Source organism: Flavobacterium sp. ABG (genome assembly GCF_001027725.1).
Lineage (GTDB): Bacteria > Bacteroidota > Bacteroidia > Flavobacteriales > Flavobacteriaceae > Flavobacterium > Flavobacterium cupriresistens.
Genome location: NZ_LEKS01000020.1, coordinates 57,672 through 173,014 on the forward strand (window position 1 = coordinate 57,672; position 115,343 = coordinate 173,014).

89 protein-coding genes (2 of these 89 cut by a window edge) are annotated in these 115,343 nt (G+C 36.3%); 38 read left to right on the top strand and 51 right to left on the bottom strand.

Annotation, left to right across the window (positions count from 1 at the left end; translation table 11 throughout):
• The 4 genes from AB674_RS17890 to AB674_RS17905 all read right to left on the bottom strand — a co-directional run.
• Positions 1-111: the beginning of a MarR family winged helix-turn-helix transcriptional regulator gene (locus AB674_RS17890; RefSeq protein WP_047778645.1), read on the bottom strand. It extends 351 nt beyond the left edge of the window; 111 of the gene's 462 nt are visible here — the first part of the coding sequence; it begins with the start codon at positions 109-111; its stop codon lies off the left edge, out of view.
• A gap of 326 nt (positions 112-437) precedes the next feature.
• Entirely contained in the window at positions 438-923 is a 486-nt protein-coding gene (locus tag AB674_RS17895; RefSeq protein WP_047778646.1) for a DUF6691 family protein, read from the bottom strand.
• Positions 924-933: 10 nt separating this feature from the next.
• Positions 934-1,497, bottom strand: a complete 564-nt coding sequence (locus tag AB674_RS17900) for a YeeE/YedE family protein (protein ID WP_047778647.1) — start codon at positions 1,495-1,497, stop codon at positions 934-936.
• A 108-nt stretch (positions 1,498-1,605) separates the two neighbouring features.
• Positions 1,606-3,018, bottom strand: coding sequence for an MBL fold metallo-hydrolase (locus AB674_RS17905; RefSeq protein WP_047778648.1), 1,413 nt, complete (start codon positions 3,016-3,018; stop codon positions 1,606-1,608).
• A gap of 195 nt (positions 3,019-3,213) precedes the next feature.
• Between AB674_RS17905 and AB674_RS17910 the strand changes: the two genes are divergently transcribed.
• The 3 genes from AB674_RS17910 to cydB all read left to right on the top strand — a co-directional run bounded on the left by AB674_RS17910 (position 3,214) and on the right by cydB (position 6,889).
• Positions 3,214-3,807, top strand: coding sequence for an HD domain-containing protein (locus AB674_RS17910; RefSeq protein ID WP_047778732.1), 594 nt, complete (start codon positions 3,214-3,216; stop codon positions 3,805-3,807).
• A 659-nt stretch (positions 3,808-4,466) separates the two neighbouring features.
• The gene (locus tag AB674_RS17915; protein WP_047778649.1) at positions 4,467-5,810 is read left to right on the top strand and encodes a cytochrome ubiquinol oxidase subunit I; all 1,344 of its coding nucleotides are present in this window, start codon (positions 4,467-4,469) and stop codon (positions 5,808-5,810) included.
• A 2-nt stretch (positions 5,811-5,812) separates the two neighbouring features.
• Positions 5,813-6,889, top strand: a complete 1,077-nt coding sequence (cydB, locus tag AB674_RS17920) for a cytochrome d ubiquinol oxidase subunit II (RefSeq protein WP_047778650.1) — start codon at positions 5,813-5,815, stop codon at positions 6,887-6,889.
• A 281-nt stretch (positions 6,890-7,170) separates the two neighbouring features.
• Here cydB and AB674_RS17925 read toward each other — a convergent pair whose 3' ends face one another.
• Entirely contained in the window at positions 7,171-7,956 is a 786-nt protein-coding gene (locus tag AB674_RS17925; RefSeq protein ID WP_047778651.1) for a sulfite exporter TauE/SafE family protein, read from the bottom strand.
• A 603-nt stretch (positions 7,957-8,559) separates the two neighbouring features.
• Positions 8,560-9,186 carry a Crp/Fnr family transcriptional regulator gene (locus AB674_RS17930; protein ID WP_047778652.1) on the bottom strand — a complete coding sequence of 209 codons (627 nt, stop codon included), beginning with the start codon at positions 9,184-9,186 and terminating at the stop codon, positions 8,560-8,562.
• A 443-nt stretch (positions 9,187-9,629) separates the two neighbouring features.
• Between AB674_RS17930 and AB674_RS17935 the strand changes: the two genes are divergently transcribed.
• The 6 genes from AB674_RS17935 (at position 9,630) to AB674_RS17960 (ending at position 16,493) form a co-directional block, all read left to right on the top strand.
• Positions 9,630-9,938 (top strand): rhodanese-like domain-containing protein, encoded by a 309-nt coding sequence (locus AB674_RS17935; RefSeq protein ID WP_047778653.1) that lies wholly within the window; start codon positions 9,630-9,632, stop codon positions 9,936-9,938.
• A 77-nt stretch (positions 9,939-10,015) separates the two neighbouring features.
• Entirely contained in the window at positions 10,016-11,596 is a 1,581-nt protein-coding gene (locus AB674_RS17940) for an NADP-dependent glyceraldehyde-3-phosphate dehydrogenase (protein WP_047778733.1), read from the top strand.
• Positions 11,597-11,804: 208 nt separating this feature from the next.
• A complete protein-coding gene (locus AB674_RS17945; RefSeq protein ID WP_047778654.1) occupies positions 11,805-13,673 on the top strand; it encodes a M1 family metallopeptidase in 1,869 nt (622 codons plus the stop codon).
• A gap of 440 nt (positions 13,674-14,113) precedes the next feature.
• Positions 14,114-14,728, top strand: a complete 615-nt coding sequence (locus AB674_RS17950; protein ID WP_047778734.1) for a hypothetical protein — start codon at positions 14,114-14,116, stop codon at positions 14,726-14,728.
• A 59-nt stretch (positions 14,729-14,787) separates the two neighbouring features.
• Positions 14,788-16,062 carry an alpha/beta hydrolase-fold protein gene (locus AB674_RS17955; RefSeq protein ID WP_240478110.1) on the top strand — a complete coding sequence of 425 codons (1,275 nt, stop codon included), beginning with the start codon at positions 14,788-14,790 and terminating at the stop codon, positions 16,060-16,062.
• Between the two features lie 32 nt (positions 16,063-16,094).
• A complete protein-coding gene (locus tag AB674_RS17960) occupies positions 16,095-16,493 on the top strand; it encodes an ACT domain-containing protein (protein WP_047778655.1) in 399 nt (132 codons plus the stop codon).
• Here AB674_RS17960 and AB674_RS17965 read toward each other — a convergent pair.
• Positions 16,488-17,051, bottom strand: a complete 564-nt coding sequence (locus tag AB674_RS17965; RefSeq protein ID WP_047778656.1) for an outer membrane beta-barrel protein — start codon at positions 17,049-17,051, stop codon at positions 16,488-16,490. The two genes, AB674_RS17960 and AB674_RS17965, sit on opposite strands and share 6 nt — an antisense overlap.
• A gap of 181 nt (positions 17,052-17,232) precedes the next feature.
• Between AB674_RS17965 and AB674_RS17970 the strand changes: the two genes are divergently transcribed.
• The 6 genes from AB674_RS17970 to AB674_RS17995 all read left to right on the top strand — a co-directional run bounded on the left by AB674_RS17970 (position 17,233) and on the right by AB674_RS17995 (position 26,240).
• A complete protein-coding gene (locus AB674_RS17970; RefSeq protein ID WP_047778657.1) occupies positions 17,233-17,637 on the top strand; it encodes a GNAT family N-acetyltransferase in 405 nt (134 codons plus the stop codon).
• Between the two features lie 363 nt (positions 17,638-18,000).
• The gene (locus AB674_RS17975; protein ID WP_047778658.1) at positions 18,001-18,381 is read left to right on the top strand and encodes a hypothetical protein; all 381 of its coding nucleotides are present in this window, start codon (positions 18,001-18,003) and stop codon (positions 18,379-18,381) included.
• Positions 18,382-18,554: 173 nt separating this feature from the next.
• The gene (locus AB674_RS17980) at positions 18,555-19,637 is read left to right on the top strand and encodes an efflux RND transporter periplasmic adaptor subunit (RefSeq protein ID WP_047778659.1); all 1,083 of its coding nucleotides are present in this window, start codon (positions 18,555-18,557) and stop codon (positions 19,635-19,637) included.
• Positions 19,638-19,671: 34 nt separating this feature from the next.
• A complete protein-coding gene (locus AB674_RS17985) occupies positions 19,672-22,839 on the top strand; it encodes an efflux RND transporter permease subunit (RefSeq protein WP_047778660.1) in 3,168 nt (1,055 codons plus the stop codon).
• Entirely contained in the window at positions 22,832-24,265 is a 1,434-nt protein-coding gene (locus AB674_RS17990) for a TolC family protein (protein ID WP_047778661.1), read from the top strand. Before AB674_RS17985 ends, AB674_RS17990 begins: the two co-directional genes overlap by 8 nt.
• 421 nt (positions 24,266-24,686) lie before the next feature.
• Positions 24,687-26,240, top strand: a complete 1,554-nt coding sequence (locus tag AB674_RS17995) for an arylsulfatase (RefSeq protein ID WP_082210671.1) — start codon at positions 24,687-24,689, stop codon at positions 26,238-26,240.
• A 74-nt stretch (positions 26,241-26,314) separates the two neighbouring features.
• Here the strand turns inward: AB674_RS17995 and AB674_RS18000 are convergent, their stop codons facing one another.
• The gene (locus AB674_RS18000; RefSeq protein ID WP_047778737.1) at positions 26,315-27,064 is read right to left on the bottom strand and encodes a DeoR/GlpR family DNA-binding transcription regulator; all 750 of its coding nucleotides are present in this window, start codon (positions 27,062-27,064) and stop codon (positions 26,315-26,317) included.
• 92 nt (positions 27,065-27,156) lie between these two features.
• Between AB674_RS18000 and AB674_RS18005 the strand changes: the two genes are divergently transcribed.
• Complete coding sequence (locus tag AB674_RS18005; RefSeq protein ID WP_047778662.1) at positions 27,157-27,690, top strand: 5' nucleotidase, NT5C type; 534 nt, start codon at positions 27,157-27,159, stop codon at positions 27,688-27,690.
• A gap of 397 nt (positions 27,691-28,087) precedes the next feature.
• On the opposite strand, the gene AB674_RS18015 is transcribed toward AB674_RS18005, so the two are convergent.
• The gene (locus tag AB674_RS18015; RefSeq protein WP_047778664.1) at positions 28,088-28,939 is read right to left on the bottom strand and encodes an AraC family transcriptional regulator; all 852 of its coding nucleotides are present in this window, start codon (positions 28,937-28,939) and stop codon (positions 28,088-28,090) included.
• Between the two features lie 592 nt (positions 28,940-29,531).
• Entirely contained in the window at positions 29,532-30,893 is a 1,362-nt protein-coding gene (locus AB674_RS18020) for a GH1 family beta-glucosidase (protein WP_047778665.1), read from the bottom strand.
• Between the two features lie 435 nt (positions 30,894-31,328).
• On the opposite strand from AB674_RS18020, the gene AB674_RS18025 reads away from it, so the two are divergent.
• Both AB674_RS18025 and AB674_RS18030 read left to right on the top strand, forming a co-directional pair.
• Positions 31,329-31,691 carry a hypothetical protein gene (locus AB674_RS18025; RefSeq protein ID WP_047778666.1) on the top strand — a complete coding sequence of 121 codons (363 nt, stop codon included), beginning with the start codon at positions 31,329-31,331 and terminating at the stop codon, positions 31,689-31,691.
• 310 nt (positions 31,692-32,001) lie between these two features.
• Positions 32,002-33,009 (top strand): isoaspartyl peptidase/L-asparaginase family protein, encoded by a 1,008-nt coding sequence (locus AB674_RS18030; protein ID WP_047778667.1) that lies wholly within the window; start codon positions 32,002-32,004, stop codon positions 33,007-33,009.
• 758 nt (positions 33,010-33,767) lie between these two features.
• On the opposite strand, the gene AB674_RS18035 is transcribed toward AB674_RS18030, so the two are convergent.
• Complete coding sequence (locus tag AB674_RS18035; protein ID WP_053004319.1) at positions 33,768-34,607, bottom strand: alpha/beta fold hydrolase; 840 nt, start codon at positions 34,605-34,607, stop codon at positions 33,768-33,770.
• Positions 34,608-35,179: 572 nt separating this feature from the next.
• Between AB674_RS18035 and AB674_RS18040 the strand changes: the two genes are divergently transcribed.
• Both AB674_RS18040 and AB674_RS18045 read left to right on the top strand, forming a co-directional pair.
• Positions 35,180-36,016 carry a helix-turn-helix domain-containing protein gene (locus AB674_RS18040; protein WP_047778669.1) on the top strand — a complete coding sequence of 279 codons (837 nt, stop codon included), beginning with the start codon at positions 35,180-35,182 and terminating at the stop codon, positions 36,014-36,016.
• A gap of 88 nt (positions 36,017-36,104) precedes the next feature.
• Positions 36,105-36,653, top strand: a complete 549-nt coding sequence (locus tag AB674_RS18045) for a YbhB/YbcL family Raf kinase inhibitor-like protein (RefSeq protein ID WP_047778670.1) — start codon at positions 36,105-36,107, stop codon at positions 36,651-36,653.
• Positions 36,654-36,791: 138 nt separating this feature from the next.
• Here the strand turns inward: AB674_RS18045 and AB674_RS18050 are convergent, their stop codons facing one another.
• Complete coding sequence (locus AB674_RS18050) at positions 36,792-36,989, bottom strand: hypothetical protein (protein WP_047778671.1); 198 nt, start codon at positions 36,987-36,989, stop codon at positions 36,792-36,794.
• A 784-nt stretch (positions 36,990-37,773) separates the two neighbouring features.
• Between AB674_RS18050 and AB674_RS18055 the strand changes: the two genes are divergently transcribed.
• From AB674_RS18055 to AB674_RS18085, 7 genes are all read left to right on the top strand, one after another.
• A complete protein-coding gene (locus AB674_RS18055; protein ID WP_053004320.1) occupies positions 37,774-40,152 on the top strand; it encodes an arylsulfatase in 2,379 nt (792 codons plus the stop codon).
• A 10-nt stretch (positions 40,153-40,162) separates the two neighbouring features.
• Positions 40,163-41,746: an arylsulfatase gene (locus tag AB674_RS18060; protein WP_053004321.1), complete on the top strand. Its 1,584-nt coding sequence runs from the start codon at positions 40,163-40,165 to the stop codon at positions 41,744-41,746.
• A 36-nt stretch (positions 41,747-41,782) separates the two neighbouring features.
• Complete coding sequence (locus AB674_RS18065; RefSeq protein ID WP_047778672.1) at positions 41,783-42,751, top strand: transporter; 969 nt, start codon at positions 41,783-41,785, stop codon at positions 42,749-42,751.
• A gap of 60 nt (positions 42,752-42,811) precedes the next feature.
• Positions 42,812-43,237, top strand: a complete 426-nt coding sequence (locus AB674_RS18070; protein ID WP_053004322.1) for a hypothetical protein — start codon at positions 42,812-42,814, stop codon at positions 43,235-43,237.
• A gap of 197 nt (positions 43,238-43,434) precedes the next feature.
• A complete protein-coding gene (locus AB674_RS22635) occupies positions 43,435-56,304 on the top strand; it encodes a PKD domain-containing protein (protein WP_053004323.1) in 12,870 nt (4,289 codons plus the stop codon).
• Positions 56,305-56,347: 43 nt separating this feature from the next.
• Positions 56,348-57,265, top strand: a complete 918-nt coding sequence (locus AB674_RS18080; RefSeq protein ID WP_047778673.1) for a type IX secretion system membrane protein PorP/SprF — start codon at positions 56,348-56,350, stop codon at positions 57,263-57,265.
• 11 nt (positions 57,266-57,276) lie between these two features.
• Positions 57,277-59,208, top strand: a complete 1,932-nt coding sequence (locus AB674_RS18085; RefSeq protein ID WP_047778674.1) for an OmpA family protein — start codon at positions 57,277-57,279, stop codon at positions 59,206-59,208.
• Between the two features lie 597 nt (positions 59,209-59,805).
• Here AB674_RS18085 and AB674_RS18090 read toward each other — a convergent pair.
• Entirely contained in the window at positions 59,806-60,438 is a 633-nt protein-coding gene (locus tag AB674_RS18090; protein ID WP_047778675.1) for an NAD(P)H-dependent oxidoreductase, read from the bottom strand.
• 109 nt (positions 60,439-60,547) lie between these two features.
• Between AB674_RS18090 and AB674_RS18095 the strand changes: the two genes are divergently transcribed.
• Positions 60,548-60,910 carry a winged helix-turn-helix transcriptional regulator gene (locus tag AB674_RS18095; RefSeq protein ID WP_047778676.1) on the top strand — a complete coding sequence of 121 codons (363 nt, stop codon included), beginning with the start codon at positions 60,548-60,550 and terminating at the stop codon, positions 60,908-60,910.
• Here the strand turns inward: AB674_RS18095 and AB674_RS18100 are convergent.
• The 3 genes from AB674_RS18100 to AB674_RS18110 form a co-directional block, all read right to left on the bottom strand.
• A complete protein-coding gene (locus tag AB674_RS18100; RefSeq protein ID WP_047778677.1) occupies positions 60,907-61,380 on the bottom strand; it encodes a MarR family winged helix-turn-helix transcriptional regulator in 474 nt (157 codons plus the stop codon). The genes AB674_RS18095 and AB674_RS18100 overlap by 4 nt on opposite strands.
• Entirely contained in the window at positions 61,377-61,868 is a 492-nt protein-coding gene (locus tag AB674_RS18105) for a GNAT family N-acetyltransferase (RefSeq protein ID WP_205625367.1), read from the bottom strand. The genes AB674_RS18100 and AB674_RS18105 overlap by 4 nt, the downstream gene beginning before the upstream one ends.
• Positions 61,869-62,024: 156 nt before the next feature.
• Positions 62,025-63,290, bottom strand: a complete 1,266-nt coding sequence (locus AB674_RS18110) for a PQQ-dependent sugar dehydrogenase (protein WP_053004324.1) — start codon at positions 63,288-63,290, stop codon at positions 62,025-62,027.
• A 378-nt stretch (positions 63,291-63,668) separates the two neighbouring features.
• Between AB674_RS18110 and xylA the strand changes: the two genes are divergently transcribed.
• On the top strand, positions 63,669-64,994 hold the full coding sequence (gene xylA, locus AB674_RS18115) for a xylose isomerase (RefSeq protein WP_047778744.1): 1,326 nt from the start codon (positions 63,669-63,671) through the stop codon (positions 64,992-64,994).
• Between the two features lie 326 nt (positions 64,995-65,320).
• On the opposite strand, the gene AB674_RS18120 is transcribed toward xylA, so the two are convergent.
• The 7 genes from AB674_RS18120 to AB674_RS18155 all read right to left on the bottom strand — a co-directional run bounded on the left by AB674_RS18120 (position 65,321) and on the right by AB674_RS18155 (position 75,814).
• Positions 65,321-65,908 carry a hypothetical protein gene (locus tag AB674_RS18120; protein ID WP_047778678.1) on the bottom strand — a complete coding sequence of 196 codons (588 nt, stop codon included), beginning with the start codon at positions 65,906-65,908 and terminating at the stop codon, positions 65,321-65,323.
• A gap of 533 nt (positions 65,909-66,441) precedes the next feature.
• Complete coding sequence (locus AB674_RS18125) at positions 66,442-67,983, bottom strand: hypothetical protein (protein WP_053004325.1); 1,542 nt, start codon at positions 67,981-67,983, stop codon at positions 66,442-66,444.
• Positions 67,984-68,079: 96 nt separating this feature from the next.
• Positions 68,080-70,188, bottom strand: coding sequence for a hypothetical protein (locus tag AB674_RS18130; protein ID WP_205625368.1), 2,109 nt, complete (start codon positions 70,186-70,188; stop codon positions 68,080-68,082).
• 391 nt (positions 70,189-70,579) lie between these two features.
• Positions 70,580-71,437, bottom strand: coding sequence for a thiopeptide-type bacteriocin biosynthesis protein (locus AB674_RS18135; RefSeq protein ID WP_047778679.1), 858 nt, complete (start codon positions 71,435-71,437; stop codon positions 70,580-70,582).
• 3 nt (positions 71,438-71,440) lie between these two features.
• The gene (locus tag AB674_RS18140) at positions 71,441-73,645 is read right to left on the bottom strand and encodes a lantibiotic dehydratase family protein (RefSeq protein WP_047778680.1); all 2,205 of its coding nucleotides are present in this window, start codon (positions 73,643-73,645) and stop codon (positions 71,441-71,443) included.
• A 284-nt stretch (positions 73,646-73,929) separates the two neighbouring features.
• Complete coding sequence (locus tag AB674_RS18150) at positions 73,930-74,172, bottom strand: hypothetical protein (RefSeq protein WP_047778682.1); 243 nt, start codon at positions 74,170-74,172, stop codon at positions 73,930-73,932.
• A 37-nt stretch (positions 74,173-74,209) separates the two neighbouring features.
• Complete coding sequence (locus tag AB674_RS18155; RefSeq protein WP_165579393.1) at positions 74,210-75,814, bottom strand: helix-turn-helix domain-containing protein; 1,605 nt, start codon at positions 75,812-75,814, stop codon at positions 74,210-74,212.
• 545 nt (positions 75,815-76,359) lie between these two features.
• Between AB674_RS18155 and AB674_RS22885 the strand changes: the two genes are divergently transcribed.
• The 5 genes from AB674_RS22885 to AB674_RS18175 all read left to right on the top strand — a co-directional run bounded on the left by AB674_RS22885 (position 76,360) and on the right by AB674_RS18175 (position 82,506).
• The gene (locus tag AB674_RS22885) at positions 76,360-76,539 is read left to right on the top strand and encodes a hypothetical protein (RefSeq protein ID WP_165579394.1); all 180 of its coding nucleotides are present in this window, start codon (positions 76,360-76,362) and stop codon (positions 76,537-76,539) included.
• 143 nt (positions 76,540-76,682) lie between these two features.
• The gene (locus AB674_RS18160; RefSeq protein ID WP_047778684.1) at positions 76,683-77,810 is read left to right on the top strand and encodes a hypothetical protein; all 1,128 of its coding nucleotides are present in this window, start codon (positions 76,683-76,685) and stop codon (positions 77,808-77,810) included.
• Between the two features lie 26 nt (positions 77,811-77,836).
• Complete coding sequence (locus AB674_RS18165; protein ID WP_047778685.1) at positions 77,837-79,024, top strand: hypothetical protein; 1,188 nt, start codon at positions 77,837-77,839, stop codon at positions 79,022-79,024.
• Between the two features lies 1 nt (position 79,025).
• On the top strand, positions 79,026-81,218 hold the full coding sequence (locus tag AB674_RS18170) for a peptidase domain-containing ABC transporter (protein WP_047778686.1): 2,193 nt from the start codon (positions 79,026-79,028) through the stop codon (positions 81,216-81,218).
• A gap of 1 nt (position 81,219) precedes the next feature.
• Positions 81,220-82,506 (top strand): HlyD family secretion protein, encoded by a 1,287-nt coding sequence (locus AB674_RS18175; RefSeq protein WP_047778687.1) that lies wholly within the window; start codon positions 81,220-81,222, stop codon positions 82,504-82,506.
• A gap of 333 nt (positions 82,507-82,839) precedes the next feature.
• Here the strand turns inward: AB674_RS18175 and AB674_RS18180 are convergent, their stop codons facing one another.
• The 17 genes from AB674_RS18180 to AB674_RS18255 form a co-directional block, all read right to left on the bottom strand.
• Positions 82,840-83,241, bottom strand: coding sequence for a hypothetical protein (locus tag AB674_RS18180; protein WP_047778688.1), 402 nt, complete (start codon positions 83,239-83,241; stop codon positions 82,840-82,842).
• Between the two features lie 255 nt (positions 83,242-83,496).
• On the bottom strand, positions 83,497-83,967 hold the full coding sequence (locus AB674_RS18185) for a phage holin family protein (RefSeq protein WP_047778689.1): 471 nt from the start codon (positions 83,965-83,967) through the stop codon (positions 83,497-83,499).
• A gap of 16 nt (positions 83,968-83,983) precedes the next feature.
• Positions 83,984-84,448: a hypothetical protein gene (locus AB674_RS18190; RefSeq protein WP_047778690.1), complete on the bottom strand. Its 465-nt coding sequence runs from the start codon at positions 84,446-84,448 to the stop codon at positions 83,984-83,986.
• Positions 84,449-84,527: 79 nt separating this feature from the next.
• On the bottom strand, positions 84,528-87,278 hold the full coding sequence (locus AB674_RS18195) for a hypothetical protein (RefSeq protein WP_047778691.1): 2,751 nt from the start codon (positions 87,276-87,278) through the stop codon (positions 84,528-84,530).
• A 76-nt stretch (positions 87,279-87,354) separates the two neighbouring features.
• Positions 87,355-88,014 carry a hypothetical protein gene (locus AB674_RS18200; protein WP_047778692.1) on the bottom strand — a complete coding sequence of 220 codons (660 nt, stop codon included), beginning with the start codon at positions 88,012-88,014 and terminating at the stop codon, positions 87,355-87,357.
• Between the two features lie 13 nt (positions 88,015-88,027).
• Entirely contained in the window at positions 88,028-89,098 is a 1,071-nt protein-coding gene (locus AB674_RS18205) for a hypothetical protein (protein ID WP_047778693.1), read from the bottom strand.
• Between the two features lie 203 nt (positions 89,099-89,301).
• Positions 89,302-89,604 (bottom strand): hypothetical protein, encoded by a 303-nt coding sequence (locus tag AB674_RS18210; RefSeq protein WP_047778694.1) that lies wholly within the window; start codon positions 89,602-89,604, stop codon positions 89,302-89,304.
• Positions 89,591-89,878, bottom strand: a complete 288-nt coding sequence (locus tag AB674_RS18215) for a hypothetical protein (protein ID WP_047778695.1) — start codon at positions 89,876-89,878, stop codon at positions 89,591-89,593. Before AB674_RS18215 ends, AB674_RS18210 begins: the two co-directional genes overlap by 14 nt.
• Positions 89,879-90,133: 255 nt before the next feature.
• A complete protein-coding gene (locus AB674_RS18220; RefSeq protein WP_047778696.1) occupies positions 90,134-90,466 on the bottom strand; it encodes a hypothetical protein in 333 nt (110 codons plus the stop codon).
• A gap of 5 nt (positions 90,467-90,471) precedes the next feature.
• Positions 90,472-90,936 carry a hypothetical protein gene (locus AB674_RS18225; RefSeq protein WP_047778697.1) on the bottom strand — a complete coding sequence of 155 codons (465 nt, stop codon included), beginning with the start codon at positions 90,934-90,936 and terminating at the stop codon, positions 90,472-90,474.
• A 4-nt stretch (positions 90,937-90,940) separates the two neighbouring features.
• Complete coding sequence (locus AB674_RS18230; protein WP_047778698.1) at positions 90,941-91,423, bottom strand: M15 family metallopeptidase; 483 nt, start codon at positions 91,421-91,423, stop codon at positions 90,941-90,943.
• Between the two features lie 423 nt (positions 91,424-91,846).
• Positions 91,847-92,791 (bottom strand): hypothetical protein, encoded by a 945-nt coding sequence (locus AB674_RS18235; protein WP_047778699.1) that lies wholly within the window; start codon positions 92,789-92,791, stop codon positions 91,847-91,849.
• Between the two features lie 41 nt (positions 92,792-92,832).
• The gene (locus tag AB674_RS18240; RefSeq protein ID WP_047778700.1) at positions 92,833-93,177 is read right to left on the bottom strand and encodes a hypothetical protein; all 345 of its coding nucleotides are present in this window, start codon (positions 93,175-93,177) and stop codon (positions 92,833-92,835) included.
• 529 nt (positions 93,178-93,706) lie between these two features.
• Positions 93,707-94,132 carry a hypothetical protein gene (locus tag AB674_RS18245; protein WP_035684757.1) on the bottom strand — a complete coding sequence of 142 codons (426 nt, stop codon included), beginning with the start codon at positions 94,130-94,132 and terminating at the stop codon, positions 93,707-93,709.
• A gap of 141 nt (positions 94,133-94,273) precedes the next feature.
• Complete coding sequence (locus AB674_RS18250; RefSeq protein WP_047778701.1) at positions 94,274-95,593, bottom strand: DUF2586 domain-containing protein; 1,320 nt, start codon at positions 95,591-95,593, stop codon at positions 94,274-94,276.
• 292 nt (positions 95,594-95,885) lie between these two features.
• Entirely contained in the window at positions 95,886-96,065 is a 180-nt protein-coding gene (locus tag AB674_RS22695; RefSeq protein WP_131701558.1) for a hypothetical protein, read from the bottom strand.
• Between the two features lie 238 nt (positions 96,066-96,303).
• The gene (locus AB674_RS18255) at positions 96,304-96,879 is read right to left on the bottom strand and encodes a hypothetical protein (RefSeq protein WP_047778702.1); all 576 of its coding nucleotides are present in this window, start codon (positions 96,877-96,879) and stop codon (positions 96,304-96,306) included.
• A 465-nt stretch (positions 96,880-97,344) separates the two neighbouring features.
• On the opposite strand from AB674_RS18255, the gene AB674_RS18260 reads away from it, so the two are divergent.
• Entirely contained in the window at positions 97,345-98,148 is an 804-nt protein-coding gene (locus AB674_RS18260; RefSeq protein WP_047778703.1) for a S24/S26 family peptidase, read from the top strand.
• Between the two features lie 163 nt (positions 98,149-98,311).
• On the opposite strand, the gene AB674_RS18265 is transcribed toward AB674_RS18260, so the two are convergent.
• The 11 genes from AB674_RS18265 to AB674_RS18315 form a co-directional block, all read right to left on the bottom strand.
• Positions 98,312-99,292, bottom strand: coding sequence for a hypothetical protein (locus tag AB674_RS18265; protein ID WP_047778704.1), 981 nt, complete (start codon positions 99,290-99,292; stop codon positions 98,312-98,314).
• Positions 99,293-99,303: 11 nt separating this feature from the next.
• Entirely contained in the window at positions 99,304-99,936 is a 633-nt protein-coding gene (locus tag AB674_RS22020) for a DUF4280 domain-containing protein (protein ID WP_053004326.1), read from the bottom strand.
• A 2-nt stretch (positions 99,937-99,938) separates the two neighbouring features.
• Positions 99,939-100,937, bottom strand: a complete 999-nt coding sequence (locus tag AB674_RS23110; RefSeq protein ID WP_053004327.1) for a hypothetical protein — start codon at positions 100,935-100,937, stop codon at positions 99,939-99,941.
• A gap of 10 nt (positions 100,938-100,947) precedes the next feature.
• Positions 100,948-102,249, bottom strand: a complete 1,302-nt coding sequence (locus AB674_RS18280; RefSeq protein ID WP_047778705.1) for a hypothetical protein — start codon at positions 102,247-102,249, stop codon at positions 100,948-100,950.
• On the bottom strand, positions 102,242-102,799 hold the full coding sequence (locus AB674_RS18285) for a DUF6046 domain-containing protein (protein ID WP_047778706.1): 558 nt from the start codon (positions 102,797-102,799) through the stop codon (positions 102,242-102,244). The genes AB674_RS18280 and AB674_RS18285 overlap by 8 nt, the downstream gene beginning before the upstream one ends.
• A gap of 20 nt (positions 102,800-102,819) precedes the next feature.
• Positions 102,820-103,290, bottom strand: coding sequence for a hypothetical protein (locus AB674_RS18290; protein ID WP_047778707.1), 471 nt, complete (start codon positions 103,288-103,290; stop codon positions 102,820-102,822).
• A 76-nt stretch (positions 103,291-103,366) separates the two neighbouring features.
• Positions 103,367-103,561 (bottom strand): hypothetical protein, encoded by a 195-nt coding sequence (locus AB674_RS18295; protein WP_047778708.1) that lies wholly within the window; start codon positions 103,559-103,561, stop codon positions 103,367-103,369.
• 395 nt (positions 103,562-103,956) lie between these two features.
• Positions 103,957-106,284: a hypothetical protein gene (locus AB674_RS22030; RefSeq protein WP_053004328.1), complete on the bottom strand. Its 2,328-nt coding sequence runs from the start codon at positions 106,282-106,284 to the stop codon at positions 103,957-103,959.
• Positions 106,285-106,614: 330 nt separating this feature from the next.
• Positions 106,615-107,757 carry a hypothetical protein gene (locus tag AB674_RS22035; protein ID WP_053004329.1) on the bottom strand — a complete coding sequence of 381 codons (1,143 nt, stop codon included), beginning with the start codon at positions 107,755-107,757 and terminating at the stop codon, positions 106,615-106,617.
• Positions 107,758-107,788: 31 nt separating this feature from the next.
• Positions 107,789-108,481 (bottom strand): hypothetical protein, encoded by a 693-nt coding sequence (locus tag AB674_RS18310; protein WP_047778709.1) that lies wholly within the window; start codon positions 108,479-108,481, stop codon positions 107,789-107,791.
• Positions 108,482-108,672: 191 nt separating this feature from the next.
• On the bottom strand, positions 108,673-108,852 hold the full coding sequence (locus tag AB674_RS18315; RefSeq protein WP_047778710.1) for a hypothetical protein: 180 nt from the start codon (positions 108,850-108,852) through the stop codon (positions 108,673-108,675).
• Positions 108,853-109,286: 434 nt separating this feature from the next.
• On the opposite strand from AB674_RS18315, the gene AB674_RS22040 reads away from it, so the two are divergent.
• The 3 genes from AB674_RS22040 to AB674_RS18330 form a co-directional block, all read left to right on the top strand.
• Positions 109,287-113,534, top strand: a complete 4,248-nt coding sequence (locus tag AB674_RS22040) for a hypothetical protein (protein ID WP_053004330.1) — start codon at positions 109,287-109,289, stop codon at positions 113,532-113,534.
• 321 nt (positions 113,535-113,855) lie between these two features.
• The gene (locus AB674_RS18325) at positions 113,856-114,218 is read left to right on the top strand and encodes a BlaI/MecI/CopY family transcriptional regulator (protein ID WP_047778711.1); all 363 of its coding nucleotides are present in this window, start codon (positions 113,856-113,858) and stop codon (positions 114,216-114,218) included.
• Positions 114,215-115,343, top strand: partial view of a M56 family metallopeptidase gene (locus tag AB674_RS18330; protein ID WP_047778712.1) — the 5' portion only. It continues 962 nt past the right edge of the window; only the first 1,129 of its 2,091 coding nucleotides appear in the window; it begins with the start codon at positions 114,215-114,217; the stop codon falls past the right edge of the window. Before AB674_RS18325 ends, AB674_RS18330 begins: the two co-directional genes overlap by 4 nt.

Consider the following 115,343-nt stretch of genomic DNA (forward strand, 5'->3'; position numbering starts at 1 on the left):
TATTTCATTAAAATGATCCTGAATCACATTTTGCGTGTACATAATATTCAGAATAACCTTTCTCGCATTATCCATCTTAACTGTACTTTTAATAACCTCTTCAATCGTCATAGTCGTAAGTGTATAATTTGTATATACAAATGTATATCTTTTAATAGTTGTATATACAAGTGTTGTGTTAATTTTTAGTTAATTTTATTAAAGGGTTGGTTTAGAAGTAAGTTTTAAATTTTGAATACCGGAATAAATGTAAGTTGTTTTTATGGTTTAAAGTGTTGTATTGGTGTTATTTAATTGTTTTTTTTTATATAAAGTAAAACAAATACCCCGAGCGCTTTTTAAACGATCGGGGTATTTGTTTCGTAACTATTAAACAAACCTGACAGGTTTTTAAAACCTGTCAGGTTTAAATATAAATTTAAATATAAATAAAAAATTTAATGAGGAAGTTTGTCCTTTAACAACCCATAAACCCAGGTTCCTGCAATGGCGCTAACCAAAGTAACCACAATTACAGTAACTCCTGTACCAATTTGCGCAAAAAGAGGGCCTGGACAAGCACCGGTAATAGCCCATCCGAAACCAAACAAGAGGCCACCATAAATTTGTCCTTTGTTGAATGTTTTGGGTTGAATTTCTATTTTTTCGCCTTGAATGGTTTTGATATCGAATTTTTTAATCAACCATACAGATATAATACCAACCATAACGGCACTTCCGATTACGCCGTACATAAAGAAAGATTGTAACTGAAACATTTCCTGAATACGGTACCAGCTGATGATTTCAGCCTTTACGAATACAATTCCAAAAAAGATTCCAACGATCAGGTATTTTAGATTGGAGAATGCAGAATCTTTCAATTGACTTCCGTTGATTCCTTCTGTATCGGTATTTTTATTTTCTAGATTTGAATGTGTCATTTTAAAAATATTAAAGTGAAAGAATATAAGGAAGAATCAAATTGGCCATAGCAAAACCACCAACCATAAAACAGATTGTGGCAACTAAAGAAGGCCATTGTAAATTTGAAATTCCCATAATGGCATGACCACTCGTGCATCCGCCCGCATAACGCGTTCCGAAACCAACTAAAAATCCACCCACTACAATCATGATAAATCCACGAAGTGTGAACAAACTTTCCCACGAAAAAAGCTGTGCAGGCAATAAACCCGAATGATCTGTAATACCATAAGTGGCTAACTGCTCTGAAAGTTCAGGAGTAATTTGAACCGCATTTGGATTTGATAAAAATGCTGTTGCAAGGATACCGCCTAAAAATATTCCGAAAACGAACAATAAATTCCAGCTTTCTTTTTTCCAATCGTACTTAAAAAAAGAAATATTGGCAGGAATACAAGCCGCGCAAATATGTCGCAACGATGAACTGATTCCGAAAGATTTATTTCCGATGATTAATAATATAGGAACCGTTAATCCTATTAAAGGGCCTGCAACGTACCAAGGCCAAGGTTGTTGTATAATTTCGAGCATGATTTTTTTGAGTTTCTGAGTTACTAAGTGGCTGAGGTTCTAAGTTAAAAATTTCTAAGTACAAAATCTTAGAAACTAAGTAACTCAGAGTCTTAGCTCCTTCAATTATTATAGTACTTTACTTTGACAAATAAAATCCGATTTTGGGATTTCAGTTTTAGAAATTGCTCCAAAACCACCTTCAACTTCGGAAAAGTTTCTAAAACCACGTGCCTGCAAAATCGAAGCCGCAATCATACTGCGATAACCTCCGGCACAATGCAGGTAAAAATGCTCATTCGGATTAATGTCTTTTACCCAGTCATTAATATAAGCAAGTGGTTTGCTGTAGGCATCTTCAATATGTTCAGCAGCGTATTCTGTTTCTTTACGGATGTCGATTACTTTGTCTTCCGCAATATTAAACTCGCTTGCAAATTGAGCTGCAGTAATTCGGTTCACAGTATCTACTTCGAAACCGGCATTTTGCCAGGCTTCAAAACTGCCTTCCAGATGACCTATAATAGTATCAAAACCAACACGGCTTAAACGGGTTACGGTTTCTTCTTCTAATCCTTTTTCGGTAACCAATATAATAGGTTGTTTTACATTGGCAATTAAAGTTCCAACCCAAGGAGCAAAATCACCATTGATTCCGATATTAATAGACTGTGGAATAAATCCTTTGCTGAAATCAGCAGCACTTCTGGTGTCCAGAATTAAAGCCCCGGTTTCTTCGGCAACAGCCTCAAATTCTTTTGGGTTTATTGCTTTCATTCCGTTATTCAAAACTGACTCAAAGCTTTCGTAGCCATTTTTATTCATAGCAACATTCATACTAAAATAGGCGGGTGGAGGCAATAATCCATCCGTTACCTCAGTAATGAATTCTGTTTCCGTCATATTGGCGCGCAAAGCATAATTGGTTGCTTTTTGATTTCCAATCGTAGAAACAGTTTCTTTACTCATGTTTTTACCACAAGCACTTCCGGCACCATGTGCGGGATATACAATAACATCATCTGCCAGCGTCATGATTTTATCTCTTAGCGAATGAAACAAAATTCCGGCCAATTGATCCTGTGTCATTCCGGCCGCTTTTTGTGCTAAATCCGGTCGCCCGACATCTCCGATAAATAAAGTATCTCCAGAGAAAATTGCATGATCTTTTCCGTTTTCATCAATTAACAAATACGTGGTGCTTTCCATCGTATGACCCGGAGTATGTAACACTTTTATAGTAGTAGTTCCGATTTTAAATTCTTGTCCGTCTTTTGCAGAAATGCAATCAAATTCACATACCGCATTTGGTCCATAAACAATAGGAGCTTGCGTTTCTTTGCTTAAGTCAACGTGACCTGAAACAAAATCAGCATGAAAATGAGTTTCAAAAATATATTTCAGTTTTACTCCATCGCGTTCCAAACGATCTAAATAAGGCTGAATTTCTCTAAGCGGATCAATAATGGCCGCTTCGCCATTTGAAGTGATATAGTAGGCACCTTGTGCTAAACATCCGGTGTAAATTTGTTCTATTTTCATGATATGCAATCTAAAATAATGTGGCACAAAGGTAACTTTGTTTTTTTGGAAAATAAGTGACTAATGTTACAGAAATTTGTTTTTTGTGCAAATACGAAAAAAAATAAATCTGCTAAAGCTTTAAAATCAAAAGAATGTAATTTGATTAACGATCCCGCATTTTGTAAATTTACAGCACGACGAAAAATAGATATTATGAACACAGAAGACTTGTTAAATCAGATTGCTTTTATAAAAGAGATTGATAAAGTAAAATACATTCAGCGAAAAACGAAGCTGTTTAATAGTGATCGAAATGAAAACGATGCGGAGCATAGCTGGCATCTGGCTTTAATGGCGCTAGTTCTGGCAGAACATTCTAATGAGCCGATTGATGTTTTGAAAGTGGTAAAAATGGTTCTGATACATGACATTGTAGAAATCGATGCCGGAGATATTTTTCTTTATGACACACAACTCAATCATGATAATACGGTGGCTGAACGTTTGGCAGCGAATCGCATTTTTGGTTTACTCCCCCAAAAACAGGCCGATGAATTAATTACCATCTGGGAAGAATTTGAAGCCGGAGAAACCAATGAAGCCAAGTTTGCAAAATCAATGGACCGACTAGAACCCTTATTGCAAAATACGTCCAACAACGGAGGAACCTGGAAAGAATACGGCGTAAAATACAAAACGGTTTATGAAAAAAAGAGCGTCATAAAAGAAGGTTCCGCCACTTTATGGAACTTCGCAGAAGGATTAATAAACGAAAGTGTTGCAAAAGGAATTTTAAAGGAGGAGTAACGAAAATATTTTCACCATATAAGTGATATAAGTAAATATTAAGTGAAAGCATAACGCTAAATGAACTTACATCACTTATATGGTTAAAAAACAAGTGATGCAAGTAAATATTTAAGTGAAAGCATAACGCTAAATGAACTTACATCACTTATATGGTTAAAAAACAAGTGATGCAAGTAAATATTTAAGTTAAAGCATAACGCTAAAATGAACTTACATTACTTATATGGTTAAAAAAACAAATGATGTAAATAAATATTAAGTGAAAACATAACGTTAAAATGAACTTACATCACTTATATGGTTAAAAAAACAAATGATGTAAGTAAATATTAAGTGAAAGCATAACGTTAAAATGAACTTACATCACTTATATGGTTTAAAAAAACAAATGATGTAAGTAAATATTAAGTGAAAGCATAACGTTAAAATGAACTTATATCACTTATATGGTTAAAAAAAAACAAATGATGTAAATAAATATTAAGTTAAAGCATAACGTTAAAATGAACTTACATCACTCATATGGTTTAAAAAAAGTAAGCCCTCTAAAAGTACCGAAAAGTTTACTAAATATCAAACGATAAACTTTTTTTTAAGCCCCTGATTTCGGGTTTTAATAGGTAAATTTGTGGGACTTCATAATTAAATTACCACTCATGGAAGAAATGCTTTTTTATGACCGAATGCAATTCGCTTTCACTATTACCTTTCACTATCTTTTTCCGCAACTTACAATGGGTCTTTCGCTGATCATTGTTTATTTCAAATGGAAATATTTAAAAACCCAAAACGAACAATACAATCACGCCACCCATTTTTGGATGAGAATCTTCGCCCTAAATTTTGCAATGGGTGTGGTTACCGGAATCCCGATGGAGTTTCAATTTGGAACCAACTGGGCTAAATTCTCCGAATTAACAGGAGGAATTATCGGTCAGACTCTGGCCATGGAAGGAATGTTTTCCTTTTTCTTAGAATCTTCTTTTTTAGGTTTGTTTTTATTCGGAGAAAAACTCCTTGGACATAAATGGCATTTTGTCACCGGATTACTGATTTGCATTGGTTCGTGGGCAAGCGGATTTTTAATTATAGCCACCCATTCGTGGATGCAGAACCCGGTTGGATATGAAATTCTCGAAAACGGAAAATTTGTATTGAATAACTTTCAGGCCTTGTTCTTAAACCCTTGGTTATGGCCTTCTTATTTGCACAATCAGGCCGCTTCATTGGTTACCAGTTCGTTTGTCGTTGCCGGAATAGGCGCATTTTATATCTTGAGTAAAAAGAATGTTGTTTTTGGAAAATTGTTTCTTAAAACAGGCGTTATTTTCGGATTGATTTCAAGTATGATTGTTGCCGTTCCTACGGGAGATTTACTGGCGAAAAATGTAGTAAAGTACCAACCGGTAACCTTCGCTGCTATGGAAGGAATTTTTCATACCGAAAAAGAAGGTTCTGAAATCGTTTTAATTGGTCAGCCCGATGTTAAAGACAAAAAACTGGACAATAAAATCGCAGTTCCCAATATTCTGAGTTTCCTGACTTATGGAAGCTGGCATGAAGAAATAAAAGGCTTAGATCAGTTTGAAGAAGATGTACATCCAACCAATATTTCAGGGTTGTATTATGCCTATCATATTATGGTTGGACTCGGAACCTTGTTTATTGGTTTAATGCTTTGTGCGCTTTTTCAACTTATCCGAGGGAAATTATTTGAGACCAAATGGATTTTATGGTCCTTGCTTTTTATGATGCCGTTTCCGTATATAGCCAACACAACAGGCTGGTATACCGCCGAGTTAGGAAGACAGCCGTGGTTGGTTTATAATTTATTGCGAACTGCCGAAGGTGCCTCACCAACGGTTTCTTCCGGAAATACTTTGTTTACGTTATTAGGTTTTATCGGACTATACCTTTTACTCGGAATGTTGTTTTTATTATTGATTGGGAAAATTATCAACAAAGGGCCTCACAATGAAGCTTTAACTGAAAATAAATAAGTATGGAATTTTTTTGGTACGTCGTTTTAATGGGAATTCTGGCCGTTTATATTGTTTTGGACGGTTATGATTTTGGAGCAGGAATCATTCATTTGTTTTTTGCTAAAACAGAAAAAGATAAAAAAGCAATTACAAGCGCCATCGGTCCGTTTTGGGATGCGAATGAAGTTTGGATTATTGCAGCCGGAGGAGTTTTGTTTTTTGCGTTTCCGACCTTATACGCTTCTTCTTTTAGCGGATTTTACCTGCCTTTAATCATGATTTTGTGGTTGTTGATTTTTCGCGCGATTGGTTTAGAAATGCGTGGACAAGTACACCATCCGATGTGGGAGACCATTTGGGATAAAGCGTTTGGCATTGCCAGTTTGCTTTTGGCTTTGTTTTTCGGAATCGCTTTAGGGAATATCGTTCGCGGTGTTAATTTAGGAATGGTAACCAATGGCGTTTCTACTCAGGAAGCCCATTATTTCTTTTTGCCTTTGTGGAATCCTACTTTTAGTCCACAAGCCAATGAGTTGGGAATTATAGATTGGTTTACCTTGTTTCTCGGTATTGTAAGTGTAGTGGCTTTAACAATTCATGGTGCCAATTGGATTATTTACAAAACGAATTCATCCTTAAATACACAGCTCAAAAATGTAGTTTTTAAACTGAATATCGTCTTGTTGATTTTGGTTTTTATTTCATTGCAAATCTGGCATTTTATTGAGCCAAAACCGTTTCATAATTTTATAGAAAATCCGATTCTCTGGTTTTTTCCTCTAATGACTTTTGTTGGAATTATAGGTTTGTTTAAAGTCCGTTCATATAAAAAAGACGGACACGGTTTTATATTTTCAACCTTGTTTTTGGTAGGCGGGTTTGCTTCGACAGCCGTTTCGATTTTTCCAAATGTTTTGCCTTCAACCAATAAAGTCAATCCATCATTGACGATTTATAATACCGCTGCCGGAGAATATGGTTTGTCTGTAGGGATGAGCTGGTTTTTTGTTGCTTTATTTTTGGTGATTATTTATTTTATTATTCAATACCGTGTTTTTAGCGGGAAGATGGATGATATTGGGTATGGGGAGCATTAGAATTTATAAAATTAGAATTTCATTTTACCCGAGATTGCGTTAGGGATAGGAGCGGTATCCTTTTGCTTTTTTCTTTAAAAAGCAAAAGATACAAGTGGATAGCCCGGCCGGAGGAAACGCCCAAAATATACAAATCCGTTTATTTTGAGAAATAAACGGATTTTTTAGTTTCATCTTTGTCAAGTTTAAAACTGCGACAAAGACTACTCTATATGCGAAACTAGATTAAAAATGTTTAAATAAATCAGCTTTATCTGCCAAATCTGCGTGAAACAATAAAGTTAAAACAAAACCTCCTTAGTAATAATATATACCCCCATTACCAAAACAAACCATCCAAAAATTGGTTTGAGTTTGGCTCCATCAATTTTTTTAGAAAGCTGACTGCCGATTACCATTCCGATAAGCGCCATTGCAGATACGCTTAATAGAAATGTGTAGTTGATTGGAGTCCCAATGTATAAATCACCTCCAAAACCAATACAAGAATTAATTGTGATGATTAATAAAGAAGTCCCAACGGCTTGTTTCATGGGTAAATTGGCGAAGAAAAGCAAAGCAGGAATAATTAAAAATCCGCCGCCGGCTCCAAGGAATCCGGTTACAATTCCGACTAGAAAACCAATTAGACTTAGTTGTGGATAGTTGGTTTCGACTCCTTTTATTTCGGGTTTGTTTTTTTTGATCATCGAGATGGCCGCTGTAATCATCAATGCCGAAAAGATAATCATAATGAGAAAATCCTTTGAAACAGTATACGAAGCCACCGAAAATAAGGTTTGAGCAATTTGAGGAAAAATAACTTCCCGAATTATCAAGATCGAAATCACCGACGGAATCGCAAAATACAAAGCGGACTTCAGTTTTAGATTCCCCATTTTATAATGGCTATAGCTTCCAAATAAAGCGGTTAACCCAACGATGAATAAGGAATACGAAGTAGCCTGTTCTGGATTTACCCGAAACAAATACACTAAAATCGGAATAGTAAGGATAGATCCGCCGCCGCCAATTAAGCCAAGTGAGATTCCTATGATAATCGAAGCAAAATAACCGAAATATTCCATTGATTGTATTTTTATGCAAAGGTGCTTTGTTTGGGGGGAATCTACAGTAACATTTATCACATAAGCGTTTTTTTTGCCACAGATTAAAATGATTAGAATGATTTTTTGTTAACACGAATTACACGAATTGACACAAATTTTTTAACCGCAAAAGGGAAGAAAGAAAACAATCCGTGAAAATCAATTTAATCTGTGGCAAGTATTTTTTTATTAACACGAATTACACGAATTGACACAAATTTTTTAGCCGCAAAAGGGAAGAAAAAAAATAATCCGTGAAAATCAATTTAATCTGTGGCAGATATTTTTTTGTTAACACGAATTACACGAATTGGCACAAATTTTTTTAGCCGCAAAAGCAAGAAAAAAACAATCTGTGAAAATTAGTGTAATCCGTGTTAAGCATTTTTTACCGCCACGAATTACACGAATTGGCACAAATTTTTTAGCCGCAAAAGCAAGAAAAAACAATCCGTGAAAATTAGTGTAATCCGTGTTAAGCATTTTTTACCGCCACAAATTACACGAATTGGCACAAATTTTTTAGCCGCAAAAGCAAGAAAAACAATTCGTAAAAATTAGTGTAATCCGTGTTAAACAATTCTATTTCAAAAGCTCAATCTGATTCCGGTTTAATTTAACCAAACCACGCTGCTCCATTTTTTTGAGTAATCTTGAAACCACTTCTCTGGAGGTATTTAACTCTGTCGCAATTTCCTGATGTGATAATTTAACTTCAGTGCAGCCACAGGCATCAGAATGTCTTTTTAGATAAAATTCCAAACGCTCATCCATAGAACGGAAGGCGATATTATCTACTACTTCAAGGACCTCTTCAAAACGACTTCTGTAAGTGTCTATGACAAATTCGTACCAGGACCGGTGTTCCATCATCCATTTGTCCATCATTTGAAGGGGGATCATCATGACGGAAACATCTTCTACTACTTTGGCCATAATCTGGCTTTTTTCGCTTTTGGCGGTACAAATCATCGAGATGGCACAGGCTTGTCCGGGTTGTAGATAGTACATTAAAAATTCCCCACCATCTTCACCCTCACGATAAATTTTGATTTTTCCTTTGGTAATCAAAACCGTGTTTTTAATGTATTGTCCCGTTCGCATTAAGATTGTCCCGGCTTCGAAATCCTGCGCACTTGCATTCTCTTCAATAGTAGCGATAAGTTCATCGGAGAAATTGGGGAAGATATTTTTTAATGGATTTTGCATGTCTTATTTTTTAAACACCGGGGATATCGTTTTTATGATCGTGATGAAAGTCATTTCATTTTGTATAAAAAGATAGCGTCAAGTGTAGTGCTATAGGAACTGTTTTTGGCTCTTTTTTTACTATTTCAAACAGATGTTTTAATGTGTTTGGATTTTATTTTTATTGTCAAAAAGAACTTAAAAACGATATTTTTTTACAAAGATAGCAGATTGAAATGGGATTAGTTGTCAGAAAATTGTTTTTAAGACCTCTTTTATGCAAATGAAAAAATCCTATTTTCTATCGATTTTATAGACTGAATTTTTAAAAATAGTGAGTATTTTTGTAAAATACTGATTATAATCCTTTCTCTAAAACGTTTTCTGAGAATAATAATCGAAATCGCATTTGGCACGTTTTTAATTAATAGAAACGTCGTAATTTTACAAAAAACACATTTATTATGAATTTATCACAAGAAGATTGGGTTGCTCAACTAGCTGCTGACGAGAATGCAGTTATACTTGACGTAAGAACTGAAGACGAATTTAATGACGGCTATATCGAGAATGCTGTAAATATTGACATTAATAAAGGACAAGGTTTTATTTACGAAATCGAAGAATTAGATAAAAATAAAAGCTACTATGTGTATTGCCGTTCCGGAGCCAGAAGTGCCAAAGCATGCCAGATCATGAATGAATTAGGGATAGAAAAAGCCTATAATTTACTTGGTGGTATCCTGGATTGGGAAGGTGATACTGTACAATAATAAAGAAAAAGAGGCCGAAAAGCCTCTTTTTTTCTTTTAGAATGCTATTAATAACCAAATTACAAATAACCAAGATTATGAGTTTAATACCCGAAGAATTTCAGATTAAAAACCTTATCAATCAAGATACGTATCTTGTAAATGGTGAATTAAAACATTGGACTGGGCAAACCACACCTGTTTTTTCCACAATTTCATCTACAGAAAAATACACACCGACTTTATTAGGATCTATTCCTTTTATGGGAGAAAAAGAGGCGCACGAAGTAGTGGATGCCGCAACTGCCGCTTATGATATGGGGCAGGGCTTGTGGCCTACGATGAAAGTAGCCGATCGTATTAAATGTATGGAAAATTTCGTGACCCAAATGAAGGCGACACGAGAAGAAGTAGTGAAATTTTTAATGTGGGAAATTGGAAAATCCTTAGGAGACTCCCAAAAAGAATTTGACCGAACCGTAGAATATATTTACGATACCATTGATAGTTATAAAGAACTAAACGGAAGAAGCTCCCATTTTTCTAAAGTACAAGGCGTGAATGCCATGATTCGTCGTGGTCCGTTGGGAGTTGTTCTGTGTCTTGGACCTTATAATTATCCGTTAAACGAAACTTTCTCTTTGTTAATTCCCGCTTTGATTATGGGGAATGCCGTAATTTTCAAACCGGCTAAACATGGTGTTTTGTGTATTTCGCCATTGTTAGAAGCCTTTAGAAGTAGTTTTCCAAAAGGCGTGATCAATATTGTTTACGGAAGAGGGCGTGAAGTAGCTTCACCGATAATGAAATCAGGTAAAGTAGATGTCTTAGCACTAATCGGAAACAGTAAATCGGCTATTGCATTACAAGATCAACATCCAAATAAAAACAGATTGCGTTTGATTTTAGGTTTGGAAGCCAAAAACCCTGCGATTATCTTGCCGGATGCCGATTTAGATTTGGCTATCCAGGAATGTATAGTAGGAAGTTTGTCTTTTAACGGTCAGCGTTGTACGGCCTTGAAGGTATTGTATGTACATGAATCGATCAGTGAAGAATTTAACAGACGTTTTTCTGAAAAAGTGGATGCTTTACTATTTGGAAATCCGTGGGAAAAAGGAGTTTCATTAACTCCGCTTCCCGAAACAGATAAACCATCTTATATTCAGGGATTAATTGATGATGCAAAAAGTAAAGGGGCAGCGATATTGAATGAAAAGGGAGGGAAACATGCCGACAATTATATTTTTCCGGCCGTTTTATTTCCGGTAAACAAACAAATGCGTGTGTATCATGAAGAACAATTTGGACCTGTGGTTCCGATAATTTCTTTTAAAGATATCAGAGAACCATTAAAAGATATGGCCGAATCCAACTACGGACAGCAGGTGAGTTTATTCGGAAAAGATATTAAAACTTTGGCACCGCTTATCGATGCTTTGGTCAATTTAGTTTGCAGAGTAAACTTAAACAGTTCTTGTCAAAGAGGACCGGATGCCTTTCCTTTTACAGGGCGCAAAGATTCTGCCGTAGGTACTTTAAGTATTCCGGATGCCTTGCGTTCTTTCTCCATTCGTACATTTGTAGCTTCAAAAGATATTGATTATAACAATAAAATTTTGCAGGAATTGCTGAACAGCAAAGAATCGAATTTTATCAATACCGATTATATTTTGTAGCTCAAAGGTTATATATTAATTTTAGATTGCCGTCTTTTTCGCTTTTGAAAAAGGCGGTTTTTTTTATAATTCAATAATTAAAATATTATAAGAATTAACTTAATTAAAATACAAAAAGTATAACTTTACGCTTCAATGTAACATTTACATAAAATCTTCCACTAATGTGATAGGACAATTAATCAATCAATAAAAATCAAAACCACTTATGAGAAAAAATTCGCTTCAATTATTGCTTTTAGGATTTCTGTTTCTGTCGCAATATGGCTTTTCGCAAAAGCTTTATATGCCCAGAAATATTAAAGAAGCTTATGAAAACGGTACTCGTTCTATGGATGGGAAACCGGGAAAAAAATACTGGCAAAATCATGGAAAGTACACGATAGAACTGACTGTTAACGCTGATACTAAGGTAGTCAGCGGTACCGAAACCATCATTTACGAAAACAATAGTAACGATACATTAAGAAATTTACCAATCCGATTTGTGAATAATCTTCATAAACCATCTTCACCACGAGGCGGAGACGTAAGTGAAGATTTTTTAAGTGCCGGATTAACCATTACTTCTCTTAAAATCGAAGGAGAAGTGTATAATGAGAATGCAAGAAACTGGGGAACGGTTGGAAATGTAAAAATGAAAAAAGCGATGCTTCCTCATAGCAAAATAACAATCAATATCGATTGGAATTACCCTTTGTCTAAAGAAAGCGGAAGAGAAGGACAAATAGACAATACGACATTCTTTGTTGCTTACAGCTACCCGAGAGTCACGGTTTTTGATGATTATAATAAATGGGACAGATTGCCTCATACCGATCGTCAGGAATTTTACAATGATTTTAATGATTATACCTATTCTGTAAAAGCACCGAAGAATTATGTAGTGTATGGAACAGGAGATTTACTAAATCCGGATGAGGTTTTACAACCTGAATTTTCGTCTCGTCTGAAAAAATCATATGTAGCAGATGAAGTTCTTCATATTGCTAACGAACAGGAGATGAAAAGTGGTATCGTAACCAAACAAAATGACTGGAATACCTGGAAATTTGAAGCCAAAAATATCTCTGATGTTTGTTTCGGTTTGAGTGACCATTATTTATGGGATGCGAGTAGTGTAGTTGTAGACAAAAAAACAAACCGTCGTGCCAGTGTTCAGGCGGCCTATGATATTAAAGGTACCGATTTTGTGGTATCTGTAAAAAACAATCAATACGCGTTAGATTGGTTTTCGAACAACTGGCCGGGAATTCCGTATCCTTTTTCTAAAATGACCGCTTTTCAGGGATTTGCAGACATGGAATATCCAATGATGTGTAATGATTCACAAATGAATGATCCTGTGTTTGCTCAATTGGTTCAGGACCATGAAGTCGCTCATACGTATTTCCCTTTTTACATGGGAATCAATGAAACCCGTTATGCTTTTATGGACGAGGGTTGGGCTACTACTTTTGAATATTTAATCGGAATTGCAGAACATGGTAAAGAAGCGGCTGATAAATTTTATAAAGATTTTAGAGTAAAACAGTACATAAGCGATCCGTCAACAGAAGAAGATCAGCCGATTATCTCTATGTCATCGCAACTTTCAGGTGCCGGATATGGTAATAATTCATATGGGAAGGCTTCGCTTTCTTATATTGCGCTAAAAGATTTGCTTGGAGATGCGTTATTCAAAAAATCATTACATGCTTATATGGACAATTGGAACGGAAAGCATCCAATTCCATGGGATTATTTTAACTCGATGAATAGTGCCTCAGGGAAGAATCTGAACTGGTTTTTTAACAATTGGTTTTTTACCAATAACCATATTGATCTTGCGGTGAAAAGTGTTAATGCAGAAACTATTTTGGTAGAAAATATAGGAGGTTTTGCGATTCCATTTGATGTGAATATTGTTTATACAGACGATACAAAAGAAACCGTACATCAAACACCGGCAATTTGGGAGAAGAACCAAAAATCGGCTACAATTGCTTTAAAAAACAAAAAACAAATCAAGCAGGTAATGATTGACGGAGGTATTTTTATGGATGCCACACCGAAGAATAATGCTTGGAAAAGCTAATAAAACAGAATCTTAATTTTGGGTTTGCCCCCGGGAAGTTAAAAACTTTCCGGGGGCATTTTTTTATGCAGAAGAATGATGAAATACTATTTGTTGTTTGTACTGTTTTGATATGTAGTGACTTATGTCTGTGTTTTAATATTTAATTCACATAAAGTTGTATTTAATCTTGATGAAAAATTAATTCCTTACGAAAATATTCATAATAAATCATCAAAAAGAAGTAGATTTTTATCAAAACATAATACTTAACTTACGATATGTGTTGTATTCGGAATCGTAAAGTATTAAAAATCTTATATTGTTATTTAAAAGTCTTTTTTGGATTAGCTAAAGTCGAAACAGTAAATACTTTTGACCGTGTAATAGAAGCAAAGTACTTCCTGTTAATTTGTGTTTCTGTGCGATTTACAAACGAAATTAATTTTACCAAAATGAATATGAAAACTTACCTTGTCCTTATCGTTTTATTGGTATCATCTAGTATTTTTTCTCAGAACGCTTCAAAAGCATCCTTTCAAAAAAACAAATACGACTTGGCTATTTCATATTATAAAAAAGCCGAATTAAGTAAAGCATTAGATGAGTTTTCTATAGCCTGCAAAATATACCCGGAAAATGAGGTTGGTAAAGAAGCGATGAAAAAGATAACAGTCTTAAAAAGTATGTTAAGGAAAGATTTATTGGCTAGAATAATTGGTACTTGGCGTTTTGATGGAAATAAACCAACTTGGGCAGTTAAAACAGTAGAAGATGAAAACAGAACGGTCACGGAGTTACTTGAAATAAATGAAAAAAGTATTTTGTTTAATGAACTTGATAAAAAGACAAAACTTAAAAAATATGTGAAATCCGAAGATTTAGTTTTTTATGAAAATGAAGCGGACGATTCTTTATTTTCGGCAATTATCCTGTCAGATGGTACTATTTGGATATGTTCTATAAATGAAGAGGAGACTACGTTGAAGCTTATTAATATTGCCCGGAAAGATAATAACGCAGTAGAAAAAATTAGCCTCAATAATTTAGAGCGGTATTATACTAAAGTTATATAGTTATAAAAACTATACTTTATCGTACATACTTTTGTGATTTTTTTCTAAATTTAGAGCAAATGTATAAAAGTATGATAACCACGGATTTTGCAACAGTTAAAATTAAAAAAATACTATTTTTTGGTGTTTTGATACTGATAACAAGTTTTGGATTTGCTCAGAAAAACAATAAAATTGAGATTGGAATTGTCGACAGTGTTTTTTCGAAGGTTTTAAACGAAAACAGAAAAGTACTCATTCATCTTCCAAAAAGTACCCGGTTGACTGGTTTTTCCAAGCAAAAATATCCCGTATTGTATTTGTTAGACGGTGATGTTCATTTTAGTTCTGTTGTCGGAATGATGGAACAATTAAGCGAAATGAATGGCAATACGCTCTGCCCCGAAATGATTATAGTGGGAATTCCAAACACGAACAGAGGAAGAGATCTCACACCAACACATTCGGATATTGATCCGCCATTTGTCACCAAAGATTTAAGTGAACAATCAGGCGGAGGAGAAAAATTTGCAGCCTTTCTGGAAAAAGAATTAATTCCGTTTATCGACTCAAAATACCCTACCGCACCTTACAGAACTTTAATAGGCCATTCTTTTGGAGGATTGACCGTAATGAATATTTTGACCAATCATACCGCTTTATTCAATTCCTATATTGCAATAGATCCTAGTATGTGGTGGGATCGTCAGAATTTTTTAAAAGAAACCGAAGCAAAATTAAGAACCAAGGATTTGGTAAATACCTCTTTATTCTTAGGAGTTGCCAATACTATGGACGAGAATATGAATCTTGTAAAAGTTAGAAATGACACTAACGTAATGACAAAACATATCAGGTCTATCCTGGACTTAAACGATTTTTTAGGCGATAAGAAAACCCATTTAAATTACCAATATAAATATTATAAAGACGACAGTCACGGTTCCGTTCCGCTAATTGCAACTTATGATGGGCTTCGGTTTATTTTTGCCTTCAACCAATTGAAACTTACGATTGGCGAGCAGATGAATTTCAATAAAGCTGTTTTCTCTAAAATTGAAAAACATTACGAACTCGTTTCGAAACATTTGGGTTATAAAGTAACGTTGCCCGAAGCTATGGTCAATAGCTATGGATACCAATCACTTGTAAGTAAAAACAATGAACTGGCTGGCTATTTATTTAAAATGAATGTGACGAACTATCCCGAAAGTCCGAATACCTATGACTCTCTTGCCGATTTTTATGAAGCGAACGGAGATAAAAAAAATGCAGTGGCCAACTATCAGAAAGTACTAACTCTGGATAAAGATTTTCCGGAGACAAAAGATAAATTAGAACGACTTCTAAAGTAATTTAGATTTTAAAAGTGTAATAAAAATTCAATATGTCCGGAGAAAAAGATTTACAGAAGCTATTAAAAAGCATGAAACCCGAACTTAATGAAGGTGAATTTGTTTTTTGTAAAATTGAAACATTAGACACCCTAAATTTGAATGATATTGAAATGTTATTCAGGGAAAAGGAGGCCATTACATTAATTCTGAAAAAAGAAAAAGCAGATGAACTAAAGTTGGAGTATTCCGTTATTATGTCCTGGATCACACTTTCTGTCCATTCGTCATTGGAAGCGATAGGGTTAACGGCCGCATTTTCTAATGCCCTTTCTCAAAAAGGCATTAGTTGTAATGTCGTTGCGGCATTTTATCACGACCATATCTTTGTCAACAAAAAAGAAGCAGAAAAAGCGATGGAGGTTCTTAGTATGTTTTCAAACGGATTATAGAAATTTATACCCTAATGAAATATTTGAAATTCCTGTTTTTAATTCTCTGTTAGAAGCATCCAGATCTGTAAGACCGGCCAGATACCTGTAGTCCAGTGTAAATTTCCATAAATCAACTCCAACGCCACCAAGAACACTACCGTTATTGCGTTCAAAAGGAATGTAGTTTAAATTGTTGCTGGCATCTATACTGGAGTAATTTTTCCAATTGTAACCGACAAATAGTCTAATATTTCCCAGTTTTCCTAAAGGGACAACTTTAAATCCGGCAATCAAGGTAGCATCGGTTCCGGCTACTTCATATTCCGTTTCACCAATTCCGCTTTGAGAAACACTAAATTTTGATTGGGTATATCCAAATTCGGCCTGACCATAAAAAAGTAATAAATTTACTCTCGCAAATCCTGCCACACCAATCCCGCTTCCGGAACTTTTTGAACTAAAATCGTCTGTAACGGCAGAAGTTATATTAGTAGAAAATTGAGGCCCAAATTGTATTAATTGTGCAAAACCATTTACACTTATACATAATAACAATGCTAAAATGAAGTTTTTCATAATTGAAGTTATTCGATTTATATCTGATAAAATTAAATATTATTAACCAGAATTGAATGATAAATTTGAATTATTTTGAGGCTATACCTGAGTGGGATAGTGCTACAAAGTGGTTTGTCATTTTGGAATGGATATTATAAAATGCGCTACATTTGAAAGCATGGAATAAAACAAGTATACTATGGAAATTAGAGAAATAAAAGCATCACAAACCTGGGAGATTCGCCATGAAGTAATGTGGCCAAACGAGCCTTTTGAATTTGTACAACTGGCAGAGGATGATTTAGGTTTGCATTTTGGAGTTTTTACAGAAGAAAAGTTAGTTTCGATTGTTTCCTGTTTTATTTCCCATGATGAAATGCAGTTTCGAAAATTAGCCACACTCGAAGAATATCAAGGAAAAGGAATCGCTTCTGAGTTGTTAAATTATATCCTGAAACTGGCCAAAGAAAGAGGACTTACAAAGGTGTGGTGCAACGCCCGAAGTCATAAAAAAGCATTCTACGAAAAATTTGGAATGAGAGATACTCTTAAAAGTTTTAGTAAGGCAGGTCAGGAGTTTGTAATAATGGAAGTTGTTTTTTAGGTTCAAAGGTACAAAGGCTCAAAGGGACAAAACTAGAAAAAAAACTTTGCGACTTCGCGTCTTTGCGAGCAATAATTTCAAAATATAAAACTTCATTATACTTTTTTTACATTAGCTTACAGGATTCTTTTTTTAAGAGAAATAACCCTTTTTGGACTAAGTAAATGATGAATCTATAGGTCAGAAATAAATACGCAACAAGTTGATTATTAGTTTTGTTTAGATTCTTTTCTACGGGTCATAGCGATTTTTATTTGTAAAAAAAATAAATAATGAAATGAAAACGTTTTCGTTTGTCAACACTTGTTAAGACTTTCTTATTTTATTTTTTTTATTCCAATCTTTTATTACATTCGCACTCAAATGAGAAAGTTAGTAGTATTTTTAGTATTCATGAATTTCCTTCTGCTGGGCGGAGGGCAATATCTTAATGCTGAAACACATCTAAATTCTCACCACAATCTTGAGAAAAGACACCGCGTAAAATTCACCAATCAGGATCAGGGCAGCTCAATAATTGAAGATGCAGATGTTGATCTTGACGAAGAATGTCTCGGGAATGATACGCTTAAGAATGGACTTACAAATAAATTTTTTACAACCAATCATAGCTTAATAGCAGATTTGTATTTGACATTTCCTCGTCAAATTGTTGTAAATTCTTATAGTCGTTTTGAAATTTTAGGCCCATCTTGCGGCCAGCCAAATCCTATTTATATTACTCAGAGAGTTTTAAGAATTTGATTCGACTTATACATCGGTTGCCATAGTGTGATCCTGCATAAGTGCGAATTGTATTTTTAAGATACTTTTTCATTCTACTGTTTCACGTTATATTCTGGCGACTGATTTTATTTTCAGACCTGGGGAATTCCTGTTCCCAGCATTCAATCGCTTAATTTCCATTTATTATACTCATGAAAAGAATTGTCGTGTTAACAGGCTTAGTTGCCTTGTTGTGCCTTACAAGTTGTACATCAAAAAAAGAAGAAAAAGAAGAAGTTGAAAAGTTTACAGTTACAAATCCTGTAAAAATTGATACTTCATTTACTAAACAGTATGTTTCGCAGATTAAATCGGTTCGAAACATCGAAATACGTGCTCAAGAAAAAGGTTTCCTCCAAAACATCTACGTAGACGAAGGTCAGTTTGTAAAAGCAGGCCAAATTTTATTCAGAATCATGCCTAAAATGTATGAAGCTGAATTACTTAAAGCGCAGGCTGAACAAAAAGCTGCCGAAATAGAATTACAGAATACCAAAACATTAGCAGATAAAAACATCGTTTCCAGAAACGAACAAGCTGTTGCCATGTCTAAACTTCAGGCAGCAAAAGCAGAAGTGGCCCTTGCAAAACTTCATTTGTCTTTTACCGAAATCAGAGCTCCGTTTGACGGAACCATTGACAGGATTCCATTAAAATTAGGAAGCCTTATTGACGAAGGTGAATTATTAACAAGCCTTTCAGACAACAGTCAGATGTTTGCTTATTTTAATGTTTCTGAACCCGAATATCTTCAATATCAAACGAATATTAAAGATCGTGGCGACGCTAAAGTTGGTTTGGTTTTGGCTAATGGGGAAACGTTTAAATACAAAGGGAACGTTGAACTGATCGAAAGTGAATTTAATAACGAAACAGGAAATATTGCCTTTAGAGCGAGATTCCCTAATACCGGAAAATTACTTAGAAACGGGGAGACAGGACAAGTTCAAATGCTTGTACCTCTTAAAAATGCGATTGTGATTCCACAAAAAGCAACCTATGAAATTCAGGATAAAAAATATGTTTTTGTGGTAGATAAAAGCAATAAAGTAAGTTCAAAAGAAATCACCATTACAGGTGAAATTCCTGATTTGTATGTGGTAAGCAGCGGACTTGCTGAAAATGATAAAATTTTACTGGAAGGCGTTCAGAAAGTAAAAGAGAATGATAAAATTCAATATGAATTCCAAGCTCCCGCGAAAGTCATGAATCATTTACGCGTTAAAGCAGAATAGGTCTGATTGGTTTAATCATTAAAAAAATACAAAAATGTTTAATAAATTTATTCAAAGACCTGTACTGTCGATCGTAATATCGCTGATCATTGTCTTTTTAGGGGTATTGTCGGTACTAAATTTACCGATTACCCAATTCCCTTCGATTTCTCCTCCAATGGTAAACGTTACAGCAGATTACCCTGGATCTAACGGAGAGTTGATGATCAAATCGGTTGTTATTCCTTTAGAAAGAGCCCTAAATGGTGTACCGGGAATGAAATATATGACTTCTGATGCCGGTAACGATGGTGAGGCGAGTATACAAGTGGTTTTTAATTTAGGTACAGACCCAAATCAAGCTGCCATTAACGTTCAAAACCGTGTCGCTTCAGTAACAAATAAACTACCTCCGTTAGTAGTAAGAGAGGGAGTAAAGATTACCCGTGAAGTTCCGAGTATGTTGATGTATGTGAATCTTTACAGCACGGATAAAAATACCGACATGAAGTTTCTATACAATTATGCCGATATCAATGTATTGTCAGAATTGAAAAGGGTTAACGGTGTTGGATCAGGAGATATTTTAGGAACTCGTGAATATGCCATGCGTATCTGGCTAAAACCCGATAGAATGTTGGCGTATAAAATTTCTGCCGATGAGGTAATGGAAGCATTATCAAGTCAGAGTTTGGAAGCTTCGCCCGGTAAAACAGGAGAAAGTTCAGGTAAACGTTCTCAGGCATTTGAATATGTATTGAAATATTCCGGACGTTTTACAAACAAAGAGCAATACGAGAATATTGTAGTACGATCGAATAGCAATGGGGAACTTTTGCGTTTGAAAGATATTGCAAAAGTAGAATTTGGAAGTTCAATGTATGATATTTATTCGAATTTGAATGGAAGACCTTCTGCCGCAATTGTACTAAAACAATCTTTCGGAAGTAATGCCAATCAGGTTATTGAAGATGTAAAAGCCAAGCTGGAAAAAATTAAGCAAAAGTTTCCAAAAGGAATGGAGTATGAAATCTCGTATGACGTTTCTAAATTCCTTGATGCTTCTATCGAAAAAGTAATTCACACTTTGATCGAAGCTTTTATTCTGGTAGGATTAGTGGTATTCCTTTTCTTAGGAGACTGGCGTTCTACTGTTATTCCGGCAATTGCCGTACCGGTTTCGTTGGTTGGAACTTTTGTGTTCATGCAATTTTTTGATATTTCATTGAATTTGATTACGTTATTCGCTTTGGTTTTGGCAATTGGGGTCGTCGTCGATGATGCGATTGTGGTTATTGAAGCCGTTCACGCCAAGATGGAAGAAGAACATCTTTCAGCCTTTAAAGCGACTAAAAAAGCGATGCATGAGATCGCTGGCGCTATTATCGCGATTACGTTCCTGATGGCTGCCGTATTTATTCCTGTTGCCTTTATGTCTGGTCCGGTTGGGGTATTTTACAGACAGTTTTCGATTACAATGGCTACCGCTATTATTCTTTCGGGTATTGTGGCTTTGACTTTGACACCGGCACTTTGTGCAATGATGTTAAAAAACAATCATGGTAAGCCTAAAAAGAAAACGCCGGTAAACAGGTTTATAGATGGTTTCAATAATAAGTTTAATCTGGCGCAGGGTAAATACCAAAATGTATTAGCCAAAATTGTAGACAGAAAAGTAGTTACTATAGTGGTACTTCTTGGTTTTTGTGCCGGAACATGGTTGGTGAGCAGTACTGTTCCTTCTGGATTTATTCCAAATGAGGATCAGGGAATGTTTTATGCAATTATTCAGACACCACCGGGATCTTCATTAGAAAGAACCAATCATATTGCAGAGGAATTACAGAAAGAAGCCGAAAAAATAGACGGTGTAAAATCAGTTTCTTCATTGGCTGGTTATGAAATTTTGACAGAGGGTACAGGATCGAATGCAGGAACTTGTTTGATCAACCTGAAAGACTGGAACGATCGTAAAGAATCGGTTCAGGAAATTATGATGGAGCTTGAAGAAAGATCAAAAGATATCCCGGGTGCTAATATTGAATTTTTCCAACCGCCAGCCGTACCGGGATATGGAGCAGCAGGAGGATTTGAACTTCGTTTATTGGATAAAACTGGTACCAGTGATTTCAAAAAACTGGAAGCGGTTAATAAAGAGTTTGTAGAAGAATTAAACAAACGTCCCGAGTTAACTAACGTATTTAGTTTCTTTAGTGCCAGTTTTCCTCAGTATATGATGAAAGTGGACAATGATTTGGCACAACAAAAAGGAGTTTCTATCGAAAATGCGATGAATACCTTGTCTACTCTTGTGGGAAGTAATTATGAAATCAGTTTTATTAAATACGGAATTAATTATAAAGTAATCGTTCAGGCAGCGCCGGAATACCGTGCACAACCGGACGACATTTTAAAACTGTATGTGAAGAATAACCGCGACGAAATGGTGCCGTTTTCTGCCTTCATGAAATTAGAAAAAGTATACGGTCTTTCGGAAATTACGAGACACAATATGTATACTTCTACAGAAATTAGTGGTGGAGCAGCTCCGGGATATAGTTCCGGTACTGCCATTAAAGTAATTCAGGAAGTTGCCGCCAAAAAACTACCAAGAGGATATGACATTGACTGGGCAGGTATTTCTGCCGATGAGGTGGCACAAGGGAATCAGGCCATTTGGGTATTCTTGATTTGTTTAGGGTTTGTATACCTGGTTTTGGCAGCGCAATACGAAAGTTTCATTCTTCCGTTATCCGTAATTTTCTCTTTACCGGCAGGTATTTTCGGAGCTTTCCTTTTATTAAAATTAACAGGATTAGAGAACAATATTTATGCGCAGGTTGCGATGGTAATGCTTATTGGTTTACTGGGTAAAAATGCCGTATTGATTGTAGAGTTTGCAATCCAAAGACATGCTGCAGGAAAATCAGTTTTTGAGTCGGCTATGGAAGGATCAAAAGCAAGGTTCCGTCCTATTTTAATGACTTCATTTGCTTTTATCGCAGGATTATTACCGCTTGCTTTTGCTACTGGTCCGGGTAAAATTGGTAACAGAACTATTGGTACTGCGGCTGCAGGAGGTATGCTTATAGGAACTATTTGTGGGGTATTTATTATTCCGGGATTGTATTACATTTTTGCCAAAATCTCAGAGAAACACAAATTGGTAAAACATGAAGAAGAGAATCCATTAACAGAAGAAATTGACAATAATCATGTATAAATTTAAGTTGCAATATAGTATTGTGTTAGGTCTTTGTCTTGCAGCAGTTAGCTGCAAGGCACCACAGGCCACAGCCGAAACTTCAAATAAAAAGATTGTTCCTGAGGCGTACACTAACAGTAAGGATACAATTAATACCGCTACTATTCCGTGGCGTGATTTCTTTAAAGATCAAAATCTGGTACAGTTGATTGATACGGCACTGAAAAACAATCAGGAATTAATGATCACTTTGCAGGAAATAGAGATTGCGAAAAATGATGTTCGTATTAAAAAAGGAGCGTATCTACCAACTGTTGGTTTGAGAGCAGGTGCAGGAGTAGAGAAAGTAGGAAGGTATACAAGTCAGGGAGCCGGTGATGCCACTACAGAAATCAAACCGGGTAAAGAAACTCCGGATCCGTTAGGTGATTTTGTAGTTGCAGCTTATGCGAATTGGGAAGTAGATATCTGGAAAAAATTGCGAAATTCTAAGAAAGCAGCAGTGAGCCGATATTTGTCAACCATTGAAGGAAAAAACTTCGTAGTTACCAATCTGATTGCAGAGATCGCCAGTTCGTATTATGAATTATTAGCGCTTGACAGTCAGTTGGATATTGTAAAACAAAATATAGAATTGCAATCGAACGCGTTAGAAATTGTAAAAATCCAAAAACAAGCAGCCAGAGCAACTGAATTAGGCGTTCAGAAATTTCAGGCAGAGGTGATGGATTCTAAAAGCAAAGAGTTTGTTATTCTTCAGCAAATAAAAGAGACGGAAAACAGGATTAACTTTTTGGTGGGTCAATATCCACAGGAAATTAAGCGAGATAGAAACAACTTTTTAAGTTTGTTGCCATCAACAGTTAGTTCCGGAATTCCGTCTCAATTATTGCAGAATCGTCCTGACATTAAACAAGCAGAAATGGAGCTTACAGCTGCAAAACTGGATGTAAAAGTAGCTCGTGCCGAATTTTATCCGTCTCTTGATATTTCGGCGGCGATAGGTGTAAATGCTTTCAATCCATCCTATTTGCTAACGTTTCCGGAATCGCTATTGTATTCCTTAGCAGGAGATCTTGCCGCACCATTGATCAATAGAAATGCTATAAAAGCAGAGTTCAGCAACGCCAATGCAAGACAACTTCAGGCGTTGTACAATTACGATCGTACGGTTTTGAATGCTTATATTGAAGTTTCGAATGAACTTTCAAAAATTAATAATTTAGAAAAAAGCTACGACTTAAAATCAAAACAAGTAGCGGCTTTAAATACTTCTATCGATGTTTCAAATGACTTATTTAAATCTGCCAGAGTAGATTATTTTGAAGTTCTGATGACACAAAGAGATGCTTTAGAATCTAAATTAGAATTGATAGAAACTAAAAAGGACCAATTAAATGCCGCAGTCCATGTTTACAAGGATTTAGGTGGAGGTTGGAAATAAAGAGTGTTTTTGAATTGTAGACAAAAACCTTCCAAGAGTTCGCTCGAGGAAGGTTTTTTATTTTAAAGAAATTTGTTTTTAGTAAGTTGTTCCTGTTTTTTAGGACTGTTTTGATTCGTATTTTTTTGCTGGCTTTTAGTCCTAAAGTTGCATTCCTGATTTTTTCAAATTCAAGGTACGATTTGATTATTGTTTATTGTGTTGAAAATTAGTACATTAGCTTGTTTTTTTTTCTTAAGCCAATTCCCTTTTGAGCATGCCCCTTTTCTCTATAGGCCTCATAAACCAGCTTTGCAGGTTTTTTAAATTTTCTTTTAAGCACTTGAGTTTTATTTGTAAAAACACTATTCCCTGTACCCATTGGGGTTTAGCTTGTATATTTTTTGAGTATGAACAAATTAAAAACCAAAATGATTTAATTATGAAAAAATTTATCAAATTTAAAAGCATGGTTTTTATTGCTTTTATGTGTTTTTTTCTAACAGGATTGCAAGCACAAAAGAATAAAAAAATGAACGTTTTAGTGATTATGGGTGACGACATCGGTTGGTTTAACCCAAGTTGCTATAATCGAGGCCTTATGGGGTTTAAAACACCTAATATCGATCGCATTGCGAGTGAAGGAGCCTTATTTATGACCTGGTATGCACAGCAAAGTTGTACTGCCGGTCGTGCGGCCTTTATAACAGGGCAATCACCCATCCGGACCGGACTTACAAAAGTTGGAATTCCCGGTGCAGATGTGGGGCTGAAACCCGAGGACCCTACCATCGCAGAATTGTTAAAAGGACAGGGATATGCAACCGGGCAATTTGGTAAAAACCATCTTGGAGACAAAGACGAATTCTTACCAACAATGCATGGATTTGATGAGTTTTTCGGTAATCTCTATCATCTTAATGCTGAAGAAGAGCCAGAAAGTCCCGATTATCCAAAGAATCCCGAATTCAAAAAAGCCTTCGAGCCACGTGGTGTAATGCATACTTGGGCGAATGCAGACGGAACGCAGAAAATAGAAGATACAGGAGCTCTTACCATTGAAAGAATGAGAACTGTAGACACTGAATTTACCAATGCAGCAATGGATTTTATGGACAAACAAGTTAAGGCCGACAAACCATTCTTTTGTTATTTCAATTCGACCAGGATGCATATTTTTACCCATCTTAGTAAGGAATATGAGGGTAAAACAGGTCTTGGTTTACAAGCAGATGGTATGACAGAGCATGATGATGATATCGGTAAATTGCTAAAAAAACTGGATGATCTTGGCATTTCAGAAAATACTATTGTCATTTACACAACCGATAATGGTACCGAATTAATGACATGGCCAGATGGAGGAAGCACTCCATTTCGAGGAGAAAAAGCAACCAACTGGGAAGGTGGGTATCGCGTACCGACTGTAATTCGCTGGCCTGGTGTAATCAAACCCGGCACAATTTATACTACAGACATGTTTGCACATGAAGATATATTGCCAACAGTGGTTGCTGCTGCCGGCGAACCGGATGTAGTGCAGAAGTGTCTTAAAGGATACAAAGTAGGTAAAAAGAGCTTTAAAGTACATCTTGACGGATATAATCTGATTCCGTTTTTTAAAGGAGAAGTAAAAGAATCACCGCGTAAAGAATTTATCTATTGGAGTGATGATGGTGATGTTTTTGCCATTCGTTACGGAAGATGGAAAACGGTTTTTATAGAACAAAATAATGAAGGATTGGATATCTGGAGAAAAGAGTTCGAGAAATTAAGACTGCCTAACATATTTGACATGTATATCGATCCATTTGAACGTGGAGACAAATCGTTGCTGTATGATAACTGGCTTGTACACCATGTTTATTTAAATTACGGATCTACTGCTTTAGTGGCAAATTGGCTGCAATCTTTTAAAGAATTTCCGCCAAGACAAAAACCGGCAAGTTTTAATTTAGATGAAGTCATGGCAAAAATGACTCAGGCTAAAAATTAATAAAGAAGAGATTTTTTTAATTGCAAAAACAAACCTTCCGGAGTTCACTTTCGGAAGGTTTTTTATTTTAAAGATTAAAGAATCGTGATACCGGCATTTTTGTACACTTTAAAAATCTCATCCTCTGGAGAAATATTGGTAACCAGTACATCAATGTCTTTAATCGGACAGACGAAATAAGATTCGGCGGTTTCTACTTTTTCAACGGAACTTATGCCTATTACAAAATTAGAGTTTTGAATCATATTCTGTTTAATTAGAGAATCTTCATAAAAAACTCCTGTAATACCGCGTTCATGATGGATACTGCAGATTCCCAAAATGCAAATATCTGCCCTGAAATTTCTAAAGAAATCTATCGTTTCAATACTGGCCGTTGCAAAAGAGATTTTACACATTTTTCCTCCGGCAAAGATTAATTCAATATTAGGTAAATCCTCAACCAACACTGCTACGGGAAAACTGTTAGTAACGACCGTTAATTTCAAATCATAAGGAAAACTCGCCACTAAAGCCAACGAGGTAGTTCCACCATCAATAAACACAACTTGCCCGTCTTTAAGATAGGAGATCGCTTTTTCGGCAATAATTTTTTTGTTTTCAAGATCGTGTTTTTCTCTTTTTCGATAATGCAGCGGAATTGGAGAAGGAGCAACAGCACCTCCACGAACCGCTTTTAGAAGCCCTTGATCCGAGAGTTCTTTTAAGTCGCGTCTGATAGTGTCTTCTGAAACACTCAGAAACTCACTCAACTCTATTGAAGTTACACGATGTTCTTTAGACAAATAGTCTAAAATTATTTTCTGACGCTCCTCTTTTTTCATTTGTTTTGCAAATTTATATTGCAAAAATAAGTTAATTATTGCAATATGTTGCAACTTTTGCATAGTTTTGTTGCAATAAAAACTTAAAAAATATGAATAAGAAAACAATTGCAATTGATATGGATGGCGTGATTGCCGATATCGAAACCCATTTAATTACCTTTTATAAGGAAAAACACGGGATAGAAATCTCAAGAGAAGGCATTCAGGGTTTAAGTGAGGAAAAAGCATTTCCGATTAAAGAAAATTTGCACAGTATTGTGAACTCTAAGGGTTTCTTTCGAACAATTCCGGTAATGCCTGATGCAGTCGAAAGTTTGCGTTTATTACAGGAAAATTTTGAAATCTTTATCGTTTCCGCAGCGATGGAATTTCCGGTGTCACTCGGAGAAAAATTCGAATGGCTCAAAGAACATTTTCCTTTTATTGGCTGGGAAAACATCATTTTATGCGGAAGCAAAAGAATCATCAATACAGACTATATGATTGATGACCATCCAAAGAATTTAGATTCATTTACAGGCAAACCAATTATGTTTACTTCATTCCACAATACAGAGAAAGAAAACTATTTGCGGGTAAATACATGGAAAGAAGCTGTAGCTTTTTTACACCAAACATTGTAAACGCGAGAGGCCTTTAGGAATCAGGAGTTTGTTCGGGATTAGATATGAAATTCCAATTTTTGAAATTCCAAATTCCAAAATCTATGGTTATTGAAGACTATTTCGATAAATTTAGGGGTATAATTGCGTTTTTTGAAGAGAAAAGCCTTTCGGAAGTGCACTCCCGAAAGGCTTTTTTTATTTTATGTAAACAAGAGTTAGGTGTAAAATTCCAATTTTTTGAAATTCCAAATTCCAAATTCGAAAGTTATTAAAGACTATACCGATTACTTTATTATTCTAAAGGCTATTCTTTAAAAACAGCTGTCACCCTGAGCGAAGCCGAAGGGCATTACAGCTCTGCAAAAAAACCTTTGCGCCCCTTTGCGTAATCTCTTTGCGCCCCTTGCGGTTAAACCTAAAGCCCCCCTAATCCATAAAACATTTTACGATATTCAGACGGACTAAATCCCCTGTGTTTTTTAAACATATTGTTCAAGTGACTTTTATCGGTAAACCCAAATTCATCTGCAATTTCATTGATGCGCATGTGGGTGTGTAACAAACGATTTTCAATTAAATTGAGTTTATAAGTAGTTTGATATTGCTGCAAGGTTTCATTGGTATGCTTGCGAAAAAAACGTCCCAGATAACTCTCAGAAATTCCAAATTTGGTACCGATATGCTCCCCTCTGAGTTTTTCCGGATTGTAAATATTGGCTTGAACGTATTGCAAAATCTGAATCACTTTCTGATCACTTTGATCGTTTATTTTCTCCGGAAGACTTAGCATAACATTTCGGGCCACGATAACCAACAAAGTATTGATGTATTGTGTAAGCAACTCCTTTTGATACAATCCTTTGGTTTGATGTTCTCTTATAATGGCCTCTATCAACGGATGAACAATCTTTTTATCATCGTCGCTTTTTAATACACAACCGGGCTCATGTGAAGCATTTTTGAGAATCACTTCTATTTGTCTGAGGATTTCCTGTTGCGAAGTTCTGTTCAAATAAACCGTATTAAATCGGATAGAAAACAATTGTGTCGGTTCTTCAAACTCCAGTCTATGCGAATCCTTAGGAGTCAAAAGAAACAAATGACCTTGTTGATAGGCAAACGTATGGTCAGCAAAATGTTGTAATCCATTTCCCTTCACAATATATACAAGTTCAAAAAAACTATCGGTTTGTTCGCTTTTTTGCGATTGATCTACTAATTCTGTAAGAACCAATTCATAAGGTTCGTGTCGCACATTATTTTTCATAATAAAGAATACCTTTTAGAATACTGAAATATAATAATTTGCAATCAAATATTGCTGAATTTTGTAAGATATATTTTTGAATTAGGAGGAAATGATACGTCCTATAAAGTTAAAACAGCTAAAATTTAGAATGGTTTGGCTCTGAATCAAAAGGAAGGGAACTGTTTTTAGTATCGATTTTTGAGAAACGATTCGCTACAATCTCGTCCTTTCTTTTTTAAATTATTTGTGTGATTTGAGGTATGAGAAAACACACTCGTAATTCGACAAAGACTGGTCGCTCACTACGCGGAATTCCTGGTGTGATTTACTTCGTCTATTCGCTTTCGCTCGAGTCTCCTTCATCGAAATGACACGGAATCAAGTAAAAGTGTAAGTTTAAAAAAATAACGCGCTACATTTGTCATTTCGAAGAATGAGAAATCACAACCAATATTCGACAACCGTTCGTCCTTAGCTTGAGTGATTTCTCCTTCGTTGAAAGGACAAAAAAGGAGAACGTTTTCTTTAAAGTAAAGTTTGTTACTATTTAAAATTCATTCTCGACTTTTGAGATACAAACCAAAAATGTTCTCAAGAATCTAGAAGCTTTTTAGTTGTTTTTCGATAAAAAATCACGGAACCACATTCCCGATTGTTTGATGGTTCTTTTTTGAGTATCAAAATCAATATGGATCAATCCGAATCGGGCGTTGTATCCTTCTGCCCATTCAAAATTATCCGTAAGGCTCCATACAAAGTAACCATCGACATTGTAGCCGTCTTTTTTGGCTTTAAGTAATTGCTCTAAATGATCCTGAATATAATGTGTCCGTTTGATGTCATATACTTTTCCGTTTTTAACAATATCCGGGAAAGCGGCACCATTTTCGGTAATAATGATTTTCTTGATGTTTTTGTAGGCGTTAAACCTTTTTATAATATGATATAGGGCAGGAGGGTAGACTTCCCAGCCCATTTCGGTCGCGATTACATTTCTTTTTTCGGCACTTACCAGTTCAGCACCAATATAAGGAATCAATAAAGAGGCCCTTACTACTTCTCTGGTGTAACATTGTAAACCTATAAAATCAAAATCAAAAGACATATTGTTTACATCATCTTCGAGTATATAACTTTTGAGTTTTTTAAGAACGGCTAAATCTTCTTTCGGATAGCCAAGTCCTAAAATAGGTTCTATAAAAGTTCTGTTTAGTAAAGTATCTACTCGTTTTGCGGCTTCAATATCTTTTGGTTTGTCCGTTTCGGGTTCGATATGGGTACACGAAAAGGTAGTCCCTATATTAGCCTCAGGCAGTCTGTTTCGTATTATTTTAGCACCAGCAGCGGTAGATAACGTTACATGATGCATGGCTTTCAAATAATTGGTCAACCCTTTTCTTCCCGGAGCATGAATCCCAAGAAAATACCCGGCACCAGTAAAAACAGAGGGTTCGTTAATGACCATCCAGTTTTTTACTCGGTCTCCGAAATAGTGTACGCAGACTTCTGTATATTCCGAAAACCAGGTAACCGATTCGCGATTGGTCCATCCGCCTTTTTCTTCTAAGGCATGAGGAAGATCCCAATGGTAAAGAGTAACCCAAGGTTCGATATTACATTCCAGTAAAAAATCAATGATTTTATTATAGTAATCAATTCCGGATTGGTTCACAGGATGACTTCCGTTGGGCATAATGCGAGGCCAACTGATCGAAAATCTAAAATTCGGAATATTCAGTTCCCGAATTAAAGCAATGTCGTTTTTATAATGGGTATAGAAATCACAAGCCGATAAGGCGTGATGGCCATTTTTTATTTTACCTTTTTGCGACGTAAAAACATCCCAAATCGAAGCCCCTTTGCCATCGGCATCATGAGCACCTTCAATTTGAAAAGCGGCAGTAGATACACCCCACAGGAAATCCTCTCCAAATTGTTCTTTATTTAAAAGTGCGTTTTCTGTTTTACTCATTTAAATGCTGCTTTCCTTTATAGGGGAGGGTTTATTAATGTAGGAAAGAAGATTGCATTGCTTTTAAGAAAAGCCATTCTTTAAAGGAGACGAAAAATTTTAGATTAAAGAGTTTCATAACGATTAGTTTTATTCAAATTAATAAAACTAATATAAACTGATGGTAATGTGAGTGTTATGAAATAGTTAACGATGCTGTTTTGCGCTTATTATGGGAGTAGTTTCACAGCTTTTTATAGGGTATTATAATTTATTGTAAGATAAAAGAATTTAAATGGTATTAAAGTTTAGCAAAATCTATGGCATTCATTAAACAGTGTTTAGAGTTTAAATATTTACAGTAATTAATTTTAGACCATCGAAAAGAGAGAATATTCCTTCTTTTTAAACGATTGTTTTTAACTTTATTTTTATTAATTTAAAAATAGATACATTATGTCAGAAGTTAAAAATGATTGCATTGTTCCAATAACATCTTTCACGCCAATTCAAGGACCAATTGGTACAGTTATTACTGCAATAGTTCCAAGTCAAGAAGTAATAGTAGACCCCGATGGTTATTCAATAGTCGGTACTTTTATCGGAGAAGGAGGCACGTCTTTCACAGCAGATGCGGACGTATTAGATTGGAAAAAATGTACGAAGTTCTCTATTACGGTACCTGAAAACCTTAAAAAAGGACATCTGTACTCTTTTAAAATTAAATTTACTGTTTTATTTGAAGATTCAAAAGGGGGAACTTATTCTGAAACTTTTGTCTTTGAAAGTGCCAGTCCTTTCCTTGTTACTCTGGTGTAAGGTTGGAGAGTATTTATAATTAAAGAATATTAGACTAATTTTTATGGGACAGCATTTTATTTAATGAGGGATTTTATATTCCTCATTTTTTACTGTTTTAGTTACCGTAAACCATCTTATAGGTATTCTTTTTTTGTACTCCATATGTTTTTCATCTGATTCTTTGCAAAATTATTTTCACAGGAAAGAAGCAGCTAATTTTGTTTTGGAAAATATTGGTTTTTGTTTGTCCGTCAGTAAAATAAATTTACTTAACTTTTGCTTTTATTTTTAATACTGAAATTAACCACTTGAATTAAGAAGGAAACAGATGTCAAACAGAAGAGATTTTATAAAAAAAACAACTTTAGGAACGCTTGCCATAAGTTCGGTTTTGGGCTATAACGGATTTGCAAAAAACAAAGAAGAAGAAATTGATACTCCAATAAAAAAGCAGAAGAAACCAGTAATTATCTCGACATGGAATCACGGTTTACCTGCTAATGAAGAAACCTGGAAACAATTGAAAGCAGGAAAACCTCCTTTGGATGCCATTGAAGCAGGTATGAAAATTCCTGAAGCAGATCCGAAAGTTCGAAGTGTTGGTTATGGCGGATACCCCGATCGGGAAGGAAAAGTAACTTTAGATGCCTGTATTATGGATCACCATAGTAATTGTGGCTCTGTTTGTTTCCTGCAAGGAATTATGCATCCTATTTCAGTGGCAAAACGAGTATTGCAGAATACGCCCCATGTAATGTTGGCAGGGCAGGGAGCACTTCAGTTTGCTTTGTCTGAAGGTTTTAAAGAAGAAAATCTATTAACTCCCGAAGCGGAGAAAGACTGGAAAAAATGGCTGGAAGATTCTAAATACAAACCGGTTATAAACATAGAAAATCACGATACCATTAGTATGTTAATGTTAGATCAGGATGGAAACCTCTCAGGTGGATGTACCACAAGCGGAGCAGCCTGGAAAATGCACGGTCGCGTGGGCGACTCCCCTATAATCGGTGCAGGTCTTTTTCTGGATAACGAGGTAGGAGCAGCGGCAGCAACTGGTCTTGGAGAAGCCGTAATCCGAACTGCCGGAAGCGCGATGGTAGTCGAACTAATGCGTCAGGGGAAATCTCCTTTGGAAGCGTGTAAAGAAATCACAGAACGTATTTACAACAAACATAAAAACCATAAAGACATGGAATACCTGCAAGTCGGATTTATTGCATTGAATAAAAACGGGGAGCATGCAGGTTACAGCTTGAGATCCGGATTTAACTACGCCATTTCTGATGAGGAAAAAGGGCATAGAATGGAAGATGCTAAGTTTAGGATGTCTTAGGTTTTAGTCTTGGGTTTCAGGTTTTAAGTTTCAGGTTTCAAGTTTCAAGTTTCAAGTTGCGACTGAAAACAGCGACTATTTCCTCTCACAGTTTTCATTCTCGGGCGCATTGATGTCACCCTGAGCGGAGTCGAAGGCTTGCTAGTTGTAAAGGGCTTCGATTTCGCTCAGCCTGACAGTTGGGGGTTTTAGTCTGAGGTTTCAGGTTTCAAGTTTCAGGTTGCGACTGAAAACTGAGACTGAGACTATTTTCTCTGTCAGTGTTCAGTTTTCATTCTCGGTCGCATTAATGTCACCCTGAGCGGAGTCGAAGGCTTGTTAGTTGTAAAGGGCTTCGACTTCGCTCAGCCTGACAGTTTTGGGCTTTTAGTCTGAGGTTTCAAGTTTCAAGTTGCGACTGAAAACTGCGACTATTTCCTCTCACAGTCTTCATTCTCGGGCGCATTGATGTCACCCTGAGCGAAGTCGAAGGCTTGCTAGTTATAAAGGGCTTCGACTTCGCTCAGCCTGACAGTTTGGAGTTTTAGTCTGAGGTTTCAAGTTTCAGGTTTCGACTGAAAACTGCGACTGAGACTATTTTTTCTGTTAGCGTTCAGTCTTCATTCTCGAGCGCATTTATGTCACCCTGAGCGGAGTCGAAGGCTTGTTAGTTGTAAAGGGCTTCGACTTCGCTCAGCCTGACAGTTGGGGGTTTTAGTCTGAGGTTTCAAGTTTCAGGTTTCAAGTTTCAGGTTGCGACTGAAAACTGCGACTGAAAACTAATAAGTATATTTAACGAAATTGATAATATATTTAGACGTCAGTTCGGGATATTGATGCTGGGGGGCGTGACCGGTTTCAGAGTAGACGATTAATTGCGAGTTGATCATTTGATTGATAAAGGGATACCAGTTTTCTACCGCAAAGCTAATATCATGATCTCCGGAAATAACTAAAATCGGGGTTTTGGTTTTTTTAAGCTGTTCTCTGAGGTTTAAAATATCTTCCCGAAAACTGTCGCCTCCTGAAAAATAGAGCTGAAAGACGTCCATGGTAGAAGGGATTTTTTCGATGTCGATTTTTTTATGGATTCTGTCATGTGATACTTTTGCAGCAGCACGACTGGTTTCTGATTTTGGTTCGAAGAATAAAATGATTTCATCCTCAAAATCATTTAGCGGTTTTAGCGCCACATCTAAAAAAGCTGGTTCAAGAGGAACTTTGTTTTTACCGGGAGGATTTGTTCCAAGTAAAATAGAATGGGTAACCAAATTTGGATATAATAAAGTCGCAGCCTGCGCTACCAAACCACCGTAAGACCATCCTAGAACGATAATAGTGCCCAATTTTAACGCATCGGCCAGATCTTTTACATCTTTGGCGACAAGTGCTATATCAGGAGCCATAGTTCCTGTTGAAGAGCCGATGCCGGAATAATCAAAAGTGATTACATTAAATTTTTTAGCCATTGCAGCTATAAATAAAGGATCCCAGGTGTCGAGTGTTCCTCTAAAACGGTTTATGAAAAGTATTGTTTTTCCTTTGCCGTAGGAGCGATACGCAATTTTTCGATCTCCTGTTTCGGCAAAACGAGTCTCTGTTTCATAAATTTTTTTCATACTTATAATTTAAAAATTGGAAAAAAAAGAAGCGTATTTATAATCGGATTTTAAAGAATGTCCTGGCGTAAAAAAGAGAAATCTTCAATTAAAAACGGTTCTGCTTTGTTTAATGATGATTTAAGCAGACCAATGTTAAACCAAATTTGACGTTGTTTGAAATGCGATAATTTCCGCTTTCTGCGAACTTTTTAATTTGCAACAATTGAATTTCAAGATAAAAAGAAGCATCACTTTTGATGTTCTGTTTTTGCTGTTTCCTGAAATTCAGGATTTAATAGGCTAAAAGTATAAAACTTTTTGGTGCTTTAAAGTTAACTTATTGTAAAACAGTATTTTCAAATTGTAAATAAATCAGAGAAACGAACAACTACTTTTTTTAGCTACCCGAATTTGCGATTACCCGAAAGCGAAAGTTTAGTGCTTGTAGCTGTCGAATGTGTTTTTAGAAGGTCTTTTTTTTGTAATTTGGCTATTGAAAAAATAAGCAAACAGACGCCGTAAATCATATTTATTCGAATTACGACCAACAGCTTAAGTAACTACCTTTTATAAAACTTCATAAAAATAGAATGGACATAATTAGAATTCCTGATGAGCTTCTGGCTGAATCTTCACAATCGGTACAAGTTTTCGATTACAACAGTACGCAGGAAATTTCGAAGCAGCAGATCATTTTGAATCAGAACATATTTAGCTTTTTAGTAGAAGGCACAAAAGAGATTGTTTTGGAGAATTCGTCTTTATCCATCACTAATTCAAAGTTTCTTATAATGAAGTCTGGTCATTGTTTAATGACAGAGAAACTTTCTGAGACCAAGAATTATAAAAGTGTACTTCTTTTCTTTTCAAATGATGTTTTGCTGAAATTTATACGAAAATTTAAACTAAACAGCATTGAACCGACTGATTATAAACCAGTTTTTTCCTTTGAATATGATGCGTTTATAAAAGGATTTGTCAATAGTTTATTGGATATTTCAAAGCTTTCAAAAAATACGCAGCGGGTATTATTAGAAGTTAAGTTTGAAGAAATTATGTTGTACCTGATAGAAACACGCGGAATAGATTTTCTGCTGTCACTAACTTTAAACAATAGTGTTCCGGCACAAAAATTTATTCGTATTGTAGAGAGCAACCAGTTGAGTAAATTAACTTTAAACGAGTTGGCTTTTTTATGTGATATGAGTATTTCTACTTTTAAAAGGGAATTTGAAAAACAGTATTCCGAATCACCCAGTAAATGGTTTCAAAACAAAAGATTAGAATATGCACATTCTTTGCTCAATCAGGAGCAAAGAAGTTCTTCTGAAATATATTTTGAAGTCGGTTATGAGAATCTATCAAGCTTTATTCAGGCCTACAAATCAAAATACGGGGTCACACCAAAACACCATCAGAAAATTTGAGCTTTTAGCAACAGTTTTTGAACCGGATGCTATAATTTCTAAACGGCTATGCGATCTAAATTTGCTTAAAATTATAAATCGCAACAAAATGAAAAAAGCAAATTTGATTCTGGTACTGTCATTAGTTTTCTCCGTTACCCTTTTTGGTCAAAAAACATTTACGCTAACCAGTAATGACCTTGGAGGAGAAATTACAAAAAAGCAAGAATTTAGTGGATTTGGCTGTTCCGGTGGTAACCAATCGCCACAATTACTTTGGAAAAATGCTCCTGAAGGAACAAAAAGTTTTGCCATAACGATGTACGACCCTGATGCACCTACAGGAAGTGGGTTCTGGCATTGGATCGTATTTGATATTCCTGCAAACGTAAATGAATTGGTAGCCAATGCCGGGAATATAAAACTTAATCTGGCACCAAAAGAGGCCATTCAAAGTATAACCGATTATGGAATAAAAGGGTTTGGAGGAGCATGTCCACCCGAAGGACATGGATTTCATCAATATATACTAACCGTTTATGCTTTAAAAACAGATAAATTGGGCGTTACTGAAAATACAAATCCTGCTATAGTTGGTTTTAATCTTTGGAATCAAACACTGGCAAAGGCAAGTATTGTGGCTTATTATAAGAGATAAAAAATTATTCTTTTTTAAGAGGAAAAATGCAAGGCTGAGGTTGTATTATAAGTGAATAGTACACTGGGGACCCTGTAGAAATTATTTTTACAGGGTTTACTTCAAAAAAAACACTTTATAATTTTAATACAGAGTGGTTTAGTTCTGCTTGTTTTTAATTTTTCCAATATAAAAGGTACTTCCTATAATTAGAACAATCAAAGCAAAGTAAACATAACTAATCATATAACTGGTGTTGTGAATATAAATATGCAAAAAGTATTCAGTTGGATAGATAAAACCATAAGTTAGTAATCCAAATCCGGAAATTAAAAGAGTGTAAATAAACCATTTCATAATTTTTTGCACTATTTGTTAATATTTAAGGGGTTAAAAGAAATTTTCAAATGAGACAATGAATTTCATTTCTGTATGTTTTTTGAAACCACAGTTCCATTACATAATAACAAGAATATCACATCTACAATAAACTCTAATTCTGATAGTAAAGGAATATGATAGTTATGTTATGTTTATGAGATAATAGATATACGTATAAAATTGTTTTATGGATGTAATCATCTTATGTTTTAATGTTCTTGCGATTTTTGAATTGAAGGACATCTTCTTTCAAAAAATAAAGAATTGAAAAAGAGCAATCCGGTTTATTTTTTCAGGGCAGATAAGAGTTATCAAGTGAGAGGAAAGTAGACACAAAAAAGATTAAACCCTGGAAATAGATTCTAAAAAATAATAACTGAAACGCATTTTGTAAAATTATTTTTTGGCTTAACGAATAGCCATTTTAAAAAAAATATAAAAAAAGAGAAGCCCAAAAGCTCAATTCAATCCGAATTGGGCTTTTGGGCTTTATCTGCTAAGAAGAAGAAAGAAGACGAAAATGTAGAACCATTATTTAGAAATGTGGAAAAATACGGGCCCTTTGTATTGTTTTCTTGTTTCATATTATAAAATGAAACCTGTTTAAAAAGAAATGAAAACTAAAAAAAAGTTAAATAACTTAATTTTAACGATAATAGTGGCGTAAAAAAAACACAGTCATTTTTTGAAAGGAGACAACCCTTTTTTTAAAAGTCAGTGATTTAAATTTTTTATCGGTCTAAAATCCAAATTATAGAATATGAAAATTAAATTACTATTTTCCATTGCATTTGTTTTTGTTGGTTTGAATGTTCATTGTCAGGAAAATCAAACTCCTAAAGTAAGACCTTCTGACGGCAGTGTTCTTCCATTTCCTGAACCGCCTACAGCAAGTATAGCCGGAGAATCATTGGCAGAAAGCAAACACGTAAGGAGAAAATACCCAAGCCATTTACCAAAAGATGCACCCAATATTGTAATTGTTTTAATGGATGATGTTGGTTTTGGATTGCCGTCTACTTTTGGAGGAGAAGTAAACACACCGACCTTATCAAAAGTATACAATAATGGTATTGCCTACAATGAATTTCATACTACCTCTATATGCTCGCCAACAAGAGCTTCTCTTTTAACAGGTCGTAATCACACCCGCGTTGGAAACGGTACAATCGCCGAACGTGCAGTAGATTGGGACGGTTATACCGGAATTATTCCAAAAGAAGCAGCAACAATAGCCGAGGTATTAAAAAATTACGGGTACAGAACCTCAGCCTTTGGAAAATGGCACAATACTCCGGCGAATCAAACCTCTAAAATGGGACCTTTTGATTACTGGCCGGTTAATTATGGTTTTCAGCATTTTTATGGGTTTTTGGGTGGCGAAACCTCTCAATATGAACCCCGATTGATTAATGATTTTACGCCAATCGAACCTCCACACAAAGAAAATTATCACTTGTCAGTTGATTTGGCTGATAATGCGATCGAATGGTTAGAAGACCGTAAAGCTTTTGCACAGGACGAACCTTTCTTTTTATACTTTGCTCCCGGTGCTGGTCATGGACCTCATCATATTTTTAAAGAATGGGCCGATAAATACAAAGGTAAATTCGATGATGGCTGGGATGCCTACAGAGAACGGGTTTTTAAACGTCAGAAAGCGATGGGTTGGATTCCAAAAGACGCACAACTCACAGAAAGAAATGAAAAAATGGCTTCCTGGGCGAGTATTCCGGAAAGCGAAAGACCTTTTCAGGCTCGTTTGATGGAAATTTTCGCCGGTTTTGTAGAGCACTGTGACAGCCAGGTAGGCCGTATTTATGACAAGATTGATGAAATGGGTTTAAAAGAAAATACCATTTTTATTTATATCTGGGGAGATAATGGTAGTAGTGCCGAAGGTCAAAATGGCTCTATCAGCGAATTATTGGCTCAGAATAATATCCCGAATACCATCGCACAGCAAATTTCTACTTTAAAAGAGTTGGGCGGGCTGGATGTATTAGGAACCGCACATACTGATAATATGTACAATGCCGGATGGGCTTGGGCAGGAAATACACCTTTTAAAAATACCAAATTGGTAGCGTCCCATTTCGGAGGAACACGAAACCCGCTGATCATCAGTTGGCCAAAAGGAATTAAACCTGATAAAACACCTCGTTCGCAATTTCACCATGTCAATGATTTAGTGCCAACATTGTATGATGTACTTGGTATTACACCTCCAAAAGTGGTAAATGGTTTTGACCAAATTCCTCTGGATGGAATCAGTATGAAATATACTTTTAATGATCCTAAAGCCAAACCAGCTCCAAAAACACAGTTTTTTGATAACAACGGTAGTCGCGGTATTTATAAAGACGGTTGGTACGCCTGTACTTTTGGACCACTTTATCCATGGATTCCGGCACAAAAAGGATTAGCAGAATGGGATTCTAAAAAAGATGTTTGGGAATTGTATGATTTGACGAAAGATTATACACAGCACAACGATTTAGCAGCTAAAAATCCGAAGAAAGTGCAAGAGATGGAAAAAGTATTTTTAGATCAGGCGGGTAGTAATAAAGACTTCCCGATTGGTGCCGGAATCTGGTTGCGTTTGCATCCGGAAGATGTAATTACATCTCCCAATACGAGTTGGACTTTTAGCCAAACCAGTACCAGAATGCCTGAGTTTGCCGCACCGGGTTTAGGTAAAAAAAGTAATAAAGTACTTGTTGATATTGATATTCAGGAAAATGCAAACGGAGTATTGTACGCTTTAGCTGGAGCCGGAGGAGGACTGACCTGCTTTATGGAAAATGGTAAAGTGGTTTATGAGTACAACATGATGCTTATACAAAGAACAACTTTGGAATCTAAAGAAAAATTAAAAGCAGGAAAACATACTATCGAAATTACAACCGTCCTTGCAAAACCATTAGCGCCGGCAACAGTTACCATGAAAATTGACGGTATAGAAACAGCCAGTGGGACAGTACCTATGACGGTTCCGGCAGCATTTAGTGCCAACGAAACTTTTGATGTGGGTACTGATTTGGGTTCTCCGGTTTCGTTACGCTATTTTGATAAAGCTCCTTTTGCGTTTAACGGAAAAATAAATTCGGTAAAAGTCGATTTGATTAAAAATAATTAAGCCAAAACAAATGAGAAAGATTCTTTTAGTTGCATTTTTACTGCTGCTTTTTTTGAAGGCTGTAGCTCAGGTTACTCCTTTGAGCAAAGCAAAAATTATAGAAGGAAAAGAAAGTTGGCAACCTGCCATTCCTAATCCTGCGCAAGATAAAATTGCCGCAGATATGCTGGCAGCGCTAAAAAAGAAAACAGGAAAAACACCCAATATTGTTTGGTTTGTGATCGACGATATGGGATTTGGTGATCCGGGATGTTATGGCGGAGGCGCTTCAATAGGTGCTGCCACTCCCAATATAGACCGACTGGCAAATCAGGGTTTAAAGCTAACCTCAACCTATTCACAACCAACCTGTACACCAACACGTTCAGCTATTTTAACAGGACGAATTCCATACAGAACAGGACTTACCCGTCCAATATTAGCAGGCGATAAATTGACCAAAAACCCTTGGGCAGATGAAATCAGTTTGCCAACGCTTCTGAGTGGGGCCGGTTATAAAACAGTTTTAAGCGGAAAATGGCATATTGGAGAATTAGAAGGCATGCGTCCGACCGAAGTTGGATTTGACGAATGGTATGGCTGGTACGCTGCTGAAAAGGAAATTACACAAAGTTTTGATAAACGACGGTATCCGGATTTGGTTTTGGATACGTTTAAGTTAGCGGCTTACAATAAACTGGACGCCGGAAAAGATTTAATGTTTGGAACTAAAGGAGGTAAAATCATCACCAAAAAAGTGACAACAGGTACAGACGATATTGCAGAAGGCGATCAGACGTTGAAAAAATACAGTCTCGAAAAAATAAAAGAGTTCGCAAAATCCGGTAAACCTTTCTTTTTAGAACATGCTTTTATGAAAGTACATGCCGACAATTTTGCCTCCAAAGAATTTGAAGGCAAAAGCGCCAGTAAATACCCTTATAAAGACGGGGTTGTTGAAGTAGATGCCATAATTGGCGAATTGGTAGCTGAATTGGAAAAAGAAGGACTTTTAGAAAATACTTTTATTTTTATTACATCAGATAACGGTCCACAGGAAGATAGCTGGCCGGATGGCGGTTATACCCCTTTTCACGGAGGAAAAGGAACTGCCTGGGAAGGTGGAACACGGGTACCCGGAATTGCCTATTGGAAAGGCATGATCAAACCGGGAAGAGAAAGTGCCGAATTGTTTGATCTGATGGATTTATTTAATACCACTTTGAATATTGCCGGAATTGCAAACAAAATCCCTACAGACCGATATATTGACGGCATAGATCAGACTTCATTTTTATTGGCAGACAAAGGGGAGTCCAAAAGAGATCGGGTTTATACTTGGGTTGAAGGCAAATTTTCTTCTATACGAATGTATGAATACAAAGAATATTTTCAATTTACCAATGCAGAAAGGGACATGATGAATATCGATTTCTCCTACACAGGTCAGCCGGGTTTAGCGCCGTGGTTGTTTAATTTATACATAGATCCAAAAGAAAGAATGCCTGTCGGACATCGTTTAAATGCCTGGACTGCGGTAATGGCTGCCGAGGCAAAAGGACATGCGGCAACCTTTAGAAAATATCCGCCGAAAGATGTAGGATTAGGGCAATAAGATTTTTGTTTTCAATGATAAAATAAAAAAGAGGTTATGAAAAAAAACAAAATAAAATATATACTACTAATTGGTATTTTGATCTTTTCTTTTAAAAATACATTTGCGCAGGGAGATGGTGCGAGAATGCTTTTATGGGGACCAACAGGAGCAACGGGTTTAATACCCAAATGGATGCATCTGAATCAGAATATAACCCCTGCTAATATTTTGGTTAATGGAGCAGACCTTACCATTAACGCTTTTCCTGTTACCCTGATTCATAATTTTAATTTGGGTGGGAATTTTGCTCAGATTATGTTAAATGCAGTACCGGGTAATGTTTCAGGAACTTTAAATGCTGCCGCATTAAGTAATCTCAATTTGCCGTCAACAATTGACGTAAGTTCCGGAGGTTTTGCGGATGGTTTTATCGGATTTAAATACGGATTAATAAATCAACCCGCACTGAATGTTAAAGAATATGTGGCGTATCAGCATAAAACTTTTTCGATGATGGGGTATTTCAGAACTTGGTATTCCGGTTCCTATGATAGAAATAAAGCGATGAATCTGGGGAGTAACCGATTTACGTTTGAATTGGGATTTCCAATGAATATTCATCTGAGTAAGGATCCCAAAAGAGTGACGTGGTTAGAGGTTTACCCATCGGTGCAAATGTATACGACCAATAGTGATCCTACTTTTATAACCCGGGCGAGAGAAACCAAACAAAAACCGCTGTTTGCTATCGAAAATCACTTGACTCATAATTTTACAGAAAAATTCTGGGCCGGCGCAGATTTGAGATACCAGTACGGAGGAGCATTAGAATACGACGGAGTTAAACAAGACAATAAAATAAATGCATTGGGTGGTGGCGCGACGGTTGGTTATCAAATTATACCCCCTTTGGGAATTAATATGTCATATGCCGGCGTTTTTTCGAATCCGTCGAATGTAGATGCCAATATGTTTAAAATAACAGCCGTTTTCACCTACGTTAATTTGAAGAAATTGAAGTAGAAAAATCGAAACCACATGTTGACCTTGAGTCAAGGTGATTAATAGTAAAAAATAAATGTTATGAAAAAGATACTAGTTTTAGGTATGATTTTGTTGGCAGTTCAATTGACAACTGCTCAAAAAGTGATAAGAAAAAATAATAATGTGGTAAACAATAATAATGTCGGTTCCTGGCGTGTGATAGGCAGCAGATCGGTTACACACAATGCCGATCATGACAAACTTGATGTGACCCATCGGGATTCCTTTAGAAAATTAAAACTTAAGGTGACAGATTCGCCGCTTAACATGCAAAAAATGGTCGTAGATTATGAGAGTGGGGCACCTGAAAATATCGAATTAAGACAAAATATAGCCAAAGGAGGAGAAAGCAGAGTAATTGATCTTCGCGGAGGCAAACGCAAAATTAAAGCCATTCATTTTTGGTATGACACCAAAGGATTTTTAAATGGCAAAGCAGAAGTGACCGTTTTTGGCATGAAATAAACAGCATGAAATACTTCCCAAATTTTTAAACCTACTCTTTTTTTGATACCGGATTAATTCTGATTCCCAATGAGGAATTACTAAGGTCAAAATTAAATTTATGTATGTTACCAGGTTAGACGTTTACAATTTTTGTAATTGTGAATGATCTGATTAATGTTTGAATAAAGTTTTTCCACTATAAATAAGTATACTATATGGAACAAGATTACCAAACAAGACTTTTTGGATACAGAATTATCAGAAAAGGAATAATTTTTTGGAGCCTAATTTTATTTTTCGGCAATCTTATCAGCGTAAAAGCTCAAAATTGTACGGTTAATGCAGGTGTGCTCAATGAAACTATTTGCGCCATAGATCCTATGATGTTGCAAGGAAATAGTCCGGCTCCAATTATTGGTACTGCAAAATGGACACAAATAGGCGGGCCGTCTGTTACCATAACTTCTCCAAATTCACCTACCACAACAGTAACCGGATATACTGGTGGAAATACCTATGTTTTTCGTTATTCGGCGATCTGTGGTGACGGTGTTTTGGCTTTTCAGGATAAAACAGTTATTGTCGTACCAATTACGGTAGCCAATGCCGGAGCCAATATCGCTTCGTGTCCTAATTCCACAGGAAGCATTGCTATTTCAGGGAATGCCCCTCAAAACCCGGGAGAAACCGGGCATTGGGAAATAACGGGAGCAAATAATGCAGGTGTTGTTATGAATTTTCCAACGTCGGCTACTACAACTTTAACACTGCCAACAACGAGTTGTGGTGTGAGTACATTGACCTGGGTAATTACAGGACCGGAATATTCTCCCGGAAAATTTTGTTCCTCTTCTTCTTCCATAACTGTTACCAATTATGGAGGGGTTACACCAGTTAGCGCAGGATCAGATATTACGCTGACGAATTGTTATACGACTACGCAAAATGTGAATTTAAATGGTTCTTTCGGAGGTTGCGGATTAAATGGTCAAATGGGAACCTGGACCTTTGTCAGTGGACCCAACACACCAATAATTGGAAACCCAAATTCGAGTTCAACCAATGTTTCTAATTTACAGGAAGGAACTTATGTTTTAAGATGGACAGTTGTAGGACCTTGTGCATCGGGCAGCGACGAAGTAACTATTACAGTGCCAGCTGCTACACAAGACGTAACCGTACTTCCGGGAGGTACAGAACGTATTTATTTTTGTGATCCTACCATTAATCAGGTAACACTTTCTGCACCGGCGCCTTTGTATGCCGGTGAAACGGTTTTATGGACACAAATTGGTGGTACAACATTGCCTCCGGGATCTATACAATCGCCTGCAAGTCCAACAACTTTAGTGACAAATATTTCGGATGCAGGAGATCCTTATACTTTTCGATACACTTTAACAAACTCTAATACAGGCTGTGTTTTTACAAAAGATTATGTGGTAGAATATAAAGAGTCGACGCGAACCATCTCCGTAAATGGTGGAGAAGATCTTTATGGAAATTGTGAGCAAACTCAATTTACGATACCTATAGTTGTAACAGGAACAGGCTATAATCGATATAGAATTTTAGATGGTCCGATTGGTTCTCCTCTTGGTCCATTTCCGACGGCTCCTTTACAAATTGGAGAGACCAGTGTGACTTTGCCGGATTTAACAATACCGGGTACTTATTCACTACAATTTGCCAGAACAGAAGATGGAAATTTACCCGTAGGCTGTGATTATGGTTTTGATAGTATAGCGGTTATCGTATCTGCACAGGCTACACCTTCAAATGCGGGATCAGACGTTAGTTTAAATTGCGGTATGACAGCAGCACCTTTGGAAGGAGTTGGTACAACGGCAGAAGGAACTAGCTATTGGACACAATTAAGTGGTCCAAACGAGGCCAATATAGTAGACCATACGGCTCAGAATACCATGGCGACCGGTTTAATTCCGGGAACGTATGAATTTCAATATATTACAAAAGGAGGAGGTTCCAGATGTCCTTTTTCTACTGATAACGTGACTGTTTATGTTTCAAGCGGTATACTTTCAACAGTGAGTGCAGGACCGGATCAGGGGGCGTGTATAAATTCACAGCTTACTATGAATGGTAGCATTCCCGCATCGGGAGAATATGGAATATGGTCTCAGGTTTCCGGCCCCGATGTTATTGTTTTTGCAGATTCAAGTAATCCTACTACTATGGCAACCGGTTTTTTAACGGCAGGAGGGACAAATGTATTGCGATGGACCATAGGTTATTTGCATCCGGGGACAAGTGGTTGTAGTACGCCAATTTCAGATGACATATCAGTATTAACTTCTGTAGATATGGCGGGTACTGTGGCTATGGCGGGTACTGATGCTTGTTATCCGACTAATACAACCACAATAAATTTAAATGCCAATACACCCGCAGTTGGTGAGCAGGGTACATGGACTGTTAATCCAAGCGCAGGAGTAGTTTTTGCCGATAATCATGACCCTCAGACAGCTGTTACAATTCCCGGTGATAATTTTTATAAATTTATCTGGACGATTACTTTAACCGGTGGTTCTTGCGGTAATTCTTCAGATTCAGTAGAAGTAACCGTTGCTGAAAATCCGGCAACAGCTGGAGCCGGTCCTGATCAAAGTGTTTGTGGTACAACCGTAACCATGGCTGCAACTTTGTCCAGTGGGGCTGTTGGGGTATGGTCAAGAGTTTCCGGTTTTGGTGATTATACAATTAGTAATGTAACAGATCCAAATGCTGTATTTACATTTGAGAGCAGCGGACCTTATGTTTTTCGTTGGACGGTAACTGCAGGTTCTTGTTCAACAGCATCAGACGATGTTCGAATCTTACTTGGTGTACCACCGCAAGTTGCAAATGCAGGTCCTGATCAGGAAATTTGCAATGGAACTTCAGCAACGATGGCAGGAAGTTCTTATAATGAGTTTTTTGAAGGGGGTGAATGGTCGCTTTTAGCAGGAGCACCCAACATACCCTTGATTGTTGATCCAATGGATCCTAATACGGTAATTAATAATCTGGTAGAAGGAAAATACGTTTTTAGATGGAAGGTAACAAGTACGGAAAACTTTTTATGTCCGATATCATTTGATGATGTTATTATAGAAGTTGCAGCTCCGGCTTCGGCAGGATCTGATGCCACCTATTGTGATGTATCAAGTGTACAGTTGATCGGATCAGAAAACTCCACAGGAACCTGGACCTTAACAAGTGGTAATCCGGCAGGGGTTACTATTACGCAATCACCATCAAACAGTTACGTGGCCAATGCAACAGTGGTTCCGGGAAATACCTATGTCTTTACTTATACTACCAGTACCTATAGTTTTACATCAGGAAATACTTGTCCGGGAAATTCAGATACTGTAACCGTTACCGTAAACAGCGGGGCAAGTGTTCAGCCGGATGCAGGACCCGATCAAACGATCTGTACGACCGATGTTGGGGGCATAATAACTTTAAATGGAAACACAAAACCAATAGACGTAACTACTTCAGAATGGGAATGGGTATTACAACCCGGCACAAGTGTGGCTAATATTACCGATATTAATGATCCGGGGACACAAGTTACGGGTCTGACAGTACCGGGATTGTACATCTTAAAATGGGTATTTAAAAATTCAAACGGAAGTCCGGGTGGAGGAGGAAGCTGTAGAGATTTATCCGATATCGTTCGTATTAATGTATTCCAGGCTCCAAGTCAGGCCGACGCAGGTCCTGACGATACAGTTGCTTGTCAACGAACTTATACAACCAATGCCGTTGCACCTACAGCAGGAATTGGAAGATGGTCTTTTGCAATACCGGCAGATGATCCGTCAGGAGGACAGGCGGTTATTGACAGCCCGAATAATCCACAGACAACTTTATCAAATGTTACAACTTTAGGAACTTACATATTAACTTGGACTGTGACAAACGGACCATTTACCAATCCATCAACATGTCAGCCTTCTGTAGATCAGGTTTCTGTTATTTTTAATGATGTGCCTCCATCTATTGCAAATGCAGGACCGGATAAGGAATTATGTGCGGTGACTCAGACCAATCTGGCTGCAGTTCCTCTGACGCAAGGTGTAGGAACCTGGACGCAAACTCTGGGAACTCTGGCAAATATTGCGTCACCAAATGATCCTGCAACTCTTGTTTTTGGTTTAACAACAGGGGTTTACGAGTTTACTTGGACGGCAGCGACAGCAAATAATGATGGTTGCTCTTCTTCAGATACAATGCGTATTGAGATTTACGAACAACCTATTAATGCCAATGCTGGTCCTGACCAGACTTTACCTCAGTTTGCTTCTGTAACGTTGGGAGCAACTCCGCCTACAGTTGGGCAAGGACAATGGGTTAAGGTTTCAGGAACTTCTTCGGTGGTTTTTAGCGATGTAACTTCTCCAACAACAGCGGTGTCTGGATTAGATGTAGGGACGACCGTTTTTGAGTGGCGTGTTACAAACGGCCCTTGCGCTGTTGCAACGGATCAGGTCAGTATTACTATAATTGCAAACACCGATTTGGAATTGATAAAATCAGTTACCCCAAACAATGTAAATGTGGGTAGCGAGGTAACTTTTATTATAAGTGTTTTTAATAATCCTAGTACAGGAGGAACCGTAGATGCTACAGGTGTTGGCGTAAAAGACCTTTTACCTGACGGGTATACCATAGTTCCCGGTTCTGTTAGCAATGGGGGAGTATATAATATAGGGGATTCTTCTATAAGCTGGTCTAATCTGAATGTTACACTAGGAGCACTTTTAGATCTTACTTTTAAAGCGACAGTAAATGCAACGGGGAATTATGTAAACTCAGCAGAGATTGTGGCCTGTAATCAGTTTGATATTGACAGTACACCAAATAATAATATTCCGACCGAAGACGATCAGGACGATGCTACAATTTCAATACAATCAGCCGATTTATCATTGCAAAAATCAGTAGTGCCAACGGCTGTAAGCATTGGGGACAATGTGGTTTTTACTGTAATGGTGACCAATTCAGGCCCAAATAATGCAACCAATGTTTCGGTTAGAGATCAATTGCCTGTTGGATATACTTATGTAAGTGATACCGGAGCAGGAGCTTACAATGATGCTACAGGAATCTGGACTGTCGGAACTTTAAATAACGGAAATTCCTCCACCTTAACCATTACAGCAACCGTAAAAGTAACGACTGTTGTAAATGGCTATCAAAATACAGCACAAGTTATAACATCCGATCAAATTGATCCGGACAGTATACCGAATAATAATGTTCCAACCGAAGACGATCAGGATGATGCTGTTATCACCTTGCAAAATGCTGATTTAGAATTAGACAAAACGGTTTCCCCGACTAGTACTACAGCGGGAGGAGTGGTAACCTTTACATTGGCTCTTACTAATAATGGACCGGGGAATGCTACGGGAGTTGAGATTAAAGATTATCTTCCAAATGGCTACACGCTGGTTTCAGGATCCGTATCAAATGGTGGTACTTACGATGCTGCCAGCAGTACTTTGCTTTGGCAAAATTTAAGCTTAGCGAATGGCGGAGCTTTGAATCTTACTTTTGATGCAACGGTTAATGCGACAGGAACTTATGTAAATACAGCGGAAGTTACAAAAAGTGATCTTCCCGATCCTGATAGTACGCCAAACAATAATATTCCAACCGAGGACGATCAGGATGATGCTACGATTGTCATCGAATCAGCCGATTTATCGTTACAAAAATCAGTAGTACCAACTGTTGTAAGTATTGGGGAAAATGTGGTTTTCACAGTAGTAGTAACCAATTCCGGACCAAATAATGCAACGAATGTTTCGGTTAGAGATCAATTGCCTGTTGGGTATACTTATGTAAGTGATACCGGAGCAGGAGCTTACAATGATGCTACCGGAATCTGGACTGTTGGAAATTTAAATAATGGAAATTCCTCCACCTTAACCATTACAGCAACCGTAAAAACAACGACTGTTGTAAATGGCTATCAAAATACCGCACAAGTTATAACATCCGATCAAAATGATCCGGACAGTACACCGAATAATAATGTTCCAACTGAAGACGATCAGGATGATGCTACGGTTACCTTACAAGTTGCCGATTTAGAATTAGCAAAAACGGTTTCTCCAATTAGTACTACAGCCGGAGGAGTGGTAACCTTTACATTAGCTCTTACTAATAATGGACCAGGAAATGCTACAGGAGTTGAGATTAAAGATTATCTTCCAAATGGCTACACACTGGTTGCAGGATCCGCATCAAATGGTGGTACTTACGATGCTGCCAGCAGTACTTTGCTTTGGCAAAACTTAAGTATCGCAAATGGAGGACTATTGAATCTTACTTTTGATGCAACGGTTAATGCAACAGGAACTTATGTAAATACAGCGGAAGTTACCAAGAGTGATCTTCCCGATCCTGACAGTACACCAAACAATAATATTCCAACCGAGGACGATCAGGATGACGCTACGGTTGTAATAGAATCAGCCGATTTATCATTGCAAAAATCAGTAGTACCAACTATTGTGAGTATTGGAGATAATGTGGTTTTCACAGTAGTAGTAACCAATTCCGGGCCAAATAATGCAACCAATGTTTCGGTTAGAGATCAACTGCCTGTAGGATATACTTATGTGAGTGATACCGGAGCTGGAGCTTACAATGATGCTACAGGAATCTGGACTATCGGAACTTTAAACAATGGAGATTCCTCCACCTTAACGATTACAGCAGCCGTAAAAGCAACCGCTGTTGCAAATGGATATCAAAATACAGCACAAGTGATAACATCCGATCAAAATGATCCTGACAGTACACCAAATAATAATGTTACTACAGAAGACGATCAGGATGATGCAACAGTTACCTTGCAAAATGCTGATTTAGAATTAGAAAAAACAGTCGCTCCAACAAGTGTGACAGTAGGCGGAGTGGTAACCTTTACCTTGGCTCTTACTAACAAAGGACCGGGAAATGCGACGGGAGTTGACATTAAAGATTACCTTCCAAATGGGTATACACTGGTTTCAGGATCCGTATCAAATGGAGGTACTTATGATGCCGCCAGCAGTACTTTGCTTTGGCAAAATTTAAGCTTAGCGAATGGCGGAGCTTTGAATCTTACTTTTGATGCAACAGCAAGTGCAACAGGGACTTATGTAAATACAGCTGAGGTTACGAAGAGTGATCTTCCGGATCCCGACAGTACACCAAATAATGATGATGGAGATCAAAGCGAAGATGATGAATCTGCTGCAACGATTACCATTTTGCCTAATATGGTAGATTTGTCCTTGACTAAAACGGTAGTTAATAATACTTTAACGCCATTGGTAGGTTCTCAGATTTCTTTTGAAATCAGAGTAAACAATAGCAGTCTAAATACGGCTACCGGTGTTCAGGTAAAAGACAAAATTCCAACAGGATATAGTTATGTTTTATTTAGCTCGACTTCCGGTACTTACAATGATACCACAGGAGTTTGGGATGTTGGAGTAGTTAATCCCGGAACAACAGAAATTTTACTATTGACGGTAAATGTAAATGCTACAGGCGATTATCTTAACATTGCGGAAGTAACAGCATGTGATCAGCCTGATATCGATAGTACACCAAATAATGGCGTAACAACAGAAGATGATTATGACACCGCAATTGTGGCACCAGTTTCACTTGCCGCCGACTTATCTCTAACCAAAACAATTGTCGGAGGAAATACAACACCATTAGTTGGTTCACAAATCTCATTCGAAGTAATAGTAACCAACGGTGGCCCTCAAGATGCGACCGGAGTTCAGGTTACCGATAAACTTCCGACGGGTTATACGTATGCAATTTCGAACACCTCAGCAGGTACCTATGATGCCAGTAGCGGAGTTTGGAATATTGGTGGATTGCCAAAAGGAGAATCAGAAACATTAGTAATTACCGCAACCGTAAATGCTACGGGTGATTATCTTAATATTGCTGAAGTTACCGCAAGCGACTTACCGGATCCTGATAGTACACCAAATAACGGAGTTGTAACAGAAGACGATTATGGAAGTGTTACGATAACGCCAATTGCTACGGTTGCCGATCTTTCTTTAACCAAAACAATTGTCGGAGGAAATACAACACCATTAGTAGGCTCACAAATTTCATTCGAAGTAATAGTGACCAATGACGGACCTCAGGACACAAGCGGAGTTCAGGTTGTTGATAAACTTCCTACCGGTTATACGTATGTCAGTTCAACTCTTTCGGCAGGTACTTATAATCCTACCAACGGATTATGGAATATAGGAGGTTTGCCAAACGGACAATCGCAAACTTTAACGATAACAGCAATCGTAAACGCAACAGGGGATTACCTTAATATCGCTGAAGTGACGGCAAGTAGTTTACCGGATCCTGACAGTACACCAAATAATGGTAACGTAACAGAAGATGATTATGGAAGTGTTACGATAACGCCAATTGCTACGGTTGCCGATCTTTCTTTAACCAAAACAATTGTAGGAGGAAATACAACACCATTAGTTGGCTCACAAATTTCATTCGAAGTAATAGTGACCAATGGAGGTCCACAAGATGTTACGGGAGTTCAGGTAGGGGATAAACTTCCTACTGGTTATACTTATGCCAGTGCAACTCCTTCAGCAGGGACTTATGATGCGACTACCGGATTCTGGAACATAGGAGGTCTGCCAAACGGACAATCGGAAACATTAGTAATTACCGCAACGGTAAATGCGACAGGCGATTACCTTAATATTGCTGAAGTAACCGCAAGCAGTTTACCCGATCCCGACAGTACACCGAATAACGGAGTTGTAACAGAAGACGACTATGGAAGTGTTACTATACTTCCGGTTGCTGCAATGGCCGATTTATCTTTAGCAAAAACAATTGTAGGAGGAAATCCTTCGCCATTATTTGGTTCGCAGGTTTCTTTTGAAATAGTGGTAACCAATAGCGGGCCTCAGGATGCAACTGGAGTTCAGGTTACGGAGTCACTTCCTACTGGTTACACTTTTGCTAGCGCAACTCCTTCTGCAGGGACTTACAATGCCGGTAACGGAGTATGGACTGTTGGAGGATTACCAAATGGACAATCGCAAACTTTAACTATAACAGCAACCGTAAATGCAACAGGTAATTATACTAATGTTGCCGAAGTTACCGCCAGCAGTTTGCCCGATCCTGACAGTACACCAAATAACGGTGATATAACAGAAGATGATTATGCAAATGTTGTTGTAACACCGGTTTCAGGTGTTGCCGATTTATCGTTGACTAAAACCATAGTTGGAGGAAATACCACAGCACTAGTTGGTTCAGAAGTTACTTTTGAAGTAATAGTAACCAATAGTGGTCCACAAGATGTTACGGGAGTTCAGGTAGGGGATAAACTTCCAACTGGATTTACTTATACGCGTTCCAGTATTTCAACAGGAACGTACGATGGGACTACCGGAATTTGGAATGTAGGAGGTTTAATAAACGGTAAATCTGAAACCCTAACAGTAAGCGGAACAGTAAATGCAACAGGTGATTATGCAAACATTGCTGAAGTTACCGCGAGCAGTTTGCCGGATCCAGACAGTACACCAAATAATGGTGACGCAACAGAAGACGATTACGGAAGCGTGACGGTAACGCCAACAAGTTTAGCTGCCGATTTATCGTTAACCAAAACCATAGTTGGAGGAAATACCACAGCACTGGTGGGTTCAGAGGTTACTTTTGAAGTAATAGTGACTAATAGTGGTCCACAAGATGTGACGGGAGTTCAAGTAACGGATAAACTTCCAACCGGATTTACGTATACGCGTTCGAGTATTTCTACAGGAACATACGATGCGACTACCGGAATTTGGAATGTTGGAGGCTTAATAAACGGTAAATCAGAAACCTTAACAGTAAGCGGAACAGTAAATGGAACAGGGGATTATGCAAACATTGCCGAAGTCACCGCAAGCAGCTTACCGGATCCTGACAGTACACCAAATAATGGAGTTACAACCGAAGACGATTACGGAAGCGTAACCGTAACGCCAACTAATTTAGCTGCCGATTTATCGTTGACCAAAACAATTGTTGGAGGAAATACGACAGCGTTAGTTGGTTCAGAAGTTACTTTTGAAGTGATAGTAACCAATAGTGGTCCGCAAGATGTGACAGGAGTTCAGGTAGGGGATAAACTTCCAACAGGATTTACTTATACGCGTTCCAGTATTTCAACAGGAACATACGATGCGACTACCGGAATTTGGAATGTTGGAGGCTTAATAAACGGAAAATCAGAAACCTTAATGGTAAGCGGAACAGTAAATGCAACAGGAGATTACCTCAACATCGCTGAGGTTACTGCCAGCAGTTTACCGGATCCGGATAGTACACCAAATAATGGAATTGTAACAGAAGACGATTATGGAAGTGTAACGGTAACTCCAACTAGTTTAGCTGCCGATTTATCGTTGACTAAAACGATTGTTGGAGGAAATACAACAGCATTGGTGGGTTCAGAAGTTACTTTTGAAGTAATAGTGACTAATAGTGGTCCACAAGATGTTACCGGAGTTCAGGTAACGGATAAACTTCCAACCGGATTTACTTATACGCGTTCCAGTATTTCGACAGGAACATACGATGCGACTACCGGAATTTGGAATGTTGGAGGATTAATAAACGGTAAATCCGAAACTTTAACAGTAAGCGGAACAGTAAATGCAACAGGAGATTACATCAACATAGCTGAGGTTACCACCAGCAGTTTACCGGATCCTGACAGTACACCAAATAATGGAGTTACAACCGAAGACGATTATGGAAGCGTAACGGTAACGCCAACTAATTTAGCTGCCGATTTAGCATTGACCAAAACATTGATAGGCGGTAATACCAGTCCGGCATATGGAACCTCAGTAACCTTTCAGATTACCGTAAACAATAAAGGACCACAAGGTGCCGGAAAAGTACAAGTGACAGACAAGCTACCGAGCGGTTATACCTATGTTGTATTTAGTTCTACTGCTGGTGTTTATAACGAAGTAACCGGAATCTGGGATGTTGGAGCAATTGCCAATGGAGCTTCAGAAACTTTGTTGATAACTGCAATCGTAAATATTACAGGAGACTACCGCAATACAGCCGAAGTATTTTCTTCAGATTTGCCGGATCCTAATAGTACGCCAAACAATGGAGTGGTAACAGAAGACGATATTAGTTCTGTAATTCTGACTCCGGTTAATACTATTGCCGATTTATCACTTGAAAAATTGGTAGTAGATGATATGCTGACTCCTTTAGTAGGCTCTCAGATTACATTCCAAATTACATTGATGAATTCAGGACCAAACATTGCAACGGGTGTTGAAGTAAAAGACCTGTTACCTGCTGGGTATACCTTTGTTTTCTACAATGCAAGTTCCGGTTCGTACAATAGAACGACAGGGATTTGGAATCCGGGAATTGTACTTCCAAACAGTAGTCAAACCTTGCTGATAAATGTATTGGTTAATGCTCCGACAGGTACAGTTGATGAATACTTGAACATTACAGAAGTAACAGCAGCAGACGATTTTGACCCTGACAGTACACCAAATAATGGTATCACGACAGAAGACGATTACGACAGTATATCGGTAACGCCAATTATTGTGATGGCAGATTTATCTATAGAAAAAACAATTATCGGAAATCAAAAACCAAATGTGGGTGATATCGTTACGTTCCAGGTTAAAGTCAAAAATGACGGACCAGGAAATGCAACCGGTGTTGAAGTAAAAGACCTGCTTCCTTCCGGATTTGCTTATATGATGCACAGTGCAACAAGCGGAACCTACACCTTCGCAGATGGAAGATGGAATGTAGGATCAATTCTCAATGGCAACGAACAGATTTTATTAATTAATGCTACCGTTAAACCTGCGACAGGAGCTGCAAACGAATATTTAAACATCACAGAAGTTACAGCAAGCGCATTACCGGATCCTGATAGTACACCGAATAATGGTGTTACAACAGAAGACGATTATGACAGCATCCTGGTAGATGTACAATTGGCGAATCTGAGTTTAGAAAAAACGGTTAGTAATGTAAAAGCGAATGTTAATGAAGTTGTAACCTTTACAGTTCAGGTTAATAATGCAGGTCCGGTAGTGGCAACCGGTGTTGCTGTCGAAGATTTACTGCCAATAGGGTATAGTAACATTACTAATATTAGCGGTGGAGGTATCTACAGCGGCTTTAGAATCACCTGGTCTAATTTGCAAATTCCACTGAGTGGTTTGACCTTAACGTTTCAGGCAACAGTTGAAACACCAAACGGTCTAAAAGATTCCGATTATGTAAATACAGCGCAGGTTACAGCCAGTGATCAATTTGATCCAAACAGTACTCCGGATAATGATGATGGAGATCAAAGCGAAGACGATGAAGACAATGCCTTTATTGAATCGCCAAAAACCGATATCGCGATTATAAAAACAGTCGATGCAACAGATCCTCCAATTGATGCGCTAATCAATTTTACGATTACAGCAGATAACATTGGAAGTCTAAAAGCAACAAATCTAGAAGTACAGGATGTTTTACCTACTGGCTATCAATTTGTATCGTCATCAACAAGTTCAGGAACTTTTGATGCCGGAACCGGAATCTGGAAAATACCTGCTGTTGATGTTAATTCAGTTCAGACTTTAACCTTAAAAGTAAAAGTACGTGACGTTAAAGACTATTTAAACACAGCAAAATTAGTAGCCTTAGATCAAATAGATACGAATGCTTCCAACAATCAAAGCAGTGCTACGATTGAACCGGCCTGTTTAAAAATCCACAATGAGTTTTCTCCTAATGACGATGGTGTCAACGATGTATTCTATATAGATTGTATTGCCAACTATCCTAACAATGTACTCGAAATTTACAATAGATGGGGGAATTTGATTTATACACAACAGGGATATAAAAATACCTGGGACGGAACTGCCGACGGATCTTCAAAATTACTACCGGTCGGAACCTATTTCTATATTTTGGATCTGGGAGACGGAACGCCAAAAACATCAGGTTGGTTGTATTTAAAACGATAAGTAGTAAGTAAACGGAATAGTAAATTGCTAATAACATTGAACAATGGTCAGAAGATATAACCAAATTATCGCTATACTAATGCTGTTTATTGCAAACTTTATGTATGGGCAGCAAGATCCGCAATACACACAATATATGTACAATACATTGAGTGTGAACTCTGCGTATGCAGGATCTGCGGGGCATTTGACAATTACAGGGATCTACAGAACGCAGTGGGTCGGGCTGGAAGGAGCTCCGAACACGCAATCCTTTACACTGGATTCTCCCGTCGGAAAAAATGTCGGACTGGGATTATCTATCGTAAATGATGAAATAGGTCCGTCAGAAGAACAATACGTTGATTTGAATTTCTCTTATTCAATAAAAGCATCCGATACCTACAAGCTTTCCTTTGGGGTAAAAGGAGGAGGAAGAGTAATTAATATTGACTGGTCTAAAGGTTCTTTTAAAGATAACGACGTTCAATTTCAGCAAAACATTCAGAATAAGTTTTTGCCTGTTGTTGGTGCCGGGATTTATCTGCATAGCGAAAAAAGCTACTTAGGATTATCGGTACCTAATTTTCTAACAGACGAACGCTACGATGAGATTCAGGAAGGTTTGGCAGACGAGCGCATGCATTTGTTTTTAATAGGAGGATGGGTTTTTGACCTTAGCCCGAGTGTCAAATTCAAACCTGCTTTTTTAACCAAGTATGTGTCGGGTGCACCAGTGATTGTAGATTTATCGGCCAATTTTATGTTTAATGATAAGTTTAGATTGGGAGCCTCTTATCGTACAGGAGATTCCTTTAGTGCATTGGCAGGTTTCCAGATTACACCTCAGTTTTTAATTGGATATACCTATGATTATACGACTACTGAACTGCAGAAATTTTCGTCAGGAAGTCATGAGATCATGTTGCGCTTTGAGTTAAAATCAAAAGAGAAAGGACTAAAATCGCCAAGATTTTTTTAAACTAAAGAGTTATGAAAAAAATAATTACCCTAATCGGATTATTTATAGTGATGGCCGGCTTTTCGCAGACCAAAAACAAAACTGCTGATGCTCTTTTTGATAAAATGTGGTATTTAGAAGCCGCCAAAGCTTATGAATACGCCATAAAAGGAGGCGATCGTTCTATGGAAACCCTTCAAAGAGCCGGAGATTCGTATTATTTTAATACCGATATGCAGCAGGCAAATGAAAAATACCAATTGCTGGTTGCAGAATATCCAAATGAAGTTTCGGCAGAATATCTTTTTCGTTACGCCCAGACTTTAGAAGGAATTCAAAACTATGAATTGGCTAAAAAGTGGTTGAAGAATTTCAGTAAAAAAGCAGAAGCCTCAGATGCCAGAAAGCAAAATTTCTCGCTTCAGGAAAATACAATCGAAAAAATTATGAACCTCGAACCCCAGTTCACCCTTCAAAATCTATCGATTAATTCTTCTTATTCTGATTTTGGGCCTATGTTTTACAAAGGTCAGCTTATTTATGCTACATCTATAGATTCCTCTTATGTGGCCACAAGAAGATATGCCTGGAACGATCAGCCGTTTTTAAGTCTTCAGTTGGGGAAAATTAGTCCGTCGCAATCTGATGTGAGTCATGTCAGAAGATTTTCAAATGCACTTTATAGCAAATATCATGAGGCCTGTGTTGCTTTTTCGCCCGACGAAAACACCATTTATTTCACCCGAAATAATTACAATGGAAAACTCGGAAGAGATGGAAAAGGCAGGAACAATCTAAAACTATATTCTGCTACAGCCGTAACCAAAGATGATAAAACAAGCTGGGAAAACATACAAGAACTTCCTTTTAACAGTGATGAATATTCAGTTGGACAACCGAGTGTAAGCAAGGACGGAAAGAAACTTTATTTTATATCAGATATGCCCGGAACAATTGGTTCCACAGATGTTTTTGTGGTAGATATTTTAGGAGATAATAAATTTTCGCAACCCAAAAATGTAGGCGATAAAGTCAACACCAGAGGACGCGAAATGTTTCCGTTTATTACAGATAAAACCTTGTATTTTGCCAGCGATGGACATTTAGGTTTAGGCGGACTTGATGTTTTTGAAAGTCCAATAAAAGACGGTCTTTTTGAAAAGCCGGTTAATCTTGGAGCACCCTTAAACAGCAATCTGGACGATTTTGCTTATATCGTTAACGAAGAAACTAATTTGGGTTTTGTGTCTTCCAACAGAAAATCCGGTAAAGGCGATGACGATATCTATTCTTTCGAAAGAACACCTATTTGTAAACAGCAGATTAAAGGGTTTGTTTTTAATGAAATTACAAAAGGAAAAATTGCAAATGCAACTGTGACTTTGTATGCTGCCAATGGAGAAAAGTTGGAAGAAACTACTTCAGGTGAATTGGGTGAATATCAATTTAAAACTCCGGTAGCCTGCAGCACCAGTTATAAGATTGAAGCGTCCAAACAAGGATTTACGCCACTTGTACTCCCGGTTTTAACGCAAAGCACTTCCGGAGAAACGGTGGTGGATTTAGGAATAAAATCACCTCTGATTGTTAAAGAAGACGGTATCTTAAAGATAAAAATCGGAATAATTTTCTTTGACTTAGACAAATCCAATATCAGAAATGATGCGGCCATCGAATTAAACAAAGTTGTTTTATTAATGAATGAATATCCGGAAATGGTCATTAAAATCGAATCCCACACCGATTCCAGAGCGAGAGACAATTATAACCTTATACTTTCAGACAAAAGGGCAAAATCCTCAAGAGATTATATCATTTCGCAAGGCATAGCCGCTGAACGAATAGAAAGCGCCATTGGTTATGGCGAAACAAAACTAATCAACAATTGCAAAAACGGCGTTCCGTGTACAGAAGAACAACATCAGCAAAATAGACGCTCTGAGTTTATTATCATTAAGATGTAGTTTGCGAAATGTGAAATGTGATTTGTAATCTGTTAGCTGTTGAGTTTTCCTTGTCATTTCGAGGTACGAGAAATCACACAAGGTGGCTCCGTTTCCATTTTCCCCAATTTTGTCATACTGAGGAACGAAGTATCTTCACAAGTAATTCCGTAAAGTGAAGCTCAGCACTATCGATTCAGCAAACGTAGATCCTTCGTTCCTCAGGATGACAAACTGAATGTCTTTCTGTTGTGGAGGTCCTTGTGCGATTTCTCGACTTCGCTCGAAATTGACATAGTTTGTGGTGAACCACGCTCAGTTTATAGAATTTACTTCATAAAGTTTCTCCGTTTTTCCGAATTTAAATCTGACAGGTTTCAAAAACCTGTCAGATTTGGGTTTTAGTTATATAATTAAAGTCAAGGCTAACTCCACTCAGAGTGACAAAATGTATAGAATATCGCCTGCTAAAATAACCCGTTCTGTTTATCGATCCACACTTTGGAATTTGGGATTTAAAAAATTGGAATTTTAGAAGATATCTCGTTAGCACAAATAAAAAAAGAGACTATTTCACTTGCGAAATAGTCTCTTAAATACGGATATTATCTTCCTTCTTTATTTAATTTCCGTTATAAACTCGCTTTTTGGAGTTCTTACTTTTTTCATATTAACCAACCAGTCATTCGCTTCATCTCTGTAACCAAGCGTTAGTATTACGGCACTTTTAAGACCAAGTTCATTCAGACCTAAGAGTTTATCAACTTCTGCAGGAACAAAACCTTCCATTGGTGTTGCATCTACTTCTTGTTCTGCAGCAGCAGCAAGTGCTATACCGAAAGAAATATAAGCTTGTCTTGCAGCGTGATTGGCATGCCATTCCTGACCAAGTGGCTCATACATTCCCCAAAGTGAATTTTTGTAATCGTCCATAGTATTGGCAGGCAATCCTCTTTCGGCAAGTGTTCTGTCAAATACAGTTGAGATTTTTTCTAACGAATAACCGTCCCAGGCTGCGAAAACCAATACATGAGAAGCGTCTGTAATCTGGCTTTGATCGAAAGCTACTGCTCTTAATTTTTCTTTTACTTCTTTATTAGAAATTACAAAAATCTGGTACGGTTGTATACCAGATGACGAAGGAGCTAGTTTTGCCGCTTCCAGGATGTAATCGATTTTTTCTTGTGGGACAACTTGTCCGTTCATTTTTTTAGTAGCATAACGCCACTCGAGTGCTTTTATTAAGTCCATATTCTTGATGTTAAATTTAAATTGTATTCAAATGTAAAAACTTTAAATGTATTTTTGTCATTCGATTACCAAAAGTAACCGTAACATTGAGGTAACTAACTGACATTTCATGATAAAAGAGCCCGAACACGATCTGAAAAAATGCAATCAACATATTATGGCAGTGCACGATGCCATGTATATTCTGAACGGAAGATGGAAAATTTCGATTATTGCATCCTTATGTTTTAATACTTTACGATTCACAGATTTACTTAGAGAAGTAGAAGGAATTTCGGGTAAGATGTTAAGCAGGGAATTAAAAAATCTGGAAGAAAATCAATTAGTAACCCGCACGGTTCTTGATACGAAACCAATCACCGTCGAATATAAACTAACGGATTATGGCCACACCTTAAAAGAAGTTATAGACTCTTTGGCAAAGTGGGGACATAATCACAGAAAAAAAATAACAGGAAAAGAATACGCTTAACCCTTTAATGCTGATGCTCTTTGGAAGAAACTCTGACTGGCCAGTTTTTGTTCCGCTTCCTCAATGGCTTTCAGCAGATTATTTTGGTTATCTGAAATCTCTGTTAGTACATTTCGAATAAGATTCCAGACAGGTTGCATTTTTACGACAAGCTCTTTGCCTTTTGTGGTTAGTACGATTAATCGTTTCCTTTCATCGAGTTTGTCCTTTTTTGAGCTGATAATTTTTAGTTTTTCCAATTCTTTCAATAAACTTATAGTCGACGGATGGGTGTAGCCAATTTCGTTTGCAATTTCTACTACGCTTAACATTTCTTTTATATGTAAAGTATAAATGACAGGAAACCATTTGGGCTCAAAATCAATATCAAAAGATTTGTAAACCAAAGCACCGTCCTTTCGAAGCTGTTCGCTCAGTCGTTGTAGTCTGGTTGATAAGGCTAAAACACCTATTTCGTCTATTATATTCATTTTATTTGATTTAGTTGTAGCTGACGGAATACATTGTCGGCTTGCATTAATGGAAAATCATGCGGGAGTGCTTCTTTTTCTATTGCAATAAAATTATTTCTTTCATAAAATCGTAAAGCGGCCTGTAAAATAGAAACAGTTCCCAAATATAAGTTACTTAATCCGTTTTCCTTGCTGTATGTGATTAGTTGTTCTAATAACTGCTGGGCAATATTGTATTCTTTACCTCTGTATTCTTTTAAAACAAACATTTTTCTGACGGCAGCATTTTCTTCATTAAATTTTACCAAGGCAATGGTGCCGACTAGTTTTTCGTCAATAAAAGCGCCAAGGAAACAACCGCCTGATTCGTAATAAAAATTCTTAATGTTTAATAAATCCGGCTGATCTTCTAAAGTAATGGCGACATTAAATTCGTTTTGTTGAATGTTTAAAATCAAATTTATGATTTCTCTTTCGTATTCGTTTTGGATAGGTTTGATCTGCATTTTTATAAGTATTAAATATAAGTACAAAACTACGTAGTTGAATACATATATCCAAATAAAAAAACTGAAAATCGTATGGATTGGATTTTCAGTTCATTGTAATAGTCAAAATTTAGTATAAAAATTTAGTTATTGGTTTACTAAATAAACAGTCCTTTATTTTCCGATTTTGTAGATCGATGCATTAGAACCATCTGTAACGGCATATAAAGCCCCGTCTTTTCCTTCTAAAACATCTCTGAATCGGCTTTTGTAGGTCGTAAGCAAACGTTCTTCGCCGACCACAACATTGTCTTTAAGTACTAATCTCACAACGTGCTGACCACTTAAAGCGGCTACAAACAAATTGTTCGCCCATTCATTAATTTGATTTCCGGAGTAAAAAGTAATCCCACTTGGCGAAATTACAGGATCCCAATAATAAACCGGCTGTTCCATACCACTCTTGGTTGTAATTCCTTGACCAATAGGGCTACCACTATATTCAAGTCCATAACTGATTGTTGGCCAACCATAGTTTTTGCTTGCTGTGATTTTATTGATTTCATCACCTCCCAGCGGACCTAATTCAGCCTCCCACAGCTCTCCCGTAACCGGATGAATGGCGAGACCCTGAACATTTCGGTGTCCGTAAGAATAAATCTCCGGTAATACACCTGTTTGTCCAATAAAAGGATTTCCGGTTGCCGCCGCTCCATTTTTGGTAATGCGAACTATTTTTCCGAGAGCAGCATCTAATTTTTGAGCCAATGGTCTTGACTGTATATCGGAACGTTCTCCGGTACTCACAAAAAGATTGCCTTGTTTGTCCCAAGCAAGACGCGAACCATAATGAAGGGTACTGTTAAATTCCGGAATAGCTTTGTAGATTACTACTGCATTTTCAATTTTTGTTTCGTCGGCAGAAAGTTTTCCTTTTGCTACTGCAGTTGCCGTACCATTCGTTCCGGTTTGCGAAAAACTCCAATAAACCATTCTGTTTGTAGCGAAGTCAGGATCTACAGCAACGTCCAGTAAACCACCTTGTCCACTACTGTTTACAGCTGGAATTCCGGTAATAGTTCCGCCCACTGTTCCTGCCTGAGTTACAATTCGCATAGTACCATTTTTCTGAGTGACCAAAATTCTTCCGTCAGGTAAGTTTTCCATTCCCCAAGGGTTGGTTAAACCTGTCGCAAAAACTTTAACGGTGTATTGTGTTTTGGTTTTTACACCTCCAATTCTGGTTTGTCCTTTAAAAGCCGGGTTGTATTTGGAGTTTGCCGGATTCGTTTCTACAGGTGGCAAGGTTGCTGTTGCTTCTTCTTCTTTTTCGTCGGTTGTATTTGATTTGTCATTGTTGCAGGATAATTGCAAAAGCGCGATCAATACAACGGAAAAATACAAGAAAACAGGCCTGTTTTTTAGAAAATGTCTTTTCATAAATGTCATTTTTTAAGGTTAGAATTGGGTTTCATTAAATGTAACAATTTTGGAATTATTTTGTCGTTGAAAGAATTACATAATTCCCATGTCTTGAAAAATAATAAGTTACGAGGTCTGAAAGCTTTTACAAGATTTAATTTACCGGACTAACCTCAGCGAATTTTCAGGATTTTAAGCTTTAATTTGGAAGTTTTAATTGTGCTCTTTTTTTCAATTCTCGGTAGTTTTTATACATCGGATTTTAGTATCAAATAAATCTAACAAAATTAGCTTAAAAGTGAATTTTTGAAACAATTTTTCATTTCTCAGATGGTCACGTAAAGTATATCTTTGGTTGTTACACGAAGAAAAAAAAACAATTATAAAAAAGGAATTATGATAGTTTTAGGGGACAAAGAACATTATAAAGGAATTGGCCAGATTAAGTATGAAGGAAAGGATTCTGATAATCCGCTAGCTTTCAGATATTACAATCCGGAGCAAATTGTTGCGGGGAAAACGATGCGGGAGCATTTTAAATTCGCGATTTCGTATTGGCATAGCTTTGGCGGAAACGGGTCGGACTTATTTGGACAAGGCACTCATCATTTTGCGTGGAATGAAGCAAGAGAGCCGATCAGAGCGGCAAAAATCAGAGCCGATGCAGCATTTGAATTTATAAGTAAAATGGGGTTTGATTATTTTTGTTTTCATGACTTTGACCTGGTTCAGGAGGGAGAAAATCTGGGGCAATCTGAAGTGCGGTTGGCTACGATGACTTCGTACTTGAACGAAAAAAAAGCAGGCTCGGAAATTAAGGTGCTTTGGGGGACAGCAAATTGTTTTTCGAATGCCCGTTATATGAATGGTGCCGCAACCAATCCTGATTTTAAGATAGTGGCCAGAGCTGCCGCACAGGTAAAATTAGCGATAGATGCTACTATTGCTTTAGGTGGGGAAAATTATGCTTTTTGGGGTGGAAGAGAAGGCTATATGTCTTTACTGAACACCGATATGAAACGCGAATTGGATCATATGGGACAATTTCTGATTCAAGCACGGGATTATGCAAGAGCGCAAGGTTTTAAAGGAAATTTTTTGTTAGAACCTAAACCTATGGAGCCTTTGAAACACCAATATGATTTTGATTGTGCTACTACGATTGGTTTTTTACGTCAATATGGTTTGGAGAAAGATTTCAAAATAAATATTGAGGTCAACCATGCCACACTGGCGCAGCATACGTTTCAACATGAACTTGAAGTAGCGGCTCAATCCGGAATGTTAGGAAGTATTGATGCCAACAGAGGTGATTACCAAAACGGCTGGGATACCGCTCAGTTTCCAAATAATATACAAGAGGTTACAGAAGCGATGTTGGTTTTTCTAAAAGCAGGTGGTCTTCAGGGTGGCGGAGTGAATTTTGATGCTAAAATAAGAAGGAATTCTACCGATATGGAAGATATTTTCTTAGCTCATATTGGAGGTGTGGATACTTTCGCAAGAGCTTTATTGACTGCGGATAAAATTATAACTTCATCCCCATATGATAGTTTAAGAAAGCAACGGTACAATTCTTTTGATTCGGGGAAGGGAAAAGAGTTTGAAGAAGGCAAATTAAATTTTACCGATTTATATCACATTGCAAAAGAAAATGATCCAATCGAATTGCAAAGCGGAAAACAAGAACTTTTTGAGAATATTATTAATCGCTATATATAATCTGACGTTTTGAAAAAAAGAAAGACGACTCTCAAGACGTCTTTCTTTTGCTGCTTTTTGTAAGTCATTTTATATTTAATTCAAGTTGCGGGTTAATTATTCTTTTTTAACCTGTTACTATTTGAATAGACTCCAGCTTTAGTTCAATGTGATTAAGTTAAGATATTTTTTTCACGCAGATTTTGGAGATTCAGCGGATTTTTATATTTCAATCCGCTAAAAAATCTGCGTGAGACTTTTTTTGACAATCCTAATAACTTGTTTCATTTTGGAGATAAGAGAATTGGCAACTTGAATTATTTAGTATTGCTATTGAAAATTTCACACTATTTCATATCTGAAAAAAAGCTTACTTCTCCTTTTGCCGTTATTTGAAGTACCGAATTTTTTCCGTCTTTAGAAACCTCAACAAAGTAGTTATCAGTATCCGCAAACTTCTTATCATACCACAATAGATTAGAGTCATTGCTTTCATTATCATTATAAAAAGACACTTGCTTTTTAGTATACTCTTTGTATTTATCGTTTATTATTTTTAATGCTTTTGCCGGTAAATCTGTAATGTTTTTAGCGGTCATGGTTCCTACCAGTTTTGAGTTTGCGTCGTAAAAAGCAGTACTAGCGGCTCCGTCTTTTGTGAAGCTGGCTTCATCATAATAATCGGAGCGTTTCCATTTTGCAGCGGTAGCATTTCCAAAATCGGATTTAAACTGATCTCTGGTAGTACTACTTACATCCTGTCCTTCTAATTTGCGAAGTTCTTTTCTTAGATCCTGTTTTTCTTTTTTCGCATTTGGATCGTTTTTATCTACTGCTTTTAGTTCACTCTTTATTTGTGTTTCTTCTGCTGTCTGAGCTTGTGAAACCGAAACATTTACCATTATGGCAACTAACAATACAATTATTTTTTTCATAATTTTAAAATTTAGTTTTTGTTAATGATTTAAGTTCTGAAATAGGTATTATAAGTGATTTACTTCGTTAATGTCTCCTGTATTCCCGTGTATCTCCTAAAAGAATTATCGGAGGCTTTGTTAGTGTTTTTTTATTTTTAAATGACTTTGTCAGAGCGGAAATAACTATTTTGAAAAAAAATATAATTATTTGAATGTAAGTTTGTTACGTGTTTTAAGTATTACACGTTAGTATAGTAAAGTTACATATTTAAAATGAAAATTGGGTTAAATGAAGCATGTCCTTCGACATTGAAGTTATCCTACCGCTTTACATCAATGTCATTAAGTCGAAATATTTTTTCACGCAGATTCAGCGGATTTTTTTTATTTCAATCCGCTAAAATCTGCGTGAGACTTTTTTTGATAATCCTTAAATTAATTACAGTACGCTTTACATTGCTAAATTTTTTAGTCTGTCGGAATTGATAAAATTTAATGGTTTGCAATAGCGTAATTTTATAAACGTAAAACGAACAGGAATGGCAGTCTGATTACTTTTTTTTCTTCATTTTTTTCAGGTAATCACTTTTTGCCGCGGGATATTTAGCAAAAGTCAGCGCAAAGCTAAAATCTCCAAATTTAGAGTTGTTTATAGTATCTCTTGAGTAAGGAGCAATTGTACTGAAAATATGACAGTCGAAGCACGTTTTGGTGGATTGTACATAGGTTTCCATTGTTGAATTGGCTATTACCGTACCTGCACCACTAAGCATTGTTGATCTATTTATATTTCTTGGTACCCGAATTGGAACCGTAGGATCAGGCTGAATACTCTGCGACCATATTACATCAATTAACTCATAATATTGCCAAACCGAATTGGGATAAAATTTCTTGATTTTTCGTTGCATCAGAGCATTAATAGGGGCGGCATTATTTTTATCAATACTGTTTACGCGAACGGTTTGTATGGGTACCGGACCAGCCTGATTCAGATAATAACGAGGAGGGGTATTAGGAATACAGGGTACAATTACGAGTGAATCCCCATTTGGAGTACGAATTTTGACTTCGCGGTCTTTACATTTGGGATCGTAAAAATTGTAGCCGTCTGGAGGAGCAGATGAGGTATTTAAATTGTCCCTGTCAGGGACATTGTCTATGTGCTCAAACGTAGCCCATACCCATGTAGGCTGATTTTGTGTTTTATGCAGTATGTGCAATCCCACTAGTGCCACAACTGTCCTTCTTAGCCTTCTTGTAATCGGATCTAATACAATGGCTTTAGATAATTTATATCTTTTCCATTTCGATAATTCCGGCTTCACTACTTCCATCCATGCTGCTTTTAATTCGATGGCACCAACGATTCCGTTGTATTCCCCTTGCGGAAAATTAATGGGTAGATTCCGTTTTATAGTGTCATGTTGTACTTTGGCATTGTAAAATCCTTTCTCTACAATAAAGTCATAGTAGTCTTTGTTTAGCATAATTTCATACCACAAATTAGTGAAGTTTTGTGCTCCCAGCCAGCTTGGCTTTCCAACAGGTGATGCCTGATCGGGGGTGAAAGTGATTGCGGCACCGTTTTCTTCAATTTTATTGACAAATGTCAACAGTTTTGTATCTGTTTTATTGAAAAGAAGTTTCTGTGTTTTGAACATGCGGCTGTATTCGTCAGATACCATAGTTCCCCATGCAGGTGGTCTTGAACCGTCGTCTTTAAACATTACTTCTCTGTGCATATAAGTTTCCCATTGCACAAAAGAATAATCATGTGGTGTACCAAAATCAGAAGACGGATTTGTAGGCCAGTTCAAAGAAATAAATTGCTGCCATGCAAAGCAATCGGCTAAGATCTGATGATTAAAAGTGAATAAATCGCCGGGTACTATATTATGAAAGGTTATAGGGAGAATATAGCTTGTTGAGTCGGTAGCATAACAATTGCAGGTATTGGTCTTGGTTGGGATAATAGCGGTATAAGAGGAGTCGGAGTTTCCAAGTTTTGCTTTTGTACTAATAGCGGCAAGTGGGATTATTACCACTCCCAGCCATAATATCTTTTTAGAAAGTATCGTTTTTATATTCATTGTTTCCAGGGTTTAAAAGAAAATAAAAGGGAAAACAGCAAGATTGGAATTGGATTCCTGCTTAATAGTTTTCCCTAATAATAGTAAATTAGTGTATTAGCCAATAGTAATTTTAACCGCTATACTGCCAATATTATCAACAAAACCGGCTCCGTAAGTGCCGTTTAGATCATCATTAATGCACAATTCCAATTCTCCCTGAAGATTATCGGGAACAGTAGTTCCCATACCAACAGGAAATAGGGTACTGCCTACTCGTCCTATTAAAGAACCATCATTTTGTCCCGGCAGGGTATAACCGTCTTGAGCGGCTCTAAAGTTTGGAGTTCCTGAAGCGTCGTACAATTGCCCGTTATTATCATCCGGATTTGATGTCCAGAGTCCGCTGTGGTACGCAATTTTTACCGGAGTTCCCGGAATCACTGTCACTCCCATATTTTGCCATTTCACATTGGCTTCTACTCTTCTGGGGGTGACTGTAAGCATTGCGAGCATTGCCTTACTTTGATTTTGACCGACATTGGTAACAAAAATGCCGTGTGATCCTGACGCAGCATTTGCGCCTACGTTTACGGAAATGTACAAAGCCGTATAACTGCCGGGCATACTATTTCCGGGTACGGCATAGTCGATGTTGACGCTGACAGAAGTAACCTCTGCTGTAATGTTAGCATCAGTAAAAGTTATTCTTGGAAAAGTGGAACGATTACCGGGTCTTGCAGTACAGGAGTCACAGATCAATACCATGGGTACCCGGTTTGCCGAGTTAGAAATGGCTGGCGGAATAAAAGTACTGTTACTTAATAACGGAATAGGATTATTAACAGGATTAGGAACTTTATATTCATACATAGCCAAAAAGTAGTCCTGATGAAAAAGTTGTAAGGGCTGGGCAAAAGTATTGGCCTCGTCCGGTGTACCTACGGCATTATAGCCTCTGGGTGCCACAGGACTGTCAAAAGAGCTGGCAACAATTTGTACTTGAAAAGTAGCCGCCACCTGTGATCCCCATAAAATAGGTTCCTTACCTATGGTTATATCACTAATTGTATAATTTTTTCGATCCGCCTCGGTAATTTCAAATACAGCATGAAGTATAAAATTACCCGGTAAACGATTGCCGTATTGATCTGTTAGATCTCTGTATCCTCGCGTAATTTTCCAAAATTTAGAGGCTTCATCGTGATCGGGAGTTTCATAATTTCCAAAGTTAGGCATTTGAATGTACAATCCCGGAGGATCCGTAATGGTTGCTACTTGTGGTATGTTGTTGCTAAGTAGGCCAGTAACAACATTATTTACATTGCCGCCAATGGCAGGATCGCTGTTACGGTTTTTTTGTCCGTATTGTGCGAAACATAATAAATCGTTGTAGGATCTTGGTGGCCACCTGGTGTCACCTGTAGCCGGATTATTGCGTTGTACCGTTGCGGCAGTAGCCAATCCGATTTCTGTTTGTAACGTATTTGGGGTACTGGTCAAATGCATGGCACCACCTGATGATCTGGTAGATGTAGTACCAACGTTCCATTTATTTAACGGATTGTAAACCGGGCCTCCTGTAATAGGATTTACAGCACCTCTTAAGCTTAAGTCGGCAAGGGTAATTTCGGGTTTGCCCAGTGTTGATCGATACAGTTCCACTACTTTATTGTGGTCAATTAGCCACAGACTGTTCCAGTATTCCGGATTTTCGCAGGTAAAGTCAATTCGAATAATTTTGTTCAGTGCGTTTCTTGTAACGGCCCATTCACAATATTCATCCTGCCAGCCTCTCGGCCCATAAGGAAAATAGGGAATAGTTTCGGTTGGTATACCGCAGGGATTATTTTTGATATGTGACGGCATTATACCTGTATCTGCGATTTCATTTAATTTAAATTGTGGAACATTTGGAAAATTAAAAGCGAGTCTTCCGGGGAAGGCAGACCATGCCATAGGAAATGTTCTACCTCGCGGATTGTTTTCTATGGGATTGTAATAATTGGTTGTACTTGGTGCATTTGTCACATTCCAGGGATTGTTTAACATACCTTGTTGTGTAAAATCATTCAGGTTTGAACTCCATAAAGTATTCAATGCTATCTGTTTTGCACGATCACCTTGAAAATCCTGTATTGCAGCCGGTGTTCTGAATTGAAAATCAACAGCTGAATTATTGATTATAGCAATGTCATCCTGTTCGTTTGTGTCTTTTGTTTCCATAATATTAGTTTTTTGATTGGTCTTACTCGTATGGCTTTTCAGTACTCGCCCCGTTTTTTAAAGTGGGTTCAGGACTCCACATTATTCCTTCGTAATCTGGATTGTGTGGCAGATAAAATGGTATTGCGATAAAGTAAAAGAGGGGTGTAAAAAGAATGGAGCGTGTAGGATAGAGTTTGGACGAGTAAAATTAGAAACAATAGCTGTAAGAAATTAGCGTAGAAATACCTGTTTTAAGTATTTGGTAATCAGTGAATTGTTGTGATTTTTGATCTGGTATTTTTGTTCAAAAGAAAAGCCCGTCTTACAATTTGTAAAACGGGCTTTAGAAAAAAATTTGAACTGTATTAGGAATCGGGAACGCATCTTATTGATGCGTTCTGTATTAAACTCAAAGAGAAGAAATGACAAAGTTTTGATTTTTATAGTATCGGAACAAATGATCATAAATCAGCAGTTCATAGGTTCTTTGTTTAGAATTGTATTGTCGGTTAAGCATCATGTGGATATGAGCCGAGAGAAATTGATCGAGAGGGATTTCGATTTTAGCCTTAATTTCTAATGCCATTTTGTTGTTTTTTTTGGTTTTAGCATCCACAATTTTTAGGATTGCGCCAAAATGGTTTTTAGATTCAGAAGACAAGATTTTATGTATTTGTGGAGATAGAACCTGATAGTTTTTTGCTAACTCTTTTTTTTGTTCTTTGTCACTTTCGAATTCCTGTTTAAAAGTTGTTTGCAAGCGATCCATCAATGATAATTTTTCCTGATTTGATAATTGAAAAGAATTTAAAAACGAATCGATCGCATAAAAACTGAATAATAAAGGAAGTTCCTGTTGCTTAAACAAGGGCTTAATTTGGATATACTGCAGTATCATTTCACTGTCTCTGTAAAAGAGGCTTTCTGAAGTAATCATAGTTGTTTTACCGTATCGTTCTATTTCTCTTTTATAAGTATCTGCTTGTAAGGTCCAGACCACATTTTGTTGTATCAGTTCCTTAAAAACTGAGTAGAAGGCTTGTATGGCAACGGATAAATGAGTCGGATTTTCTATTAAAAAACGAATACGAAGATGCTCTTCAGGATCTCTGTAGCGAATAAAGAACCATTTTGTAATGATTTTTTTGTGTTGCAAATGGGTGATAACAGGTTCTAGTTTTTCCAGTAAAACAGCATCGGAAGTTTTTACTCCGGTATAAATCTTATAGTACAACCATTCGCTGCCTAAACAAAAATCTCTTTGCATTTTTTATACTTTTTCTTTAAAATAGGAGAGTATAATCTGGTTAGAAAAAGAATCCCCTGTATTATTTTTTACAACTGATTTTTCTGTGAATAAAAATTCTTCAAGGAAAAAATCTTCTTTTTGTTTCACAGCATTTAAAAATAAAGCAATTCCTATTGGAGATTCAAAATCAAACAATAGCGTATTGTCGGAATGAACCCAATTGGCAAAACGCGGAATATTTCTGCCCGATCTCCAATTAAAAAAAGCTTCGGTCAGTAGCTTTTGATCTGTTTGATAAAAAGGTGCTATTTCTTCTTTTCGGACTCTCCATTTCGCTTTTGAAAGTATAATGTCATTGTAAATTACTCTTGGAAAAAAATCATAATCAGCCTCTAAAACGCCCCAGCTAAACGAGTAGGCCGGTTTTTTATGCTGTAGTCCAAGATCTCCCAAAAAATGATATAAGGGTAGTGAATTTTTAGAGAAGTTATGCGCATTAGATAAATAAGGCAGTACTTCTTTGTTGTGTTTTCGGGAGCGCAAAACAATTTTTTGAGACGTTACAGCAATATACAAATCGTCTAAATCTAAGTTATTTTCTCTTGCAACACCGGGCGTACACAGGTAACTAATTTCATGTTTTCGGAGTATAGGTCTTTTTAGTATATTTCCTGTTCTGGACTCGGGAATATGCACGACTTCGGCCAGTATTTTATCATGATGATATTCCTCTTCTTTTTTTATGATTTCTTTGGTGAGGTTATGAATAGCAGTATTACCGTTGCAAAAACGCCCTAATAATTTTGCAGCACTTATATTTCCGGCTGAGGTTAAAGCAATTTTATCTTCATTAAAAAGCTCAATCATTACTGAAAAAGTAACTGGTGAATTCTTAAAATGGTCGTCAAAATCCGGAAAGTCCTTTTCAGTTAGTACAATATTTTCCTCGTTGTTAAAAAGACAATTGTGGAGTTTCTTTTGTAGAATATAATCAAAAGCGGTCCAAATCTGTTTTTTTTCTTTTGATTCTTTAGGACGAAATGAGAAATTTTCCAGTATTTCATGCGTGTCATTCATCTCCTGATTTTGCAGATAACCAATCCCGATTTCTGTATCGAGTACAGTTGCCAGAGGCATTTCTTTAGATTCATATCTTTTAAGAAAGGCTTTTTTAAAATTCTCAAGATTTTTGGATTTTTTCTGAACCTGTATACCGTTTAGAAATTGAATGGTTTTGAGCACTTTTCTCGACACATTTTTATTCAAATTATTGTTTAGAGTTGCCATATTCAAGTCCGTTTGAAAAAGGTATTTTTCTTCATAACTGGTTCCGATAGCTTCAATAGTCTGTTTGACTTGTTCATAAGACTCCTTTTTTGGAACTAAAGTTGTGTCCAGATCAGAAAGTTTTTCTCTTAGATTTTCAAGTAATCGTATTTCTTTACCAAAAAGAGGAATGGTATCAAGAATAGAAAAGACTCTTTTCCATTCATCAGTTCCGGTTACAGCCGCATCTAATTCACTTACTAAAAACTGAAAAGAAATTAATTGCTGAATAAATGCCTGAGCCTCTTTTTTTTCGGATGCATCTGCTGCTAAAAAAAGCACCATTTCATCTACCGTACATCCTGATTTTGTCTGAAGCAAAATTTGTTTCAACAAATCAGATTTACGTAATGCCGATATCGTATGTTCTCGTTTTGTACCAACATATTTATATTCGATGAATCGAAAAAAATCGCCTATTTCGTAAATGGAAGAGTTGGGAAAATACCTCAGATGAGGAGCTACTTTTTTTCTTTTTGCCGTATCCTGAAGCATGGCTACCCAGTATTGCATATCAAATTGCGTAAACCGCGTATGTTCGGTGATCGAGTTTAATGTAATATGAGTGGCCGCAGTATGTAAACTGCCCACAGAACATCCGGCGAATAATCCGAAAGGGGTACAGCGGGAAGACATTCTGGCGACATATTTTAAAAAACTAAGCTCTAATCCTGTTTTTTTTTCTTGGGATAATGTTGGCATTTCCGCTGCCCATTTGTCTAATTGTTGGCGTAATTCGGGAGAAGCCAGATTAATGGCTTCTTTTATAACAGGGTCTTTATAGAATTCTACCGCTTTTTCAGAGGAGTAGCCTTTTAGCAGTCCGAGATAAGCGGACAGTGGAAATAAGGGTGTTCTAAGTACGTATTCTGAAAAGCTGTTGATTTTAAAATCAGACATTATTTTTTCTGTTTGTTTATTTTTCAGCAAGTTCCTGGATCTGTTATAATTTGCTTTATTTCTGTGGTAGTAAAATTCCAACCGTTTAGGTCATCTTTATAGCCGTTGTGATCATCATTTATGCCATGGTTTGCAATTTTCTTTGAGTAGACCCAAAGTTGTTCCTGCAAATCCTCGTGATTTATATCGGCCTGAGCATCTTTTACAGATTTACAGGAGTAACAAAAAGAAGGCAAAAAGAATAAAACTGATAATAGATTTCACAAACGGTTGGAATGTTTTTTTTAGAAAGTTCGTGCATCAGTGTCGACCGTGTCAGTTGGATTTGTGGGTGCTACATTACCGCCAACAATTACACGCAAATTTTTCAATTTGGCCACTTCCATTTTGTCTAAATCAAATTTTTTGTTTTCTTTCTTAATCTTTTTCATGTTTCTTTTATTTGTTGATTTGTTTGTTTGAATCGCAAATATATTTGTAGTTAAGGAATAATAATTAAAATCTGTTTTTGATTTATCGTAATTCATGAATTCCGATATTTGGAGTGGTTTAATTGATTGACTATTAAGAGGTTTTGTCTTTCAATGTCTCTTCAATTTGTTTCATAAAGTAAGTCGGTTTTATGCCTGTTTTCTTGTAAAAAGCGATAGAAAATGATTCCGCATTATTGAATCCAAATTCGAGGGCAAGTGCCTGAATGGTGTATTTTCTTAGTTTTTTATCTTCCTTTAAAAACGTTACTGCATGTTCAATTCTTAAATCATTTATATACTGTATAAAACTTTTTTGTTTGTACAAGTTTACAATTTTGGATACATATCGGTTATTGGTATCAAAGGCATCGGATAGAGACTGAAGTGTGATATTGGACTCTAAAAAACGTTTTTCTCTTTCAAATTTCTCCAGTTTTTCTAAAATCTGACCCACTAATTCTTCATTTATTCCGATAGTATTTACTTTTTCGGGATTTATGTTGTCCTGATGCTCTGTTTTAGGCGCTATTGTCTCGATGGTATCAGGCTCTTTTTGCATCAGTTTTTCAAATCGGGCGCGATGTTTCTTTTTTGATTGGTATTGATAGTATCCAAATCCTACAGCCAGAACCACTAAAATGGAGGATATTACTATGCCCCAATTGGATTGTGTCTTCTCTTTTTCGAGCGATTGGATTAAGGTTTCTTTTTCTAAAATTAAATTTGGCGTATCGTATTCAACACGCAGTTTTTTGGTGAGCTCTTTATAGTTCGCTTGTAAAACACTGTCAATATGCATGTATCGGGTTAAATACTTTAATTGATTGGTCTTGTCTCCATTATTTTTATAGTAGGTAATTAAGTAGGGATAAGCGCTTTTAAATTCCGGAGCAATTGTTCTAGTAAGGTTATAAATGGAATCTACTTTTATAAAATTCTTAACGGCTTCTTTTTTATTGCCTAAACCATCATAAGTCTGACCCAGATAGAAGTAAGAGGCCAAAACATTGTCTGTGTTTTTGCAAAGTATAAGTTTGGGTAATGCCTTATTGATACTGTCTAAAGCGGCTTTGTAGTTTTTCTTTAGCGTCATATTGGCCCCTTCATTCAAAATAAAAAGGGCATTGTACTCCACGTATTTAGGTGATTTAGACTCATTGTACCCTATTTTGTTGTAATAAGTGGTAGAATCGGTATGATTAAGCGCTTTATACGCATCAGCCAATGCGAATACAGCATTCTGATAGGGATAATAATTAATAGGCAGGCTAATATCCTTTTTTTTGTAATAGTTAAAACATTCTTTATAGCCTACAAGTGCTTCGTTTATTTCACCTAATTCTTCAGATCTTAGAAGAGCGATGGAAAATTTAACCTTATAGAAAAAATCGATATTGTTGCTTTTGGCAATTCGCTCGGCTATTAAAAAGTTGTCTATTGCCTCTTTGTACTGAAATTTATTCTTAAACTGATAGCCTTTTTTGTAGTAGGCATAAGCAGGAAACTTATTATCATTTAGATTTTTTGAAAGAGAGATAACGCTGTCAAAGAGTTTGATGGCTTCATTTCCTTGTTTTAACAATCCTAGTAAGTACAAACCACGTGCTTTTTCGATCGCAACTCCATCCTTATTGGCTTTACTCAAATAGGCATTGGCACAGTCCAATTGCAGCTTTTTGTCTTGTTCATTATTCATATAAAGCTCTTTTAACTCTGTATAAGAAAGTTTTATAAGATTTTTTTTAGGTGTTTGTGCCAGTAAAGTGGTACAAAAGAATAATAAAAGTAAAGTTTGTCTAAATTCAGATCGGGTCATGCAGTATAATTTTTCATAAAAGTAAGGTATATGCGTAAAATTCGACCTACAAATAGAATTTTTTATGAAATATGTAATCGATTGATTTTGATGTAATTGTGTATTTTTTTTATCGGAATTCAAGAATTTCGTGTCAGGATTCCTGAATTCCGATAGCGTTCATTTGCGAACAATATTATGTTTTATCTAGTTTTGACTTCAGGAAAATGAAATTTTTAGAATAAAAAAAGCCTACAAATGCGATTGATCTTCCTAGGTGTAAATCGTACTTAATATTCCATTTCTAAAAAAGAAACTTTCCTGATGTTTATGATGGAAATAACCATTCAGATCATAAAAGGTTGAAAAAGAATTTGAATACTGGTATTCTGCAAAAGGCCAATTGAGGAAGAACGTATTTAAATAAAGCGCTTGCAAGCAAACCGATGGCACGGTTTATATGCCGAACTTTTAATGTACCCTATTTAAAACAAAAAATTATGAAATTAAGTTTAGACGCTTTAAAAAATAGAGCAGAAGCAGTAGCTTCACAAGAATTATTGGAAACTATCTCAGGCGGAGTTCAAGAAGCTTGTCACGATGTAAAAGTTGTAGCAGCTGAGTAATTAGTTCTATTAATTGATGCAGCAGCAATGTTGCATCAATAGTAATGTACTTATAGATTTGTCCGTAATTAACATTTACATTTTTAGTAAAGGTTCTTTACGGACATTTTTTAAATTTTAAATATTTTTAAATCTATATTATTATGGATAATGTCACTACTGCTAAAACAGAGCTTGTCAATACCATTAAGTTACTTATTTACAAAGAAGCGCCTGCTCTATTGGAAAATATAAATTTTGATGATGATGATATTTTTTTAGAACCCCTGTTATTTTCCTATTTCAGTTCTAAAAGAGAGTATACCTTTTCAAATGAACTTTTAGAAGAGGTAATACAAGGCTATTTTGTAGATAAAAAAGAATTAAAAATCAAACATTCTTATCATAATGATATTGCATACATTCCAAATGTCGGCTATTTCCTGAAAGATAAAGAAGAATTACATGAGCCTATATTAAAGATTGGTGATTTTGAAATATTAAAAGAAATACACCCGACACAAAAACGTTTTTTCAGGGAATATTATAAAGGACATATTTTAAATCATAATCCGGAATATAGTTCGGTTTGGAAAGAAAATTACGAAGAGTTATTTGAAGCTATTGAAATTATAAAAAAGAATCTTCCGGAATTTTACGAGCAATTGGTTTTTTCGAACAAAAAAATCTATTTGCATGACAATCCGAAAATCTTAAATTTTGCCACTGTTGAAACGCTTGGCGCACTGTATTTTTATGTCTTGGGGAAAAACAACCTCATCTACTACATTGAAGAATTGATACATCAGGGATCGCACAATTTTTTTTATTATGTATTACAAAATAAAAAAGATTTTTTTAAAATTGATGTAAGCAATTTAAGCATGCGGGAGTATACCAATCAAGAATGGGATTACAGAGATATTTACGGAGCATTTCACGGATTATATACCGTGACAAAAAGAGTAGAGTGTTTTGATTTATTGGTGTCCCAGAATGTTTTTTCGGGAAGGGAAAAACACGAACTGTTAGGCAGGTTTACCGATCAGATCTTCAGATTTAGAACCGGTCTTGAACTTCTGGATTTTGATGTAGTTTTTACCGAAAAAGGAAAAGAGCTCTACGCGGAATATGATACGAGATGTCACACTATTTTAGAAAAGTATAAAAAACTGGCAACCTTTTTTGATTTGAGTAATCGCGATCTGGATTTCAGATATGAGGATTTTTGCAAACTAAATCCAATTGAGGCATTTTATAAAAAGGAAAAAGAAGGTTTTTTTGAATTTTAACGACAACAATACTAACAACAATTACAATGGGATTAAAAATATTTCTTCTGACTTTACTGCTATCGTTTACCATCTCTAATTTTGGTCAGACAAAATCCATAACGCTGTCTGCAAATGTCAATTTGCCTAAGGACACAATTGTATCAAATAGACTGGTAAAATCTTTAAATGATTTTTTGGCATTAAAAGAGAATCCAAATAAAGAAAACGTCTTTGTTGAGAAAGAAGATTTGTTGGAAACCTCTTTGTTATTGGATGAAATAAAAAAAATAGAGCGAAATGCTAAAAATAAGGACGATAATTTCTATAAAGGGTATCTAACAAACGTGGTACAACTGGATAAAGATAATTTTTTAGTTCAGTTTTCATACATGGGAATAAACGAAAATATCCCGGTTTTGGCAGCCAGTTTTGAATTTATCGCAAAACAAAAAGATACTAAATTCTATTTTTCATCACCGCTAAAGCGAAATACAAGCTCGTGGAAAACTAAAAAAATAGGGAATTGTACTTTTCATTTTAAAAATATTTTAGATAACAAAGTCGCTTCTGAATATGTAAAAACGGTAGCGCTTTTGGATAAAAAACTCAATACAACCAATGCACAAATTGAGTGGTACGGCTGCAAAGATTTTCCGGATATCCTGCACAATATTGGAGTGGATTATAAATTAGATTACAATGGCAAAAGTTCAACGAATTTTACAGCAAACGAAAACAACACTTTATTAATTGTAAGTGGTAATGATGATGAAAGCTTTAGCAGTTTTGATCCGCATGATTTATGGCACGAAAGAGCTCGTTTTGCTTATTCAAGAACACTAATAAACAAGCCGGTCGATGAGGGGTGCGCTTATCTTTACGGCGGAAGCTGGGGAATATCATGGGGAGATATCTTAAAAACATTTAAAGAAAAAGTAGCTTCAAACCCGAAAACTGACTGGCTGACTTTAGCCTTGTACGAAACACCTCAACTTAATTTTGGAGAGAGTCAGGAAAAACACTTAATGGCAGATTATGTGGTCAATGCTTTATTAGTTAAGAAAATCGAGAAAGAAAAAGGATTTTCTGCTGTTGTTGAATTTTTATGTTGTGGAAAAAATAAAAAAGGAGGCAGTGATAATTATTTTATCGTTTTAGAAAAGTTGACCGGGATCAACAAAACTAATTTTAATGCTAAAGTTTGGGAGCTGATTACAGAAAGTAAAGTATAAAATGATTAAAAAAAACTTCCACTATTTTAAACAATTGGACTACAGAGATTGTGGTCCGACTTGTTTAAGAATGATTGCCAAGCACTACGGTAAGACGTTTTCAAGAGAATTTTTAAGAGATAAAGCCGGTATAACCAAAATTGGGGTTACTATGGCAGGTATTGTCGAGGCCGCAGAAGCGATAGAAATGCGAACACTTGGCATGCGTATTTCGTTGGAAAGTTTGATCAATGAAGCTCCTACACCCTTTATTGTACCGTGGAGACAAAAGCATTTTGTTGTGGTATACAAAACGTCTAAAACAAAAGTCTGGGTTGCCGATCCGGCCATGGGGTTATTGGTTTATTCACACGAAGATTTCAAAAAAGCCTGGACCGATACTACAGACGGAATCGGCTTTGTATTAATTCTCGAACCCAATACCAACTTTAATGATCAGGAAGAACATAAAGAAACGTTGCAGGGCTTTTCGTTTCTGTATCCTTATTTCAGGCCGTATAAAAAACTAATTTATCAGATATTTATTGGCTTACTGGTTGCAACCGTCATTCAGTTTATTTTGCCTTTTCTGATGCAGTCTATAGTCGATGTCGGGGTTAATAATCAGGATATTCCTTTTATTTATTTAATTCTGATTTCGCAGTTTGTGCTGATTTTGTCGCAAACTTTGGTTACGGTTTTCAGAGAATGGATTCTGATCCATATCACAAGCCGATTTAATATAAAAATGATTTCAGATTTTTTATATAAAATGCTGAAATTACCGGTAAATTATTTTGAAACCCGAAATGCGGGAGAACATTTACAAAGAATTACAGACCATACCCGTATTCAGAACTTTATATCTTCGTCGAGTTTGAATATGGTTTTTTCGATGGTAACCTTTGTAATATTCAATATCATTCTGGCGTACTACGATTGGACTATCTTTTTTGTATTTATTATTGGTGCGGTGCTTTATGTAGGTTGGACCTTTTTCTTTTTGAAAAAAAGAGCAGAGCTGGATTTTAAAAGATTTGATCAGTTATCGCAAAATCAAACGTCATTAATTCAAATTATTAATGGGGTTAAGGAAATCAAAATAAATAATTCACAGCGGAAAAATCGCTGGAGATGGGAGTTTAATCAGATCAGTTTGTTTAAGACTTCTTTGAGCACTTTAAAATTGGCCCAATACCAAACTATTGGCGCTAATTTTATCAATGAATTTAAAAATCTTATCATTACATTTCTTTCTGCCAAAGCGGTTGTAGATGGCAATCTAACCCTCGGTATGATGACCTCTATACAGTTTATAGTGGGGCAACTTAACTTGCCTTTGAGTAATTTTGTGCTATTTATTCAATCCTGGCAAGATGCAAAAATTAGTTTGGAACGTTTGTCACAAGTGCATCTTAAAGAGGACGAAGACCTTGTTTCTGCGCATAAAGCAAAAGAATTACCCAACGATAAGTCTATTAATTTAAAAGAACTGTCTTTTCGTTACGGCGGAAAAGCGTCTCCTTTAATTTTAAAAAATATTACCTGCACAATCCCAGAAGGCAAAACTACTGCGATAGTGGGTGCCAGCGGAAGTGGTAAAACGACTTTAATGAAACTGTTATTGAAGTTTTACAATCCTACAAAGGGAAGTATCAATATCGGGGCTATCAATTTGAATGACATTCACAATGATTTTTGGCGCTTAAACTGCGGAGCCGTTATGCAGGATACTTTTATGTTTAACGATACTATCGCCGGCAATATTTCTGAATCGGAACAGAATGAATTTATTGACAGAGATAAATTAAATAATGCGGCATTTGTAGCCAATATTGAAGATTTTATCGAAAGATTGCCCAATAAATACAATACCGAACTGGGAACTTCGGGAATCCGTTTAAGTGGTGGACAGGAACAACGTATTATGATCGCCAGAGCCGTTTACAAAGATCCTTTTTATTTGTTTTTTGATGAAGCTACAAGTGCTCTCGATGCCAATAATGAAAAGGTAATTATGGAAAATCTGGGGAATTTTATTCATGGAAAAACAGCCATAATTGTGGCGCATCGATTAAGTACGGTAAAAAATGCGGATAATATAATTGTTCTTGAAAATGGTGAAATTGTTGAGCAAGGCAATCATGAGGACCTGACTAAATTAAAAGGTAAATATTACGCTCTGGTTAAAAATCAATTAGAATTAGGAAATTAAGATGGAAGAACTAAATGATGACCTGAAAATATACAGTGAGGAAGTAAGAGATATTTTATCTGACCCTCCCAAAACCATTCAGAAATGGGGCAATACAATATTATTGGTATTTATAGTAATCCTTTTTTTAATCTCCTGGTTTGTAAAATACCCGGATATTATAGTTTCGCAAATCGTGATAACGACCAATACACCACCACAGAAATTGGTTGTTAAAACCTCAGGTAGAATTGAGGCTATTTTAGTAAAAGACAAAACACTAGTCAAGCAAAATATGCCACTGGCGATACTCGAAAATTCGGCTAAATACCAAGATGTATTTATCTTGAAAAATATTTTGGATACAATAAATATAAACAAGAGTGCATTTCCATTTGAGAAATTAAACTCCGCACAACTGGGAGAGGTAGAAAGTGCTTTTGCCAACTTCAGAAAAGAAAGTGTGGCCGATCAGTTAAATGCAAAACTGCAGCCGTATCGCGTAGAAGGAACGGCTCAAAACTACGAAGCAATTCAGCTTCAGGAACGATTAAATCTTTTAGAGTCGCAAAAAGAAATTAATCAAAGTGAATTAGTGCTCCAGAAAAATGAATTAAACCGATTTGAATCCTTATTTCAAAAAGGGATTTATTCCTCGCAGGAAGTAGAGAGACAACGATTGCTTTTTTTACAGGCACAGAAAAGTTACAAAGGTTTACTGAGTACGATTTCACAATTAAAATCGGCATTGAATGAATTAAATCGCAGTAGTAAAACAACTCATATAAACGAAAGCAAAGAACTAATTAATCTAGAGAACAATAAAATTCAGGCCTTTTACCAATTAAAAAAGGCTGTAAAAGACTGGGAATTAAATTATGTTTTAAGATCCTCAATTAATGGCAAAATCAGTTTTTTACAAATTTGGGCAGAAAATCAACCGGTTGAAGCTGGAGTGACAATTTTTGCCATTATTCCAAGTCGCGAAAGTGGTTATATTGGAAAAGTGAAAGCTCCGACATTAAATTCAGGAAAAATAAAAGTAGGTCAAAAGGTCAACATCAAACTTACCAATTTTCCGTACAGAGAATTCGGAATATTAAAAGGTAAAACCCAGGCAATTTCTTTAACGCCGGATAAAGAAGGCAATTTATTAGTTGACGTTTTATTGCCAAACGGTTTAGAAACGTCTTATAAAAAAGGAATTCCTTTTCAGCAGGAAATGCAGGGAAATGCAGATATAGTAACGGAAGACCTGCGATTAATTGAAAGATTACTGTACCAATTTAGGGATATTTTTGAAAGATAAAGGTAAGGGGGGAAATTCCAATTTTTTGAAATTCCAAATTCCAAAACTTGAAACTTGAAACCTGAAACCTGAAACTCAAATCTCAAATTCCAAGTTTTGCATTTTATATTTCACATTTGACCTGCTGAGTTTAAAACTTTAAGGAACTTTTAGACTTTATTGCTGTACCGCAATCCTTTTAATTTCGACGAAGGAGAAATCACGATCAATATTCCGATATTTTGATTCCTCAATCGTCGAGGGGATATATTTTGCTTTTTTTCTTTGAAGATACTCACAATTACTTTGTGATCTCTACAAAATAAATTTGTTAAAAAATTGTATCTGAGTGTTTTACTTTCTAAAAAGTAATAAACCGTTGTTTACCTCATCAGATGCTATAAAATAGCTGTTTTCCTGATCGAATTGAATGGAGAAATCCGATTGGAACTCCAGAATTTCAAATTGCGATCCATCTCCGGAAAGAAGTATTCCTAAATAATCTTCTAAAAAAGCAATTTCGTGTTCACAAATTAATTCGTTGAAAGGCAGGAAAAGGTCGTAGGTCTTTACTTCTCCATTTTGTTCTGTACGGAATGTTATTTTGTAAATTTCGGCTTCAAATGATACCGGAGAAATTTCCTTGTTTGCAACATAGAAAGAATTACTTAAGTCGATGCTGTTTCCTGTTCTTTTAATTTTAAATACCCGCTCTAATAAATTGGATGCATTTTTGGTTACTGATTTTAACGTCATTGGTCATGTTGTTCTTTGGAATTTTAAAAAAATGAAACAATTAAATTTGGGGTAATTTGTTGTTAATAGTACTCGTAAAGTTACTTCTTCTTTTTGTTGTGAAGAACGAAATTAACAGCGATTTAGGAGAACAAATTCTTCTTTTTTTAGTTTCTATTTCCTTTGTTTAAAGGTGGTTAAGAGCAAAACAGACCGGTCTTTTTTTGTTTTCTTATTTTATGGTTTGGTGTCTGTAAAAGAGACTTTTTGATGGTGTTATTTTTCGGTATGAAATTTAGGATCAATAGTGATTAGAAGTTTTTTAAACAGCCGTATCAAACTATTTCTAATCGATTTGAGAATTAGTGTCATGGCGTCGAAATTTTCTACTTCTTTTTTTGTCTTTATGGCAATAATATTACTGATTATCGAAATGCCGTCACTTACGATAAGCAGGTCCATAACAATGGTTACAAACCATTTAAAGTTATAGTTAAGCCCTTTACTCATTAAGGCCAAAGCGGTAGGGATTAACAGCACGGCTAATTTGGATACAAATCCTAAAGCCAGTTTTTTAAAGCTAAAAGCATTTCCTAACACTATAGTTTTGATAATGCCTAAAATAGTATCTAATACCATTAAGTAAAACAATACTTTCACAATTTCGACATCCATTTCTAAGTAAACAAAAATGCCATAAAGCAATAATTTGATTTCGTTTGAATATTCTGAAATTTTATGTATCATCGGGATTGTGGTTTTATTAGTCGGTTGGGATAGGTTTTTTGAAGGGATTAAAATCAATTAGATTCGGTAAGTTGGTTACTCTTTTTCCGAATATCGACAGCGTAGGATGACTGTCGTTTTTTCTTAAATCATTATTTGCAACTTCCTGTACAGTATCAAATTGATGGACAGGAGCAGGGCTGACAAGAGTGTCATTTGTTACAGTTCGGATGATCCTGTTTCCCATAATGTTAAGGTGTAAACGAAGGTTTTTTGAAAATCTTAAATAATCGTTCCAGTCTAATAGCGTATACAGGGTGTAAATAGGGTAAAAGCCTAAAGAACAGAGTATGGTAGTGGAAAAAAAGATCCATTCGGTATAGTTTTTTTTTGAAATAAAGAAGGTTGGCAGTAGTAAAACAACAATGGGTAATACGGTCAGGATGGTGACCAACAGCCACAGCAATGCCGCAGTGGTAAAAATAAATTTTACTACTTTCATAGGTAATCTTTTTAAGGTGAATGATTTTAAGTAAGTACTCTTTTGGGGCAAAGTGCCCCAGAAGAGTACAATAAACTTATTATTGCATTGGTATATCTTTTTTATTATGAGCAACAATTCCCGAAATAACATAATTATCTACAGTTTCTACATCCAGAACAGCTACTTCCAGTGCTTCTTCTTTAAAAAGAATCGATTCGATTGCTTTTGTTTTTCCGTTTTTGTCAATCAATGACATACTTTGCAATACATTTTTAGTATTTAACCATTGTAGGTTTTCACCATCTTGAGTAACTAATAAAGGATGTTCTGCGGTAACTTTAATGGTCGTATCTGCGGTTTTAATTTCGTAGTAATTAGGTTGTAAACTCGATATTTTGTTTACGACTGTTACTTCTGTTTTTACCGCTTCATTCAATTTTCCTTTCCATAACATAAAATTTCCGGCAGCTTCATCAATTTCGTTTGGAAAAGAAAAACCTTGTAGTTTATCTCCAACGACAATATTTTTTAGTTTTTTCGATTGTCCAGAAGCCATAGTTACCAAAGATTCTACATCAAAACAAGTGGGGTCTGGCGGGATTATAATTATAGAAAATGGTTCGGTATAGTTAGATGAGTTTCCATTTTGATCAACCGCTTTTACTTTATAATTATGGATTTTTATTTCGTCATAGTACCTGTAATCGGTATAAAAGAGTTGATCCGTTGGAGCGAAATCGCTTGAATTATTAGGAACTCCATCTATTGCTCTATGTACCACATATTGAACTGGACCACTGTTGTTTCCAGCTTCCCATGCAATATGGATCTTACTATCGGCAGGATTATAATCAACCGTTAAATATGTTGGTGTCGCAAGCTGAATCGCGGCAGGAATTTCTACGGTAGCATTATTACTGCCGGAAGAATTTCCTGCTTTGTCTTTTGCAATAATCTGGTACGTGTACGATACGCCTGGAGGCAACCCTGCGTCATAATGAGAAAGAGCGGTACTGAGTTTTGTAGCCAGTAAGGCACCATTTCTATAGACTAGATAATTAGTAACACCAACAGCATCGGATGATGCACTCCAACTTAACGATGCATTTCTGCCGTCGAGTGACACTGTTAAAGTTGGAGCTGTGGGAGCTATTTTATCACTTGGCCGACCTGTATATTCTATGAAATGAACTACTTTGTAAGGACTTTGTAAAGGGAAAGGATACCCTTTTCCGGTTTCTCCTGTTCTGTTTGTTTCAGACAACCCTTCATCTCCATTACCCGAGTTGACTATGGTTTGCATATCATTGCGGCCACCACCATCAGTAGGTAAACCATGAGTGTGAGGGGGCATTTCGTTGATTTCTATGCTTTTAGCTACGTGACCTCCAACGTTTTCTAAGGAGTCAAACGGCCATATCCTATTTCCATTTTCAAAATAATAAGTTAGATTCTCATAATAACTTCTTTGCGCAAATTGCTTAGCTCGTTCTTGAGGATCAGGATTATAAAGTCCTACAGGCATCCTTCCACTCAAGGGCTCATACTCTTCCCATCCCTCAGGAAATGGCGCTGGTTTCCCCCAAATGGCAATCATACCAATAGGCACTGCCGTTGACACAGGTCTTGCTTCTAAAACATCCAGACGACTAATCAAAGAACTGAGAAGCTTATTACTTTTAATAATCTGATTTTGTCCATCTAATAACAACACGGCACCATCGGCATCTGAGGTCAAGGTATTATTTAAATGTACTTTTCCTCCAATGTGGGTATGATCCCAATCTGCTTGATAATTTAGGGTAAGGCTCGAGGTTGTTGCATTTTCGGTGCTGTCTACTACCGCTCTTCCTAAATAATTGGCACCGTGTTTTAATCCTCTTCTTAACGGTGACCCTAGTCTGAAATCGTAGGCTCTTACATTTGCTTCAGGACTTTCACTTACATCTAATCTTGAGATATGATAAGCCGCCATATTCAAATTTCCTGTCATGGCTTTTGAGCCGTTAAGAGGTAGGTAGGTATCTTTAATTACATTAATTTGGTTAGTGTTTTCGTTGATCCCCGGCTTAACGACATTAGCAATATCAGCTTCGATTGCAGTAATTCTTGGCTTAACGACATTAGCAATATCGCCTTCGATTGCACTAATTTTTGGTTTAACGACATTGGCGATATCGCTTTCTATTGCATTAATTTTTGGCTTAACAACATTGGCGATGTCACTTTCTATTGCACCAATTCTTGGTTTAATGACATTGGCAATATCGCTTTCTATGGCATTAATTTTTGGTTTAACAACAGTAGCGATATCATTTTCTATCGCATCAATTTCATTCTGTAATCTTTGCAGAATGGCTTCAATAGCAGCAATATCCTTAACTATTTGGAAATCGTCCAATTCATAATAATATACTGTTAAGGCATCATTATTAGTTGTACCACTTCTATCGGCATTGTTATAGTCGGTTTGACTGATGTATTGGGCTTCGTAATCAAAATAGGCGGTTTGAAATGTTCCCGTACCATATACTAAACTGGTCCCTGTTCGGGTCGTTTTTAAGCAGCTGTCTTGTGCTCCTTTTGCAATTGGATACAAAATGCCTTCTATTTTTTCTTCTCCCTGAGCGTTTTTTTCGATTTGGTGTATCACTGCCAAGCCTTGTTTCTCGGTTGTTGCGGGAGCTATAATATAATTTATGGCTTCTCCAATAGTGGCAGGAGCCTTAATACTTAAATGTCTTTTTAATGCTTCGTATAATTCAGACCTGTAGGCGGTCTGAAGTCTTTCTAAAGTTTCTTGTTCGAGTGGAAATCCTCCTGAATGACTAAAATTTATTCTTTTCATTTTTTATTAATTTAAATGGCTGTTGTTTTTTTAAGTTTGTTCATACTTCTCTATGCTAGCTTCTATAAACTCTAGTTTATTTTTCCGGCTCATAAGAATAGCTTTCATAACTTTTACCGGCTAATCTGTAAAAATTAAGAAGATTGTGATAGGCCATAGTGGCCACTTTTATAGGTTCCGTTTTGTGAGGAGAGGCGTCTCTGTTTGCTTCGCAGACTATGGTTCCGTTTTTTAGTAAACTTTCCGGTATAAAAACTCTGAAATTGGCGTAGCTAATCTTGGTGTAATCGCTTCGATGAGCCAGATAAACCGGTTTATTGTTTCTTTTTTTATACCCATTACGGTCAAAAATCTTTAACAGCGGAATCGATAGTTTAAAGATTTTTAAGGTTGGAGTTGATAAAACTTTATCCGGTTCGTAATACTCTTTGTTCAGGTAGACATACTGTATGGTAGGTTTGACCGATTCGTCTATATAAATAAACTCCTCCCGTCTTTTTTGCTCCATACTTAAATTAGGATTGTAATTTTTGGTCACATTAAAAGTCTCGTTGAGTACTTTCTCCAGATAGATAATCTGACCGGTATGCTGCATTTTATAGAGAGTCTCTTCATAAATCTTAGCGATAGGCGAGAGTAAAACATTAAGCCAATGATAATGTGTCTGTTTTCTAAGAACCGGGGGGATCAGCCATAACAATAACTTTTCCCATTTTACTGTGGTGTATTTATTCATTGTCTATATTAGGTTATTGTTTATCTCGGTAGAAATTATAAGGAATGTAGTTTACCTCAACCGTTAGGGTATCCAAATCAAAATAACCGGCTTTAGGAATGAAATACTCCAGGTTACTAACATCGTAAAGTTCAGGAGCCAATTCATCATTTGGATTTTGGGCGACACTGGTTTGGAGCTTAGTTAATATTGGAATTTTAACACCTGCGGCTTTCTGTAGCGCATCAACGAGATACGTTTTGACAAAGGCACCGTTAAATTCAATATTTCTTAAATGTTCTTTGGCAGCTTCCAGTATTGGATAAGTCTCGTTATCTGTTATCAATGAGCCGTTTTTGGAGTCCGGTTCGTAACCCTCCAACTCATATTTATTCAATTTGTCTTTTTGTTCCGGTGTCAGGATACCCGTTAAACTCTTTAACTGATTGTATTCAATATCGTTCGGGTTAATATAAATTTGCAAAGGATCGATATAAACATTTAAATTTAATTTCAGAATATCACCTTGATCTGAAGTGATATGCACCTGATTTCCTGCATCTTTAATTTTGGCGATATATTCTTTAAAAGCATAAAGTTCGTTGGGAACGTCTATTTTGGCGATCTGATCTCCTTTTACCGTAGCGACTTTTATAAAAACAACACCAATTTTGTTGTGGAAGAAGTCCGAAAAAATTTGTTCAGGTTTTTTTTCGGTATCAAGGATGGTTCCTAAGTCAACCTCACTTACGGCGCAATATTTTATTATTTTAGACGATTCAATTTGTTCAGGACTAAGATCTGTGGTATCAAATTGATAGGAACCTTCTTTCCAGACGAGCGACATTCCGTTGCTGGAATCAGGGTCTAAGGGGGTGCCATAATGAAAGTTTAAAGCCTGTTCGCGATACCAGTTTAAGGTATGAGGCCTTGATATTAAGGCATTTTTTTCTACGATTTTTTCGTGTAACCAAACAGCAGTAGCCACAATATTGATCCAAAGATTCCAGACACTAGTCTTTGATTGTGTTAAGTTGTTCAGGGAAGTATATTTCCCTTTCTCTAACAGAATTTCATTCTGTATTTCAGCAATTGTACGTGCCATATTTTAATTTTTTAATATAGTTTAGCCTGTAAGACATGTGTAATATGCTTATAGATAATTGTTTATGTTTGTTTTGTAAATACTACGGAGAAGTAGTTTTCTTTTTAGAGATTTCTAAAAAAGGGCGCTAAAGAGGTAGTGGTAGCTGCCAATTGAGTTGCTTTCGAAGCACTATTTCAGGTAATTACAGCTAAGGTTATTTCTTAATAAATGATAAAATCGTCTTCAATAATCATATAATCAATTCCCGAGAATTTATCCAATAAATACTCTTCTTCTTCGGTAAGAGCGGTTGCGGGCTTTAAATTTCTGGAACTGTAATACTCGACTATGTCTTTCTTAAAAGCTTCTCTGCCCGTTTTTAAATCTTTGTAAACAGAAATATCTTCTGTAAGATCAAATTGATCATTGTCTTCTAAAAGGTCGAAGACTTTTTCGATACTACCGTACTCTTGCAAGGAGATGTCGAAAATGTTTTGGTTTTGTTGTGGTTTAATAGTTCCCATCGATTCTAATGTTTTGTAAATCGTTAACATCCAGTGTTGTCACATGAAAGTTGTCATACGTTAATTGTTTATCTATTTCGTTTTCTAATCTTAGCCTGGAAGTGGCATCAGGACTATTGATGTATTTTTTAATACCTACTCCAAGTATTGGAAACTCTTTATAGCCTCCTTTTTGACTTAGTAGCAGATGTTGCAGGTTTTGCTGATCTGCCACTTCAAGGACAAAATCTTCGCCTGCAATCAGCAAGTCTTCTTCTATGATAAAATCTTTCATATTTCGGTTCTATTTGTTGTTTTTTGGATTAATTCTGCTCATGAAATCGTCTTAGAATCTGCGCGCTACATCCTCAAGATGATTTTTATTTGATACTGTAAAAATAAGCTTTGCTTTGCCCTTTGCCAAGGTTTTTAGTGAGACTAATCTGTAGTTTCAGTAAGTTTGGTTTTGTTTTAGAACGGCTTTTTATTCGTAGTAACAGCAACTTTTTTTAGCCGTTTTTTTGCTTTTTTTGATTCGAAAATGGGAGGATCAAATTCTGGGAAGTACGAATTCAAGAATGACTTTAAGAATCATTTTTATAATGTTGTTTTTAATGGCATTCAATCTTATTTTAGAGATCCCGGTGTTTTGCAAGGCTTGTAAAACCAATAAATCGAGTTGACTTTTTAAGAGCCATTCAAATTCTTCTTCGGTCAGGGCTGCAGAAGCATACAAAGTGACCCAGCGTTCGAGTTTTTCTTTAGAGGTTTCCAAAAAAAGATTCAGGTCTTTTTCCAATTCAGATTTACTGTCTTTGTAACTTTTTGTTATAAGAATCCTTAACTGTTTTTTTAAGTCTTCTATTAATTTATCGTTATCCATAAGTTTTAAGTTTTACCATTAATTAAATCTAAAAGAGCATCCTTCGATTCTTTGTCTTTTTTAATCTCATATTGAATAAGTAAATCCAAAGCATCACTAAGCTGTTTTTTGGATTCTTCGATAAAACCCTGTGACAAAACGCCTTTTGTTTCCCAATGTTTGAAAAAACCGGTCAACAGATTTTTTTCCTTATCAGTGAGTAACTTCCACATCGCAAAAGTGATTTCATTATGAGGTTTGTTTTTTTCGTATTCTGTCAATTTTTCAATGTCAAGCAATACTGTTTCAACTTCGTCTTGATGCATGGAGTAAGGCGTCTTGGCCTTACTCATTAGGGCAGTGATTGCTACTTTTAATGTGGTCGTTTTTTGGTACGAATACGAATCGTATAACGCTGTTTTTGTCGAAACACAGGAAGTAATTACAAAAGCAATTAAAAAAGATATAAGTTGTAATTTCAAATGTTTCATCTGTTTACTTGTATAAGATTACATAGTTTTTTTTGTCTCGTTTTAACTTGCTGAGTTGTTTCCAGTCGCCACATCCTTTTTTGTCAAAGTGTGGAAGGTCTTTAAAGGTTTTCCAGTCGCCGCCCCAGTTCCAGTTGTATTTGGCGAAAATTTTCACACATTCCTGCCAATCCGAAATCTGGTCGTTGTCCCAGTCTTTTGCCGTATCCCATGAAGCAACTTTGCCGTCTATAATAAGACAGATATCTACCGCAAAGCCAAAATTGTGAATCGATTGACCTCCTTTGGCATTGGTTACTTTTTTTCCAGGTTTGGTTCGTCCAAAAGCATAAAGATCGTCCTGTTCCGAAAAAGTTCTGAGTCCTTGTGTAATGCGCACTTTTGCTTTTCCGGTCAAGGCAAGATCGCATTCTGCGATAATTTTGGTAACTTCTTCTCTCACGGTAGGATGAAGCAAATCGATGTGTTTTTTTGTTGTTTGATCCATATTTGTATTTAGTAATGATTTCAGGTTTTAAGCGCAAGAAACCATCCCGATTGTTCAAAAAACAATCCTGATGTTAATTTGGCGATAAGGTTATTTGTGTTTGAAATTTATTTTCGACTAAAACCAGGTAACAAATAAATTTCTCAAAAGCTCTTTTTTTAGGGTCGCATCCGATCTGGAGCAAATGGTTGTAAAGAACAGTGTAAAAATACGCTGAAATAGGGTGTTCTGAAAATTATTTGGCTTTGTAAATCAGTAGTTTCAGTAAGTGATAGTGCGGTTTTTTGATTTTATTTTCAGAACTTTTAAATCAGAAAAAAGATAAAAAAATACCCGTTTTTCTGTAGTGGAAAAACGGGTATTTAGTTGAAAAAATTAGCAATAGACAATTAATTGATGGCTCTTAAAAGGATAATTTCTAAATTATTTTTTAGAATAATATTTATTCCAAAATGGAACTGCTACTGTCATTCCATGGTTGAATCTGTTTTTCCAATCCATTATATCCTTATGCTCATCGAATCTGAGTTCAGGACTTACACCGATACCAAAAAGACCTTGCCCTTTTGCCATTTTTGAGAGAACTTGAATAATCTTTGGGTTTATCCGTTGATATTTAAAATAAGTAGGACCAACAATATCTCTTTGTTCAACGGTTAATGTCACCATATCCCAGTTTTTTGCGGTCTGGCCTTTTAAAACGGGGCCATTGTATAAGTCTCTTAATTTTTTAAAAACATTATTAAAAATATCCTTATTGCCAGATTCTGCAAACGCTTTTATATCGGATTCCACATCATTATCAATAAGAGAACTGTTGATACTGTGAATATTGGACATCTGGGCAGCAACAACAAATGCTGCGCCTGCCCATTTCGTTTCGTAACCTCTTAATTCGGTCGTTTTCTGAAACCATTTGTAAAAACCTGCTCGTTCCTCTATGGTCTTATAGGCATATTCACCGTTTTTTTGTTGAAGATTAAAATGATTCGCATTTTGCCAAACTAAATTGTTAGTAATCCTGTCATCTTCTTTCCAATCCCCTTTTCCGAGCACGCCGTTGTAAGAATTTGGTCGTTCAATCGCTGGTGCCATGTCATCAAGGTCATCAGAAACAATAGTATTATTTTGAGACGATGTTACTTGGGGAATAGTACTGTTATGAGATGAAATTTCGTTCTCTTTTGTAATTGCAGTAAGATTCGCAGGATTGTTTATTTGAGAATTTTTAGCATTTTGAAGTAGTTCGACAACATTTTTCTCGTCTTCCACCTGCTGACGCCAAATGCCAAGAATAATTTGTCTCAGTCTTGCCATTTCTGCCGGACTAGTGTCTTTTAAATTTATTTTATGGTTTCGAATAATCATTAGGATGGAGTTTTATAGAAAGACAGAAAGCGATTTTGCGATTACAACACCTCTACTTTTACAGGTTTAGGTTGAATATGATCAGAGAAAGCGGTGGTAATGTTGAGACGTAAATCGTCTTCTTGCTCGATTTTGCCGTCACCGCCCAGGTAACAGTTTTTGAATAAAACTTCCAATGCCTTAAATTCATCCATTTTAGAAGCCTGCAATACCGCCGAACGAATACTGATGTCCGGCACTTTGAAATAAGCAAACAGGATCGTCCCGTCATCATCTGTGATCGTAAGTTTGATTACTTTTTTATGCTTGTATTTCCATTGGTTTAACTGTGCCTGCGTAATATTTCCGTCAAGAACATCGGCTGTTTTGGGTTGAGTTATTTCCATTTTGAAAAGTTTTTAGTTGTTTTTATGATAGGGTAAGTACTGTCTGATTTAAGGGTGTCTGTTGTTAATTGCAGTTGCACAAGCAAATACAAAAGCATAAGAATACTTCCCGACACGAGGAATATGATTCTTTAAATAATTAAGGTATTGGTATTGCTTTCTCATTAGCATTTTCATCAAACCTAAAACATGAAACATGAAACGTGAAACATGAAACATGAAACGTGAAACATGAAACGTGAAACATGAAACATGAAACATGAAACCTGAATCCTGAAACCTGAAACCTGAAAAAAAAAGAGGCCGCCAGAGTTATTTTTTTGGAGTTAAATAAGCTCAAAGCAGCCTCCTGAAGTAGATTCCCAATCTAAAACGGACTAATAAAGAGCAGGTAGAATAGTTTGCTTGCAAAAATCATGTTCTTTGAACTTTTTTTTTGCGTAACGCAGTTGAATATTGGGTTTCTCTTTGAAGTCGGTTTTAGAGGAAGGGAAGGGGGAATTATAATTTTAGGAATTTATCAAGTGGATTAATTCCATTCAACGTGAGAACAGATCAAATCAAAAGAAACGGCGATTTTAGTATCTCCTTGGCTAATTCCTCTGCTGTTTGAGTTGAACTCACAGTTTCTTACGGTGTGTGTAATCACCTCGTTGCTGTCATCTAAATAACTTACGATGATGCTGAAAGGATTGATATCCTGTAATCTTTGTCCTTTTGGTAAAGCAGCTAAAATTGCTTCTACTTCATAGTTGTATAACGTAATCGAAGCTTTTGCCTCATATTTACCTCTACCTCTGTGAACTGGCATATCTCCGGCACCATAATGGTTTTCTTTAGATACTGAATCGCTATAGTTTACAGCCGTAATACCGGTAACGATGTTCCCTGCAATACTTACTTCAATTGATGACCAGCTGTGTTGTTGTCCGTTAATTAATGGTAATTTATTCATAATGTAGCTTTTGTTTATTTTTTAATGATCCTGATAACGATCGGGGAGTACCGCCATTCTTCAGTTGTTTGCTACAATTGAAGACTGACGTTATCCGTTGTGAATTTTTATTGTTTGTGAAGTGTAGTTTTGGGAAACTAATTAGGCTTTGTCAATTCCAAAAGGATTTTTGAATCCTAAATCAACTTTAATTTTACGAGCCGTTCCAACCGGTGTAATCTCAGCAACTACTTTTAATTCTGAAGTAGCCAGGATGTTTTGTTTTGGATCTACATAAACATCAAATGCAGATACTTCCTGATTGGCTACCATTCCTTCTAAGGCGCTTCTGCATAAACCTTCGAAACTTTTTGAAACAGATTGTGGTAATTTACCATCGATATCAACTAAAACCGGAGAAGCTAATTTTGGTAATAAAGCCGTGCGTAACAAACGAGTTGCTTTATTGATTGTACGGTTGTTTTCTACATAAGCATAGTCTGATGTACCTGCAATACAAGTATGACTATCATTAAAATAAAGACCCGGTAAACCAGTATGAGTTCTGGCGAAAATGTATCTTTTTTCGTTTAACGTTTCTAAAGTCCCCAACGTTTTAATTTCTTGTCCACCAATAAAACCTGCTTTTGCAAAACCTTCACCTGTAAGATTGAATTTTTCGATCCAGGCAATGTTCTCAGACACTTTTGCTCTGGAGATTGCTCCCAATGCCAATCCTACCGCTGCGGTATTTTTGTATGAATCGGTGTAAATGAATTCAATAGCGACTCCATTTACTTTTTTAGGTTCGTTCTGATCATCAAATACGAAATAAATACCCTCATCATCTCCTTTAGCCACTGTTTCATTTGGAGCTAGCGTATAAAGTTTTAAAGTATCTTTTTGAACTAACTTTTTTTCAAATGCTTTTTCGGCATCCATGGCTACGACAACAGATACATTTTCTGCACCATATGTATCCAAAGAAGTAGCTTCTGCTGCAATAAAACCTTTTCCTTCTAAAATAACTTCAAAAGGCATATAGTCTTTATAACCAAGTGCTGCTTGTGTTTGTGCTGTTCTGGCTGCAGCTGCCATATCTTTAGCTGATGCACTGCCGCTAAAAATTATTGCCATTTGACGAATGTTTCCGTTTGCCAGTTCTTGCATTTCCATTGCTTTTGCAGCGATAGCCGGGTACGAATCGGCAGTAGTTGCCAAAATATACAAGTCTCCTGAAGGATTCATTCTGAAGAATTGTTGAATTTGGTAGTATGCCGATTGTCCATTTACATCATAATCAGCCGTAATTCCTAACGCTTTCGCATCCTCTAATGAAGCTAAACGCTCTATTTTGTCTAATGCTAATGTTGCAGTCGCAACCCCGTCAAAAAGTAATCCTGAAACCATGTCCTGTTCCGGAGTTCTTCTTCCTAATCCGCCTGATAGTTTGCTAATCACTACATCGTTTAATGTACTCATAATATAAATAGTTTAATTGTTTAAAAAATATTTTTGTTTTTTGCTTGAAATGAAGCATAAGAATGGCCGTAACAAGTTGTTAAACTGGTTATTGTCAGTGAATTATTGTTTTAAAATTGAATTGTAATCTAAAAAAGATTGGTGCTTTTGAACCCTTTGTAACAACGGATTCTTTGGTTGGATTTTACTCTTGGCCAAGAGATAAACTTGCTTTTGATATCGAGTACAAATTTAAGGCTTAAGATCGCTTTTTCCAATTTTTTTGATGTGCAAAGCCAGTAGTTTCAGTGGTTTAAGCTCTGGCTTCAGAAGAAAGACCTTCGTTTATAATGGTATAAATCGTGCGCTCTGTCAAGAACAAAGTATCGGAAAGTTCAGAGACTACAACCTTCATTTGTTTGGCCTGATTACTATTTAAGTAGTTAATCACATAATCTCTTCTTTTGTCTAATAGTGTTCTGCTTCTTTTCATATTTGTGGTATTAATTGGTAGTGGGTTAGTTTTTTTTTATGGTGTAGGCTTTAGGTCAATGTCATTAAGTTTAAGAGATTTTTTCACGCAGATTCTGCGGATTTTGCGGATTTTTTTTATTTCATTTCGCTAAAATCTGCATGAGACTTTTTTGAGAATTCTTAATTTAATGAGATTGGACTTTAAGCCGTAAGCTGTATTCTTTATTCTGTAAACTTAATGTGCTGGTAAATTCAGATTAAATATTGTTTGTTACTTCTACAGTGCCACCGACTTTATTTGGGTTTATTTCGATTATTCCGTTGGTGAGGTCGTAACCAAGATCTTCGAGTGCTTCATTACTTAGTCCGTTGTTGAAAAGGATGTATTTCTTTTTTAATATGTTTTCAACTAAAGTGGTTTTATAGGTTATTTGCCAGATGAAATGATCGTTTTTATTCCAATACACCTGATCATTGTTGCATTGTTTTTCGTTTACTTTAAATGTTGAATTGGTATCGATGAAACTGGTACTGGTACTGGCAGTCAAGATGGCTTTGTCGATACGCTCTGCAATTTCGAATGCCGCTTCATAACTTGTTGAAGAAATAATACCAACGGGCATCACAACATAGAGAGAAAAAGAAACATCAGCTTTGTAATTTTTCTCAGAAGAGGTCTCCCAGGTTACATTGTTGTATTTAAACAGTACTAAAGGTTTTTCGATAGTGGTTTTAAAAATAGCATCACTATACAAATGAACTACCGGCGCATCAGAAATAAACTGTGTTTCGATGGCGCTCTTTTTCTCTTTATAAAAATCTTTTAAAATCATATGTTGGATTATTTTTAAGCAAATATAAAACATATGTTTGGATATTGCAAACATATTACATAAAAAATGCAATAGTTTCAGTAATATGATAAGCCTGCTAATTGCTATTTTTTGACCGGAAAAAAGGCTGTTTAATACAGTACTTTACTACAATAAAGGGCTCTTTATCTCTTGGAATAGTAGGGTTTAAGAAAAGTTGTACCTATTTCGTTTCAGGAAAAAATAAAAATTGAATTTGGGTATTATTACAGGTAAGTATTCTGTATCAGTGAGTTAGAACGAGTTTAGTCAGCTTTGCATTACGGAAATCAGGTAAGAAAAAGAGTAATGGAGTATTGATAATTAAGTGTTTAATGAAAAAAAAGAGAAAGAAAGACAATTGTTAAGCATATATTATTTATTTTTGCAACATATAGTGGAATGTTTTACAGGAAATAAAAACATATTACATAAAGCAATGATAAGATGGAAATACACGCTAAAATAAAACGTATTATAGACGAGATGAATCTGAATAATAATTCTTTTGCTAAGTTAATAGGAGTAACCAGTACTACAATAGACAGTATTACTGGTGGCAGATTACAATCTGATGGAAACAGGAAAAGAACTAAACCGGGCTTCGATCTGATCAATAGTATAATTAAACACTGTAATGTAAATCCGGAATATTTTTTTGGTGACAGCGAAGATATTTTTGTGACTGCAACAAATAGTAATGACGTCAATTTAAAATTACCTAAGATTATAACGGTAAATGAAAAAGGAGACGAGAATATTAATTTTATAGGGGTGAAGGCACGCGCCGGTTATTTAGACGGTTATTCTGATCCGGAATATATGGAGAGTCTTCCTTCCTTTAGCATGCCAATGTTAAAAAACGGAACCTACAGATGTTTTGAAATTAAAGGAAACTCAATGTCAACAACCATACACGACGGCGATTACCTTTTTGGAAAATACGTTGATAATTTTGATGATATACTCGACGGTAGGATTTACGTTATTATCAGCAAGAATGACGGAGTTGTGGTAAAAAGGGTGCTAAACCGAATCAGAGAGAGTGGAAAATTAATCCTTAAATCAGACAACAGAGACGGGAATTATCCGATGTATTCGATTTATGCAGAGGATATTTTGGAAGTTTGGTACGCAAGCATGTACGCTTCTAAACAAATGCCGGATCCGATTAATATTTATGAAAAACTACACACACTTGAAAGTAAATTCTACGAATTGGAAGAGACTTTAAAGAAAAAACTGAATTGATACAAAAGCAAAAACGAGGCTATCTAAAAATTACTTTTTGATAGCCTCGTTTATTTTAGATGTTTTTAAGTGAAGTGGAGTGTTTTTTATTGTGAAGTTATTTAAAGCAGCAAATCCGGTATTTTGAAGCTTTGCTTAGTTAGTATCTGTCTGATTGAAAGAGTTACTTTTTTGGATTTAATACTGCGGGTTTAAAATCAGAGTATTTTTTTTCCATTTGTTTCTTCCAATTTTCGTAGGTAATGGTGTTGACATTTTTTTTGTGAAATTTTTCGTATTCCTTTGAAAAGTACAGTTGCGCATAATGATCTCTGTCAATTTGTTCCCTTGTTAATTCCTTTTTTCTATTAAACAAAGCAAATATTTTTTCTCCTGTACTGTACAACCAAAGTTCTTTTTTAGTAAGAACTAACTTTTTTAGGCCAGTGTCATAATACATCCAACCATTCTGATTTTGCCAGGCAGTTGATAAATAAGTGTTTAAAATGGAACGATAGTTATAAAGGACCAGCTTATTGTATTTGTAGTCACTCCCGTCATCAATAAGAGAATAATTTGTATTGCCAAATAGTTGAATGTTTTTAGTTGTAAAATCAGCAAGTTCTTTTAAGAATTCGGAATCGTTGGCTTCTTTACATGCTACCGAAATAAAAGTACCACCATCCGGTAGCCTGTTTATTAAATTTTTTAAACCCAAACAAGCTTTGATTTTTAATTCATCCGGACCGTTTTTACTAAACAGAAGTTTTGATTTTTCGAATACTCGTAAAGCATATGCATCATCTATAGTAACGGGAACTTCTCCTAATTTAGAAATTACGAGTTTTATTTCGCGAATTTTGTTGGAAAATAAAATAGCCCTGCTGTTTTTACCTTTAGAAGTGTCAGAGAATATATTTCCATGATGTACAATGCAAATATTTTCAAATTCATAGCTATCGCCAAGATTATTAATCTCTTTTAGATTAGCCAGACTATCTAGTTTTTTAACGGTCCAGAGGTCATTATAAGTTCTTGAAAATTGTGTTGTACCTCCTAACTCCAAAACAATTAAAAGATTTATCTTTTTCTTTTCTACAACTAATGTTTGATCTTGAAAACCAGTATCGCCGTTAACTTCTTTAATTCTAAATGTTCTTTCCATCTTGTTTGTTACTAGTTTACGGTTTCAATTGCAATTTCTTCTTTTAAAATGGCAAGACCATCTGCATTGACCTCTCCGCTGAATTTTATTAGTTTGGTATTTGTTTTGACATCTTTGCCATCGACTTCGTCGATTACAATTACCACTGTTTCTCCTTCTGCGTAGTTTTTTGTTTTTACAACCAGGCTCACTTTATCTCCAATATAGGCTGTATCGATATCTTGGTCTAAATCTGCGTTTTTCCAGTTCACACTTACAATTTCCTTTGTTAAGGGAGTTACTGTTGGTGGTACATAAGCATCAAATACAACTTTTTTAGGCCCATTTTGAAGCGGATCTGTTATCATAATCTCGCCCTTAAATTCGCATTTTAAAGTTGAAGTTTCTAAAAGCGCTTTTTTATTGTTTGCATTTACATTGGTCGCGGTTTTCTCCCATTTAGTTATTATATTAGGAGCACACAGCTTATTATTTTGTTTAGAACAGTTTCCGAAAAAAGGAGCTGTGAAAGTTTTTTCTTCGTCTGTAGCCATTAATTTTTCCTGAATAAAAACGGTGCTTTGAGATTTTACTTCTAAGATGCCTACTGCACTACCGCTATCGCACATACATAAAGCACCATCACATACATATTTGGTAGCCATAATTAGTTGATTTTTACGTTGGCTCCGCTAATAGTTGTATCACCGGTAGCATTGATATTTATTTTTTCGGTAGATTTCATATTTATGTTTTTCCCTTCGATGTTAATATCGCCTTCGGTTTTTAGGGTAATGGCTGTTTTTCCTTTTAGTTCAATTAAATTGTTATCGTCTTTTTTTAATCGAATACTATCGCTTTCGCCATTGAGTTCAAATGCCAATTTTTTTAGTTCATCCTCCTGGAACAGATAGCCGGCTATTTTTTCTTTTTCAATGGTCAAAAAAGCCTGTTTTTTATCCTGATCGGTTTTCAATAAAATGGCGTACTTTTCGGGTGTTGCGACCAAAGAGTTTAATTCTTTACCTTGATTATTCTTAAATTTTAAGGAAACCGTATCTTTTGCTATCGCCAAAGCCAGACGTTCTTTTACTTCTTTGTTTTCAATAGAATTAAAAGTAGCGGTGAGACTGTCCGGCGAAAAATGCGTAACGGCCAATGGTTTTTCGTCAGCATCAAAGTAGCTGATTTTAAAATTTTGGTCTTTATCAAACTCTATTTTAGCGACATCTGTAATTTTGGCCTCATTACTTTCGCCTTCGGTATCCGTTTTCATGTAACGAATATGCAGTTTGGTACCATCGGCGCTATAATCAAAAAACAATTTGGGATCACTTGTGGCTTGTATGCGCCCCATTACTCTGTCGACTTCAGCATATTGCGAAATAAAGGCACGGGTTTCAACGCCATCTATTATAGTAGCCAAAACCCAGCTGTCTTTTTTAGGAATTGTGATAATTCCGTGCTCTAAATCCTGAATGGAGGCCTTTAGTCGTACATTTTTAAGTATGGCGCCATCGCCTCGCATAATGTTTACAGTATAAGCATCTTCGGGATTATGAAGTGATGCTTCCTCTTTGTTTATTTCTATAACTCTTGCCGCAAAAGTTTCAATACGTTGATTTTTAGCAGCAACATTTTTTACTAGATCTGTTATATTTTCCATTTGTGTATTTTTATATTGCTTCGACTCTTCTACCTATATAAATCCTTTGTCTGTAACCGTTCTCGCCATAACTTCGTTCTACTTTCTCGACCTGAAAAGTCCCGTTTTTTTCAATATCCTTTGCATTTTCAAGAATCACTTTATCTGTAGGGCGCACAAACGGCTCGCCAAAAGTGAGAAAAGAACCTTCAAAACCACTTGGCTTAGATCCCATTGCTCTGAAAGCGGCATGTTGGAACAATTCTGCAGCAGTTTCTGCAGCAGCTTTTTTAAAAGCCGTTGGATCTGTAGGCAATTCATCTGTATCACTATGCAATACATGGGTTTTGATTAACTGTCCGTTTGGGTCGCCTAATTCAATATAAATGGGAGTGTTTGAGTTTTTAAAGTATTTTTCTACTCGTGTACGGGTATTCTTCGTGGACTCGTTCACGACTACTAATTTGTCCTCTATAATATTGTAATGAAACCTGAAAAGTGCTTTTCCTAAAAAACCTCCGGGAATGACTTGCATTACTTTGTTTAATTGGGAACTTAACAAGTCAAGACCTTTATTGATTAGTTTTTTTGTAATCGCTCCTACTAATGGACTTTTAATAAAATTTCGATCGATAAAACCTCCTAATTCAGTGGCCGTATATTGCTGTGGATTATTGGTAATGGTAAGTACCGGCCCTGTTTTTTCGATTTTAAAATAGGTGAAAATCCCGCGATCTTTCAGCATCTCAAATATCTGTGCCAGACTATGGTTTCTGTTGATCATGATGTTACCTAATTCCTCGTTAAGTGCATTTACTTTAAAAGGTAATTTTAGCTCTCTGATTCTTTTTTCGAAGAACGTTTTAGGATTAAAATTTTCAACATTTATAGTAGGGTTTGCCGCAACAACATTAAGGACATCCTTCGGATTCTGAACATCATCATTTTTTACTGCTTTTATCTTTTTTAAAGCATACATCATGTCCTCACAAGATATAGTCGCATTGATGTCTGATTGCACTCCGGTTATATATCCTCGAAAAGCCGATTTGTAATCGCCGTCATAGCCTAAAAATATTTCTATAAAATTTTCCAGTTTAAAAAAATCATGAATTGATTTTTCCTTACCACTTGCATTCGAAAACAGATTCTGATCAAAATCTTTGGTATCGGTATATACTTTTTTTGGCATTACAAGAGTAGCCGTATCGGTAAGCGATTTATATGAACTGCTGATGGCTACATTTTTTACATAGGTAAATTCGTAGAACTTCGGAGTTGGGATAAGTTTTACCGTTTCGTAGACTCTAATTTTAGCATTTAGTTTAAACATTGTCTCTAATTATTAGTTCTACGGTTTCATCTGAGGTCGCACTGGCAGTAAATTTTTGAATGTTTTTTGTTCCCGAAATAGAAGGGATAGAGTAGGAATCGATTACTAACTCGTAAATTCCAAATCGATTCAAAATGGCATGCGTAATTCTTAAGGAATAGGGAGCATTTAGAAATTGTTTCAATAAAAAAAGTTTTTCTTTTGGGTATTCGTCCCCTTTTTCATTCGCAATCAATCCGTCAATAGAAATACTAAAATCACCATTGGTAATATGTTCTTTGATCGTTGAATCTCTTCCTTCGATGCTCTCTTTTTTTATGGTTTTTGAACGATTTAGATTAACAGTAACAGCATCGATTCGCAAGCTGGGAAGAGTAAGATCTTTTTTTATCAGAGGTTCGAAAACCAAGGGAGCAAAAACTCTCAGATTAAATTCACCGCCTGTTTTGTCTATAATAAAATCTTTCGATTCCGATTCGTTATAGTTAATACCGGTATATTCGTTGTCTTTGGAGTCTAAAATTTCGTTTACATTAAAATTGAATTTCATACGTATTTATTTTTTTATTTTTAGTTTGAAAATGTTTTAGCAAAGGCTGTGATAAAGGTATTTTCCAGTCTTATCTCGTTGTGTTTTTGCAGCCACAGTGCTTCTTCGAGTAATTTGTAAAACTCGTCCATCGATAATTGATACGGATCTACCTGAAAAGCCTGTCTGATAAGGGCAGCCGATTTTTTGAATTCATCTCTTTGCGGTGTGGCATCTATTGTAAATTCGCTATCTGCTTTTATCGTGGCTACAAGCGAATTTCCTGCAGAAAGCATGAATTCGTCTTCATAATTTTCTTTTTCAAGCACGCATTCTTTAAATAAATACAAGATGGCTTCATGCGGATTGTCCTTGTATATCTTTTGGTATTTTAGAAATGTAGTAAAGGATGGTTTTTTGCAGTAAGCAGTGGTCGATTGATCGTCGGAAGTAAGTTTTAATACCGTTCCGTATTTTTCTTTTAGTTTTTGAAGGGAAGTTTCGTCTGGCATTTTTTATGATTTTATAGATTAGGTCGTTTTAAGGGGAACCGGAAGTAGCTCTAAAAGTTTTTTGCAGCATTTGACTCTAAATAGCGCTGTCTCTGCTTTCTTTCTTTATGGCTTCAGACAAGCTTTCCTTTTTTTCAGTTGGGCTTAAAGGACTAATCGTAAAACTGTCTATAAAAATGTTTCCTTGTGCTGGTTGTGCCAGGGGATTTTTAAAAGCACTCATGTCCGGTGGTTTAGGTGTTTCTCCCAGGTCTTTTGGTGTATAATCCATAATTAGTTTATTGTTATTTGATTATTAAAATTGATCTACAATTGTTGAGGTTTTGCTTTAAAATAAGCTGAAAATGAAAGGGAATGACTGCTCTTATCAGGCGTACTGACAGTAGCATTAGCGTATGTAAAAGTAGTTCACAAGAAGAGAAAAAAAGAAAAATTGAACTCTTGGATTCTGTAGTTTCAGTAAAAAACAGTAATTGTTTGTTGTTGATTAACAGTGCGTTATGTTGTAGTGGTTGTTGGATTTAGAATTGCGTTAGTTTGCAATATTTACCATTTTTTTTTACAAACAAAGTACATCAAAGTCTACAAGAAAGCTTAAAAGCTCGAATAGACTTTGATGCACTATTTTTTTATTACTTAGAAGCTATTTGTTTTTGGATTTGATGTCTAGCTTAATTTTGTCCACGCTGTCCAGACTCCATTTTTACAATTTCGAACATAAGTATTAGGTACTGCACCCATTGATACATAGGTTTGGATTCCGTAATCTTCAGCGTCATCTGTTTTACAACTGGTTAATATTCCCCAGGTTGCGGAGGTGCCTGTTTCAGGACAAAAAGCACTTTCGGTATGTACCTGACAGGTGTTGACCGAGCTTCGTCTGTAACCCGTAAATAAAGTGTTTAGATTCGTGATACTTTTGTATGGAACGTCAGGTACGCTTATTTTATCTCTTACTCCGGCATGAGTTTCCCATAATATTCCACTAGAGTCACGCTCTATCGCTCCATTTTGCGGGGTCGTGGTTAACTGTCCGTTTGGGATTATGAATGCCGGATTTATTGTGTTACCAGGGGATGTTGTTATAAAATCATCTTTTAAAGCTAATGTTCCGGATTTGTTCGGCATTAGAAAGGTTCTTGAGGCGGTTAAATTATCGGTATTAAGTTCTGCCTGAACCGATGATCTGCCAAATTTTATTCCATGGGAGCTTATTTCAGTTTTAAAATTACCGTTAGAATTGGGGCTAAGCAGCATTCCATCCTCTATTGCAGTTAACATATTGTAGGCAGAATTGTCTGGTCGTTTTAGAAAAAGCGTACCGTAATCTAGCATTACAAAGTTGTTAAAAGTTTTATGACCACTTATAGTTTGACTTCCGGTTTTCTTCACATTGTCACTATCTATAATGGTAACATAACCAAGTGTTGCTATTTGACTGGAATCGGATCCCGGCGCTGGGGTTATTGCTGTTGGTGCCCCCAAAAGTCTAGGGGAATAAATTGGTGCGTAATAGGAGGCAGGTTGTCCGGCAAGATTTGTTGCGTTATTGGCTGTGCCAGTTGTATCTTGGTTTAAGATTGGAAAATCGCTCGCTACTGCAATGGTATGGGCTCCGCTGGAAGTGGTGTTTTTCAGAATACCGGTTTCCAGAGCTGTTGTAGGTTCAGCATAATCTGTTCGAACTTGGGCTATAACAGGAACTCCGGTAGACGTTGTATTCTTTAAAATACCAGTTGCCAATCCTGAAAGTAAAGTTCCATTAATTCCTTTTACCGTTAAAACATTTTCGCCGGTCGCATCACCTGTATGGATGGCGTTGGATTTTTTTGCATCTAATTGTGCCTGAATACTGGAAGTAGCATCATTAAACGCTTGTTGCGTCGCCGATTGAAATTTTCTTTCTGCCGTTTCCGTAATCTGATTAGCCGTATAATCTCCGTTTTGGGAGGTAACAGCTCCATTACGGCCAAAGACTGTTGTAACATCACTGGTAGGAGTAAGTAATTCCTGCCAGTCTGATTGTACGGCTGGATTTGTTCCTTTTAGAATGAAAGATTTGTTTAAATCGGTTCTAACTGCAATATCTCCGGTTTCAACTGCTAAAGCCAACATTTCTGCTTGGGAAGCAATTACAAAAGTGTTGTTTATAGTTAGGGCAGGAAGTTGTGAAGAAAGTAATTTTCCGTCTGCACCAAGCCCTGCATAACCATTAACGGTATTTTTATTTGCAACGTTTTCAGGAATAAATCCTAATGCAGGTTGTTTTGTATTCCAGGTCGTTTTCTCGTCATCTGTTACAAATCTATTATTGAGATTCTGAGTAATAATATCAGGGGAATGATTAACGGGATGAGTGTAATTTGCAAGTGTACCAAGTCTGGTGATTTCAGCATCAGCAAGTAAACTTTTGCCAGGAGATTTGTCTACTTTTTTGTTTTCTAATAGCTTTCCCATCTCAGCAGTCAGTGCTTTGGCAGTACCACCGGTTGTGAGATCATTTACCAAAATAGTGCTTAAAGTAGCCTGGATAGTTTCAATGGCATCTACAATTTTTTGAACTGTGTCCAGATTATTATTGTCTGAAGCCAGTAAAATAGTAATAGTATTAATTTGCTCCTGCAAAATCATACCCTGTTCAGCACTTAAAAGCGAAGCAGAACCACCGGAAATCAAATCATTCACAATGTCTAAATATTGACTCGCTAATTTTGTAAAATGGTTTAATGGAGCATAACCGTCAGCGATACCTTTTTGGTTTTTGTCTTCTTTAGCTTCAAACAAAAAAGCGTGTGCGGTTTTATCGATTTTGTGGGCTTCAAACTGTACTTTCTCTGTTTTAGCATTTAGTGTGTCCGTTAGATCGGTTATCTTGGCTTGAGGAATTTGTTCGTCTTTATGCCAAAAACTTTGCCAGGTGTCCCAAAATTGCTTTTGGGTTGGCTTTTTTCCGGTTTTAAACCAGCCTAAAATGGTATTGATGTTTGTTATCATATTACATTGAAATTAATGGTTAATTGAATTGTTTTTTTATACGATTAGTGCGCTTTTTTATGGGGCTCAGAATGGCCGTTATTTGCAGAAAATTGATCTCAAAAGGATGGAATTAAACTTCTCCGGGAGTTCAAAACGTAAAACAAAGCCAGCATTAGAAGGTTTTAATTCTCCAAGTCTGGCTTTGAGTTTAGTTAAATTAATGATTTAGCTGATTTTTTAGATTGCTGTCTCTGAGAATGATGCCCTTATTGATAGCTCTAATGCAGTAAAATGTGGAAGTAGTTTTTACAAGAATAGGACACAACCAAGTCTAAATTTTGTACTATTTTACCAGGTTGTTAAAGAAGAACGAACCCACGTATTTGTTGCTGTACAAACATAGATGTAAGTTGTTGTTATTCGAATTTCCCCAAGTGTGCCCGGAGCAGTTGCAGAGACTGGGGCGGTATCAAAGGCACTTTTATTGATTTGTCCGTTAAACGTCCAGTTGGTGCCATTGTTTTGAGCTTTTATCTGGCCTATACCGTTAGCAATTACAATATTATTCTCTAAAGCCGCCGGCAATCCTTCTGCTTTTCCAAGGACAATGTTTCCGGAACCAGTAGTTATACCATTAAAAATACCGCCGTTTGGGGCTATTACTAAGTTATTGCTACCCGTACTAACGGTCAATTTATAATCAGCAGTAGGTGTTAAGGTACCAATTATTACATTCCCTGATCCTGAAGATATGCCGACTCCCGAGCCATATCCGAGTGCTACGTTTCTGACACCTGTAGTATTTCTCCATAAGGAATAGGTTCCTATTCCAGTATTTTGGTCCGCGTAATTTCGAACTAAACTTTGAAATCCTACAGAGGTATTACCACTTCCAACAGTATTAAAATTTAAAGTTTGATGGCCTAAGGCTGTGTTCTCATATCCGGTAGTATTATAATAAGATGCCCCAACTCCAAGTCCGGTGTTTGATTTTCCTGTTGTATTATATTCTAAGACAAGAAAACCAATTGCGGTATTATATTCTCCGGTAGTATTAGATCTTAGCGTGTTTACGCCTATTGCAGTGTTGTTAGAAACGTTGGAATTACCTTTTCCAATTCTGATACCATTGATTAATTTATCAACTCCACCCAATTCTTGTAATACTTTGTTGTCCACAATTCCCGGTAGTGATGCACTTACGGGAGTAGAAGAAGATCCACCGGAAGTATTAATAATATAAGGGTTGTAGTTCGTTCCGGTTCCTGTAATAGTCATATTAGTTCCGGCTTGTATCCTTGTTTCACTACCATTGGCAGCAGCAGGGATATCGACTTTTTTTACAATTTTATCTGTTCCAATGACAAGAATTTTTTCAGTGTTATTCCCAGGGGGCACATTATCAAGTTGTAATTTTTTAGTTATAATCTGGTTTTGAGCATTTACGATCGTTCCGATTGCTAAAATGCATAGTATAATTGCTTTTTTCATAGGTATTATTTTTTTAAGGTTTTGCTTTGGTTTACTCCGGTTGTCCAATTATAAATTCTTCCGAATCCTCCAAACCACCAATCGTATCTATTAATTTAATAACTGTACCCGCAGTAAAATCAAACCAGGTTACCCATGTTTTCGGATAAGTGCCATTAAACCATGCGTTTGAGAATTCTTGTTCTCCCGGTTTTTTGTACATAAGATAAACTCCGCTATATGCACCACAGCTCAAAGATCTAAGCAGGACTTCATTATTAAGTTCATAAATGATAAAGTCATCATTACTTGAATCATTGGAAGTGAATGATACAATTCTGCCTACTTTATTGTTTAGTTTGGTAAAACTGGTCATCAAACTGGTATCTCCACCGTAGTAAGTTGCTTCACAAAGGAAATTGTCTTGACAATAACCAATCACACTGTCACCTATTTCTAAATAATCAGCTGTATTTGGTTCAACTTTAAAAACGATAAATTCTCCGGGTTTGACAATTTTAGTTTTTGCAAATAATTGGGCATGTGCTGTTTCATCTGTTTGGTGACTATTAAATAGATCGGTCTCTAGTTTATTATTCAGGGTATCCACCAGATTGGTTATGTTTTTTTGTGAAATCTGTTCATCCTTATGCCAGAAACTTAGCCAGGAATCCCAAAATTGTTTTTCAGTTGGTTTTTTGCCGGTTTTAAACCAGCTTAAAATTGTCTTGATATCTGTCGTCATAGTGTATTGGTATTAATTTTAATAGTGTAATTAAATGGTAGATTTTTAGAAAGTCAAACTTTCCTGAGATTGATTTTGGAAAGAATACGATATCGGTTTCCGCGTAGTATTCCCTTTTTTAGGGCAACTGATTTGATGTTTTTTAATGATGGAGGACTATTTTTTACTTCCCGTCCTCCTGAGAAATACGTTTACTTTGTTACACCGGTCTGATCACCATCTTTGCTTACAATTAAGCCAAGAGCAATGCAAAGACCTGTTATTTGTGTGCCAACTTCTGTTGTGATATAACCCAAAGCAACTGCCGCTGCTACTCCTCCAACAATAATTCCTGTTACTGTTGTTTTCCAGTTTTTAATCATGTTTTTCATTTTTTATAGTTTAAATAATTAAGAGATTCAATACGTAATGGCAGGTGCGCTTGCACCTTATACAGTAAATATTTTAGAATGTTAAAACCTTTGCTGAGGTTGTTGTGTTGTTTTCATAGACAGGAGCGAACGAGAAATAATTAATGCTTAAAAATTTTCGTTTTCCCCATTTAGTATCTAATGAGACTTGGACTGTTTTATAAGATTGGTTTGGTAAATTTTGAAATTTCGGCTACCTATAAGACAAGCATATTAGCTGTTATTTGAGGGTGTAAAAGTAAGGTAGAGAAATGTAAAACGACCTAAAAAAAGACCACTGTATTCAGTAGTTTCAGTAAGTTCTGTTTCTGCTGAAACTACTGAATACAAGTGGATTGAAATTTTAAAATCACGAACTCTGATACTACTTTTACACTCAGAAAAATACTCTAGCCATGCGTAAAAATGCCATTCACAATTTCAATATTTCAATAGAAGACAGTACTGTTACAGGTAGCTCCGAACAACTAACTAAAGACATTCTAAAAGAGTTGGCCAAAGTTTCAAAAGAGATGAGCCAGCAAAAAGATATCGTACAAGAATGGGAGGAGCAAAAATCCCGTGAGGCTGCTGCTATTTTAAACAATTCCAATGCCTCAACCGAAGGAGGCGCTACCGATACGACTGTCGGAACGAACCAAAATTCGTTTACATCGATTAGCACTACTCCTTCGGTTTCTGAGGAGGCAAAGCCAGATTTTACTGCATCAACTATAAGAGAGACTACCAATAATAGTATTTCTTCAACTTTTTCGGAAACGATGTCAAATGATGCTGTGACAACTGTAGGAAGGGGTACTGCTAATAGTATTTCTTCAGGAACTTCATCAAATACTGCTAAAACAACTTTGGGAAGGGATAATAAACAAACTATTTCTTCAGAAACCAGCGTACATCCAACTGCAACGGCAGAAAGAGCTACCATTTCACCAAATTTATTGAGCACTACTTCTTCGACTACGAAGACAGCACAACAAACTTTAACCACTCCAACCGGAGGAGGCGCTGTTGATACTACAGGCGGAACGAATAAGAGTTCTTCCACATCAACAGGCAATACTTCTCCGGGATCAGGAGCTGCAAGTAGCATTCCAAATTTAAGTGGCGGTCTGGCGACTCAAACTTATGCTAGTGTGGCAGCACAACAAATCGTGGCGGTACCGCAAAAAATGCAAATAAACACGGGCGAACCAACACTAGAAGTTATAAAAGCAGCAATTAAAAGGAAATTAGCAGTAGCTAATGAAACGAAGGATGCTGTTGCGATAACGTACTGGACCAGTATTGTTAAAGCTTTTGAGGAAAGAGACGTTGCAGCAGATTTTGATGGTAAACCGGAGCATACATTATTTACAGAAATGTATGCCTTATTGAAACAATCCAATCAAAAGGTTATAGAAACTCAAAACTTTAATTGGGACATTGTCCGCAAAAAAATGATTAAAGCAATTGACTCCAATATATTGCATGGGAGAATTTCTAAAGGAAGTAAAGAGCGTTGGACGACGATTAAAAAACAATTAGGGGATGATAGTATTAACGTTGCCAACCTTTTTGAGCAATATGATGAACTTTTCTTATTGCTAAAAGAAGTGGAAGGGCTTGATGCCTTACCGAATACCATCACAATAACTTCCAAAACCAAAATATACCCGAATTTAAGTGCCGACAAACTATATGCATCAATTGGAAGAGAAGAGGTTTACGTATTCCTGAGAAAAATAGAAGACATTCAAGGAAGTGGCGTAAACAAAGGAGGTGTGAAAATTAAAAATGCAGAAGCAACTTCATTTATTATAGGAGAAAGTCTCGAATTTTTCGTTGATGAAACCTTTATAAATGAAAGTCTGCATGAGAAAGAAGACATAAACTGGATTGTTTATAACAGTAAAAACAAAAAGGACAAAGGAATTGTTTTTGCAGACAAAGGAACTTCGTTTCACTATAATTTTGACAAAGCGGGAACGTATAAAATAGAAGCATACGGATTTAGACCCGGAGCAAACAATACTAAAACGATAAAAGGATCTGCTTTTGTAGAAGTAGAAATAGTTGCTCAGGAAATTGTAATTACTCCTCCTGTTATTATTAAAGATAAATTTACAAGACCATCTACAGAAGCACAGTTATTTAAAGTCGCTCTAAAAGATACGAAAGTAAAAACATTAAATCCGCTAAAACTTTATTATCAGGTCGTGTATACAAATGCCAATAAAGTAAGTACGATTTCAGAAGAACAAGAAGTAGATTCAACAGGTACTATTAAACTTGTTATGGCTGATTTGGGTGAATTTACTATTAAAGTATGGAGTAAAGACCAGTACGCCTTGAGCAAAAATTATAGTATTAAAACGATTAAGAATTTTGTTGACACTATAACAAAAGAAGGGGATGAAAAGAATATTTATCTATTGAAACCAATAAGTCAGGAAGCCAAATTCAAAGTTAAAACATTTAAAATTCCGGCTACTCTCCAGGAAAAGCAAAATGTAAAATGGCTGGTTTATGATAAAAACAATAAAGTATACATTCCGAATGGCTTGACATTGCAAGTAGAAAATAATCAAGCCAAAAAGCAATATTTAGCTAAAGGAGAATCTTTTGCTTTTCCTATTCCTAATGTAGAAGGAGAGTTTACTATTGAAGCTTACAGTAACAGTAGCACAAAAGAGGGAGGTAAATCGAATTCAACTTGTAAAATAGAGGTGAAATATCCGCAAGCAACAGAGGCAAGTTGGGCGTACAGTAATGGTAGTAAAAAGGGAACATCTGGTTTTGCGGGAGAAAGCAATTGGATAAAGGCAACTATTCCTAATTACAATAATCAGATTGTTAGGATCTATTTCTATTTGAATACAATTAAAACGAATCATTATTGTGATGTAAAAACAAACGAAAATGGCGAGATTTTTAAAGAAATAAAATTTGATTCTAATTTCAAAAAACAGATCGGATTCCAAAACAGAAAAACGGCCAATATCGGGTTTAAACTGGAAGGAATACAACAAGGAAAATTATATCCATTTAAAAAACCGGCTTATAAAGAAACAGATGTAGCATTGCATGTTAGCGTTGAGAAAAAAATCATTGACGCTTATTTCAGATACGATGGCAATAGGGTAACAGCAGAAGATGAAATTTCTTTTAATGCGAAAGGCACCATCTTGACTATAGTCGTTAAAACCCAAAATATGATTGGTGATGAGGTTGTGTTAACCGCTCACAAAGTGGGAGAAAAAGCGGTTTTTTCGAATAAAGCAAAAGTAAATGCAGCAGGTGTGGCGGCTACAAGTTTTTCTATAAAACGTCCTGAAGGATCGAAAAATGGAGAAAAAATGAGTTATTATGTGGGAGTTGAAGGTTATTCTACGAAACATTTAACTTATAAAGGAGTGAATATGGTGGCGGGGACTTCAAGTTCTATGAAGAATGACTCGAAAGGAGGTAGTAAAAATGCTATTGATATCGCCTATTTTCTGGAAAAATACAAAGGAGAAAATGAAGCGAATCTTAAAGTGTTGTTGACTGATATGAATGAATATTTTATGTTAGAAAAATTAGTGCCACTAAAAGAACAGGTAGCTTATATGCTTGCTACGGTTTACACGGAAACATTTAAAACATTTAAACCCGTAAGAGAAAGTTTTTGGATAAAGGATAAAGTTTCAAGAGAAAGAACCTATCACAGGTACGATCCGATTTTGGCAAATACTGAAAAAAGAAGAAAAACGGCAATTGAAAGAGGGAATACAAAAGAAGGAGATGGAGTAAAATATTCCGGTAGAGGTTATGTGCAATTAACATGGAAAAATAACTATGTAAAGATGAAAGACCAGTTTGGTGTAGATTTAGTCAACTATCCTGATAAGGCAATGGAGCCAAAAATTGCTGCCAAAATTATGATTTGGGGAATGAACAATGGTATTTTCACGGGTGTTAGTATCAGCAAGTATGTAAATGAGTCAAAAACGGATTATGTTAGTGCCAGAAAAGTTATTAATGGAAAGGATCAAGCCAGGTCAATAGCAAATGATGCTGAAGATTTTGAGCAAATGATAAAAATAAATAAGAGTACAAAAGTAGGCGAGGTAAAAAGGAAACATAGTAATATTGTTACGTTTGATCGTGGTTTGTCACAAGAGCGAATTAATCAAATTAGTAATAAGACGATAACAGTTTTAGAAAATGCGGCCAATGATTCCCTAAATAAATCGGTAATCATAACCAGTACAATTAGAAATCCTATGCAACAAGCCAAAGCGATGTATGATAATGAGTCATTTGGCAATCATATTAGATATGCAGAACCGGGTAGAAAAGTAGTTAAGCTATATAATGATTCTGTGAAAAAAGGAAAATCTGAAAATGAAACCCTGAAATTGATGGCTGAAAAAATAACAGCACTTTATAAATTGGGTGAATTAGTTTCAAAGCATTGCGTACCAGAAGAGGTTTTTAAAAATAACAATATTGTTGATGTTTCTTTTAGTCGTGGGTTAATTAATAAATTAGATTTTATACAAAGTTTACTTAGGATAGATGCTGTGACTAAAATTATACATCCTTTTCCAGGACTTAAAGCGCATAAAAAGCTGGTTCATGATTCGAAAGAAGGTGCAATACATGTTGAGGTAAAACAATAAAGAAAAGGATCATAATGTGGATTAAAATTTTAGATATCAATAAAATTACACTAAAATATTTTTTTAAAGATTTATAAATAATAAAAACATTTACTAACAAAGGGACTGTGTCGTAGTTTTAACGAGGCAGTCCCTTTATTAATTCATGGCTATAAAATAACCGAAAAGCTATAACTAAACCTTGCGCTCCTTGCGTAACACATTGCGCTCCTTGCGGTTAAATCCCCACAACTAATAAATAACTAACAAATTAGTTTAAATATTAATAAATTAGTTTTGCTACTAACTAATTAGTAGTTATATTTGTGAAAAAATTTAACCATGATAAAATTAGCCAAAAGAGAAGAACAGATCATGCAGGTCTATTGGGATTTGAACAAAGCCTTCATTAGAGACGTAATTCCATTGTTGCCCGATCCCAAACCACATTACAACAGTGTAGCCACAATAGTCAAGATTCTGGAAGAAAAAGGATTCCTGAATCATGAAACTACAGGAAACATGCATTGTTTTTTTCCGGTAGTCAGTAGAGAAGAGTATCAGAAATTTGCCTTAAAAGATATCGTTAGTCAATATTTTGATAATTCGTATCCTCGTATGCTTGCTTTTTTTGCCAAGGAGCAAAAGCTTAGCGAGAATGAATTGGATGAAATAGTTGGCATCATTAAAAAAGGAAAAGTATGATACCTTATATCTTATACACCGCCCTGATTCTCTCTGCCTGTTTTGTATTCTATAAAGTACTACTGCAGAAAGAAACGTTCTTTGATCTCAATAGATTTGTTTTGTTGGGCTGTATGCTTGTAGCTTTTATTTTGCCGTTGCTTCCCGTACCACATCAATTTTCATTTAGAAAAGATACTATACTGACAGCTATTCCGGCCGCTAAGGTTGCTGTTGACAAAAAAACAACTGTAGCGCAACAAGCACCACCCGTTCAGGAAGTTTTGGTGGAACAAACCCAACAACACTTTAATGTTGAGGTAATGTTACAATGGCTGGTTTATTTGTATTGGTTTGGCGTACTAATCTTTGGACTTAACTTTTTGATGCAGGCCGTTGTACTGTTATATCGATCCTATTCCTTATCGGTCATTCAGGATGGCAAATTCAGGATTGTCGAGATAAAAGACGACAAAGCACCTTGTTCGTTTGCGAATACGATTTTTATAAATCCCGAAAAATACGAGTGGGATACGTACAATCAGATTTTGTTGCATGAGAAAATTCATGTGCAGCAAAAACACACTATTGATCTTTTACTGGCTGAGGTAGTTCTTATTTTTCAATGGTTTAATCCATTTGCCTGGCAGTGGCGAAAAGTACTGGAGAGCAATCTCGAATTTTTAACAGACAACAAAATGTTAGAACAGAACACAGTCGAAAAAGAAAGTTATCAGTTTAGCCTGCTCAAAGTAGCGGCGCCACAGTTTCCATTGAGTCTTACAACCAACTATAATCAATCATTACTCAAAAAACGAATCATTATGATGAATTCAAAAAAATCAAACGTACACACCACCTGGAAATATTTTTTCCTAGTGCCTTTATTGGTATTGTTTGCCTGCCTTTTTAATCAACCGGCAGCGCAAAGTCAGACTTTAAATTCCGATCTAAAACAGAAAGAATCTAAAGCACAGTCGAACATTCAGAACGGAATGGAAACAGAAGGAAACTGGTTTGCCACTATCAAAGGTAATACGGTAAATATCCAATTCAAAAACGATGGCGATAATAGTTCGTCAACGACTTTTCAATTGAGCGAATTGAAAGGATTGGAAATGGACAAAAAAAGCGAGTTCACGATAA

What these genes read in the sequence shown, in the direction of transcription:
- AB674_RS17970 (WP_047778657.1), top strand. Translation starts at nt 17,233, where the DNA reads ATGGAAATTAGAGAAATAAAAGCATCACAAACCTGGGAGATTCGCCAT.
- AB674_RS18080 (WP_047778673.1), top strand. Translation starts at nt 56,348, where the DNA reads ATGGTCAGAAGATATAACCAAATTATCGCTATACTAATGCTGTTTATT.
- AB674_RS18290 (WP_047778707.1), bottom strand. Translation starts at nt 103,290, where the DNA reads ATGCCAGACGAAACTTCCCTTCAAAAACTAAAAGAAAAATACGGAACG.
- AB674_RS18130 (WP_205625368.1), bottom strand. Translation starts at nt 70,188, where the DNA reads ATGGAAACAAAAGACACAAACGAACAGGATGACATTGCTATAATCAAT.
- AB674_RS18030 (WP_047778667.1), top strand. Translation starts at nt 32,002, where the DNA reads ATGTCAAACAGAAGAGATTTTATAAAAAAAACAACTTTAGGAACGCTT.
- AB674_RS18035 (WP_053004319.1), bottom strand. Translation starts at nt 34,607, where the DNA reads ATGAAAAAAATTTATGAAACAGAGACTCGTTTTGCCGAAACAGGAGAT.
- AB674_RS17915 (WP_047778649.1), top strand. Translation starts at nt 4,467, where the DNA reads ATGGAAGAAATGCTTTTTTATGACCGAATGCAATTCGCTTTCACTATT.
- AB674_RS18150 (WP_047778682.1), bottom strand. Translation starts at nt 74,172, where the DNA reads ATGAATTACGATAAATCAAAAACAGATTTTAATTATTATTCCTTAACT.
- AB674_RS17995 (WP_082210671.1), top strand. Translation starts at nt 24,687, where the DNA reads ATGAAAAAATTTATCAAATTTAAAAGCATGGTTTTTATTGCTTTTATG.
- AB674_RS17980 (WP_047778659.1), top strand. Translation starts at nt 18,555, where the DNA reads ATGAAAAGAATTGTCGTGTTAACAGGCTTAGTTGCCTTGTTGTGCCTT.
- xylA (WP_047778744.1), top strand. Translation starts at nt 63,669, where the DNA reads ATGATAGTTTTAGGGGACAAAGAACATTATAAAGGAATTGGCCAGATT.
- AB674_RS17940 (WP_047778733.1), top strand. Translation starts at nt 10,016, where the DNA reads ATGAGTTTAATACCCGAAGAATTTCAGATTAAAAACCTTATCAATCAA.
- AB674_RS18250 (WP_047778701.1), bottom strand. Translation starts at nt 95,593, where the DNA reads ATGAGTACATTAAACGATGTAGTGATTAGCAAACTATCAGGCGGATTA.
- AB674_RS18135 (WP_047778679.1), bottom strand. Translation starts at nt 71,437, where the DNA reads ATGCAAAGAGATTTTTGTTTAGGCAGCGAATGGTTGTACTATAAGATT.
- AB674_RS18205 (WP_047778693.1), bottom strand. Translation starts at nt 89,098, where the DNA reads ATGGCACGTACAATTGCTGAAATACAGAATGAAATTCTGTTAGAGAAA.
- AB674_RS18120 (WP_047778678.1), bottom strand. Translation starts at nt 65,908, where the DNA reads ATGAAAAAAATAATTGTATTGTTAGTTGCCATAATGGTAAATGTTTCG.
- AB674_RS18160 (WP_047778684.1), top strand. Translation starts at nt 76,683, where the DNA reads ATGGATAATGTCACTACTGCTAAAACAGAGCTTGTCAATACCATTAAG.
- AB674_RS18155 (WP_165579393.1), bottom strand. Translation starts at nt 75,814, where the DNA reads ATGAATAATGAACAAGACAAAAAGCTGCAATTGGACTGTGCCAATGCC.
- AB674_RS18310 (WP_047778709.1), bottom strand. Translation starts at nt 108,481, where the DNA reads ATGACGACAGATATCAAGACAATTTTAAGCTGGTTTAAAACCGGCAAA.
- AB674_RS18280 (WP_047778705.1), bottom strand. Translation starts at nt 102,249, where the DNA reads ATGTTTAAACTAAATGCTAAAATTAGAGTCTACGAAACGGTAAAACTT.
- AB674_RS18170 (WP_047778686.1), top strand. Translation starts at nt 79,026, where the DNA reads ATGATTAAAAAAAACTTCCACTATTTTAAACAATTGGACTACAGAGAT.
- AB674_RS18095 (WP_047778676.1), top strand. Translation starts at nt 60,548, where the DNA reads ATGATAAAAGAGCCCGAACACGATCTGAAAAAATGCAATCAACATATT.
- AB674_RS18255 (WP_047778702.1), bottom strand. Translation starts at nt 96,879, where the DNA reads ATGATTTTAAAAGATTTTTATAAAGAGAAAAAGAGCGCCATCGAAACA.
- AB674_RS17960 (WP_047778655.1), top strand. Translation starts at nt 16,095, where the DNA reads ATGTCCGGAGAAAAAGATTTACAGAAGCTATTAAAAAGCATGAAACCC.
- AB674_RS18235 (WP_047778699.1), bottom strand. Translation starts at nt 92,791, where the DNA reads ATGATTATTCGAAACCATAAAATAAATTTAAAAGACACTAGTCCGGCA.
- AB674_RS17975 (WP_047778658.1), top strand. Translation starts at nt 18,001, where the DNA reads ATGAGAAAGTTAGTAGTATTTTTAGTATTCATGAATTTCCTTCTGCTG.
- AB674_RS18295 (WP_047778708.1), bottom strand. Translation starts at nt 103,561, where the DNA reads ATGGATTATACACCAAAAGACCTGGGAGAAACACCTAAACCACCGGAC.
- AB674_RS22040 (WP_053004330.1), top strand. Translation starts at nt 109,287, where the DNA reads ATGCGTAAAAATGCCATTCACAATTTCAATATTTCAATAGAAGACAGT.
- AB674_RS18085 (WP_047778674.1), top strand. Translation starts at nt 57,277, where the DNA reads ATGAAAAAAATAATTACCCTAATCGGATTATTTATAGTGATGGCCGGC.
- AB674_RS18070 (WP_053004322.1), top strand. Translation starts at nt 42,812, where the DNA reads ATGAAAAAGATACTAGTTTTAGGTATGATTTTGTTGGCAGTTCAATTG.
- AB674_RS18210 (WP_047778694.1), bottom strand. Translation starts at nt 89,604, where the DNA reads ATGGGAACTATTAAACCACAACAAAACCAAAACATTTTCGACATCTCC.
- cydB (WP_047778650.1), top strand. Translation starts at nt 5,813, where the DNA reads ATGGAATTTTTTTGGTACGTCGTTTTAATGGGAATTCTGGCCGTTTAT.
- AB674_RS17950 (WP_047778734.1), top strand. Translation starts at nt 14,114, where the DNA reads ATGAAAACTTACCTTGTCCTTATCGTTTTATTGGTATCATCTAGTATT.
- AB674_RS18065 (WP_047778672.1), top strand. Translation starts at nt 41,783, where the DNA reads ATGAAAAAAAACAAAATAAAATATATACTACTAATTGGTATTTTGATC.
- AB674_RS17945 (WP_047778654.1), top strand. Translation starts at nt 11,805, where the DNA reads ATGAGAAAAAATTCGCTTCAATTATTGCTTTTAGGATTTCTGTTTCTG.
- AB674_RS18165 (WP_047778685.1), top strand. Translation starts at nt 77,837, where the DNA reads ATGGGATTAAAAATATTTCTTCTGACTTTACTGCTATCGTTTACCATC.
- AB674_RS18025 (WP_047778666.1), top strand. Translation starts at nt 31,329, where the DNA reads ATGTCAGAAGTTAAAAATGATTGCATTGTTCCAATAACATCTTTCACG.
- AB674_RS22635 (WP_053004323.1), top strand. Translation starts at nt 43,435, where the DNA reads ATGGAACAAGATTACCAAACAAGACTTTTTGGATACAGAATTATCAGA.
- AB674_RS22030 (WP_053004328.1), bottom strand. Translation starts at nt 106,284, where the DNA reads ATGATAACAAACATCAATACCATTTTAGGCTGGTTTAAAACCGGAAAA.
- AB674_RS18045 (WP_047778670.1), top strand. Translation starts at nt 36,105, where the DNA reads ATGAAAAAAGCAAATTTGATTCTGGTACTGTCATTAGTTTTCTCCGTT.
- AB674_RS18040 (WP_047778669.1), top strand. Translation starts at nt 35,180, where the DNA reads ATGGACATAATTAGAATTCCTGATGAGCTTCTGGCTGAATCTTCACAA.
- AB674_RS22885 (WP_165579394.1), top strand. Translation starts at nt 76,360, where the DNA reads ATGGCACGGTTTATATGCCGAACTTTTAATGTACCCTATTTAAAACAA.
- AB674_RS22695 (WP_131701558.1), bottom strand. Translation starts at nt 96,065, where the DNA reads ATGAAAAGAAGCAGAACACTATTAGACAAAAGAAGAGATTATGTGATT.
- AB674_RS17955 (WP_240478110.1), top strand. Translation starts at nt 14,788, where the DNA reads ATGTATAAAAGTATGATAACCACGGATTTTGCAACAGTTAAAATTAAA.
- AB674_RS17895 (WP_047778646.1), bottom strand. Translation starts at nt 923, where the DNA reads ATGACACATTCAAATCTAGAAAATAAAAATACCGATACAGAAGGAATC.
- AB674_RS18100 (WP_047778677.1), bottom strand. Translation starts at nt 61,380, where the DNA reads ATGAATATAATAGACGAAATAGGTGTTTTAGCCTTATCAACCAGACTA.
- AB674_RS18225 (WP_047778697.1), bottom strand. Translation starts at nt 90,936, where the DNA reads ATGAAACATTTGAAATTACAACTTATATCTTTTTTAATTGCTTTTGTA.
- AB674_RS17900 (WP_047778647.1), bottom strand. Translation starts at nt 1,497, where the DNA reads ATGCTCGAAATTATACAACAACCTTGGCCTTGGTACGTTGCAGGCCCT.
- AB674_RS18215 (WP_047778695.1), bottom strand. Translation starts at nt 89,878, where the DNA reads ATGAAAGATTTTATCATAGAAGAAGACTTGCTGATTGCAGGCGAAGAT.
- AB674_RS18125 (WP_053004325.1), bottom strand. Translation starts at nt 67,983, where the DNA reads ATGAATATAAAAACGATACTTTCTAAAAAGATATTATGGCTGGGAGTG.
- AB674_RS18005 (WP_047778662.1), top strand. Translation starts at nt 27,157, where the DNA reads ATGAATAAGAAAACAATTGCAATTGATATGGATGGCGTGATTGCCGAT.
- AB674_RS18055 (WP_053004320.1), top strand. Translation starts at nt 37,774, where the DNA reads ATGAAAATTAAATTACTATTTTCCATTGCATTTGTTTTTGTTGGTTTG.
- AB674_RS18050 (WP_047778671.1), bottom strand. Translation starts at nt 36,989, where the DNA reads ATGAAATGGTTTATTTACACTCTTTTAATTTCCGGATTTGGATTACTA.
- AB674_RS18140 (WP_047778680.1), bottom strand. Translation starts at nt 73,645, where the DNA reads ATGTCTGATTTTAAAATCAACAGCTTTTCAGAATACGTACTTAGAACA.
- AB674_RS18195 (WP_047778691.1), bottom strand. Translation starts at nt 87,278, where the DNA reads ATGAAAAGAATAAATTTTAGTCATTCAGGAGGATTTCCACTCGAACAA.
- AB674_RS17905 (WP_047778648.1), bottom strand. Translation starts at nt 3,018, where the DNA reads ATGAAAATAGAACAAATTTACACCGGATGTTTAGCACAAGGTGCCTAC.
- AB674_RS18180 (WP_047778688.1), bottom strand. Translation starts at nt 83,241, where the DNA reads ATGACGTTAAAATCAGTAACCAAAAATGCATCCAATTTATTAGAGCGG.
- AB674_RS18020 (WP_047778665.1), bottom strand. Translation starts at nt 30,893, where the DNA reads ATGAGTAAAACAGAAAACGCACTTTTAAATAAAGAACAATTTGGAGAG.
- AB674_RS17990 (WP_047778661.1), top strand. Translation starts at nt 22,832, where the DNA reads ATGTATAAATTTAAGTTGCAATATAGTATTGTGTTAGGTCTTTGTCTT.
- AB674_RS18325 (WP_047778711.1), top strand. Translation starts at nt 113,856, where the DNA reads ATGATAAAATTAGCCAAAAGAGAAGAACAGATCATGCAGGTCTATTGG.
- AB674_RS17930 (WP_047778652.1), bottom strand. Translation starts at nt 9,186, where the DNA reads ATGCAAAATCCATTAAAAAATATCTTCCCCAATTTCTCCGATGAACTT.
- AB674_RS17925 (WP_047778651.1), bottom strand. Translation starts at nt 7,956, where the DNA reads ATGGAATATTTCGGTTATTTTGCTTCGATTATCATAGGAATCTCACTT.
- AB674_RS18265 (WP_047778704.1), bottom strand. Translation starts at nt 99,292, where the DNA reads ATGGAAAGAACATTTAGAATTAAAGAAGTTAACGGCGATACTGGTTTT.
- AB674_RS18110 (WP_053004324.1), bottom strand. Translation starts at nt 63,290, where the DNA reads ATGAAAAGACATTTTCTAAAAAACAGGCCTGTTTTCTTGTATTTTTCC.
- AB674_RS18230 (WP_047778698.1), bottom strand. Translation starts at nt 91,423, where the DNA reads ATGGATCAAACAACAAAAAAACACATCGATTTGCTTCATCCTACCGTG.
- AB674_RS18190 (WP_047778690.1), bottom strand. Translation starts at nt 84,448, where the DNA reads ATGAAAGTAGTAAAATTTATTTTTACCACTGCGGCATTGCTGTGGCTG.
- AB674_RS18285 (WP_047778706.1), bottom strand. Translation starts at nt 102,799, where the DNA reads ATGAAATTCAATTTTAATGTAAACGAAATTTTAGACTCCAAAGACAAC.
- AB674_RS17985 (WP_047778660.1), top strand. Translation starts at nt 19,672, where the DNA reads ATGTTTAATAAATTTATTCAAAGACCTGTACTGTCGATCGTAATATCG.
- AB674_RS18245 (WP_035684757.1), bottom strand. Translation starts at nt 94,132, where the DNA reads ATGAATAAATTACCATTAATTAACGGACAACAACACAGCTGGTCATCA.
- AB674_RS17935 (WP_047778653.1), top strand. Translation starts at nt 9,630, where the DNA reads ATGAATTTATCACAAGAAGATTGGGTTGCTCAACTAGCTGCTGACGAG.
- AB674_RS17965 (WP_047778656.1), bottom strand. Translation starts at nt 17,051, where the DNA reads ATGAAAAACTTCATTTTAGCATTGTTATTATGTATAAGTGTAAATGGT.
- AB674_RS23110 (WP_053004327.1), bottom strand. Translation starts at nt 100,937, where the DNA reads ATGGAAAATATAACAGATCTAGTAAAAAATGTTGCTGCTAAAAATCAA.
- AB674_RS18260 (WP_047778703.1), top strand. Translation starts at nt 97,345, where the DNA reads ATGGAAATACACGCTAAAATAAAACGTATTATAGACGAGATGAATCTG.
- AB674_RS22020 (WP_053004326.1), bottom strand. Translation starts at nt 99,936, where the DNA reads ATGGCTACCAAATATGTATGTGATGGTGCTTTATGTATGTGCGATAGC.
- AB674_RS18185 (WP_047778689.1), bottom strand. Translation starts at nt 83,967, where the DNA reads ATGATACATAAAATTTCAGAATATTCAAACGAAATCAAATTATTGCTT.
- AB674_RS17910 (WP_047778732.1), top strand. Translation starts at nt 3,214, where the DNA reads ATGAACACAGAAGACTTGTTAAATCAGATTGCTTTTATAAAAGAGATT.
- AB674_RS18315 (WP_047778710.1), bottom strand. Translation starts at nt 108,852, where the DNA reads ATGAAAAACATGATTAAAAACTGGAAAACAACAGTAACAGGAATTATT.
- AB674_RS18220 (WP_047778696.1), bottom strand. Translation starts at nt 90,466, where the DNA reads ATGGATAACGATAAATTAATAGAAGACTTAAAAAAACAGTTAAGGATT.
- AB674_RS18090 (WP_047778675.1), bottom strand. Translation starts at nt 60,438, where the DNA reads ATGGACTTAATAAAAGCACTCGAGTGGCGTTATGCTACTAAAAAAATG.
- AB674_RS18000 (WP_047778737.1), bottom strand. Translation starts at nt 27,064, where the DNA reads ATGAAAAAAGAGGAGCGTCAGAAAATAATTTTAGACTATTTGTCTAAA.
- AB674_RS18240 (WP_047778700.1), bottom strand. Translation starts at nt 93,177, where the DNA reads ATGGAAATAACTCAACCCAAAACAGCCGATGTTCTTGACGGAAATATT.
- AB674_RS18015 (WP_047778664.1), bottom strand. Translation starts at nt 28,939, where the DNA reads ATGAAAAATAATGTGCGACACGAACCTTATGAATTGGTTCTTACAGAA.
- AB674_RS22035 (WP_053004329.1), bottom strand. Translation starts at nt 107,757, where the DNA reads ATGAAAAAAGCAATTATACTATGCATTTTAGCAATCGGAACGATCGTA.
- AB674_RS18200 (WP_047778692.1), bottom strand. Translation starts at nt 88,014, where the DNA reads ATGAATAAATACACCACAGTAAAATGGGAAAAGTTATTGTTATGGCTG.
- AB674_RS18175 (WP_047778687.1), top strand. Translation starts at nt 81,220, where the DNA reads ATGGAAGAACTAAATGATGACCTGAAAATATACAGTGAGGAAGTAAGA.
- AB674_RS18105 (WP_205625367.1), bottom strand. Translation starts at nt 61,868, where the DNA reads ATGCAGATCAAACCTATCCAAAACGAATACGAAAGAGAAATCATAAAT.
- AB674_RS18060 (WP_053004321.1), top strand. Translation starts at nt 40,163, where the DNA reads ATGAGAAAGATTCTTTTAGTTGCATTTTTACTGCTGCTTTTTTTGAAG.